The 103,863-nt window shown below is 74.2% G+C and carries 88 protein-coding genes, 5 tRNA genes and 2 pseudogenes; 54 read left to right on the top strand and 41 right to left on the bottom strand.

The window, feature by feature from the left end:
• The first annotated feature begins 183 nt into the window (after positions 1-183).
• The 3 genes from ACFVUY_RS25825 (at position 184) to ACFVUY_RS25815 (ending at position 4,822) form a co-directional block, all read left to right on the top strand.
• Positions 184-2,463: a biotin carboxylase N-terminal domain-containing protein gene (locus tag ACFVUY_RS25825; RefSeq protein WP_387733620.1), complete on the top strand. Its 2,280-nt coding sequence runs from the start codon at positions 184-186 to the stop codon at positions 2,461-2,463.
• The gene (locus ACFVUY_RS25820; RefSeq protein WP_387733618.1) at positions 2,460-3,455 is read left to right on the top strand and encodes a hydroxymethylglutaryl-CoA lyase; all 996 of its coding nucleotides are present in this window, start codon (positions 2,460-2,462) and stop codon (positions 3,453-3,455) included. Before ACFVUY_RS25825 ends, ACFVUY_RS25820 begins: the two co-directional genes overlap by 4 nt.
• 176 nt (positions 3,456-3,631) lie before the next feature.
• The gene (locus ACFVUY_RS25815) at positions 3,632-4,822 is read left to right on the top strand and encodes an acyl-CoA dehydrogenase family protein (protein ID WP_387691855.1); all 1,191 of its coding nucleotides are present in this window, start codon (positions 3,632-3,634) and stop codon (positions 4,820-4,822) included.
• Positions 4,823-4,980: 158 nt separating this feature from the next.
• Here the strand turns inward: ACFVUY_RS25815 and ACFVUY_RS25810 are convergent, their stop codons facing one another.
• Positions 4,981-5,457, bottom strand: a complete 477-nt coding sequence (locus ACFVUY_RS25810) for a universal stress protein (protein WP_380351429.1) — start codon at positions 5,455-5,457, stop codon at positions 4,981-4,983.
• Between the two features lie 357 nt (positions 5,458-5,814).
• Between ACFVUY_RS25810 and ACFVUY_RS25805 the strand changes: the two genes are divergently transcribed.
• Both ACFVUY_RS25805 and ACFVUY_RS25800 read left to right on the top strand, forming a co-directional pair.
• On the top strand, positions 5,815-6,195 hold the full coding sequence (locus tag ACFVUY_RS25805; protein WP_387733615.1) for a hypothetical protein: 381 nt from the start codon (positions 5,815-5,817) through the stop codon (positions 6,193-6,195).
• A gap of 434 nt (positions 6,196-6,629) precedes the next feature.
• Positions 6,630-7,787: an HAD-IA family hydrolase gene (locus ACFVUY_RS25800; protein ID WP_387733613.1), complete on the top strand. Its 1,158-nt coding sequence runs from the start codon at positions 6,630-6,632 to the stop codon at positions 7,785-7,787.
• Between the two features lie 158 nt (positions 7,788-7,945).
• On the opposite strand, the gene ACFVUY_RS25795 is transcribed toward ACFVUY_RS25800, so the two are convergent.
• Positions 7,946-8,752, bottom strand: a complete 807-nt coding sequence (locus tag ACFVUY_RS25795) for a GNAT family N-acetyltransferase (protein ID WP_387733610.1) — start codon at positions 8,750-8,752, stop codon at positions 7,946-7,948.
• Between the two features lie 1,010 nt (positions 8,753-9,762).
• On the opposite strand from ACFVUY_RS25795, the pseudogene ACFVUY_RS25790 reads away from it, so the two are divergent.
• From ACFVUY_RS25790 to ACFVUY_RS25770, 5 genes and pseudogenes are all read left to right on the top strand, one after another.
• A pseudogene (locus ACFVUY_RS25790) lies at positions 9,763-11,052 on the top strand (helix-turn-helix domain-containing protein); the annotation flags it as partial.
• Positions 11,053-11,642: 590 nt separating this feature from the next.
• Positions 11,643-12,245 (top strand): oligoribonuclease, encoded by a 603-nt coding sequence (gene orn, locus ACFVUY_RS25785; protein ID WP_387691847.1) that lies wholly within the window; start codon positions 11,643-11,645, stop codon positions 12,243-12,245.
• Positions 12,246-12,419: 174 nt separating this feature from the next.
• Positions 12,420-12,495: transfer RNA gene (locus ACFVUY_RS25780), tRNA-His, on the top strand.
• Positions 12,496-12,678: 183 nt separating this feature from the next.
• A complete protein-coding gene (locus ACFVUY_RS25775) occupies positions 12,679-13,125 on the top strand; it encodes a DUF4442 domain-containing protein (RefSeq protein ID WP_359908975.1) in 447 nt (148 codons plus the stop codon).
• Between the two features lie 110 nt (positions 13,126-13,235).
• Positions 13,236-14,153: a hypothetical protein gene (locus ACFVUY_RS25770; RefSeq protein WP_387733607.1), complete on the top strand. Its 918-nt coding sequence runs from the start codon at positions 13,236-13,238 to the stop codon at positions 14,151-14,153.
• A gap of 265 nt (positions 14,154-14,418) precedes the next feature.
• On the opposite strand, the gene ACFVUY_RS25765 is transcribed toward ACFVUY_RS25770, so the two are convergent.
• The 3 genes from ACFVUY_RS25765 to ACFVUY_RS25755 form a co-directional block, all read right to left on the bottom strand.
• On the bottom strand, positions 14,419-14,877 hold the full coding sequence (locus ACFVUY_RS25765; protein WP_387733604.1) for a GNAT family N-acetyltransferase: 459 nt from the start codon (positions 14,875-14,877) through the stop codon (positions 14,419-14,421).
• Positions 14,878-15,007: 130 nt separating this feature from the next.
• Positions 15,008-15,913, bottom strand: a complete 906-nt coding sequence (locus ACFVUY_RS25760; RefSeq protein ID WP_387733601.1) for a spermidine synthase — start codon at positions 15,911-15,913, stop codon at positions 15,008-15,010.
• Between the two features lie 105 nt (positions 15,914-16,018).
• On the bottom strand, positions 16,019-16,534 hold the full coding sequence (locus tag ACFVUY_RS25755) for a hypothetical protein (RefSeq protein WP_387733599.1): 516 nt from the start codon (positions 16,532-16,534) through the stop codon (positions 16,019-16,021).
• Positions 16,535-16,796: 262 nt separating this feature from the next.
• On the opposite strand from ACFVUY_RS25755, the gene ACFVUY_RS25750 reads away from it, so the two are divergent.
• A complete protein-coding gene (locus tag ACFVUY_RS25750; RefSeq protein ID WP_387733596.1) occupies positions 16,797-18,419 on the top strand; it encodes a tetratricopeptide repeat protein in 1,623 nt (540 codons plus the stop codon).
• 46 nt (positions 18,420-18,465) lie between these two features.
• Here the strand turns inward: ACFVUY_RS25750 and ACFVUY_RS25745 are convergent, their stop codons facing one another.
• The gene (locus ACFVUY_RS25745) at positions 18,466-19,122 is read right to left on the bottom strand and encodes a histidine phosphatase family protein (RefSeq protein ID WP_387691835.1); all 657 of its coding nucleotides are present in this window, start codon (positions 19,120-19,122) and stop codon (positions 18,466-18,468) included.
• 276 nt (positions 19,123-19,398) lie between these two features.
• Between ACFVUY_RS25745 and ACFVUY_RS25740 the strand changes: the two genes are divergently transcribed.
• The 3 genes from ACFVUY_RS25740 to ACFVUY_RS25730 all read left to right on the top strand — a co-directional run bounded on the left by ACFVUY_RS25740 (position 19,399) and on the right by ACFVUY_RS25730 (position 23,682).
• On the top strand, positions 19,399-20,643 hold the full coding sequence (locus ACFVUY_RS25740; protein WP_387733593.1) for a hypothetical protein: 1,245 nt from the start codon (positions 19,399-19,401) through the stop codon (positions 20,641-20,643).
• Between the two features lie 70 nt (positions 20,644-20,713).
• Positions 20,714-22,321 (top strand): hypothetical protein, encoded by a 1,608-nt coding sequence (locus tag ACFVUY_RS25735; RefSeq protein ID WP_387733591.1) that lies wholly within the window; start codon positions 20,714-20,716, stop codon positions 22,319-22,321.
• Between the two features lie 8 nt (positions 22,322-22,329).
• A complete protein-coding gene (locus tag ACFVUY_RS25730) occupies positions 22,330-23,682 on the top strand; it encodes an AAA family ATPase (RefSeq protein ID WP_387691890.1) in 1,353 nt (450 codons plus the stop codon).
• A 9-nt stretch (positions 23,683-23,691) separates the two neighbouring features.
• Here the strand turns inward: ACFVUY_RS25730 and ACFVUY_RS25725 are convergent, their stop codons facing one another.
• A complete protein-coding gene (locus ACFVUY_RS25725) occupies positions 23,692-24,036 on the bottom strand; it encodes a hypothetical protein (RefSeq protein ID WP_387733588.1) in 345 nt (114 codons plus the stop codon).
• 236 nt (positions 24,037-24,272) lie between these two features.
• On the opposite strand from ACFVUY_RS25725, the gene ACFVUY_RS25720 reads away from it, so the two are divergent.
• From ACFVUY_RS25720 to ACFVUY_RS25710, 3 genes are all read left to right on the top strand, one after another.
• Entirely contained in the window at positions 24,273-24,626 is a 354-nt protein-coding gene (locus ACFVUY_RS25720) for a hypothetical protein (protein WP_380664254.1), read from the top strand.
• A gap of 206 nt (positions 24,627-24,832) precedes the next feature.
• A complete protein-coding gene (locus ACFVUY_RS25715) occupies positions 24,833-25,369 on the top strand; it encodes a bifunctional DNA primase/polymerase (protein WP_359909009.1) in 537 nt (178 codons plus the stop codon).
• A gap of 68 nt (positions 25,370-25,437) precedes the next feature.
• Positions 25,438-25,511: transfer RNA gene (locus tag ACFVUY_RS25710), tRNA-Lys, on the top strand.
• 123 nt (positions 25,512-25,634) lie between these two features.
• On the opposite strand, the gene pgi is transcribed toward ACFVUY_RS25710, so the two are convergent.
• Positions 25,635-27,296: a glucose-6-phosphate isomerase gene (gene pgi, locus ACFVUY_RS25705; RefSeq protein WP_387733586.1), complete on the bottom strand. Its 1,662-nt coding sequence runs from the start codon at positions 27,294-27,296 to the stop codon at positions 25,635-25,637.
• Positions 27,297-27,492: 196 nt separating this feature from the next.
• Positions 27,493-29,076 (bottom strand): Na+/H+ antiporter, encoded by a 1,584-nt coding sequence (locus tag ACFVUY_RS25700; RefSeq protein WP_387691825.1) that lies wholly within the window; start codon positions 29,074-29,076, stop codon positions 27,493-27,495.
• 159 nt (positions 29,077-29,235) lie between these two features.
• Here ACFVUY_RS25700 and ACFVUY_RS25695 point away from each other — a divergent pair, with 159 nt between their 5' ends.
• From ACFVUY_RS25695 to ACFVUY_RS25680, 4 genes are all read left to right on the top strand, one after another.
• Positions 29,236-30,144, top strand: a complete 909-nt coding sequence (locus tag ACFVUY_RS25695; RefSeq protein WP_387733584.1) for an NADP-dependent oxidoreductase — start codon at positions 29,236-29,238, stop codon at positions 30,142-30,144.
• 73 nt (positions 30,145-30,217) lie between these two features.
• Positions 30,218-30,291, top strand: a tRNA-Lys gene (locus ACFVUY_RS25690).
• A 190-nt stretch (positions 30,292-30,481) separates the two neighbouring features.
• Positions 30,482-31,453: a GlxA family transcriptional regulator gene (locus ACFVUY_RS25685; RefSeq protein ID WP_387733581.1), complete on the top strand. Its 972-nt coding sequence runs from the start codon at positions 30,482-30,484 to the stop codon at positions 31,451-31,453.
• Positions 31,453-32,082, top strand: a complete 630-nt coding sequence (locus ACFVUY_RS25680) for a DJ-1/PfpI family protein (protein ID WP_387691819.1) — start codon at positions 31,453-31,455, stop codon at positions 32,080-32,082. The genes ACFVUY_RS25685 and ACFVUY_RS25680 overlap by 1 nt, the downstream gene beginning before the upstream one ends.
• Here the strand turns inward: ACFVUY_RS25680 and ACFVUY_RS25675 are convergent.
• Positions 32,060-33,283 (bottom strand): MFS transporter, encoded by a 1,224-nt coding sequence (locus ACFVUY_RS25675; protein WP_387733578.1) that lies wholly within the window; start codon positions 33,281-33,283, stop codon positions 32,060-32,062. The two genes, ACFVUY_RS25680 and ACFVUY_RS25675, sit on opposite strands and share 23 nt — an antisense overlap.
• 109 nt (positions 33,284-33,392) lie before the next feature.
• Complete coding sequence (locus tag ACFVUY_RS25670) at positions 33,393-35,099, bottom strand: chitinase (RefSeq protein ID WP_387733576.1); 1,707 nt, start codon at positions 35,097-35,099, stop codon at positions 33,393-33,395.
• 200 nt (positions 35,100-35,299) lie between these two features.
• Between ACFVUY_RS25670 and ACFVUY_RS25665 the strand changes: the two genes are divergently transcribed.
• Positions 35,300-38,521 carry a S41 family peptidase gene (locus ACFVUY_RS25665; protein ID WP_387733574.1) on the top strand — a complete coding sequence of 1,074 codons (3,222 nt, stop codon included), beginning with the start codon at positions 35,300-35,302 and terminating at the stop codon, positions 38,519-38,521.
• Between the two features lie 9 nt (positions 38,522-38,530).
• Here ACFVUY_RS25665 and ACFVUY_RS25660 read toward each other — a convergent pair whose 3' ends face one another.
• Entirely contained in the window at positions 38,531-38,743 is a 213-nt protein-coding gene (locus ACFVUY_RS25660; RefSeq protein WP_359901784.1) for a hypothetical protein, read from the bottom strand.
• A gap of 188 nt (positions 38,744-38,931) precedes the next feature.
• On the opposite strand from ACFVUY_RS25660, the gene ACFVUY_RS25655 reads away from it, so the two are divergent.
• The gene (locus ACFVUY_RS25655) at positions 38,932-39,738 is read left to right on the top strand and encodes a phosphoribosyl-dephospho-CoA transferase MdcG domain-containing protein (RefSeq protein WP_387691811.1); all 807 of its coding nucleotides are present in this window, start codon (positions 38,932-38,934) and stop codon (positions 39,736-39,738) included.
• A 119-nt stretch (positions 39,739-39,857) separates the two neighbouring features.
• A complete protein-coding gene (locus ACFVUY_RS25650) occupies positions 39,858-40,397 on the top strand; it encodes a carboxymuconolactone decarboxylase family protein (protein ID WP_359901790.1) in 540 nt (179 codons plus the stop codon).
• An 87-nt stretch (positions 40,398-40,484) separates the two neighbouring features.
• Here ACFVUY_RS25650 and ACFVUY_RS25645 read toward each other — a convergent pair whose 3' ends face one another.
• The 4 genes from ACFVUY_RS25645 to snpA (ACFVUY_RS25630) all read right to left on the bottom strand — a co-directional run bounded on the left by ACFVUY_RS25645 (position 40,485) and on the right by snpA (ACFVUY_RS25630) (position 45,231).
• A complete protein-coding gene (locus ACFVUY_RS25645; RefSeq protein ID WP_387733571.1) occupies positions 40,485-42,563 on the bottom strand; it encodes a phosphocholine-specific phospholipase C in 2,079 nt (692 codons plus the stop codon).
• 179 nt (positions 42,564-42,742) lie between these two features.
• A complete protein-coding gene (locus ACFVUY_RS25640; protein WP_387691807.1) occupies positions 42,743-43,402 on the bottom strand; it encodes a pentapeptide repeat-containing protein in 660 nt (219 codons plus the stop codon).
• Positions 43,403-43,650: 248 nt separating this feature from the next.
• Positions 43,651-44,274 carry a snapalysin gene (gene snpA, locus ACFVUY_RS25635; protein WP_359901799.1) on the bottom strand — a complete coding sequence of 208 codons (624 nt, stop codon included), beginning with the start codon at positions 44,272-44,274 and terminating at the stop codon, positions 43,651-43,653.
• A 312-nt stretch (positions 44,275-44,586) separates the two neighbouring features.
• Complete coding sequence (gene snpA / locus ACFVUY_RS25630) at positions 44,587-45,231, bottom strand: snapalysin (protein WP_387691805.1); 645 nt, start codon at positions 45,229-45,231, stop codon at positions 44,587-44,589.
• A 247-nt stretch (positions 45,232-45,478) separates the two neighbouring features.
• Between snpA (ACFVUY_RS25630) and ACFVUY_RS25625 the strand changes: the two genes are divergently transcribed.
• Entirely contained in the window at positions 45,479-46,498 is a 1,020-nt protein-coding gene (locus ACFVUY_RS25625; protein WP_387733569.1) for a LysR family transcriptional regulator, read from the top strand.
• Here ACFVUY_RS25625 and ACFVUY_RS25620 read toward each other — a convergent pair.
• The gene (locus ACFVUY_RS25620; protein WP_387733566.1) at positions 46,495-47,754 is read right to left on the bottom strand and encodes a low temperature requirement protein A; all 1,260 of its coding nucleotides are present in this window, start codon (positions 47,752-47,754) and stop codon (positions 46,495-46,497) included. The two genes, ACFVUY_RS25625 and ACFVUY_RS25620, sit on opposite strands and share 4 nt — an antisense overlap.
• A gap of 547 nt (positions 47,755-48,301) precedes the next feature.
• The gene (locus tag ACFVUY_RS25615; protein ID WP_387733564.1) at positions 48,302-50,002 is read right to left on the bottom strand and encodes an ABC transporter family substrate-binding protein; all 1,701 of its coding nucleotides are present in this window, start codon (positions 50,000-50,002) and stop codon (positions 48,302-48,304) included.
• Positions 50,003-50,329: 327 nt separating this feature from the next.
• Between ACFVUY_RS25615 and ACFVUY_RS25610 the strand changes: the two genes are divergently transcribed.
• The 4 genes from ACFVUY_RS25610 (at position 50,330) to ACFVUY_RS25595 (ending at position 54,486) form a co-directional block, all read left to right on the top strand.
• Positions 50,330-51,310 carry an ABC transporter permease gene (locus ACFVUY_RS25610; protein WP_387691797.1) on the top strand — a complete coding sequence of 327 codons (981 nt, stop codon included), beginning with the start codon at positions 50,330-50,332 and terminating at the stop codon, positions 51,308-51,310.
• A 16-nt stretch (positions 51,311-51,326) separates the two neighbouring features.
• Positions 51,327-52,274 carry an ABC transporter permease gene (locus ACFVUY_RS25605; protein ID WP_387733562.1) on the top strand — a complete coding sequence of 316 codons (948 nt, stop codon included), beginning with the start codon at positions 51,327-51,329 and terminating at the stop codon, positions 52,272-52,274.
• Positions 52,271-54,352, top strand: coding sequence for a dipeptide ABC transporter ATP-binding protein (locus ACFVUY_RS25600; RefSeq protein WP_387733559.1), 2,082 nt, complete (start codon positions 52,271-52,273; stop codon positions 54,350-54,352). Before ACFVUY_RS25605 ends, ACFVUY_RS25600 begins: the two co-directional genes overlap by 4 nt.
• Before the next feature lie 60 nt (positions 54,353-54,412).
• A tRNA-Lys gene (locus ACFVUY_RS25595) sits at positions 54,413-54,486 on the top strand.
• A gap of 67 nt (positions 54,487-54,553) precedes the next feature.
• Here the strand turns inward: ACFVUY_RS25595 and ACFVUY_RS25590 are convergent.
• Complete coding sequence (locus tag ACFVUY_RS25590) at positions 54,554-55,438, bottom strand: alpha/beta fold hydrolase (RefSeq protein WP_387733557.1); 885 nt, start codon at positions 55,436-55,438, stop codon at positions 54,554-54,556.
• Entirely contained in the window at positions 55,435-56,223 is a 789-nt protein-coding gene (locus ACFVUY_RS25585; protein ID WP_387733554.1) for a DUF998 domain-containing protein, read from the bottom strand. The genes ACFVUY_RS25590 and ACFVUY_RS25585 overlap by 4 nt, the downstream gene beginning before the upstream one ends.
• Before the next feature lie 144 nt (positions 56,224-56,367).
• On the opposite strand from ACFVUY_RS25585, the gene ACFVUY_RS25580 reads away from it, so the two are divergent.
• From ACFVUY_RS25580 to ACFVUY_RS25570, 3 genes are all read left to right on the top strand, one after another.
• Positions 56,368-56,441, top strand: a tRNA-Lys gene (locus tag ACFVUY_RS25580).
• A gap of 224 nt (positions 56,442-56,665) precedes the next feature.
• The gene (locus ACFVUY_RS25575; protein ID WP_387733552.1) at positions 56,666-59,080 is read left to right on the top strand and encodes a transglycosylase domain-containing protein; all 2,415 of its coding nucleotides are present in this window, start codon (positions 56,666-56,668) and stop codon (positions 59,078-59,080) included.
• A 212-nt stretch (positions 59,081-59,292) separates the two neighbouring features.
• A complete protein-coding gene (locus tag ACFVUY_RS25570; RefSeq protein WP_387733550.1) occupies positions 59,293-60,444 on the top strand; it encodes a DMT family transporter in 1,152 nt (383 codons plus the stop codon).
• Here ACFVUY_RS25570 and lepB read toward each other — a convergent pair.
• Both lepB and ACFVUY_RS25560 read right to left on the bottom strand, forming a co-directional pair.
• Positions 60,407-61,195, bottom strand: a complete 789-nt coding sequence (gene lepB / locus ACFVUY_RS25565) for a signal peptidase I (protein ID WP_387733548.1) — start codon at positions 61,193-61,195, stop codon at positions 60,407-60,409. The two genes, ACFVUY_RS25570 and lepB, sit on opposite strands and share 38 nt — an antisense overlap.
• A 142-nt stretch (positions 61,196-61,337) precedes the next feature.
• A complete protein-coding gene (locus tag ACFVUY_RS25560) occupies positions 61,338-61,673 on the bottom strand; it encodes a chorismate mutase (RefSeq protein WP_359901835.1) in 336 nt (111 codons plus the stop codon).
• 339 nt (positions 61,674-62,012) lie between these two features.
• Between ACFVUY_RS25560 and ACFVUY_RS25555 the strand changes: the two genes are divergently transcribed.
• Together ACFVUY_RS25555 and ACFVUY_RS25550 are read left to right on the top strand one after the other, a co-directional pair.
• Complete coding sequence (locus ACFVUY_RS25555) at positions 62,013-62,438, top strand: OsmC family protein (RefSeq protein WP_387691777.1); 426 nt, start codon at positions 62,013-62,015, stop codon at positions 62,436-62,438.
• 448 nt (positions 62,439-62,886) lie between these two features.
• Positions 62,887-64,968, top strand: coding sequence for a putative bifunctional diguanylate cyclase/phosphodiesterase (locus ACFVUY_RS25550; RefSeq protein WP_387733546.1), 2,082 nt, complete (start codon positions 62,887-62,889; stop codon positions 64,966-64,968).
• Between the two features lie 111 nt (positions 64,969-65,079).
• On the opposite strand, the gene ACFVUY_RS25545 is transcribed toward ACFVUY_RS25550, so the two are convergent.
• Positions 65,080-66,192: an LLM class flavin-dependent oxidoreductase gene (locus ACFVUY_RS25545; RefSeq protein WP_387691773.1), complete on the bottom strand. Its 1,113-nt coding sequence runs from the start codon at positions 66,190-66,192 to the stop codon at positions 65,080-65,082.
• Between the two features lie 629 nt (positions 66,193-66,821).
• Between ACFVUY_RS25545 and ACFVUY_RS25540 the strand changes: the two genes are divergently transcribed.
• Together ACFVUY_RS25540 and ACFVUY_RS25535 are read left to right on the top strand one after the other, a co-directional pair.
• Positions 66,822-67,409, top strand: coding sequence for a DedA family protein (locus ACFVUY_RS25540; RefSeq protein WP_387691888.1), 588 nt, complete (start codon positions 66,822-66,824; stop codon positions 67,407-67,409).
• Between the two features lie 503 nt (positions 67,410-67,912).
• Positions 67,913-69,187, top strand: a complete 1,275-nt coding sequence (locus ACFVUY_RS25535) for a hypothetical protein (protein ID WP_387733543.1) — start codon at positions 67,913-67,915, stop codon at positions 69,185-69,187.
• Between the two features lie 82 nt (positions 69,188-69,269).
• Here the strand turns inward: ACFVUY_RS25535 and ACFVUY_RS25530 are convergent, their stop codons facing one another.
• The 6 genes from ACFVUY_RS25530 to ACFVUY_RS25505 all read right to left on the bottom strand — a co-directional run bounded on the left by ACFVUY_RS25530 (position 69,270) and on the right by ACFVUY_RS25505 (position 75,336).
• Complete coding sequence (locus ACFVUY_RS25530; protein WP_387733540.1) at positions 69,270-70,175, bottom strand: alpha/beta fold hydrolase; 906 nt, start codon at positions 70,173-70,175, stop codon at positions 69,270-69,272.
• Positions 70,172-71,299, bottom strand: a complete 1,128-nt coding sequence (locus ACFVUY_RS25525; RefSeq protein WP_387691887.1) for a branched-chain amino acid ABC transporter permease — start codon at positions 71,297-71,299, stop codon at positions 70,172-70,174. Before ACFVUY_RS25525 ends, ACFVUY_RS25530 begins: the two co-directional genes overlap by 4 nt.
• A gap of 209 nt (positions 71,300-71,508) precedes the next feature.
• Complete coding sequence (locus ACFVUY_RS25520; RefSeq protein ID WP_387733537.1) at positions 71,509-72,375, bottom strand: branched-chain amino acid ABC transporter permease; 867 nt, start codon at positions 72,373-72,375, stop codon at positions 71,509-71,511.
• Positions 72,375-73,139 carry an ABC transporter ATP-binding protein gene (locus ACFVUY_RS25515; protein WP_387733652.1) on the bottom strand — a complete coding sequence of 255 codons (765 nt, stop codon included), beginning with the start codon at positions 73,137-73,139 and terminating at the stop codon, positions 72,375-72,377. The genes ACFVUY_RS25520 and ACFVUY_RS25515 overlap by 1 nt, the downstream gene beginning before the upstream one ends.
• A gap of 95 nt (positions 73,140-73,234) precedes the next feature.
• On the bottom strand, positions 73,235-74,059 hold the full coding sequence (locus ACFVUY_RS25510; RefSeq protein ID WP_387691766.1) for an ABC transporter ATP-binding protein: 825 nt from the start codon (positions 74,057-74,059) through the stop codon (positions 73,235-73,237).
• 5 nt (positions 74,060-74,064) lie between these two features.
• Positions 74,065-75,336, bottom strand: a complete 1,272-nt coding sequence (locus ACFVUY_RS25505; protein WP_387733536.1) for a substrate-binding domain-containing protein — start codon at positions 75,334-75,336, stop codon at positions 74,065-74,067.
• A 483-nt stretch (positions 75,337-75,819) separates the two neighbouring features.
• Between ACFVUY_RS25505 and ACFVUY_RS25500 the strand changes: the two genes are divergently transcribed.
• The 4 genes from ACFVUY_RS25500 to ACFVUY_RS25485 all read left to right on the top strand — a co-directional run bounded on the left by ACFVUY_RS25500 (position 75,820) and on the right by ACFVUY_RS25485 (position 82,113).
• Positions 75,820-76,581: a CoA transferase subunit A gene (locus tag ACFVUY_RS25500; RefSeq protein ID WP_387691762.1), complete on the top strand. Its 762-nt coding sequence runs from the start codon at positions 75,820-75,822 to the stop codon at positions 76,579-76,581.
• A gap of 4 nt (positions 76,582-76,585) precedes the next feature.
• Positions 76,586-77,305, top strand: a complete 720-nt coding sequence (locus tag ACFVUY_RS25495) for a 3-oxoacid CoA-transferase subunit B (protein WP_387733534.1) — start codon at positions 76,586-76,588, stop codon at positions 77,303-77,305.
• A 614-nt stretch (positions 77,306-77,919) separates the two neighbouring features.
• The gene (locus tag ACFVUY_RS25490) at positions 77,920-80,022 is read left to right on the top strand and encodes a glycosyltransferase family 2 protein (RefSeq protein WP_387733532.1); all 2,103 of its coding nucleotides are present in this window, start codon (positions 77,920-77,922) and stop codon (positions 80,020-80,022) included.
• Between the two features lie 159 nt (positions 80,023-80,181).
• On the top strand, positions 80,182-82,113 hold the full coding sequence (locus tag ACFVUY_RS25485) for a galactose oxidase-like domain-containing protein (RefSeq protein ID WP_387733529.1): 1,932 nt from the start codon (positions 80,182-80,184) through the stop codon (positions 82,111-82,113).
• 128 nt (positions 82,114-82,241) lie between these two features.
• Here ACFVUY_RS25485 and ACFVUY_RS25480 read toward each other — a convergent pair whose 3' ends face one another.
• From ACFVUY_RS25480 to ACFVUY_RS25470, 3 genes are all read right to left on the bottom strand, one after another.
• Positions 82,242-83,300: a glycoside hydrolase family 6 protein gene (locus ACFVUY_RS25480; protein ID WP_387733526.1), complete on the bottom strand. Its 1,059-nt coding sequence runs from the start codon at positions 83,298-83,300 to the stop codon at positions 82,242-82,244.
• A 187-nt stretch (positions 83,301-83,487) separates the two neighbouring features.
• Positions 83,488-84,216, bottom strand: a complete 729-nt coding sequence (locus ACFVUY_RS25475; protein ID WP_359901874.1) for a uracil-DNA glycosylase — start codon at positions 84,214-84,216, stop codon at positions 83,488-83,490.
• Between the two features lie 218 nt (positions 84,217-84,434).
• A complete protein-coding gene (locus ACFVUY_RS25470; RefSeq protein ID WP_387691752.1) occupies positions 84,435-85,214 on the bottom strand; it encodes an HAD-IIA family hydrolase in 780 nt (259 codons plus the stop codon).
• Positions 85,215-85,501: 287 nt separating this feature from the next.
• Here ACFVUY_RS25470 and ACFVUY_RS25465 point away from each other — a divergent pair, with 287 nt between their 5' ends.
• Together ACFVUY_RS25465 and ACFVUY_RS25460 are read left to right on the top strand one after the other, a co-directional pair.
• Positions 85,502-86,578: a Gfo/Idh/MocA family oxidoreductase gene (locus ACFVUY_RS25465; RefSeq protein WP_387733524.1), complete on the top strand. Its 1,077-nt coding sequence runs from the start codon at positions 85,502-85,504 to the stop codon at positions 86,576-86,578.
• A 55-nt stretch (positions 86,579-86,633) separates the two neighbouring features.
• Positions 86,634-87,236, top strand: a complete 603-nt coding sequence (locus tag ACFVUY_RS25460) for a hypothetical protein (protein WP_387733521.1) — start codon at positions 86,634-86,636, stop codon at positions 87,234-87,236.
• Here ACFVUY_RS25460 and ACFVUY_RS25455 read toward each other — a convergent pair.
• On the bottom strand, positions 87,223-87,603 hold the full coding sequence (locus ACFVUY_RS25455; protein ID WP_387733518.1) for a type II toxin-antitoxin system VapC family toxin: 381 nt from the start codon (positions 87,601-87,603) through the stop codon (positions 87,223-87,225). The two genes, ACFVUY_RS25460 and ACFVUY_RS25455, sit on opposite strands and share 14 nt — an antisense overlap.
• A gap of 34 nt (positions 87,604-87,637) precedes the next feature.
• Positions 87,638-87,922 carry a type II toxin-antitoxin system Phd/YefM family antitoxin gene (locus ACFVUY_RS25450; protein ID WP_063349249.1) on the bottom strand — a complete coding sequence of 95 codons (285 nt, stop codon included), beginning with the start codon at positions 87,920-87,922 and terminating at the stop codon, positions 87,638-87,640.
• A 137-nt stretch (positions 87,923-88,059) separates the two neighbouring features.
• On the opposite strand from ACFVUY_RS25450, the gene ACFVUY_RS25445 reads away from it, so the two are divergent.
• From ACFVUY_RS25445 to ACFVUY_RS25425, 5 genes are all read left to right on the top strand, one after another.
• Positions 88,060-88,473 carry a hypothetical protein gene (locus ACFVUY_RS25445; protein WP_387733515.1) on the top strand — a complete coding sequence of 138 codons (414 nt, stop codon included), beginning with the start codon at positions 88,060-88,062 and terminating at the stop codon, positions 88,471-88,473.
• A gap of 3 nt (positions 88,474-88,476) precedes the next feature.
• Complete coding sequence (locus ACFVUY_RS25440) at positions 88,477-89,877, top strand: hypothetical protein (protein WP_387691743.1); 1,401 nt, start codon at positions 88,477-88,479, stop codon at positions 89,875-89,877.
• Positions 89,874-90,404, top strand: coding sequence for a hypothetical protein (locus tag ACFVUY_RS25435; protein ID WP_387733512.1), 531 nt, complete (start codon positions 89,874-89,876; stop codon positions 90,402-90,404). Before ACFVUY_RS25440 ends, ACFVUY_RS25435 begins: the two co-directional genes overlap by 4 nt.
• Before the next feature lie 95 nt (positions 90,405-90,499).
• The gene (locus tag ACFVUY_RS25430) at positions 90,500-90,793 is read left to right on the top strand and encodes a DUF6412 domain-containing protein (RefSeq protein WP_380538978.1); all 294 of its coding nucleotides are present in this window, start codon (positions 90,500-90,502) and stop codon (positions 90,791-90,793) included.
• Positions 90,794-90,876: 83 nt separating this feature from the next.
• Positions 90,877-91,584: a YidC/Oxa1 family membrane protein insertase gene (locus ACFVUY_RS25425; protein ID WP_387691739.1), complete on the top strand. Its 708-nt coding sequence runs from the start codon at positions 90,877-90,879 to the stop codon at positions 91,582-91,584.
• 64 nt (positions 91,585-91,648) lie between these two features.
• Here ACFVUY_RS25425 and ACFVUY_RS25420 read toward each other — a convergent pair whose 3' ends face one another.
• On the bottom strand, positions 91,649-92,338 hold the full coding sequence (locus tag ACFVUY_RS25420) for an HAD family hydrolase (RefSeq protein WP_387691737.1): 690 nt from the start codon (positions 92,336-92,338) through the stop codon (positions 91,649-91,651).
• A gap of 111 nt (positions 92,339-92,449) precedes the next feature.
• Positions 92,450-93,025: an NUDIX hydrolase gene (locus ACFVUY_RS25415; RefSeq protein ID WP_387733509.1), complete on the bottom strand. Its 576-nt coding sequence runs from the start codon at positions 93,023-93,025 to the stop codon at positions 92,450-92,452.
• A gap of 386 nt (positions 93,026-93,411) precedes the next feature.
• Between ACFVUY_RS25415 and ACFVUY_RS25410 the strand changes: the two genes are divergently transcribed.
• Together ACFVUY_RS25410 and ACFVUY_RS25405 are read left to right on the top strand one after the other, a co-directional pair.
• A complete protein-coding gene (locus ACFVUY_RS25410) occupies positions 93,412-94,179 on the top strand; it encodes a CDP-alcohol phosphatidyltransferase family protein (RefSeq protein ID WP_387691733.1) in 768 nt (255 codons plus the stop codon).
• A gap of 265 nt (positions 94,180-94,444) precedes the next feature.
• On the top strand, positions 94,445-96,250 hold the full coding sequence (locus ACFVUY_RS25405) for a hypothetical protein (protein ID WP_387733506.1): 1,806 nt from the start codon (positions 94,445-94,447) through the stop codon (positions 96,248-96,250).
• 76 nt (positions 96,251-96,326) lie between these two features.
• Here ACFVUY_RS25405 and ACFVUY_RS25400 read toward each other — a convergent pair whose 3' ends face one another.
• Positions 96,327-96,662 carry an ArsR/SmtB family transcription factor gene (locus tag ACFVUY_RS25400; protein ID WP_387691728.1) on the bottom strand — a complete coding sequence of 112 codons (336 nt, stop codon included), beginning with the start codon at positions 96,660-96,662 and terminating at the stop codon, positions 96,327-96,329.
• Between the two features lie 109 nt (positions 96,663-96,771).
• Between ACFVUY_RS25400 and ACFVUY_RS25395 the strand changes: the two genes are divergently transcribed.
• The 3 genes and pseudogenes from ACFVUY_RS25395 to ACFVUY_RS25385 form a co-directional block, all read left to right on the top strand.
• A complete protein-coding gene (locus ACFVUY_RS25395; protein WP_387733504.1) occupies positions 96,772-97,758 on the top strand; it encodes a zinc-binding alcohol dehydrogenase family protein in 987 nt (328 codons plus the stop codon).
• A 59-nt stretch (positions 97,759-97,817) separates the two neighbouring features.
• Complete coding sequence (locus ACFVUY_RS25390) at positions 97,818-98,399, top strand: hypothetical protein (protein ID WP_387733501.1); 582 nt, start codon at positions 97,818-97,820, stop codon at positions 98,397-98,399.
• Positions 98,342-98,554 (top strand): annotated as a pseudogene (locus ACFVUY_RS25385) (NmrA family NAD(P)-binding protein); the annotation flags it as partial. The gene ACFVUY_RS25390 and the pseudogene ACFVUY_RS25385, both read left to right, overlap by 58 nt.
• Here the strand turns inward: ACFVUY_RS25385 and ACFVUY_RS25380 are convergent.
• The 3 genes from ACFVUY_RS25380 to ACFVUY_RS25370 form a co-directional block, all read right to left on the bottom strand.
• On the bottom strand, positions 98,498-98,689 hold the full coding sequence (locus ACFVUY_RS25380; RefSeq protein WP_387733499.1) for a hypothetical protein: 192 nt from the start codon (positions 98,687-98,689) through the stop codon (positions 98,498-98,500). The pseudogene ACFVUY_RS25385 and the gene ACFVUY_RS25380 overlap by 57 nt on opposite strands.
• Before the next feature lie 147 nt (positions 98,690-98,836).
• Complete coding sequence (locus tag ACFVUY_RS25375) at positions 98,837-99,559, bottom strand: hypothetical protein (protein ID WP_359901929.1); 723 nt, start codon at positions 99,557-99,559, stop codon at positions 98,837-98,839.
• A 235-nt stretch (positions 99,560-99,794) separates the two neighbouring features.
• Positions 99,795-100,385: a TetR/AcrR family transcriptional regulator gene (locus ACFVUY_RS25370; RefSeq protein ID WP_387733497.1), complete on the bottom strand. Its 591-nt coding sequence runs from the start codon at positions 100,383-100,385 to the stop codon at positions 99,795-99,797.
• A gap of 117 nt (positions 100,386-100,502) precedes the next feature.
• On the opposite strand from ACFVUY_RS25370, the gene ACFVUY_RS25365 reads away from it, so the two are divergent.
• Entirely contained in the window at positions 100,503-101,348 is an 846-nt protein-coding gene (locus tag ACFVUY_RS25365) for an SDR family oxidoreductase (protein WP_387733495.1), read from the top strand.
• 121 nt (positions 101,349-101,469) lie between these two features.
• Here the strand turns inward: ACFVUY_RS25365 and ACFVUY_RS25360 are convergent, their stop codons facing one another.
• Positions 101,470-102,936, bottom strand: a complete 1,467-nt coding sequence (locus ACFVUY_RS25360; protein ID WP_387691881.1) for an MFS transporter — start codon at positions 102,934-102,936, stop codon at positions 101,470-101,472.
• A 188-nt stretch (positions 102,937-103,124) separates the two neighbouring features.
• Here ACFVUY_RS25360 and ACFVUY_RS25355 point away from each other — a divergent pair, with 188 nt between their 5' ends.
• Complete coding sequence (locus ACFVUY_RS25355) at positions 103,125-103,580, top strand: MarR family winged helix-turn-helix transcriptional regulator (protein WP_387691717.1); 456 nt, start codon at positions 103,125-103,127, stop codon at positions 103,578-103,580.
• Positions 103,581-103,863: the final 283 nt, after the last annotated feature.

Genomic DNA, 103,863 nt, shown 5'->3' with positions numbered 1-103,863 from the left:
GGGCCCCCCCCCCCGTGGTCTGGCTTCAGCCGCGTGTGCCCCCCCCCCCCCCCCCCCGGGGGGGGCCCCCCCCCCCGGGGGGGGGGGGCCCCCCCCGCCCCCCCCCCCCCCCCGGCCCCCCCCCCCGACCGCCCACCGCCACCTCCTTCGTACGGCTCCCCTCGACCCGGAGGAACGCCTCCCATGTTCGACACAGTTCTGGTCGCCAACCGCGGCGAGATCGCCCTCCGGGTGATCCGCACCCTGCGGCGGCTCGGCATCCGCTCGGTCGCCGTGTTCAGCGACGCGGACGCCGACGCGCCGCACGTCCGCGAGGCCGATGTCGCGGTCCGGCTCGGCCCGGCCGACCGCAGCGACAGCTCGGCGGCCGAGACCTACCTGCGGACCGACCGGATCCTCGACGCCGCCCGCCGCACCGGCGCCCAGGCCGTCCACCCCGGCTACGGCTTCCTCGCCGAGAACCCCGGCTTCGCCCGCGCCTGCGCCGACGCGGGCCTCGCCTTCATCGGACCTCCTCCCGGTGCGGTCGAGCTGATGGGCGACAAGATCAATGCCAAGGAGGCCGTCCGGGCCGCAGGTGTCCCGGTGGTTCCCGGCAGCCAGGCCACCGCGCCCACCGACGATCAACTCGTCGCCGCCGCCGACGAGATCGGCTACCCGGTGCTGCTCAAGCCGTCCGCCGGCGGTGGCGGCAAGGGCATGCGGCTCGTGCGGGACCGCGCCGACCTGCCCACCGAGATCGCCGCCGCCCGCCGCGTCGCCCGCACCGCCTTCGGCGACGACACCCTGCTGCTGGAGCGCTGGGTCGACCGGCCGCGCCACATCGAGGTGCAGGTGCTGGCCGACGCCCACGGCACCACCGTCCACCTCGGCGAGCGCGAGTGCAGCCTGCAGCGCCGCCACCAGAAAGTGATCGAAGAGGCTCCCTCCGTTCTCCTCAATGCCGAGACCCGCGCCGCGATGGGCGCCGCGGCCGTCCGCGCCGCGGAGTCATGCGGCTACACCGGTGCCGGCACCGTGGAGTTCATCGTCCCCGGCATCGACCCGGACGCCCCTGACGCCGCCTCCGACGCCGACGGGGTGCGGGACTTCTTCTTCATGGAGATGAACACCCGTCTCCAGGTGGAACACCCCGTGACCGAGCTCGCCGTCGCGGTCGGCGCGGACTCGGCCCGGCTCGACCTGGTCGAGTGGCAGGTGCGCGTCGCCGCCGGCGAACCGCTCTCCTTCACCCAGTCCGACGTCTCCTTCCTGGGCCACGCCATCGAGGCCCGCATCTGTGCCGAGGACCCGGAACGGGACTTCCTGCCCACCGGCGGCCGCATCCTCACCCTGGACGAGCCCCGGGGCGAGGGCATCCGCGTCGACTCCGGGGTGGCCGCCGGAACCGTCGTCACCAGCGCCTACGACCCCATGCTCGCCAAGGTCATCGCGTACGGGCCCGACCGCCCGACCGCGCTGCGCCGGCTCCGCGCGGCGCTGGCCGACACCCGCATCCTGGGCATCACCACCAACACCGGCTTCCTGCGCCGACTGCTCGCACACCCCGAGGTCGCCGCCGGCCGATTGGACACCGGCCTGGTGGAACGGACGGCCCAGGAGCAGCCGGCCCTGCTCACCTCGCCGCACTCCCCCGTGAACGCGATCACCCCGGACGCGACCACGGCGGACCCGACCTCGACGGTCGAAGCACCGTCACCCGCTCACCTCCTCTACTACGCGGCCGCACTGGCACGGCTCCTGGAACTCACCCCGGCCGCCGACCCCGACGGCTGGACCGACCCGTTCTCCCTTCCCTCCGGCTGGCGCCTGGGCGGCACCCCCGCCTGGACCACCCACCGACTCCGTACCCCCGGCCAGGACCCGGTGGCGGTGCGCATCCGTTCGATCACTGCGGGCAACGTAGCCGATGCCACTGACAATTCCGCCGGGACCACCCGCGAGGTGGAGCTCCGGCTCGACGAGGGCCCCGCGCACCGCGCCCGCGCGACCCTGGCCGGCGACCGGCTGCACCTGACCGTCGACGGCCTCCGCACCGCGTTCTCACTGGCCACCGATGCCACCCCCGGCCTCGCCGCCGGACCGGTGACCTGGCTCGGCATCGAGGGCGACGCCTGGCCGCTGCACGCCTACGACCCGGTCGTCGAGAGCGCCGCCGGGGCCGGGGCGCACCACGGCGCCCTCACCGCCCCGATGCCCGGCACCGTGACCGTCGTCAAGACCACGGCGGGCGAGACGGTCCGCAAGGGGCAGCCCCTGCTCGTGCTGGAGGCCATGAAGATGGAGCACGTGATCGCCGCACCGCACGACGGCGTGGTGAGCGAACTGCGGGCCGCCGCCGGCGCCACCGTCGCGATGGAGGACCTGCTGGTCGTGGTCACCCCGGTCGAGGACGCGGCGGCCGGGGACGCGGCGGCCGATCCGGTCTCCGCCCCCGCCGAGCCCGCGGAGGTCCGGTCGTGACCACCCCCACCGCCCCCGCCCGCGAGCCCGACGCCCTCGACCTGGGCCTGCCCGACCCGGTCCGCGCCCCCGGTCTGCCCGAGGAGGTCCGGATCCACGAGGTCGGACCGCGCGACGGCCTGCAGAACGAGAAGTCCTCGGTGCCGGTCGAGGTGAAGGCCGAGTTCATCGCCCGGCTCGCGGCCGCCGGGCTGCGCACCGTCGAGGCCACCAGCTTCGTTCACCCGAAATGGGTACCGCAGCTGGCCGACGCGGAGGAGCTGTTCCCCCGGCTCGCCGGCCTGCCGGAGCGCCACCCCGGCCTGCGGCTGCCGGTGCTGGTGCCCAACGAGCGCGGCCTGGACCGCGCGCTCGCCCACCACGCGTCCGACATCGCGGTGTTCGCCAGCGCCACCGAGACCTTCGCCCGCCGCAACCTCAACCGCTCGGCGGACGAGGCCATGGCGATGTTCCGCCCGGTCGTGGCCCGGGCCACCGAGGCCGGGGTCGCGGTCCGCGGCTACCTCTCGATGTGCTTCGGCGACCCGTGGGAGGGCCCCGTCCCGGTCGACCAGGTGGTCCGGTACGGCGTGCAGCTGCTGGAGCAGGGCTGCGCGGAGCTGAGCCTCGGCGACACCATCGGGGTGGCCACTCCGGGCCAGGTCACCGCCCTGCTGGCGGGTTTCGCGCGGGCCGGCGTCCCGGTCGACCGGCTCGCCGTGCACTTCCACGACACCTACGGCCAGGCGCTCAGCAACACCCTGGCGGCACTGCGCGAGGGCGTCACCACGGTGGACGCCTCGGCGGGCGGCCTGGGCGGCTGCCCGTACGCGAAGAGCGCCACCGGCAACCTGGCCACCGAGGACCTGGTCTGGATGCTGCACGGGCTCGGCATCCGGACCGGCGTCGACCTGCGCGCGCTCGTCGCGACCAGCGGCTGGATGGCCGAGCGCCTCGGCCGCCCGAGTCCCTCCCGTGCCGTCCAGGCGCTGCTCGGCTCCACCGGGAGCTGACCCGCCCGCACCCGTCCCGGCGCCGACCGCCCGCAACCCGGCCGGCGCCGCGCACCACCCGCACCGCCCGACACCCGTCCCTCACATCACACCGCGCGTCCGTCACACCGTCCGACGGACGCCGGTCACCCCGCTCACGTCCGCAGCCGACCCGGCCGGGCGCCAGGAGGATCACCATGCTCGACCACAGGCTCAGCAGCGAGTACGAGGAACTGCGGCGCACCGTCGCCGAGTTCGCCCAGGACGTGGTGGCGCCGAAGATCGGCGGGTTCTACGAGCGGGAGGAGTTCCCCTACGAGATCGTCCGGGAGATGGGGCGGATGGGGCTCTTCGGCCTGCCCTTCCCGGAGGAGTACGGCGGCATGGGCGGGGACTACTTCGCCCTCGGCCTCGCCCTGGAGGAACTCGCCCGCGTCGACTCCTCGGTGGCGATCACCCTGGAGGCCGCCGTCTCGCTCGGCGCGATGCCGATCTACCGGTTCGGCACCGAGGAGCAGAAGCGCACGTGGCTGCCCCGGCTGACCTCGGGCGAACTCCTCGGCGCCTTCGGCCTCACCGAGCCGGAGGGCGGGTCGGACGCGGGGGCCACCCGCACCACGGCGCGCTACGACGAGGCCACCGACGAGTGGGTCATCAACGGGACCAAGTGCTTCATCACCAACTCCGGTACCGACATCACCGGTCTGGTCACCGTCACCGCACTCACCGAACCGATCGCTCGTTCGAGTGAAGAGGGCGAATTCCGCTCGCCTGCACGGGAGATCTCCTCCATCATCGTGCCCACCGGGACCCCCGGATTCCAGGTCTCGAAGAAGTACTCGAAGGTCGGGTGGAACGCATCCGACACCCGCGAACTGTCCTTTACCGACTGCCGCGTTCCCGCGGCCAACCTGCTGGGCGAGCGTGGCCGAGGCTACGCCCAGTTCCTGCGGATCCTCGACGAGGGCCGCATCGCGATCGCGGCCCTGGCCACCGGCCTGGCCCAGGGCTGCGTCGACGAGTCCGTGAAGTACGCCGGCGAGCGCCGGGCCTTCGGCCGGCCGATCGGCGCCAACCAGGCCATCCAGTTCAAGCTCGCCGACATGGAGCTGCGCGCCCACACCTCTCGCCTGGCCTGGCGGGACGCCGCTTCCCGGCTGCTGCACGGTGAACCGTTCAAGAAGGAGGCCGCGATCGCGAAGCTGTACTCGTCCGAGGCCGCCGTCGACAACGCCCGCGAGGCGACCCAGATCCACGGCGGGTACGGCTTCATGAACGAATTCCCGGTCGCCCGCTTCTGGCGCGACTGCAAGATCCTGGAAATCGGGGAGGGCACGTCCGAGGTCCAGCGCATGCTCATCGCCCGGGAACTCGGCGTCGGTTCGTGACGACCACACCCTGATGGTCACCTCCTGAGCCGCGCCCACCGGGTCACGTACCACTCAACGCGCTTCCCCGCGAACAGAGTTGGGGAGCCCGACGATGGAGGAGGCAGCAGGAGGAGACCTCGGGGAGGCTTCGTGAGAAGCCTCAGGAACGAGAGACCTCAGGGGATCACGATCACCGGACGGTTGGCCCGCCGCGCCAGCCGTCCGGAGACCGAGCCGAAGATCTTGCCGAGCAGGCCGTGCGTCGTGCCGACGACGATCGCGTCGGCGGCGTACTCACGACCGACCTCCTCGATCTCGTGGCAGATGTCCCCGCCGCGCTCGACCAGGATCCACGGCACCCCGGTGAGGAAATCCGCGCAGGCGAGCTCCAGGCCGAGGACCTCGGTCCGGTGGTCGGGGAGGTCGACGAAGACGGGTGGCTCGCAGCCTGCCCAGACGGTGGCGGGCAGACGGTTGGCGACGTGCACGATCACCAGACCGCACTGCGAACGGCGCGCCATGCCGACGGCGTAGGCGAGAGCGCGCTCGCTCGACAGCGAGCCGTCGAAGCCGACCACCACACCGTGCTGGAACACCGGGTCGAGGGACGGCGCCGGGGCTTCCTGCCCGGACGGCTCGGCGTGGCCACCCAGCGGGCCGGCCGCGCCGGCAGCCGCCTCCGGACGCTCGGCGCCCGGGCCCAGGCGGCCCGTCACCGGAGACCCGGCAGGGTCGGCCGGGGGCTCGCCACGCCGCTGGCGGGGCCCCTGGCGCTCACGGCGGGCGAGGCTGCCCCGACGGGCGAGGCCGCGCAGAGCGCGCGCGAAGCCCGGCGGGCCGTCACGCCCCGGGCCGGACTCCCCTGGCTCTGCCGGCCGGGCCACGCCGGTCGGCTGTGCCACGTCGGTCGGCCGGGCCGCACGGGCCACTCCGGCCGCCTCGGGTTCCTCGGCGGCGTCGGCTCGCTCGCGTCCCGTCCGTACGCCCGGGACGCGGCCCGGGGCCTCGGCGTGCGCGTCGGCTCGTCCATCGACCCGTTCGTCGACTCGTCCATCGGCTCGCGGGCCGGCAGACCCGCCCGCGCCGCCGTCGCCGTGGCCACCCTTGCGGTCGTCGTCACGGGCGTCGTCGAGACCGCCTTCGCGGCCCTCACCGAGGTGGCCGCTGCGGCGATCACGGTCGTCGTCGCCCTGCCGGTCGGCACGGACTTCGGCCGGTTCGTCGGGACGGTCGCAGGCAGACCCGCCCGCCGGGCCCACGCTGCGGAGGGTGTCCGGTTCGACCGGTCGGGGAGGCTCAAAACCAGCCATGGCTCACGGCTCTTCGATGGAGAGGGGCCGACAGGAGAGGAGAACAACGCTGCCCGGGCAGCAGGCCCGCCCACGGGATGACGTCGGTCTGCGCCGCGCAGCACCGTATGTGACCTGTTCCTTTCAGAGTACGACGGGCCTGGGGCCCCGCCCAGCGAGGAAGCCCCTGAGCGACGTTGTTCCCGCGAAAGGGGGATGCGCCCGCTGAGGCAGTGCGCCCCGCCCACAGGCGATCGCGCCCCCTCCGGAAAGGAGGTTCCCTGGAGCTTGACTGAGCGGACCGGGCGGCGCAACAGCCCCACGGGACACCGTGACCGGACTGTCATGGATCGGCGACGATCCGTTGCCGTGCGTCGCGAACCGTGACGTCCGACCTGCCCCAACAGCCCCGGACGGCCCGCGCGTCACCGCCCGCCGCAGGCGCACGGAGGCCGTTTCGGCCACTCCGTACGGCTTCGCGACGCCGTCTGGCATTTGCCAGGTGCATAGGCTCGGCCGCTGGCACCATGCTTGGCATGCCCCTGCTCCTGTTCGACCTCGACAACACCCTGTTGCCCCGGGACGCCGCCTACCGGGCCTGGGCGCAGGACTTCCTGTCCGAACACGATCTCCCGCCGGGCGACCTCGAGTGGTTCGTCACCCTCGACGGCGGCGGATACGTTCCGCGCAGCACCGTACTGTCGGCGGTCCGGCGCCGCTACGGGCTGGACGTCTCTGCCGACTTCCTGATTGCCCACTACCGACGCGGCATCAACTCCCATATCCACTGCCCGCCCCGGCACATCGAGGCGCTGCGAGCCGCCCGGACGGCCGGGTGGACGCTCGGGATCGTCAGCAACGGCGGCACCCGGCCGCAGTTGGAGAAGATCCGGCGGACCGGACTGGGCCCGCTGGTCGACGGCTGGGTCATCTCCGAGGAGGCCGACTGCGTCAAACCGGACCCGCTGATCTTCGAGATGGCCGCCCAACGGTGCGGCATCGCACCCACCGGGGACTGGGCCGACCACACCTGGATGATCGGGGACCACGCACCCGCCGACATCGCCGGTGCCGAACTGACCGGGCTGCGCAGCGTCTGGCTGCACCACGGGCGGCCGTGGGCGGAGAGCGGCTACCGGCCGACGCTCAAGGCGGCCGGTCTGCCGGAGGCGGTCGGCCAGGTCCTCGCCGCACGGAACGCGCCCTCGCCCCGACCGGGCGTCCGCTCCGACGGGCCGCTCCGGAAGACGGCAGCGGGGATGCCGGGCTACGCGACGGCGCTGGTCGGCGCACGGTCCGGCGCACATCCCGCGATGGCCGCCCTGGACGGCCCGAGCGCATCCGTTTCCGCAACGACCGGGCCGGCCGGCGAGCCCGCGCCCGCGGGCGGGCCCGGTGTCCGAAACCGATCAGGCGGGTTTGCCGTGATCGCCGAGGCCCGCACGGACACCGGAGCGGACTCCGGGACCCGGGCGGCCGGCAGACCGGGCCCGGCCTCGGACGGCCTCCGCCCCGCACCGATCACAGCGACGGCCAAAGCCACGACCGCAGCCGCGACCGTCCGCCCGAGGCCCGACGGCGCCGCACCCGCCCCGGTCGCCCTCACCGTTGCGCCCGGCACGGCATCGTCCGCATCTTCCGCATCGCGCTCGGCGACCACTACGTCCGCAGCCGCCGTGGCGGCCGCCCAGTAGCGCCCGGCCGCCCCTTCACATCCCGCCGTCCCCACCGTCCCCGCCGCACCCCAGCACCGCCGCGCGCCGGCGTCACCGCGCCCCTGCCCGCCACCCACCGCCCCCCTGCCCGCCGCCCGGCACCCGCACCCGGCAGCCACCGCCCCGCCCCGCTCCGGTTACTCCACCGGCGCCGCCGACGTGCGGGTCCACCAGCAGGTGCGGGCCTGCTCGACGAAGCCGAGCTTGCGGTAGAGCGGTTCGCCGAGCGAGGTGGCGACCAGGGTGGCCGGGCGGTCCGGGTGTGCGTGGGCCAGCGCGGTCCGGAGGACGGCGCCGGCCACGCCCCGGCCGCGCCGGTCGGGCAGGGTGGCGACCCAGTACACGCCGGTGGCCCGGCCGTCGTCATAGGTGAGGCAGGTGCCCGCCACCGCGCCGTCGACGCGGCCGAGCCAGCCCCGCCAGCCGGGTACGTCCAGCAGTTGCTCCGGGAGGGCTCCGCCCCGGACCCAGGGCTGTCGGGCGGGCAGCGGGAAGCCTTCCACGATGGCCCGCTCGACCATGGCGAAGCTGTCGCCGTCCCGCGCCTCATCCACCGTCAGGACCCCGCCTCCGCGCGCCTCCGAGACCGCGGGCAGGACGGCGGTCGTACCTTCTACCGGTCCCGGGTCCCGGACCATCACCGGCATGATCGGCATCCGGGTGGCCCCGAGGCCCGTGAGGTCGAGCCCGTCGTACGGGTCCTCCACGGTGCAGCGTATGGTCGACCACTCGGCCATCAGGTCCGCCAACTCCTGCGCCAAGGGCGCTGGTTCGTCGTAGGGGCGGGTCACCACGACGCGGTGCGCGTCGTCCGGGGTCCGGGCGCACCGGACCGCGGTCAGCCCCGGGCGGGTGCGGGACTGCCAGCCGTGGACCCGGGCTTGGGCGAGCCAGAAGGCGGCGGCATTGTCGTTGGCCCGTTCGAGCCGGCTGCTGGTGTTCACGGCAGGACCGTAACCCGGCGGTCCGGTTCCCGGTTCCCCCGTTCTGGGCTTGGCCGGATGAAGCCTGGGAGGCGCACGACTTCTCCCCGTGCGCCCCCTCGTGCACCGCCGATTTTCGGTCAATTTCGCGCCGATCCCTCCCGCTTGGGCAAATCCGCAGCCCAGACCAGCCGGCCGGGCGCACCGGAGCCGGACGCCCCAGGAACCGTCCCGCGACAACCAGCCACCGTTGCCCCGGCCCTCTTCCCAGAAAGGTCGACGGGTGCCACGCTTCGTGATCGAATGCATCACGCCAAATTGCCATGTCGACATAGCGTCGGATGGTGAACTTGTCACAACGGCAATGGTCCACCCGATAGATTTCGATCTTGGCCAGCAGTGCCGCACCACCCACACCACACCACCGAGGGGGCTTGAGCGCCTTGAGCAGGGTGAGCAGGAGCGACGCGGGTCCTGACAGCGGCCAGGCGGCGGCCGGCGGCGCGGGTCGGTCCGCGAGAGGCACTGGCACCACCGCGATCGCCACCACCCGAACCTCCGGCCCCCAGGGCGCCGCTTCGCACTCCTCGTACTCCACGGTGCCCTCCCCCGGGGCGGGCGCCGGCGGCGGTCCCGGTGCGACGCCGACCGCCGCGGACCACGGCGTGGCGACGCCCTACGGGAGCCAGTCCCCCTACGGCGGCCAGCCCGCCTTCGGCGGACAGTCGTCGTTCGGCGGACAGCCCGTCAGCCGAGGACCCGTCAGTCCCGGCCAGTCCTACGGCGGCGAACACCCGGGCTATTCCGGCCACCCCGGACACCTCGCCCATCCCGGCCACTACGGAGGCCATCCCGGCCACGCCGGCCACGCCGGTCATTCCGGCCACCCCGGCTACGGCGGCGGCACCCCGGGCCTGAACGGCGCCCCCGCCGCCGGCCCGGGCGGCGGTCCGCTCGGCGGCCTCGCCCTCGGCTCCGGCCACGGCCCGCTGGGCCACGGCGGGCCCGGCGCGAACGGCTCCCCGACCCCGATGGCGTCCTCCGCCCCGCGCAAGCTGTCCGGCCGGCGCCGCCGGGAGACCGTCGCCGTGCTGATCTTCGGCGGCGCCCCGATCTTCGAGAGCTCCATCCCGCTCTCCGTCTTCGGCGTGGACCGTCAGGACGCCGGGGTGCCCCGCTACCGCCTGCTGGTCTGCGCCGGCGAGGAGGGTCCGCTCGCCACCACCGGCGGCCTGACCCTCTCCGCCCCGTACGGCCTGGAGGCGCTCGCCCGGGCCGGCACGATCGTCGTTCCGGCCTGGCGCTCGATCTCCCAGCCGCCGCCGGTCGAGGCGATCACCGCCCTGCGCAAGGCCCACCACGAGGGCGCCCGGATCATCGGGCTCTGCACCGGCGCCTTCGTGCTGGCCGCCGCCGGTCTGCTCGACGGCCGCCCGGCGACCACCCACTGGATGTACGCGCCGACGCTGGCCAAGCGCTACCCGCGGGTCCACGTCGACCCGCGCGAGCTGTTCGTCGACGACGGCGACGTGCTGACCTCCGCCGGCACCGCCGCCGGAATCGACCTGTGCCTGCACGTGGTGCGCAGCGACCACGGCGCCGAGGCGGCCAACGCGCTGGCCCGCCGCCTGGTGGTGCCGAGCCGCCGCGGCGGCGGAGGACAGGCCCAGTACATCGATCAGTCTTTACCGGAAGAGATCGGCAACGACCCGCTGGCCGAGGTGGTCACGTGGGCGCTGGAGAACCTCAACCAGCAGTTCGACGTCGAGGTGCTGGCGGCTCGCGCGTACATGAGCCGGCGCACCTTCGACCGGCGGTTCCGCACGCTCACCGGCAGCGCGCCGTTGCAGTGGCTGATCACCCAGCGGGTGCTCCAGGCACAGCGGCTGCTGGAGACCTCGGAGCTGTCGGTGGACGACGTCGCGCGCCGGTGCGGGTTCCGTTCGCCGGTGGCGCTGCGCGGGCACTTCCGGCGCCAGCTCGGGGTCTCCCCGGCCGCGTACCGGACCAGCTACCGGGCCCGCCGTCCCGGTCAGCAGCCGAGCGCGCCGGCCGGTGCGCTCGGCGACCTGCGGCTGCCGGGAGCGCTGCCGCACCCGGCGGGCGCGGTCGCGCCGGCGGGCGGGCCGCTGTTCGGCGGGGCGCACGGTGTGCCGTCGGCGCAGCCGTTCCCGGCCGGTCCGGGGGCGCCGCTCGCGGTCGGGCAGCACGGGCAACCGGTGCCGCACGGCCAGCAGGGGCAGCAGGTCGGTCACGGGCAGCCGGGTGCGCACGGCCAGCCCGGCGGGTTCGGTCCGGGCCAGGTCGGGACGCCGACCGGCCAGCCCTTCCACGTCCGGGCCGGTCAGCCGTACCCGCACCAGCAGGCCGCCCAGCAGTCGCACCCCGGGCAGCAGGGTGCGGCGGGGCGCGGTCCGCTGCGGCCGCCGGTGGTTCCGCCGCAGGCCGGACCGGGGACGGGGACCGGACGTCCGCCGCGCACCGCGGAGCACGCGGCGGCGGAGGACGGTCTCCCGCAGCCGGGGGTCCGAGGTCAGGGCCAGGGGCACCGGAGCGCGGCCGAGCGGCCCGCGGACGAGCCGGGTGCGGCCGGGCGCGGTCACGGCGCGTCCGCGGGACGGATGCCGGCCCCGGCCGGGCAGCCGGGCTCCGGGCCGGGTGAGCTCCGCGGTCGCCAGGCCCGGGCTCCGCAGGTCCGCGGCCAGGCGACCGGCCGGCCCTCGGCCGAGGGCGCCCGGGCGGCGCGCGAGGTCCGGGCCGGACGGGACGGCCATGCGGTCCGGGCCGGCCGGGAGGGCGAGCACCCGGACGGCCCCGGCACGCACGACGGGCCGGAGGAGCACCAGGCCGAGGCACCCCGCTCGGCTCCACCGGTCCCCGCGGCGCGTGATCGCGCCGTAGGGTGAGTTGTGTGAATGACCGTTTGGTATGGATCGACTGTGAAATGACCGGCCTCGACCTCGACCGGGACGCCCTGGTCGAGGTCGCGGTGCTGGTGACGGACTCCGAGCTGAACATCCTCGGCGAGGGCGTGGACGTCATCATCCGGCCGCCGGCGGAGGCGCTGGCGAACATGCCCGAGGTGGTGCGCGAGATGCACACCGCCTCCGGGCTGCTGGAGGAGCTGGAGGAGGGCGTGACCCTGGCCGAGGCCGAGGAGCGGGTGCTCGCCTACGTGCGCGAGCACGTGCCGGAGGCGGGGAAGACCCCGCTCTGCGGCAACTCGGTGGCCACCGACCGCGGCTTCCTGGCCCGGGACATGCCGGCCCTGGAGAAGCACCTGCACTACCGGATCGTGGACGTCTCCTCGATCAAGGAGCTGGCCCGCCGCTGGTACCCGAAGGCGTACTACAACAGCCCGCAGAAGGGCGGCAACCACCGGGCGCTCGCCGACATCCGGGAGAGCATCGACGAACTGCGGTACTACCGCGAGGCGGTGTTCGTCCCGCAGCCCGGCCCGGACGCCGACACGGCGCGGGCGATCGCCGGGAAGTACCGGTCCCCGGCGAGCTGAACCCGGGGCCGCCGGCCGGTCCACTTCCTGGAACGGCCCGGCGGAACCCCGCCGGAGGGTCGGAGAAGGTGCCTGTCAGCCGGATCGAAACCCTGGCGCGAGCACCCTCTCGGATCCTGTAGAGTTCTTCCTGTCGGAACGGGAACGCGAGAGCGGGAACGGACCGGACAGATGGTGGGTGTAGCTCAGTTGGTAGAGCACCTGGTTGTGGTCCAGGTGGCCGCGGGTTCGAGTCCCGTCACTCACCCCAGAGCCCGAGGGGCCGATCTCTTCAAGAGATCGGCCCCTCGGGCGTTTTCGCGTTCCCTCAGCTGTGCACGGCCTCAGTTGCACGCCCCCCGCCCGGATGTGCGCTCCCTCACACGCACCCGCCGGGTCGACTTTCCGGCCGACCCCCTGCCGCCGGAAGCTACCGGCTAGTAACATCGTCGCCATGACCACACCCACGATCGGCAAGCTGCTCGACGACACCGTGCCGATGGCGCACACCCTCAACCTGGACTACCTGGAGACCACCCCGGAGCGGGCCGTGCTCCGACTGCCGGACCAGCCCGCGTACCACAACCACGTCGGCGGCCCGCACGCCGGCGCGATGTTCACGCTGGCCGAGTCCGCCAGTGGCTGCATCGTGCTCGCCGCCTTCGGCGACCAGCTGTCCCGGGCCGTGCCGCTCGCCGTGAACGCCGAGATCGCGTACAAGAAGCTCGCCATGGGCGACGTCACCGCCACCGCCGTGCTCGGCCGCCCGGCCGCCGAGATCGTCGCCGAGCTGGACGCCGGCGGCCGCCCCGAGTTCCCGGTCACCGTCGAGATCACCCGCGCCGACGGTGCCGTCACCGGCGTGATGACGGTCACCTGGACCCTGCGCCCCAACTCCTGACCACCACGCGGTCGTTGGCCCCGGGAGCGCCGGCCCCGGGGCCACCCGCGCGATGACCGTCCGTGACGGCGGGCGTGACCTCACCACCCGGCCGCTCGTTCTCGATTCACGTGCGAGCCAATCACGCGACCAAGCCCCAGGAACCCGCCCCTCGCGGCGGCGCCGGTGCCCGCCGCGGGATCGCCCGGTGGCTGCCCCGCCCCCGGGTCGTCGCCGCCGCGGGAGCCCTGCTCACGCAGCTCTGGGGGGTCGGCGCCCCCGGGGCGTACGCGGCCGCCGCCGACCCACCGCCGGACCCGGCCCGGCCCGCCGTCCGGCGCGCGCTGACCGGCGCCCCGGCACTCGACCGGCCGGTGCTCGACGGACCCGCCCTCGACGGGCAGTCAGCCGAACGTCCCGTCGGGTCCGGGCCCCCGACGGGCAGACCCTCGGCGGGCGGCCCGCCGGACCGCTCCCCCGGGGCCGCCGGGGAACCGGCCGGCAACGGCCCGGCCGACGGGACCACCGGGGCGGTCGGCGCGGTCGGCGGCACCCTCCAGGAACGCATCCGGGCCGGCGGCCTTCCCCTGCCCGGCCAACGGGCGGCCGTCCCCGACGCCTTCGCACTCGCCTCCGGCCTCCTCGACACCCTCCCCGCCCAGGCCCGGCCCGACGACCCCCGCGCCTCCCGCGAGGGCGGACCCGTCGGCCTGTCCTCCGCCGCCCGCCGCCGACCCGACGGCACCCTTCCCGCCGTTCCCCGGCAGCGCCAGGCCTCGGAGGGAGCACTGGTCCAGGAGGCGACGGCCACGACCGTCGACCAGGCAGGACCCGCCGCCGAGCCCGACCGGCCGGCGGACTCCACGGCCCCCGCCGGAGCCGGCCCCGGCCGGACGCCCGCGACGGTGGCCATCGCCGACACCGCCACGGCGACCACCTCCCATGACGGCTCCGCCACCGCGACCGCCGTCCTCGCCCCCATCGCCGCAGGGCTGCTGCTCACCGGGGCGGCCATGTGGAAGCACCGCGGGCTGCCACGCGGGCACTGAACTCGAACTCCCGCCGTCCACCCGGAGAACGGGCGGGCCGACGCCGGGGTACGCGCGTCGCGAGGCACGGGCGGGGCACCACCCAGCCGAGGACCGAAGGCCCGGGACTCGGTGCCTCTCCGGCAGCGAACGATCCCGGGTCGGTCGAGACGCGGCGTCGGGCCGCGCGCGTCCCGGGGCCGCCGAGGCGTCTCCCGCCGCCGGGCGCGGGCCGGGACAGCGGCAGGCGGCAGCGGCAGTAGCGGCAGCGGCGGCGGCAGCCCGGCTATTGCGCGGCCAGGTCCAGGACCAGCAGCGGAAGTTCGCGCCCCGGGATCGAGCCGGACGGGACGCTGCCGATCCGGGTGGCCCCCATCGCGAGGTAGAACGGCTCGGCGTTCGGGTCGGAGTCGATGGTGAGCCGGCGCAGGCCGAGCTCCACGGCCAGGCCCCGGGCCTGCTCGAACAGCGCGCGGCCGACGCCTCGGCCGATCGACTCCGGCTCGACGAACAGCTGGTCCAGCGACCCGGTCGGCGGGGCGCCGGAGAGCGAGACGAACCCCAGCACCCGCCCGCCGTGCTCGGCGACCACCGTGGCCGACCGCTCGATCACGCCGGCGTCCACGGTCAGCTCCGCCCGGCAGGCGGCCATGAACACCTCGTCGTAGCCCCAGTACGCCTTGGACCGCAGGGCGATGCCGGTGAGCAGCGCGGCCTCGTCCGGCCGGGCCGGTCTGATCTCCATGGCTCCCCCTCGGGTCGGTGGCCGGACGGCAGCGCCATTGTCGGCCGCGATCCGGTCGTCCGCCAACGGATTTGCGGCGGGCGGCACGGCGCTGCCGGGGTTCACCGCTGGCGGCGCCGGAGCGCGGCCGTCAGCGGAACACCCCCGGCGGCGGTTCCGGGGACGGGGCCGCCGTGGCGTCCGTCGCCGGAACGGCTCCGGCCGCGAAGTCGGTGAGGGCGCGGCCGTGTTCGACCCGGGCGTGGGCGGAGTCCGAGGCGGCGCGGCGGGTGAGGTCGGCGACCGGGAGGGGGGTGTGGGCGGCGGCCAGGACGAGGTTGCCGAAGCGCTTGCCGCGCAGCACGGCGGGGTCGGCGATCAGGCACAGCTCGGGGAAGACCGCGCCGAGGGTGGCGACCTGGGAGCGGGCGAAGGGCAGGGCGCCGCCGTCGGCGATGTTGGCGGCGTACCAGCCGCCGGGGGCGAGGGCCCGGGCGGCGAGGGTGGTGAACTCGACGGTGGTGCAGTGGGCGGGGGTGCGGGCCCCGGAGAAGACGTCGGTGATCACCAGGTCGACGCTGTCCTCGGGAGTGCGCTCCAGCACGCTGCGGGCGTCCGCGCCGCGCACCTTGATCTGCCAGCCGCGGTCCAGGGGGAGTTCGGCGCGGACGAGTTCGGTGAGCGCGGTGTCGATCTCGGCGACCTGCTGGCGGGAGCGCGGCCTGGTCGCGGCGGTGTAGCGGGCCAGGGTGAGGGCGCCGCCGCCGAGGTGCAGGACGGTGAGCGGGCGGCCGGGCGGGGCGACCAGGTCGATCAGGTGGCCGAGCCGGCGCTGGTACTCGAAGCCGAGGTGGGTGGGGTCGGCGAGGTCGACCAGGGACTGCGGGGCGCCGTCGATCAGCAGCGACCAGGCGGCGGGGCGGTCGCGGTCGGGGCGCAGTTCGGCGAGGCCGGAGCCGACGGGGCGGCTGAGCGGGCCCTGGGCGTGGGTGCGTCCGTCCGGTCCGGTGGTGGCCGCCGGTTCCGGGCCGCGCCCGGCTCTACTGCTTCGTCCCATACCGGCCATTATCGCCGTCGGGGTGGAACACCCACAGGTCAGGGGCGTGCCCCGGGGACCCGGCCGGAGGTTCGGGGGCCCGGCGGGATCCGCGCGGCACGCCCGCTAGAACGGGCCGAGGCCGCCTGCGGTGAGCGTGCAGGCGGCCTCGCAGAGGGCGGAGCGGAGCACCCAGGCGTCGGTGGGGCGTGCGGTGCGGCCGGCGCCGGAGGGCGGGATAACCCAGCGCGGGTCGGTGGTGGCGGGCACGAGCGCGCCCGCGGTACAGGAGCTGCCGGGCAGGTGCCAGGTCTCCCAGGTGCCGGCCGGGACGAGGAAGGAGACGGTGCTGCCGTTGCGGCTCTGCAGGACGGCTCCGCAGGCGCGGCGCAGTCTCAGGATGTCGACGGCTTCCAGGCCGTGCCGCAGGGCGACGGTCACGGTGTCGCAGGCGGTGACGGAGGTCCCCTCGTCGGGAGTCGTACGCTCGCGCCGGCGGCCGCCGCAGGGGGTGCGGCCGCCCTCGACCGGTCCCCGGCCGGGGTGCCGGTCGTCGGCGGGTTCGGGGAGCAGGGCGGGAGCCGCGGCGGCGAGCACTCCCCCGCGGACGGGTCGGTACTGCGGCAGTCCGGTGGCCATCATGGGCTCTCCTGTACCTCGTCGGTCCGGAAGCACAGCCGTTGGGCGGGGCCGCCGGGCTGGGACGGGCCGGGGCGACGGCATGGGCTTTTTCCGCGTACCAGCACAACGCGGGGCCCGCGCCGCAGGCCACGGGGCGCATTACAGCAAGGCATGGCATTTCATGGCGGATACCCAGCAACATCGCCCCTTTCGCCCCGTATTGACACGGAATGTCCCGCCAACCGAATGTGGCCGCTCGGTGACTCCGAGTACTCTCGGCGCCATGGCAGCCACCCCACCGGCCGAGCCGAACCGACCGTCCCCCAACCCCGTGATGCGCGCGCTGCGCGGCGACCGTTCACCCGGCGAGTTCGCCACGGCCGTCCGCAGGGCCGCCCGCGAGATCGGCGAGCACGTATCCTGCGACGCCCGCTACGTCGGACGGGTCGAATCCGGTGAGATCCGCTGCCCCAACTACGCCTACGAGCGGGTGTTCCGGCACATGTGGCCGGACCGCACGCTCACCGACCTCGGCTTCGCCCCCCGGACCTCCGTCCGCCGCCGCCCGGTGGCCGGATCCGGCGGGTGGAGCGAACCGCCTCCGCTCCACCCGACGTTCCCGCCCCCGCCCGCCCCGCGCTCACCAATCTCCACTCAACTCCCGTACGCTGCCTCGCCGTACGCGGATCCAGCCGCTCCGGACGGGCCCCCGTGGCCGAGTCCCGGGACGGCGCCCCGGGGGCTCGATGGATCGCCCAATCTCGACGAGGAGAACGACGACGTGCGTCGCCGTACGTTCCTGGCCGGCGGCACCACCGCGCTGGCCGCCGTGATCGGCATCGACCGACCCGCACCGGCCGTCGGCCGGCAGGCCGGTGCCGACGGCGCCTCCGGTGCGCTCACCGGCCGAGGCGCCTTCCCCGGTGCGGAGTTCACCGCACCGTCGCTGCTCGGCGGCGAACCGCTGGTGCCCGGCCGCCCCGGGCCGGTGGCGCCGTCGCGCCGGATCGGCGCCGCCGAGGTGTTCGGCGTCGAACAGGCCGTCCGGGAGATCCGGCTGGCCGACGACGCGCACGGCGCCGACGCCCTGTACGAACTCGCCGGGCGGTCGCTGCGCAACGCCTACGTGTTGCTCAACGAGTGCGAGTACAGCGCCGAGACGGAGCGCCGGCTCCAGGCCGGGGCGGGTGAACTCGCCATCTCCGTCGGCTGGTTGGCCCATGACTCGAACCGTCTCGCGGACGCCCGCTCGTTCTACTCCGAGGCGCTCGCCACCGCCCGGATGGCCGGGGACTCCGGCCTGGAGGCGCACGTCTTCTGCAACAGCGCCTTCCTCGCCCGGGACGCCGGCCGCCCGCGCGAGGCGCTGCGCGCCGCCCAGGCCGGGCAGGTCGCCGCCCGGGAGCTGGACTCCGAGCGGCTGCTCGCCCTGCTGACCATGCGCGAGGCCGGTGCGTGGGCCCTGCTCCAGGACCGCGCCTCCTGCGAGCGCGCCCTCGGCCGGGCGTACGCCCTGTTCGACCGGGGCCCCGGTGAGCGGGACCCGGAGTGGATGTCCTTCTTCGGCGAGGCCGAGATCGCCGGGCTCCAGTCGCAGTGCTGGTCGGCGCTCGGCGACTGGGACCGCGCCAGCGAGCAGGCCGTGCTGGCGATAACGCTCCAGGAGCCGCACTTCCTCCGCAACCGGGTGCTGTACACCGCCGAGCTGGCCCACGACCGGCTCGGCCGCGGGGACCTGGCGGGCGCGGCGCACCACGGATCGGCCGCCGTCGCGCTGTTCGACGCCGTCGGTTCGGCCCGGATCCGGAGCATGCTCGCGGACACCGCGGGACGGCTGCGCCGGCACGTCGCGGTGCCCGAGGTGCGCCGGTTCCTGACCGATTACGACCGGGCGGCGGCCGCGTAGAACCCGTACAGGACCTGGGCAGGACCCGGGCAGGCCTCGCCCGGGCTCAGTGCCCGGCGGTCAGGCCGTCCAGGTGGGACAGGTCGTTCCAGATCTCCACCGCCGGCGCGCCGTACTCCCAGGACAGCACGCAGAGCGCGGCCGTACCGAGCTTGAACCGCTGGGCGTACTCGGGCGGCAGCCCCAGCCAGCGGGCGGCCAGGATGCGCAGCAGGTGGCCGTGCGCGAACAGGACCACGTCCCGGTCGGCGCAGTGCATCACGGTGGTGTCCGGCTCCGGGACGCCGTGCTCCTCGTTGAGGCCGGCCAGGAACGCGTCCACCCGGGCGGCCACGTCGGAGAGCTTCTCGCCGCCGGGCACCCCGTCGCGCCAGATCAGCCAGCCGGGGTGGTCGGTGGCCCGGATGTCCGCGCCGGTGCGGCCCTCGTACGCGCCGTAGTCCCACTCCATCAGCTCCGGGCGCTCCACGGCCCGGTCGCCGAAACCGGCCAGCTCGCAGGTCTCCTTCGCCCGGCCGAGCGGGCTGGTGCGGACGAGCGCGTCCGGCAGCCCGTTCCAGGGGGCCTTGGCGAGACGGGCGCCGAGGGCCCGGGCCATCGCGCGGCCCTCCTCGGTCAGCGGGATGTCGGTGCGGCCGGTGTGGCGGCCGGTGGCGGACCACTCGGTCTCGCCGTGGCGGACCAGCACGATGCGGGCGGGCATGGGGGCTCCTAGCGACAGCAGGGCGGTGGCAACGGTCGGTCTCACCATTGAGCACCGGGCTCCATGATCCCCCACCCGGACGGCGGCCACGATCGCGGGGCCCGTGGCGGCGGGCGCGGCCGCACGCCGGCCGGCGCGGTCCGCCGGGGGTCCGACCACGGCCGCCCCGGGTGCCGACCGGTGTACCGCCCGGCGTGTCGACCGCTGTGCCGCCCGGTCGTCCAACGGCCGGTCCGTACCGCGTTGTCGGACCCGGATGCGACACTGGGCCGCACCATGAACGTCTCGACGAACGTCCCGCCGGGCGGGCCCGCTGAGCCGCTCGCCCAGCGGCTCGCGGAGCTGCGCGGACCGGCCCCGCAACGCAGTCTGAACGCCCGCTCCCTCGCCGCGCTCGCCGCCAATCCGGGCTGCCACCGCCGCGCCGTGCTCGACGCGGCCGGGGTGGACAAGTCCGCGCTGGCGGCCCGGCTCGGCCGCCCCGCCCCCTTCGGCCAGTCCCCCTTCGCCATCGCCCGCGGCGTGATCTTCGAGTCCCGGCTGAAGGCGGACGGCTACGCCCCGCTGCTGGAGCCGCTGCGCCACCACCTGGGCCTCCCGGCGGACGACCGGGCCCCGCTCCGGGTGCCGGACCTGCTGCACCGCTCCGGCCCGGCCGTACGCGCCGACCGGACGGCCGAGGCACTGGCCGCGGCCGCCGCCGACCCGGAGGCCTGGACGCTGCTCGACCACCCGATGCTGCGCCTGGCGGTGGCCGGCAGCACCGCCTACCTGGAGCCGGACGCCCTGGTGGTGCACGGCGGGCGGTGCACCGTGGTCGAGATCAAGTCCTTCCCGGTGCTGGACGGCAGCGCGGACCCGGCCAAGGTCGGCGCCGCCGCCCGGCAGGCCGCCGTGTACGTGCTGGCGCTCCAGCAGGCCGCCGCCGCGGCGGCCGGGCAGCCGCTCGCCGAGGACCCGTACACCGAGCAGCGGCTCGCGGGCAGCCCGCGCACCAGCGTGCTGCTGGTCTGCCCGAAGGACTTCGGCAACCGGCCGACCGCGGTGGCCGTGGACGTCCGCCGCGAACTGGCCACCACCCGGCGCCAGCTGAGCCGGCTGACCGGCATCGGCCGGCTGCTGGAGGCGCTGCCGCCGGACGCCGGCTTCGACCTGGCCGCCGACGAGGACGGCGCGCCGGCCCGGACCGCCGAGCAGCTGGCCGCCTCGGTCGAGGCGGTGCCCGCCGCGTACAGCCCGGACTGCCTCTCCACCTGCGAACTCGGCTTCCACTGCCGTGCCCGGGCCCGCTGCGGCGACCGGGTCGAGCAGCTCGGCCGGGGCGTGCGCGGCGAGCTGGGCAGCATCCGGACAGTGTCCGGGGCGCTGGCCGCCGCCGGCACCAAGAGCGAGGACCTGGACGGCGCGGACGACGCCGCCGAGCGCCTGGCCTACGCGGCCGCACTGCGCGCCGAGGCCCTGGGAGCGGCGGCCGCGGCAGCCACGGCCGCCGGAGCCGGCGCCCCGGGGGCCGTCGCATGAGCGGGCGCGACGCGGGAGCGGCCCCGGCCGAGGGCCGCGGGAGCACCGCCGGGCGAAGCGGGGCGGGCGCATGAGTCTGCTCACCACCCTCGCCCGGCTGGAGGCCGTCCGCAGCGGCCGGGCCGAGCCGCTGGCCACCGTCCGGCACCGGCACCTGTCCGACCGCCCGATGGTGCTGGTCCCGCTGACCGCCGCCGGCGAGTCCGGCGCGCCGCTCGCGGTGCTGCTCGGCACCGACCGGGACGCGCCGCGGCTGCACCTGGTGCCGCAGCCGCTCAACCGCACCCTGCGGTTCGACTTCCTGGCCGAGCTGGCCGCCGACCTGCTGCCCTACCTGGAGTCCTTCGCCGAGGACGTCGAGCAGATCGAGGGCTCCGAGAAGGACCCGGAGAGCGGCGAGAAGACCCAGGTGTTCCGCGAGCTGTGCGCGGACGCCCCGCAGCTGATCGTGCCGAACGGCGCGGGCGTGCACCACCTCGCCCTGATCGGCCGCTCGACCCGTTTCCGCCGTACCGCCGAGGACGCGGAGCCGGGCCCGTACCCGGCGCCGGTCCGGGTGCCGCTGCTCGGCCGCTGGCTGACCCACCTCACCGACCGCGCCCAGGTGCCCGGGTCCTCGCTGCTGCTGCCGATGACCGGCCTGCTGGCCCGGCACTGGGCGACCGGCCAGAGCCACCTGGAGGACCAGCACCTGGCGGCCCGGCTCGCCTGGCACCACCCGCCGGCCGGTCTGACCGGCGCGCAGGCGGCCGAGCTGGCCGAGTCCGCCCGGGACGACCGGGGGCAGCTGCTGCACCCGCCGGCCGGGCCGACGACCGACCCCCGCTTCGACGAGTTCGTGCTCGCCCCGGCGATCACCCGCTACGACGCCGCGGTCGGCGCCCTGCAGCACAGCACCGAGCAGCGCGACGAGGCCGCCGCCGTACGCGCCCGGGCGGCCGTGCGGGCCGCGGTGACGGCGCTGGAGGAGGCGCTGTCGACCGTCCTGCTGCCCACCTGGCGGGACGTCTGGCAGGGCCTGGACCTGCTGCGGACCCTGCCGCCGGCCGGTCACCTGGAGGAGCGCTGGACCGGCGACCGCTGGTCCTACACCGGCCACCGGGACCGGCTGGCGGCCGGCGAGCCGCCGCAGCCCCGGCAGGACGACGCCGTCACCGCGGCCCGCAAGCTCGCCCAGCGCGAGCGCGAACAGGCCCGGCTCGACGTCCAGGAGGCGCTGGACGACCCGCTGGCGATGGCCGAGCACCGGCTGGCCGGCGAGGCGTTCAGCGGCGTGGTCACGGAGGTGGTGCCGGACTGGGACACCGCCGGCCGCTCCCCCAAGCCGCGCCCGCTGGTCACCCTGCGCACCGCCGACCGTCCGCACGCGGACCTCGGCCGGGAGGTGCACCGCGTGCACGGCCCGTCCGCGCAGAAGGCGGAGATCGTCGCGGTGGACACCGCCGGGGGCACCCTCACCCTGCGGGTGCTCTCCGGCATGGGCCGCCGGAAGGAGCCGGAGCCGGGCAGCCTGCCCGAGCCCGGCGAGTCGGTCACCTTCACCCTGTTCGAGCTGACGGTGCGCCAGTCCGCGCCACTGCCCGAGCCGGACGACACCCCCTGGACCCACGGCGGCCCGCCCGGCGCCGCGCCCGTACCCGCCCCGTCCGCCCCGTCCGTCTCCGAGGAGTGGGAGTGAGCCGTCCGATGACCCCCGAGCAGGCCCCGGGCGAGGCCGCCGACGCCGCGGTGGCCCGGATCCTGGCGGCCACCGTCCGGCCGCCGGCCGGCGCCCCGCGCGGCGTGGTGGTGGACTCCCCGCCCGGCGCCGGGAAGTCGACGCTCGTGGTGCGGGCCGCGCGCGAGCTGGTCGAGGCCGGCGAGCGGCTGATGATCGTCGCCCAGACCAACGGCCAGGTGGACGACCTGGTCGGCCGGCTGGCCGGGAAGGCGCCGGAGCTGACGATCGGGCGGCTGCACGCCGCGGACTCCCGGCCCGGCCCGGAGGTGCTGAAGCACGCCAACGTGACGCCCTCCGACAAGGTCGCCGACCTGGTCGAGCACGACGTGGTGATCTCCACCTCGGCCAAGTGGCAGTGGGTGCGGGCCGAGGCCCCGTGGCGGCACGCGATCGTCGACGAGGCGTACCAGATGCGCTCGGACGCCCTGCTCGCGGTGGCCCGGCTGTTCGAGCGGGCGCTGTTCGTCGGCGACCCGGGCCAGCTGGACCCGTTCACCGTGGTCGGCACCGAGCAGTGGGCCGGGCTGTCGTACGACCCGTCCGGCAGCGCGGTGGTCACCATGCTGGCGCACAACCCGGAGATCGAGCCGCACCGGCTGCCGGTCTCCTGGCGGCTGCCCGCCAGCGCCGCGCCGCTGATCTCGCGGGCCTTCTACCCGTACACGCCGTTCCGTTCCGGCACCGGCCCGGACGACCGCCGGCTGACGGCCTCCGTGCGCCCGGACGGCTCGGCCCTGGACGCGGTGATCGACCGGGCCGCCGAGCACGGCTGGGCCCTGCTGGAGCTGCCCGCCCGGCACACCGTACGGACCGACCCGCAGGCCGTGGCGGCCGTCGCGGCCACCGTCCGCCGGCTGCTGGAGCGGGGGCTGACCGCCCACTCCGAGCAGGGCGAGACCCCGCTCACCGCGGACCGGGTAGCCGTCGGCACCGCCCACCGGGACCAGGCGGCGGCCGTGCGCGCGGCGCTGCTCAAGGCGGGCGTGCCGGTGGACGGCGCGGCCGGTCCGGCCGTCACGGTGGACACCGCCAACCGCCTCCAGGGCCGCGAGTACGACGTCACCGTGGTGCTGCACCCGCTCTCCGGGCGCCCCGACGCGACCGCCTTCCACTTGGAGACCGGCCGGCTCTGCGTGCTCGCCTCCCGGCACCGGCACGCCTGCATCGTGGTGGCCCGGGCCGGGATCGCCGAGCTGCTGGACGAGCACCCCGCGACCGAGCCGGTGCAGTTGGGCGTGCCGGTGACCTTTCCGGACGGCTGGGAGGCCAACCACCAGGTGCTGCACCACCTGAACGGCCACCGGGTCCACCTGAGGTAGCCGCCGGTGTCAGTCCTCGGTCTCGCAGACCGCGAACGCCACCACCGGGCCCCGCTCCGTCTGTGCGCTCCACCCGCGCCCGTCGGCGGTGGGGCCGGTGGCGCGCACCGGGCCGTCCGCCTCCGGCTGGAGCCGGTAGCCGCCGCCGGTCAGGTGGGTGCCGGACGGGCAGGTCGCCGTCGAGACGCCGTCCGCGCCGCTCGGCTCCCCGGTGACCACCAGCGCCGTCTCGGCGGCCGCGGCGGGCGGGGCGGCGACGGCTGCGACGGCTGCAACGGTGACGACGGCGAGCGGCGCGCCCGGCAGGGGCAGGACGGACAGGGCGACGGCCGTGAGGCCTCTTCTCACACGCATGGGGGTTCCCTCCAGCTCGGTCGGACGACCGGGTACACCGGGACAACCGGTTCGCATGCGATCCGGAAGCGCGGCGCGGGAGGCGCACGCCCGGCGCGGGCCGGGGAATAGCGCTCGCGTGCGCACCGTTCCGCTACCGGCCACCGCCGCGAGACAATGGACGGCGGCCACGACCGGGCGGCGCGGCCCGGAGCAGATTCCTTACCACCCCACCCGAGACCCGGAGGTGTCCGTCCATGCCCGACTCCCCAGAGTCGTCCGAGCCCACCAGGCGCCTGCGTCCGGTGCAGCTGCTGTTCGAGCCGCAGTCCGCCGAACCCGAGCCGGAACGATTCTTCGACCTGGAGTCGATCGAGGACCCGGCGGAGCTGCTGCGCCGCTCCACGGAACTGGCCCTGGCCTTCCGGGCCGCCGCCGAGCGGGCCACGGACTTCCAGGCGGTCGCCGCCGCGCAGCTCGCCGACCCGCGCCGGTTCGACGCACTGTCCGACGCCGAGGTCGCCCAGCGGGCGGACTGGACCCCGGACTACGCCGCCAAGATGATCGAGTACGGCCGCACCCTGCTCCAGCCGCGCCGGCACGAGGACTGAGCCCCGCGCCCGTCCGCCGGACACGGGCCGCTGGCATATGCGCGGCGGGGAAGGGTACGCCGTCCCCCGCCGCGCTGTCCGGCGAACCGTGCTTTCCGTCCCGGCGCGGGCGGGCGCCGCGCAGGCTGCTCCCCGTGGAGATCTGGACACAGCAGTCGGTGACGCAGCAGTCGGTGACGTACCCGTCAGCGACATACCCGTCGGTGATGCACCCGTCGGTGGAGTACGTCGGCGCGGCCGGGGAGGCCTGGCTCGCCTCCGCCAGCGAGTACCCGCGCAGCATGCGCGCCCTGTGGGAGAGCCGCCCCTGGGCGCCGTCGGTGCTGCCCTGCGGGCGCGCCTTCGACGTGATCAGCATGCCGGCGCTGTTCGGCCGCCGGGTGCTGGACGAGCTGTGGGCCTCCGGACCGGGCTGCGGGCCGGTGGCCGTCCACCGGGGGCGGATGCTGCTGTTCGTCCAGCCGGGCGCGGCGCCCCGGCTGCGCCGGCTGCTGGCCTGGGAGGAGTGGGCCCGGGACGTGCCGCCGCTGCTGTGCCACGGCAGGGGCGACGCCGTGACCGTGCCGCCCCTGCAGCGGATGGTGAACAGCCCGGACTCCCCCGGGCAGGGCGCCGGCCGGTGGATCGTCGCACCCGAACAGCGCAGTCCCCGGCTGCCCGGCGCCGCGGTGGTGCTCTGGGCCTGCGTGCGGGCGGCGCGGGAGCCGGTTCCCGCCGGGGCGCCCGTCGTGACCGGAGGGTGAACGCGGGGCGGCCGGTATTCGATTTTGGCTCGGCCGCACGGCGCTGCTAGAGTCTTCTCTGTCAGCAGGCGCCGCTAGCTCAGTTGGTTAGAGCAGCTGACTCTTAATCAGCGGGTCCGGGGTTCGAGTCCCTGGCGGCGCACAGACAGCCGGAAGGCCCTTCGCGAGAGCGAAGGGCCTTCCGGCGTTTCCGGCCCGAAAATCCGAAGGCCCGAAGGCCCCGGGCGACCGGGCCGCCCGCCGGAGCGGACGGCCCGACCCGGGCTCAGCGGCCGCGCAGCGCGCGGTAGCGGGCGACCAGCTCGGCGGTGGAACTGTCCAGCTGCTCGGCGCCCTCGCCGGTGAGCAGCACCGGCTCGATCCGCTTGGCGAGCACCTTGCCCAGCTCGACGCCCCACTGGTCGAAGGAGTCGATGTTCCAGATCGCGCCCTGGACGAACACCTTGTGCTCGTAGAGCGCGACCAGCTGGCCGAGCACCGAGGGGGTCAGCTCGCCGGCCAGGATGGTGGTGGTCGGGTGGTTGCCCTTGAAGGTCTTGTGCGGGACGAGCTCGGCGGGCACGCCCTCGGCCGCGACCTCCTCCGGGGTCTTGCCGAAGGCCAGCGCCTGGGTCTGGGCGAAGAAATTGGCCAGCAGCAGGTCGTGCTGGGCGACCAGGCCGGGGGGCAGGTCGGCGACCGGCTCGGCGAAGCCGATGAAGTCGGCCGGGATGACCTTGGTGCCCTGGTGCAGCAGCTGGTAGTAGGCGTGCTGGCCGTTGGTGCCGGGGGTGCCCCAGACCACCGGGCCGGTCTGCCAGTCCACCGGGGTGCCGTCGCGGGTCACCGACTTGCCGTTGGACTCCATGTCCAGCTGCTGGAGGTAGGCGGTGAACTTGGACAGGTAGTGCGAGTAGGGCAGCACCGCGTGCGCCTGGGCGTCGAAGAACGCGCCGTACCAGACGCCGAGCAGGCCGAGCAGCAGCGGGACGTTCTGCTCGGGCGGGGCGGTGCGGAAGTGCTCGTCGACCAGGTGGAAGCCGTCCAGCATCTCGCGGAAGGCGTCCGGGCCGATGGCGATCATCAGCGACAGGCCGATCGCCGAGTCGAAGGAGTAGCGGCCGCCCACCCAGTCCCAGAACTCGAACATGTTGGCGGTGTCGATGCCGAAGTCCTGCACGCCCCGGGCGTTGGTGGACAGCGCGACGAAGTGCTTGGCCACCGCGTCGGTGTCGGCGCGCAGCCCGGTGAGCAGCCAGTTGCGGGCGGAGACCGCGTTGGTGATGGTCTCGATGGTGGTGAAGGTCTTCGAGGCGACGATGAACAGCGTCTCGGCCGGGTCGAGGTCGCGGACCGCCTCGTGCAGGTCGGCGCCGTCGACGTTGGAGACGAAGCGGACGTCGAGGTCGCGCTTGGCGTAGGAGCGGAGCACCTCGTAGGCCATCGCCGGGCCGAGGTCGGAGCCGCCGATGCCGATGTTGACGACGGCGCGGATCGGCTTGCCGGTGTGGCCCTTCCACTCGCCGCTGCGGACCCGGTCGGCGAAGGCGGCCATCTTGTCGAGGACGGCGTGCACCTCGGGCACCACGTTCTCGCCGTCGACCTCGATCACGGCGCCGCGCGGGGCGCGCAGCGCGGTGTGCAGGACGGCGCGGTGCTCGGTGTTGTTGATCTTCTCGCCGCGGAACATGGCGTCCCGCAGCTCGGCGACGCCGGTGGCGGCGGCCAGCTCGCGCAGCAGCTCCAGCGTCTCGTCGGTGACCAGGTGCTTGGCGTAGTCCACGTGCAGGTCGCCGACCCGGAGGGTGTGGCGGCGGCCGCGCTCGGGGTCGGCGGCGAACAGCTCACGCAGGTGGGTGTCGCCCAGCTCGGCCCGGTGCTTGGCCAGGGCGGCCCACTGCGGGGTCCGGTCCAGCGGGGTGCGGGCGTCGGCGCGGGTCTCCGACATCGGTGGGTCCTCGATTCATCTGGGTGCAGAAACCGGCAGGGCCAGGCGTGAGGGTTCGCCGAGGTCGTGCGGGTACTGGTGGTGCGCCGACTCCGTTGACGGCCTGCCCGGGTTCAGCCTATGCAACCCCGGAGCCGGTCGTGCGCATTCCGCCCCGCGGGCGCGGACGGTGCGCCCGCGGGGAGCGGACGCCCCGTCATTTCCGTTCGGAGCGCAGGTCGAGTCCGCGCAGCACCTGGTCGACCAGCTCCGGATCGGCGCCGAGCTCACTGCGGGCGGCGAGCATCTCGCGGCGGGAGGCGGCGATCATCTCCTGCTCGACGTCCCGGGCGGCGCGCCACTGGGCCATCCGCAGCTTGGCCTCGGCGGCCTCCTCCTCGGCGTAGTTCTCCGGGCAGAGCCGGGCCAGCCGGTCGTGCTGACGGTCCCGCAGGCGGTCGGCGACCTCGGCGGGCAGCCGGTCCTGCTCCTCCAGCTCGCCGAGCCGGCTGAGCCCGGCCTTGGCGGCCCGCCACCAGAGCTGGCGCACGGCCTGCTCGTGCTTGTCCTGGTCGATGTCCAGCTCGAACCGCTTGGCCAGCCAGGGCAGGGTGAGGCCCTGCACCAGCAGGGTGAAGAGCACCACGCTGAAGGCGATGAAGACCAGCCGGCCGCGCTCGGGGAAGTTCTCGCCGGAGTGCAGGGTGAGCGGGATGGCGAGCGCCAGGGCGACGGTGGCCACCCCGCGCATGCCGGACCACCAGAGGATCACGCTCTCCTTCCAGCTGAACGGCGTGTCCTCGTCGTCGCCGGAGCGCAGCTTCTTCGACAGCCAGCCGGCCGGCAGCAGCCAGAGCAGCCGGACCAGGACGACCACCGCGATGACCACGGCGGCGTCGCCGAGGAATCCGGTCCAGCCGCGGCCGGCCTCCTTGAGCACGGTGGCCAGCTCCAGGCCGATCAGGCCGAAGGCGACGCCGGTGATCAGGATCTCGACCACCTCCCAGAAGGCGTTGCCGACCAGCCGGTAGGAGACGGCGTCCGCGTCGGAGGCCCGCTCGGCGAGGTAGAGCGCGCAGACCACGACGGCGAGCACGCCGGAGCCGTGGATCTCCTCGGCCAGGGTGTAGGCGGCGAAGGGCACCAGCAGGTTGAGCGCGACCTGCTGGGTCGGGTCGTCCAGGCGCTCGGCGAGCCTGGTGTTGACCCAGCCGAGCGCGACGCCGACCACCACGGCCAGCACCGCGGACAGCACGAAGCGCAGCACCGCGCCGCCGGCCGAGAAGTCGCCGCTGACCATGGCCTCGATGGACAGCGAGTAGATGACGATCGCGGTGACGTCGTTGAACAGCCCCTCGCTCTCCAGGATCGCCACCAGGCGGCGGGGCAGCCCGACGCTCCCGGCCACCGCGACGGCGGCGACCGGGTCGGGCGGGGAGACCAGCGCGCCGACCGCGATGGCGGCGGCCAGCGGCAGGGTGGGCAGCAGCCAGTGCACGGTGCCGGCCACGGCGACCGTGGTGACCGCCACCAGGGCGACCGCCAGCAGCAGGATCGAGCGGGCGTTGGCCTTGAAGTAGCGCACCGAGGAGCGCCGGGCCACCGCGAAGATCAGCGGCGGCAGGACCAGCGGAAGGATCAGCTCGGGCTCGATGGTGACGTCCGGGATCTGCGGGACCAGCGCCATGACGATGCCGAGCAGGGTCATCAGCACCGGTTGCGGCACGCCGATCCTCCGACCGAGCGGCATGGTCACCACGGAGGCGAGCAGCACCAGGAAGAACAGGGGCAGCTGGCCCACGGGGAGGTTCCTCTCGACGACGGACGGCTGAGCGCCGTCCAGGATAAATCTGACAATGCGCCCATCGGTGTCGACACGCTGAACAATGACTTGACCTCAAGCGCACTTCAGGTCGGATGATCGTCGACACCGGAGGGATCGAGAAGGGGCGGGAACAGCATGAAAGCGGTCACCGTGACGGGGAACGGCGGTCCGGAGGTCCTGCGGGTCGCCGAGGTGCCCGACCCGCGACCCGGGCCGGGCGAGGTGCGGGTACGGGTGTACGCCGCCGGCGTGCAGCCGGTGGACCTCGCGATCCGCGAGGGGTTCCGCCCGCCGGGACTGGCGGTCGAGCCGCCGTTCGTCCTCGGCAACGAGTTCGCCGGGGTGGTGGACGCCCTCGGCCCGGACGCCGGGCACTGGCGGGTCGGGGACGAGGTGCTGGGCTTCCGGGTGCTGGGCGGCCAGGCCGACCTGGTCACGGTGGGCGCCGACCGGCTGGTGGCCAAGCCCGCCGGGATGCCGTGGGAGCAGGCCGGCTCGCTCTCCGCCTCCGGCCAGACCGCGCACGTGGCGCTCACCGGGCTCGGCGTCGGCCCCGGCGACACCCTGCTGGTGCACGGCGCCGCGGGCGGGGTCGGCACGGTCGCCGTCCAGCTGGCCCGGGCCTGGGGCGCCACGGTGATCGGCACCGCGAGCGAGCGCAACCACGGCTACCTGCGGGAGCTGGGCGCGGTGCCGGTCAGCTACGGCGAGGGGCTGGTCAAGCGGGTCCGGGCGGTCGCGCCGCAGGGGGTGACCGCGGCCTTCGACGCCGCCGGGCGGGGCGCCCTGGAGGCCTCCGTCGAACTGATCGCCGACCGGACCCGGATCGGCACCGTGGTCGACTACCCCGGCGCCGAGCGGCTGGGGGTCCGGGGGCTGCGGGGCGAGCGGACGGCCGGGAGGCTGACCGAGCTGGTCGAGCTCTGGGAGGCCGGCGGGCTGCGGCTGGAGATCGCGGAGTCGTTCCCGATCGAGCGGGTCGCCCAGGCCCACAAGCTGGTCGGCGCCGGGCACGTCCGGGGCAAGGTGGTGCTGACCATGTGAGCGCGCCCGGCTCCCCGCTCCGGCCGATTGTGAGTTTCGGCTGCTGACCAGGTAATGTTCTCCACGTCAGCAGGCGCCGCTAGCTCAGTTGGTTAGAGCAGCTGACTCTTAATCAGCGGGTCCGGGGTTCGAGTCCCTGGCGGCGCACAGACAGCCGGAAGGCCCTTCGCGAGAGCGAGGGGCCTTCCGGCGTTTCCGCGTCCGCCCTTCCGTACGCCCGCCTCCCGCGTGCCCCTCCGTTCCCACGCCGCCACATGCGCCCCCGCAGGCTCCGGATGGCAGGAAAGGTGGGAAGCAGGTCATTGCTGCCACCGCCGCCCGTTGGGAGGCTGGTCGCATGAGAGCGCGCAGCGTGGTCATCGTCCTCTTCGAGGGCGTGCAGAGCCTCGATGTGACCGGCCCCCTGGAGGTGTTCGCGGGGGCGGGCCGGGCGTCCGGGCAGCCCCCGGCCTACCGGGTGACCACCGCCTCCCCCGGCGGCGGTCCGGTGCGCAGCCACAGCGGACTGCGGCTGCTGCCGGACGCGGACCTGGCCGAGATCGGGGCGGTGCACACCCTGCTGGTTCCCGGCGGGATGGACACCGAACTCCCGGACCCGGCCCTGGTGGCACGGATCCGGGAGCTGGCCGGACGGGCCGAGCGGGTGGTGTCGGTGTGCACCGGCGCCTTCCTGCTCGCCGAGGCCGGGCTGCTGGCCGGACGCCGGGCGACCACCCACTGGGCCTACGGCGGGGAACTGGCCCGGCGGTTCCCGGACGTCGAGGTGGACCCGGACCCGATCCACGTCCGGGACGGAAGGATCGCCACCTCGGCCGGGGTCACCGCCGGGATCGACCTGGCGCTGGCCCTGGTGGAGGAGGACCTCGGGCGCGAAACGGCCCTGCTGGTCGCCCGCCACCTGGTGGTCTTCCTGCGCCGGCCGGGCAACCAGGCCCAGTTCAGCACCCAGCTGGCCGCCCAGGTGGCGGCCCGGCGGCCGCTGCGCGAGGTGCAGCGGTGGATCGCCGAGCACCCGGAGGCCGACCTCTCGGTCGAGGCGCTGGCCGGCCGGTCGGCGCTGTCGCCGCGGCACTTCGCCCGGGCCTTCGCCGCCGAGGTGGGGGTGACCCCCGGCCGGTACGTGGACGGGGTCCGGCTGGAGGCCGCCCGGCGGCTGCTGGAGGACACCGACGACGGCATCGAGGAGATCGCGCGCTCCTGCGGCTACGGCACCCCGGAGGCGATGCGGCGCGCCTTCGTCCGGGCCCTGGCCGCCCCACCCGCCGAGTACCGACGCCGCTTCCGACCCGAACCCACCGGAGGTCACTGATGCGCATCGCCATCCTGCTCTACCCCGAGTTCACCACCCTGGACGCGGTCGGCCCGTACGAGGTGCTGTCCCGGATCCCCGGCGCCGAGGTGGTGTTCACCGCCGCCGAACGGGGGCCGGTGCGCAACGACGTCGGCAGCCTGGCGCTCGTCGCGGACGCCGCCCTGGACGAGGTGGACTCGGCCGACCTGCTGCTGGTGCCCGGCGGGCCCGGGACGGAGGCCCAGCTGACGGACCGGGCCGTGCTCGACTGGGTGCGCCGGGTGGACGCGACCACCACCTGGACCACCTCGGTCTGCTCCGGTTCGCTGATCCTGGGCGCCGCCGGGCTGCTCAAGGGCCGCCGGGCCACCAGCCACTGGGGCGTCCTGGACCGGCTGCCCCACTACGGGGCGGAGCCGACCGGGACGGAGCGGGTCGTCATCGACGGCAAGTACGCCATCGCCGCCGGGGTCTCGGCCGGGATCGACCTCGCCCTGACGCTGGCCGGCGTGATCAGCGGGGACACGACCGCGCAGGCGATCCAGCTGCTGATCGAGTACGACCCGCAGCCGCCGTACGCGTCGGGCTCCATGGCGAAGGCGTCCCCCGAGGTGGTCGAGGCGGTCAACCGGCTGATGGTGCGCTAGAGCCGGAGGCCGCGCCCCGGCGGGGCGGGAAGGCGTGGCGGCGGGCGGCGGTGGCCACGGCGAGGACGGGGAGCATCAGCGCGAGCACCGTCCAGGGCAGGGCGCCGGTGCCCAGGCCGCTCAGGACCAGGCCGCCGACCACGCCGCCGCCCGCCATCGCGCCGTTCCACAGGGTCACCAGGACGGCCTGGGCGGCGTCCGCCCGCTCTCCGCCCGCGTCGCCGAGCGCGGTCTGGAGCAGGGTCGGGACGCCGCCCCAGCCCAGGCCCCAGAACAGCGCCGCGACGTACACCGGCGGCGCGCTGCCGGACCGCACCGCGAGGACGGCCGCCGTCAGCGCGACCAGCAGCGCGGCGCCGATCGTCAGCTGCCGCAGCCGGCGGTGGATGTGCGCGCCGATCAGCCAGACGCTCGCCAGCGAGGCCAGCCCGAAGACCAGCAGCACGGTGCCGGTGGAGCCGCCGAGGCCGGACCGGTCCAGGAAGGGCGCGATGTAGGTGAACAGGATGGTGTGCGCGAGCACGAAGAGCACCGTCACGGTGAGCACCGGCCGCACGCCGGGCACGGCGAGCGCCTCGCGGACCGGTGCCCGCTCGCCGGCCGGCTGCCCGGGCTGGTCCGGCAGCAGCGCCGCGATCCAGCCGATCACGCCGACCGCCAGTGCCGTCATGGCGAGGAAGGGCACCCACCAGGCGAGCACCTGCCCCAGGAAGGTGCCGACCGGCACTCCCAGCGACAGCGCGACCGGCACGCCCGCCATCGCCACCGCCATGGCCCGGCCCTGCTGCTCGACCGGCACCAGCCGGCGCGCGTACCCCGCGAGCAGGGCCCAGGCCAGGCCGGCCGCGACGCCCGCGAGGAAGCGGGCGGCCAGCGTGAGCGGGTAGCTGGTGGAGACCGCGGTGACGGTGTTGGCGACCGCGAACCCCGCCATCGCGGAGAGCAGCAGCCGCTTGCGGCCCCAGCCGGCGGTGGCCGCGCTGAGCGGGATCGCGGTGGCGGCGGAGCCGATCGCGTAGACGGTGACGGTCTGCCCGGCCGCGGACTCGCCGACCCCGAGCGCCTCACTCATCCCGGGCAGCACGCCGGCGGGCAGGTTCTCGGTGAGACCGGTGACGAAGACGGCGGTGGCCAGGGCGAGCAGGGCGGACAGGGGAAAGGGCTTGCGGGGTACCGGGGTTGTGAGCTGTTTGGTCGCCATGGGGCCATGCTCGGACCTCACACCGGTGTCAGGTTCAAGCATGGCCCCGGAGGCGTCGGCCCGCGGGGCGTCCGGCCCGCGGAACGTCTGAATTACCGGGGCGTCCGGGTCAGCGCCCGAAGTAGCCTTTGAAGTTCTTGGAGAACTCCTGGCCGCCGAACCGGTCCCAGTTGATCGACCAGGTCATCAGCCCGCGCAGGTTCGGCTGCGCGCCCGAACGCGGCACGTACGTCCCGCAGTTGGCCAGCTTGGTCAGGCAGTCGAGCGCCTTGTTCACCTCGGCCGGGGCGACGTAGCCGTTGCCCGCGTTGGTGGTGGCCGGCATGCCGATGGCGACCTTCGAGGCGGGCAGCGCCGGGAACACGTTGTTGGTGTTGCCCGCCACCGGGAAGCCCTTGAGCAGCATGTCGGTCATCGCGACGTGGAAGTCGGCGCCGCCCATCGAGTGGTACTGGTTGTCCAGGCCCATGATGGAGCCGGAGTTGTAGTCCTGGACGTGCAGCAGGGTGAGGTCGTCGCGCAGCGCGTGGATGACCGGCAGGTACGCCCCGGCCCGCGGGTCCTGGCCGCCCCAGGGGCCCGATCCGTAGTACTGGTAGCCGAGTTGGACGAAGAAGGTCTCCGGCGCCATGGTCAGCACGAAGCCCGGGCCGTACTTGGCCTTGAGGGTCTTCACCGCGGAGATCAGGTTGACGATGACCGGGCTGGTCGGGTTCTTGAAGTCGGTGTCACCGGTGTTGAGGGAGAGCGAGTGCCCCTCGAAGTCGATGTCCAGGCCGTCCAGGCCCCACTTGTCGATGATCGCCGAGACGGAGCTGACGAAGGTGTCCCGGGCGGCGGTGCTGGTCAGCTGGACCTGGCCGTTCTGGCCGCCGATCGAGATCAGCACCTTCTTGCCCTGGGCCCGTTTGGCGGCGATGGCGGCCTTGAACTCGTCGTCCGACTCGACGCCCGGGCACTCGGTGGCCGGGCAGCGGTTGAAGCGGATGTCGCCGGAGGTGACGGAGGTGGGCTCGCCGAAGGAGAGGTTGATGAAGTCCCAGGAGTTCGGGACGTCGGCCATCCGGGTGTAGCCGGCGCCGTTGGCGAAGCTCGCGTGCAGGTAGCCGACCAGGGTGTGGCTGCCGGCGGGCGGGCTGGTGGGCGTGCCCGTGGGGGTCCCGGTCGGGGTTCCGGTGGGCGTCCCGGTCGGGGTGCCCGTCGGCGTCCCGGTCGGCGTCCCGGTCGGGGTCGCGGTCGGCGAGGCGGTCGCGGTGGGTGTCGGCGTGGGCGTCGGGCTGGGCGCGCCCGGGCCGTCCAGCGAGATGTCGTCCGCGTAGTAGGTGCCCTGGCCGTACCAGCCGTGGGTGTAGACGGTGGCGCTGGTCTGGCTCGCGCCGGTGGTGAAGCTGAGGCTGAGCTTCTGGTACGCGCCGCCGGTGCCGGGCGTCCAGGTGCTCGGGCCGCCGCCGTCCACGCCCAGGTAGACGTACGAGCCGTTGACGAAGGCGCTGAGCGTGTAGGTGGTGTTCGGGGCGACGGTGACGGTCTGGCCGCACTGGGCGGTGTCGCCGGCCGTGGCGGCCGCGGCGAGCGCGCGGCTGCCGCTGTGCACCGGGCCGGTGACGACGCTGCCGGAGTTGCCGGAGCAGCTCCAGGGGCCGAGCGAGCCGGACTCGAAGCCGCCGTTGGCCAGGAACTCGCCGGCCGAGGCGGCGGGGGCCAGGCCCAGTGTGGCGCCGACCAGGGCGGCTGCGGCGACGGCGGAGGCGGTACCGGCGGCGACGGCCGCGCGGCGGCTCGTGACCGGGGTTCCGGGGACGGGTGTTCTGCGCATGCGGGCGCTCCTGCGATGGCGCGGTCGTGGGGGACGTCCGAGGGCACGCCGGAGCACGCGCCAGTGGGGGGAACGGCCCGGCCTGGCACCCAAGTTGGACTAGACCACTGAAGTGGATTCGACTGGGCGGTGTCAATGGTCCAGACCGGTTCCCGGCTTCTCCGGTTGCCGGGGGTGACACCCCGTCGAAGGATGGAGGGGTGACCCCGCCCGGCTACCTCCGCCACCCCCACCTGCACGGCAGCCTGCTCACCTTCACCGCCGAGGACGACGTCTGGATCGCCCCGCTGGACGCCGACGGCGCCGGCACCGGCCGGGCCTGGCGGGTCGGCTGCGACCGCACCCGGGTCGGCGACCCCCGCATCTCCCCCGACGGCACCACCCTCGCCTGGACCAGCTGGCTCGGCCTCACCCCCGAGGTGTGGACCGCCCCGGTCGACGGCGGCCAGGCGAGCCGGCTCAGCTTCTGGGGCAGCCAGGACACCCGGGTGCGCGGCTGGCTGCCGGACGGCGAGGTCCTGGCCGTCACCTCCTACCACGAGCCCTTCGGCCACTACACCTGGGCGCACGCCCTGCCACCGGACGGCTCCCCCGGCCGCCGGATGCCCTGGGGGCCGGTCGGCGACGCCCAGATGAGCCACGAACGGACCGTGCTGCTCACCGGCGCCGCCCCGCACGCGCCCGCCGCCTGGAAGCGCTACCGGGGCGGCGCCACCGGCCGGCTCTGGGTGGACGGCGAGCGGATCCTGCCCGAGCACACCGGGCACCTCGCCGCCCCCATGCCGGTCGCCGGCCGGATCGCCTTCCTCTCCGACCACGAGGGCATCGGCAACCTCTACTCCTGCCGCCCCGACGGCACCGACCTGCGCCGCCACACCGACCACGCCTCCTACTACGCCCGCGAGGCCGCCACCGACGGCACCCGGATCGTCTACCAGCACGCCGGCGACCTCTGGCTGCTGGACGGCCTGGACGCCCCCGCCCCGCGCCGGCTGCACGTCCCGCTCGGCGGTGCCCGGGCCGGTCGCCGCCCCTACCAGGTCGGCGCCGCGAGCCAGGTCAAGGACCTCGCCTGCGACCAGACCGGCCGGGCCGGGGTGATCACCGTGCGCGGCAGCCAGTACTGGCTCACCCACAAGGACGGCCCGGCCCGCGCGCTCGCCGACACCCCCGGGGTGCGCACCCGGCTGCCGGTGGTGCTCGGACACACCGGCGAGGCGGCCTGGATCACCGACGCCGAGGGCGCCGACGCGATCGAGGTGGTGCCGCTGCCCGGCCACGCCGACCCGCCGGGCCCCGCCGGACCGCGGAAGCACCACCACCGGGTGCTCGCCGCCGGACGGATCGGCCGCGTCCTGGAGCTCACCGCCTCCCCCGACGGCAGCCGGCTCGCCGCCACCACCTCGGACGGACGACTGCTGCTGGTCGGCGCCGCCGACGGCGAGGTGCGCGAACTGGCCGCCTCCGGCTACGGGCCGGTCTCCAGCGCCCGCTTCTCCCCCGACTCGCACTGGATCGCCTGGTCGGAGCCGGTCGCCGGGCGTTCACTGCGCCGCATCCGGCTCACCCGCGCCGACGCGCCCTCCTCGACCACCGACGTCACCGACGGCCGGTTCGAGGACGAGCAGCCGGTGTTCACCCGGGACGGCCGCTACCTGGCCTTCCTGTCCTGGCGCGGCTTCGACCCGGTCCACGACGTGCACACCGGCGACCTCTCCTTCCCGCTCGGCTGCCGCCCGTACCTCGTCCCGCTCGCCGCCGACACCCCCTCGCCGTTCTCCGCCCCGGCCGAGGACGGCGCCCCGCACCACGACGGCGACGGCACCGTCCGGGTCGACCCGGACGGGATCGGCGAGCGACTGCTCCAGTTCCCGGTGATCGCCTCCAAGTACTCGGCCACCGACGCGGTGCGCGGCGGCCTGGTCTGGCTGCGCTGGCCGATCTCCGGCACCCTCGGCCAGACCTTCGCCAGCCCGGAGGACACCTCGGGCCGCCCCTCGCTGGAGCACTTCGACCTGGCCCGGGGCACCCGCAGCACCGTGGTCGACAAGCTGGACGGCTACGCGGTCTCCGGGGACGGCGGCTCGATCGCGGTCTACTCGGCCGGGACGCTGCGGGTGATCCCGGTCGGCGCCCCCTCCGCCGGGACCACCGTCGACCTGCGCCGGATCACCCACACCGTGCACCCGGCCGCCGAGTGGCGCCAGGCCTACCACGAGGCGGCCCGGATCGTCCGGGACCAGTTCTGGGACGAGCGGATGTCCGGCCTGGACTGGCCCGCGCTGGTCGCCCAGTACGAGCCGCTGCTGGACCGGGTCTGCTCCCCCGACGACTTCGCCGACCTGCTGCGCGAACTCCTCGGCGAACTCGGCACCTCGCACGCCTACGTCACCCCGTCCCGGCGCGCCGAGGGCCCCACGCTCGCCCAGCAGCCGCTCGGCCTGCTCGGCGCCAACGCCCGCCACGCCCCCGACGGCCGCTGGCTGGTCGACCGGGTGCTGCCCGGCGAGACCTCCGACCCGCGCGCCCGCGCCCCACTCGCCGCCCAGGGCGTCCGGGACGGCGACGAGTTCCTGGAGATCGGCGGCCGCCCGGTGGACCCGCTGCGCGGACCGCTGCCGCTGCTGGCCGGCACCGGCGGCAGCACGCTCGAACTGGCCCTGCGCAAAGGCCCGGACGGCCCGGTGCGGCGGATCGTGATCACCCCGCTGACCGACGAGCGGCCCCTCCGCTACCAGGACTGGGTGACCAGACGACGCGCCCTGGTGCGGGAGTTCAGCGACGGGCGGTGCGGCTACCTGCACATCCCGGACCTCGGCGGCTCCGGCTGGGCACAGTTCAACCGGGACCTGCGGCGCGAGCTGGACAAGCCCGCGCTGGTTCTGGACGTCCGCGGCAACGCCGGCGGCAACGTCTCCGAACTGGTGCTGGAGAAACTCTCCCGGCACGTCCTGGCCTGGGACTTCAGCCGGGACCGCCGACCGGTGCGCTGGCCCCGGCACGCACCGCGCGGACCACTGGTGGCACTGGCCGACGAGGCCACCAGCTCGGACGGCGACGTGATCATCGCGGCGATCAAGCTGCTCGGTCTCGGCCCGGTGATCGGCACCCGCACCTGGGGCGGGGTGGTCGGGATGAGCGGGCGCCACACCCTCGGCGACGGCACCCAGATCTCGGTGCCGAAGAACGCCTCCTGGTTCGGCGGCGGGCTGGGCTGGTCGGTGGAGAACCGGGGCGTCGAACCGGACGTGCACGTGCTGCGCACCCCGCGCGACTGGGCCCGGGGGCGCCATCCGGAGCTGGTCGCGGCCGTCCAGCTGGCCCTGGAGCTGCTGGAGGACGCGCCCGCCGCGGCGCCCCCGCCGGAGTCCACGCCCCGGCCGGACCTGCGGCGACCGCCGCTGCCGCCGCGTGCGGGGTGATCCCCGGGCTCAGCCCCAGGGGTCGCCCTCGGCGGTCATGTTCTCGGCGGCGCGCCGGTCGTCCTCCTCCTGGGCGAGCCGTTCCTGCTGCTCCCGGGTCCGCTCGACGTCGTTGCCGTACGCGTCGGCGGCCTCGTCGTGGGCGAGGGCGGCGCGCTGGGCGGCCTCCTGCCCGGTGGACTCGTGCTGCGGCCGGTGGAACAACCTGTCGAAGATGCCCATGACTCCTCCAAACGGGGTGGACGGGAGGTCGGAAGACCGGGCTGCCCCCACTCTCACACCGGGTGCCCACGGGCGCACCTTGAGCCTTTGGTCCCTGGTGGACGCGCCCAAGGACCGTAGCCGCGGGCCCCCGGCCGGGCGCAGATTGGGGCCGTCGGCGAAATCGACGCCACCCTCTGGAGCCCGCTGTGACCGTCGCACATCCCGGAAGCCACGCCCGGCGCACCGCCGAGGACCCGCACGACGGACCGCGCCGGCGGGTCGGCCCGCTGGCCGCGCTGGACGGCCGGCTGCCCGGCGCGCACGACCTGCTGCTGATGCAGTGCCCCAGCTCGCTGCGGCCCCTCGCCGGCGGCGAGCTGCCGACGTGGGCGCGGGCGGTGCTGCGGGCGCACCCCTGGGTGACGGTCGGCCGGGCACCCGCCGTGGTCGGCAACCCGGTGGACCTCCCGCACCCGCAGCGCTGCACCCGGGACCCGGAGGCGGCGCCCGAACTGTGGTTCCCGGTCACCGTGCGCGGCCCGCGCCCCGGACAGCGGATGGACGCACTGGCCCCCTGGGCGGCGGTGGCCCGGACGCTGCGGCCCGAGCAGCTGGTCGAACGGCGCGAACGGCTGGCCCCCGAACGGCTGGCCGGCATCCCGGCGCTGGCCCTGCTGCCGGAGGTCGGCCGGCTGGTGGCGGACCACCGGCTGCCCTGGGGCCCGATCGGCGCGGTCGGCTACGAGCTGGGCAGCGGGGTGCCGGTGAGCGGACCGCTCAGCCCGCTGCGGCTGGTGCTGCGCTGCCCGCAGCCGATCAGCCGGCGCGACGCCCTGCAGTTGCGGCGGGCGCTGACCAAGCTGCCGGTCCCCGTGCAGGCCGAGCTGGAGACCCGGCACGGCTCGGTCCAGCTGGCCGAGTACGCCTCCGGCACCCACAGCCTCACCCTGCTCACCCCGGACGGCCCCCGCGAGGTCCGTGACCCGTGGTTCCCCCGGGGCCCGTTCGTCTGAGCGGCCGGACCGGTCGGGCGGCTCCCGCCGCGGCCGGGGCAATCTCGGAGTTGGCGCGAGGGCCCGGCACCCGCGACGATGGAGCGTCCTCCGACCGTCCCGGACAAGGGAGTTGCCCCGTGCCGCACATCACCATCGACAACGGACAGCCGGGAATCAGCGGGCTGCTGGCGCTGCGCCCGGACACCGCGGCCCCGCTGGGGATGCTCGCCAACGCGCTGCTGCGGGACCCGGCGCCGATGAGCCGGGGCGAGCGCGAGCTGGTCGCCGCCTACGTCTCCCGGCTCAACGGCACCCGCTTCTGCGAGGGCTCCCACAGCGCCTTCGCCGCGGCGCAGTTGGACGGCGGCGAGGACCTGGTGAAGGCGGCCCTGACCGATCCCTCGGCCGCGCCGCTCACGGAGCGGATGCGGGCCCTGCTGCGGATCGCGGCGGAGGTGCAGAAGCAGGCCGCGCCGGTTTCGAAGGAGGCGGTGGCGGCCGCCCGCGCGGCCGGCGCCGGTGACACCGAGATCCACGACACCGTGCTGATCGCCGCCGCCTTCTGCATGTACAACCGGTACGTCGACGGTCTGGCCACCGACCTTCCCGAGGACCCGGGCTACTACGCCGAGGGCGCGAAGCGAATCGTCGACTCCGGCTACGCCCGCGGGAACTGAGCAGCGGGGGCCGGAGCACCGGGCGGCGCCGTCCTCGGACGGCGCCGCCCGGCGGCGTTCGCGCGCCGCGCCCGGTGCGTTCGGCGGTCAGCCGGTGACGCTCGCCGCACCCGTCTCCAGGTGGCCGGTGAAGCGCTGGGACCAGCTGCTGTCGGCGTCCACCGTGACGGTGAAGTCGTACCAGCCGTTGTTGTACGCGACCGCGTTGAAGAAGTCGCCGACGCTGCCGCCGGCCGGGACCTGGTACGTCCAGGGGCCGTCCGTCCGGTAGTTGTTCGAGGCGATGGTGAAGGTCACCGGCGTGCTACCGGAGTTGGCCAGCTCGAACCGGAGCGCGAGCTTCCCCGCCCCCGGCTCGACCGCGTACGAGGCGGTGACGGCCGCGTTCCTGCCCGCCTTGGTGAGGTCGCCGGTGAAGCGGCGCAGGAAGCGGTTCGGACCGACGACGGTCAGGTCGTACTTGCCGTTGCCGAAGCCGTTGGTGCCGCAGTTGAAGAAGTCGGTGACGGGGCTGCCGGAGTCGACGGTGTACTGCCAGGGGCCGCCGCTGCGGTAGGCGTTGGCGTAGGCGGCGAAGTGGGAGGCCCGGGCGGCGCCGTCGTTGGACATCTTCACCCAGACGTGCATGACGCCGCCGGCGTCGGTGTCCCAGTGGTCCAGGTTGGCGTTCGGCTGGTACGGCAGGGCGCGCGCGGGCCGGGTGCCGGACTCCTGCACCGGCAGCTGGTTGTTCACCGGGGCCGGGTTGGGCAGCGGGCCGCAGGCGGACAGGCCGATGGTCTGCGAGGTGTCGGGCAGCGCGGGCAGGCCGTACACCGGGTGGGCGAAGTCGAACACGCTGGTCAGGTCGCCGCAGACGCGGCGGCGCCAGTCGCTGATGCCGGGACAGGCGGCGGGCTTGCCGAGGGCGGCCGTCCAGACCTCCAGGAAGCGCAGCACCGAGGTGTGGTCGAAGGTCTCGGAGTTGACCCAGCCACCGCGGGTCCAGGGCGAGACGGCGATCAGCGGGACGCGGAAGCCGAGGCCGATGTTGGTGCCGTTGTAGAACTCGCCCGGGGTGCCGGCCGGGGCGGCCGGCGGCGGGACGTGGTCGAAGAAGCCGTCGTTCTCGTCGTAGTTGAGGAACAGCACGGTGGAGTTGAAGACGTTCGGGTCGGCGTTGAGCGCGTCGATCACCATGTGGACGAAGTGCGCGCCGTCGGCCGGGGTGGCGTACGGGTGCTCGGAGGAGGCCTGGTCGGCGACGATCCAGGAGACCTGCGGGAGGGTGCCGGCCAGCACGTCGGCCTTGATCGCGGCGGCGATGTCGTCCGGGGTCCTCCCGGTGACCTTGGGCACCGAGCCCATGCCCTTGGCCGCCAGCGGGCTGCCGGCCGGGGCGCCGGTGAAGTTGGTGAAGTACGCCAGGGCGTTGTCGCCGTAGTTGTCGGCGGCGTTCTGGTAGACCTTCCAGCTGACGCCCGCCGTCTCCAGCGCCTCGGCGTAGGTCTGCCAGCGCAGGCCCTTCTCGTCGCCGCCGTCGTAGGCGGGGCCGCCCGCGGCGCCGGACGGGTCGATCTGGCCGGACCAGTGGTAGGTGCGGTTGGGGCCGGTCGCGCTCAGCACGGAGCAGTGGTAGGCGTCGCAGATGGTCCAGTTCTCGGCCAGCGCGTAGTGGAACGGGATGTCCTGGCGGGTCAGGAAGCCGAGTGTGCGGACGTTGCCCTTGGCGGCGACCCAGGAGTCCAGCTTCCCGCCGTTCCAGGCCTTGTGCTGGTCGGACCAGCCGTGGCTGAGGTCCCCGTTGCACTGGGCGAGGCGCTCGGGGTCGGCGCCGCCGGCCGGCTTGGTCTGGCTGAACTGCCACGGGTACTGGCGGCCGAACAGGCCGTTGGGCTGGTTGAAGACGCTGTAGCCGCCGGATATCTGGATGGCGCTGCGGTCGGCGAAGCCGCGCACGCCGCGCAGCGTGCCGAAGTAGTGGTCGAAGCTGCGGTTCTCCTGCATCAGGATCACCACGTGCTGGGCGTCGGTGATGGTGCCGGTCGTGCCGAGCGCGGTGGTGGCGGCGGGCGCGGCCGTGCCGCCCGGGGCGGCCCCCGCGGCGGCACCGGTGCCGGCCACCGCGAGGCCCGCCGCGGCGGCACCGGACAGCGTGACGAACTTCCTACGACTCAACTCGGCCATCAGCCCGGCCCGTCCCTTCGCTGGCGATGTTGTGCACACAAGTCGGAGCTCACTCGATCGCGCAGCAGTCTCCACCGCCCGCGAAGCGGCCCACCAGATGCGTGCGGCAGGATTGGCGGACTGTTCGTCGGGGCGTCACCGAGCGACGCCCGGCTGAACGGGCGAAGGGGGCCGGGTGCTCAGCGGTCCTTGACCTCGATCCCCAGTGCATGAGCGAACTGCGGTGCCAGCTCCATCAGTTGGGGGGAGCTGATGACCGCGCCGCGCAGCCCCTGGTGGCCGTCGGCCAGACCGAGCCGGACGGCGCCGCGCAGGTCCGTCCGGCTCAGCGTCGCGCCGCGCAGCCGGACCTCCTCCAGCGTCGAGCCGGGGAAGGACACCCCGGTCAGCTTCGCCCCGCCGAAGTCCACGTCGCGCAGCAGGCAGTCCTCGAAGACGACGTCCCGCAGGACCGCCGAGCGCAGGTTGACCGCCTCCAGCTTGCAGCCCCGGAACACCACCCGGCGCAGCGCCGAGCCGTACCCGGCGACCCCGGCGAGCACCCCGCCCGCGAAGGAGCTGTCCTGCCACTCGGAGTCGCTCAGGTCGCAGGCGACCCAGCGGCCGGCCTGCACCCACACCTCGTTGAACCGGGCCTGGCGCAGCTTGACCCCGCTGAGCGCGACACCGGTGAAGGCGCACTCCAGGAAGGCCGCCCCGGCACCCGACTCGTCGGTGTGCTCGCCCCCGTCGAAGTGCGCGGTGTCGTACCGCTCGTCGCTGCGCAGCGGCCCGGTGTGCGGGCGCAGCAGCTCGGCGTACGGGAGGTCGGCGAGCCGGTCGGGGACGGCACGGGACATGGCGGTGGCTCCTGGCGGTCGGGGGGGCGGAGGGGTCTCGCCCGCATGCTCGCACGCGGCACCGACAACGCCCGGCAGCGACGACACCCGGTTCCGACGACGCCCGGCACCGGGCACCGGGCACCGGACCCCCGGCAGCCGGCCTCCGGCGACGCCCGGCAGCAGCGCGGGCCCGACGCCTCCCCGACACGGCGGTGCCCCGGACCGGCCGCCTCGGCGCGGCCGGTCCGGGGCGTTCACCACTCGGGTCAGCCGCGCACCCAGAGCGAGTTGACGCGGGTGCGCTCGGCGCTGTTCGGGTACGGGTTGGTGCAGGAGGTGCCGGGGCCGCCGCCCGACATCAGCTCGCTGCACGGGCCGGAGTAGTGGTCCGGCAGGCCGAGCACGTGCCCGGTCTCATGCGCCACCACGCGCACCGAGCTGTACTGCTGGTTCTGCTGGTAGTCGAGGAAGACGTAGCCGCGCCCGTGGCCGTCGGTGCTGGCGTAGGAGCCGCGGCTGTCGTTGCCCTCGTAGTAGCGGAAGTCGGCGGCCGAGCCGGAGCGCAGCTGGACGTTGGCGACCGAACCGTTCCAGATCTGCGCGGCCTGGGATATCTGGTTGCGGAAGGACGGGGCGGAGCTGGCGTCGTAGGTGACGGTGACGGTCGCCAGGCCCGGGTTGGCGGCCTGCTTGGCCTTGGCGGAGGCCATCACGGCCTGGAAGAAGGCCTGGTTGTTCGCGGCCTCCGCGGCCGAGCCGGCGTACGTCGAGGCGGTGTAGCCCTGCACGGCCGGGGCGGCCGGGGCCGCGGCGGCGGCCGTGGTGGGCAGGACGGCGAGGCCGGCCGCGAGGGCGAGGCCGAGGGTGGCGGACAGCACGGATCGCTTCATGTGGGGGCTCCGATTCCTGAGGTGACGTGGCCGGTTGGGGGCCGGCCCGGGGGAACACCTGGTCAACGGGTGGTGTCCCCAGAGCTTCGGGCAACCCGGTGCGTGCGCGGATGATGCCAACCCGCGATAGCACCGTCCAATACCCCTGTGATGGGGCCGAATTGAGTTGTCTTTTCCTGGCCTTGACTCAATCGTGCCCCTGGCATTCCGTTCCGGCGGCGGCTAGGCTCCCGTCCGGGGAAGTACCCGGTGCGGCGGGCCGCCCGATTCCGGCCGGGCGGCCCGCCGCTCCGAACCCGCCTGCGGGCCGCGTCAGTTCCGCGCCGCGAGGCCGTTCTCCCAGAGGGAGTCGACCTGGCCGCGCTCGTTGCCGTCGGGGTACGGGTTGGTGCAGGACGGGCCGGGGCCGCCGCCCGACATCAGCTCGCTGCACGGGCCGGAGTAGTCGTCGGGCAGGCCGAGCACGTGCCCGGTCTCGTGCGCCGTGACGCGGAGCGAGCTGTACTCCTGGTTCTGCTGGTAGTCGAGGAAGACGTAGCCGTGGCCGTGGCCGTCGGTGCTGGCGTAGGACCCGCGGCTGTCGCTGCCCTCGTAGTACGAGAAGTCGCCGTTGCCGCTGCTCTCCTGGAGCCGCACGTTGCGCACCGAGCTGTTCCAGATCTGCGCGGCCTGGGATATCTGGCCGGTGAAGGAGGGCGCGTTCGCGGTGTCGTAGGTGACGGTGACGGTCAGCAGCCACGGGTTCGCGGCCTGCCGGGCCTTGGCCGAGGCCATCACGGCGTGGAAGAAGGCCTGGTTGTCCGCGGTCTCCGCGGCCGAGCCGGCGTACGTCGAGGGGGTGTAGCCCTGGACGGCGGCCGGGGCGGCCGGGGCCGCGGAGGCCACGGTGGCGGGCAGGGTCGCGAGGCCGGCCGCGAGGGCCAGGCCCAGGGCGGCGGACAGCACGGATCGCTTCATGCGGGGCTCCGGTTTCGCGGTGCGCCGCCGCACCGGGGCCGGTGGGGGCCGGGCCCGGGGGCGGTGCACGGTGGGGGCCGTCCCGGTGGTGACCGGGGCGGGTTGCTGTCCCCGAGCTTCGACCCGCCCGGGGCCCTCGCGGATGATGCCAACCGGCGATAGCTCGGCCGCATAGCGGCCGGGTCCGCCGCGCGCCGCGCCGGTCGGTCCGCCGACCGGCCCTTCGGCATGCCCTTGAATGCCTGTCATGTCCTTGGCGAGGTGGTGCGGCGGCGTCTATGCTCCGGACGTGGAGCTCGACGTGAGACACCTCCGGGTGCTGTGCGCGATCGCCGACAGCGGCAGCCTCCGCAAGGCCGCGCTCCAGCTCGGCATGACCCAACCCTCCCTCACCACCCAGCTGCACCGGATCGAACGGGCCATCGGCGGCACCCTGTTCACCCGCGAGCAGACCGGCAGCCGGCCGACCGCGCTCGGTCACTCGGTGCTCTCCCGGGCCCGGCCGGTGATCACCGAGATGGCGGCCCTGGTGACCGCCGCGCGCCAGGAGGCCCGGGACGCGGCCGGGCCCGGCCGGCAGCGTCGGCTGCGGATCGGCAGCGTCGGCAGCCGGGCGGTCGCGGCCTGGCTGCGCCGGGTGCACGAGCGGCTGCCGGACACCGACACCACCATCCACGTGGACGTCTCGGCCAGCGCGCTGCTGCGGATGGTCGCCGCCGACCAGCTGGACGTGGCCTTCGTGTACGAGAGCGAGGGCTTCCCGCTGCGGGTGCCGCCGGACGCCGAGCAGCGGGTGCTGATGGCCCGGGAGCCGCAGTTCGTCGCGCTCGCGGCCGGGCACCCGGCCGCCGCCCGGCCGGTCGTCCACCTGGCCGACCTCGCCGAGGACACCTGGATGGTCGACCCGACCGCCGACCACGAGTACGCGGCGATGCGCCGGGTGTTCAGCGAGGCCGGGCTCAACCCCCGGGTGGTACAGGTGCGGGACAACGCCACCGCCGCCGAGCTGGTCGCCTCCGGCGAGGCCGTCCGTCCCTGCCAGCCGACCTCGCTGCCCGGGCCCGGCACGGTGGTCCGCCCGGTGCACGGGGACCCGCTGGCCGTCCGGCTGCTGTTCACCTGGCGTCCGTGCGTGCTCAGCCCGCCCGCGCTGGACGCGCTGTACGGCGAACTGCGGGCCGCCTACCTGGATCTGGCCAAGGTCAACCCCGCCTACCTGGACTGGCTGGCCCGGCACGAGCCGGTGCTGCTGGAGCGGGTCGGCTAGCGGGCGCCCAGCCCGCCGGCACCCATCCCACCGGCACCCGCGCCGGCGACGCCCGCCCGCTTGCTCTCCCGGCCGTGGATCAGCACGCCCGCCACGACCATCAGCGCGCAGACCAGGCCCGCCGCGAGCACCCCGGAGCCGCCGAGCGCGGTGCAGGCCAGCACCAGCACGGCCCCCGTCGGCGCCACCGCCTGGGCCACCGCGCCCCGCTTGGTGTGCCGGGAGTGCAGGAACCAGACCGTGAACAGGTAGAGCGCGGTGGGCACGGTGACCGTCGCGGTGGCGGCGGTCTCCGAGATGTGCGCCTTGTGCACCGCCGAATCCACCGCGACCTCCAGCCCGGTGCCGATCGCCGCCGCCGAGCCGAACACCAGGTAGTGCCCGTACCCCCAGACCAGTGCCTGCCGGTTGGACCGCAGGTGCTCGTGGACGGACCGGGCGAAGTAGATCCACCAGGCCGAGAAGCAGATCAGCAGCCCGCCGATCGCGACCGGCACCAGCCGGCCCAGGCCCTCGTGCTCGTCCACCGCCGACTGCACCGCGACGGTCGCGGCCGCCACCGTCTCGCCGAGCACGATCAGGGTGAACAGCCCGTACCGCTCGGCGATGTGGTGCGGGTGCCAGGAGGTCCGCATCCGCAGCTCGGCGATCACCGGCACGGCCAGCTCGCACAGCACCCCGACGGGGATGACGTACGACCGGACGCCGGGCGGCAGGAACAGCACCACCACCCAGCCGACCTGGCAGAGCGTGATCCCCGCCGCGTAGCCCAGCGCGACCCGGCGCGCCAGGCCCTGTTCGCCGGCGGCCGCGCGCAGCCACTGGGTGACCATCGCCAGGCGCATCACCACGTAGCCGACGATCGCCAGCGTCAGGTCCTGGGTGGCGAACAGCCGCGGCACCCCGGCGGCGAGGATCAGCACCCCGGCGATCTGCACCAGCGTGGTGACCCGGTACGGCACGTCGTCGACGTCGTACGCGGAGGCGAACCAGGTGAAGTTCATCCAGGCCCACCAGATCGCGAAGAAGGTCAGCGTGTAGCCGCGCAGGCCCTCGCCGTAGTGCCCGGCCGCCAGGGAGTGGGCCAGTTCGCGCCCGGCCTGGCCCACCGCGACCACGAAACAGAGGTCGAAGAAGAGCTCCAGCGGGGTGGCGACCCGGTGCGGCTCGTGCCGGTCGCGCGGGACCATCCGGCGCACCGGCGGCGGGTCGACGGGGTGGCCGGGGGGTGCCGCGGCCGCGGGGTCACTGACCATCGGAGCTGCTCCGGGAGTCGGGAGGGGAGTCGTCCCGCGCATCCTGGCAGCGCCTCCGGCCCGGTGCACGCACCGGCGCGGCAGGTGTGCACGCACCGGCACGGCAAGTGCACGCTCGGGCAGAGCGGGCTCGGGCAGGACAGGGCAAGGCAGGCTCGGGCAGGGCAGGTGTGCACGCTCGGGCGCGTGGCGGGAACCCCGCGCGCCGCCGGTCACGATGGCCCTGAATATCCCTTTTTTCCTTGCCGTCAGCCCCAGTTGACGCTCCGGTGCGCGAACCGGGTGACAGCGCGGCGGGTTTCCGGGCGCGCCCCGCGCGCTGCCCGGCGGGCGACCGGCGCGCCGCTAGATTCTTCCCCGGCTGGAAGAGCGCGGGCCCTGCCGGGCCCCATGACACGGGCGGCCTGCGGGCAACGCGGAAGGTCAAGGCGGGTGGCGGGACAGCGGGGGCGGCAGAGCCGATCCTCCCGCGTCCGCGCCACCGGCCTCGTGATCACCGCGCTGCTCGCCAGCGCCTGCCGTGCGGCCCGTCCCGTCCCGGCGGCGGCTACTTCTCCCAGCCGGTCCTGCCGTAGTCCTCGCTCGCCAGGCCGAAGGCCCCGTAGTTGGCCAGGCCCTTGCGGGTCGCCACCACCTCCGGCCGCTGGTAGAGCTCGACGGTGTGGCCGAGTTCCCAGATCTTCGCGTCCGCCTGGTTGTAGAGCTTGGCCGCCTCCTGCGGGTCGACCGTCCCGGCCGCCTTCTTCAGCAGGTCGTCGATCTCCTGGCTGCCCAGGCGCGAGGGGTTGCTGAAGCTGTTGTCGCCCACCGGGAGCCGGAAGTTGGTCAGGCTCTTGGACAGCGGGAAGGAGTCGGTGTTGCGCCAGCTCGCGATCTCGAACTTGCCCGGGTTCACGTACTTGGTGAAGAAGTCGTTGGCCGCCACCTTGTCCAGGCTGACCTTGACCCCGACCGCCTGCCACATCGCCACCGCCGCGGTGGCCAGGTCGATCTGGGCCTGCGGCGTGGAGTCGTTGAGCACCCAGTGCAGTTCCAGCGGCCGGCCGTCCTTGGTCCGCGGCTGGCCGCCGGACTCCTTCCAGCCCGCCTCGTCCAGCAGCTTCCTGGCCGCGGCCGGGTCGAACTTCGCCCAGTCGCCGGAGGTGTCCTGGTACCCGGTCTGGTTGGGCATGAAGATGTGGTTGCCGAGGGGCTTGAACTCCACCGGCACCCCGTTGTTGGCGATCTTGATCAGTGCCGAGCGGTCCAGCGCCCTGCCGAGCGCCTGGCGGACCTTCCGGTCCTCCAGCGCGCCGGTGCCGCCGAAGGAGATGTGCACCTCGTCCCACGGGCTGGCGGCCCGGATCACGGTGTCCTTGGCGCTCTTGAGCTGCCCGTACGCGGTGGCGGTGCCGGCCGCGGCGTAGTCGATCTCGTTGTTGAGGTACGCCTGGGTCGTCGCCGCCTGGGACATCACCCGGAAGGTGACCTTGTCGACCTTGGCCCTGGTGCCCCACCAGGCCGGGTCCGGGACGAGGGTCAGGGTCTGCGCGGTCTTGTCCGACGTGCCGACCTTCAGCGCGCCCGCGGTGATCGGGATCTTCTCCACCCAGCCCTTGTTGAAGTCGTCCGGGGTGGAGATGCCGGCCGCCGGCATCAGCGGGCGGAACAGGTTCTGCCAGTCGGCGTACGGCTCGGCGAAGGTGACCTTGACCTCGCTCGGGTCGGCGCCCTGCTCGACCGCGGAGATCTGCTCGTAGCCGGACGGGTCGGAGAGGTTGTACGCCGGGTCCTTGCCGCTCGCGGCCTGCCAGTCGGCCTTGAAGTCCAGGTAGCTCAGCGCCTTGCCGTCCGACCACTTGGCCTTGGGGTTGAGCTTGTAGGTGACCACCTGCGGCGAGGTCGAGGTGACCTTGGCGTCCACCAGGTAGTCCGGGTCGGGCAGGAAGGTGCCAGCGGCGTCCGTGGTGAAGAGCGAAGGCTCCAGGTTGCGCATGATCGAGACCGCGGAACCGTAGTAGCCGTCCACCTGCAGCGGATTCCACTGGGTGATCCACTGGTACAGCGGGAAGCGCACCTCGCCGCCGTCCTTGATCTGGTCCAGCGGCTTGGGGTTGAGGTCGTTGGAGCCCTGCCCCGGCGGCTCGCTCCTGGCCGCGCCGTCGACGGAGCCACCCCCGCCCGAGGTGCACGCGGTGACCGCGAGCGCGACGGCGACGGCGAGGGCGGCAGCCCGGCCGAGACGGCCGGCCGTGGTGGAAGCGTCCATGAGGGTCCCCTGGGATCGATGACGGGATGTGGGGCGCGCGAGGTGTGACGAGGCTTGAGCGTGGGCAGCCAATTCGGCATCGAGCGAGCAGAACGTAACAGCGGATCAGACCGACCACCAGGGGGAGGAGCGCACGTCTGATCCAAAAGTCACACACGGCAACACGGACGCAACACCAGCTCAGTGCCCCGGTGCTTCACTCTGACCTGCGCTTTCCCAACTCCCGTGCCAGACCACCCGACTGACGCCCCAACGGGCCCGGACCGAAGGCCAACCGATGCCCACCAGACGCGTCGGCCCCACCCGCACCGCAGCGGGCGGCCGTTGATGCTCCGCTACCTGGCGAAACGCCTGGGCTACTACGCGGTGCTGCTGATCGCCGCCGTCTTCCTGGCGTACGCGATCTCCGCGACCGCCCTGCAGCCGCGCACCTACTTCGACGCCAAGGTCCCCCGACCGGCCGCCGAATCGGTCGAACGCCAGCTCACCGCGCTCAACCTGAACGACCGCACCCCGGTCGTCGAGCGCTTCGGCCACTGGGCCGGCGGGCTGCTCCACGGCGACCTCGGCCGGACCATCCACGACACCCCGGTCACCGACGACTTCGGCCGCCGGGTCCGGGTCTCGCTGCGCCTGCTGCTGATCGGCAGCCTGCTCGGCATGGTCCTGGGCGTCGCGGCCGGGGCCTGGAGCGCGGTGCGCCAGTACCGGGTCTCCGACCGGCTGCTCACCGTGATGTCCTTCGTGCTGCTCTCCACCCCGGTCTTCCTGGTCGCGCTGTTCCTCAAGAACGGCGCGATCACCGCCAAGGACGCGGTCGGCCACGAGGTGATCCCGTTCACCGGCTACGAGACCCCCGGGCTCACCGGCGGCCTCGGCGCCCACCTCGCCGACTGGGCGCTGCACCTGCTGCTGCCCACGATCTCGCTGGCCCTCGGCGGCCTCGCCACGTACAGCCGCTACCAGCGCGGCACCATGCTCGACGTGCTCGGCTCGGACTACCTGCGCACCGCCGAGGCCAAGGGTCTGACCCGCGGCCGGGCGCTGCTCAAGCACGGACTGCGCACCGCGGTGATCCCGATGTCGACCATGTTCGCCTACAGCTTCCTGGGCATCTTCACCGGCGCGATCTTCACCGAGACGATCTTCGGCTGGCACGGCATGGGCGAGTGGCTGATCCAGTCGATCAACGAACAGGACGTCAACTCCGTGGTGGCCGTCAACCTGTTCACCGCCGTCGTCGTCCTCGCCTCCGGCTTCCTCGCCGACACCCTGCACGCCGCCCTCGACCCGCGCGTGCGGTCCTGACCGGAGGTGACCTGAGATGACCACCACCGTCGCCGATCCCTCCGCCCCGGCCACCGCCCCCCGGACCACCGGTCGCGGACGGCTCGTGCTCAAGCGGCTGCTCGCCGCCCGCGGCGCCGTCGCCGGGACCGTCGTCGTCCTGCTGCTGTTCCTGCTCGCCTTCGGCGGCCCGTACCTCACACCCTGGGACTACGCCACTCCCGACTTCTCCGCACTGCACCAACCCCCTTCCGCCGAACACTGGTTCGGCACCAACGGGGTCGGTCAGGACGTCTTCGCGCAGACCGTCCGCGGCCTGCAGAAGTCGCTGGTCATCGGCCTGCTGGTGGCGCTGTTCTCCACCGTGCTGGCCTCCGTGGTCGGCGCCTGCGCCGGCTACTTCGGCGGCTGGGCCGACCGGGCGCTGATGTTCCTGGTGGACCTGCTGCTGGTCTTCCCCGCCTTCCTGATCATCACCATCGTCTCGGCCCGGCTGAAGGGCGCCGGCTGGATCGCCTTCGTCCTGCTGCTCGCCCTGTTCAACTGGATGATCACCGCCAGGGTGGTCCGCTCGATGACCATCTCGCTGCGCGAGCGCGAATTCGTCCGCGCCGCACAGTTCATGGGAGTCCGGCCGCTGCGGATCATCAGCCGGCACATCCTGCCGAACGTCGCCTCCTTCCTCATCATCGACGCCACCATCGCGGTCGGCGGCGCCGTGATGAGCGAGACCGCGCTCTCCTACTTCGGCTTCGGGGTCAAGCCGCCGGACGTCTCGCTCGGCACCCTGCTCGCCGCCGGAACCGGTGAGGCCCCGGTGTTCCCCTGGCTGTTCTACTTCGCCGCCGCCCTGCTGGTGCTGTTCGTCCTCGCCGTCAACCTGATCGGGGACGGGCTGCGCGACGCGCTCGACCCCACCTCCGGGGCCGCGCCCCGCCGTACGCCCCGTACCCGTCGCTCCGCCGGCCGTAGGAAGCACCCGTGACCACCACCGTCGAAACCCCGCTGCTCGCCGTCCGGGACCTGCGGGTGGACTTCGCCGGGCCCGACGGCCCGGTCCCCGCCGTCCGCGGGGTGGACCTCACCCTGCGGCGCGGCGAAACCCTCGGCATCGTCGGCGAGTCCGGCTCCGGCAAGTCCGTCACCGCGCTGTCCGTGCTCGGGCTGCTGCCCGGCACGGCGAGCGTCAGCGGCTCGGTGCGGCTGGACGGACGGGAACTGGTCGGGCTGCCGGGCCGGGAGCTCGCCGCGATCCGCGGCCGCCGGATCGCCATGGTCTTCCAGGACCCGCTCTCCGCCTTCACCCCGGTCTACCGGATCGGCGACCAGATCGCCGAGGCGGTCCGCATCCACCAGCGGGTGGACAAGGCCGCCGCGCGCCGCCGGGCCGCCGAACTCCTCGACCTGGTCGGCATCCCGGCGCCCGACCGGGCCCTGGACAGCTTCCCGCACGAGTTCTCCGGCGGCATGCGCCAGCGCGCGATGATCGCCATGGCGATCGCCAACGAACCCGACATCCTGCTCGCCGACGAGCCCACCACCGCGCTCGATGTCACCATCCAGGCCCAGGTGCTGGACGTGCTGCGCACCGCCCGGCGGGAGACCGGCGCGGCCCTCGTCCTGGTCAGCCACGACCTCGGGGTGATCGCCGGAACGGCCGACCGGGTCGCGGTGATGTACGCCGGACGGGTGGTCGAGACGGCCGGGGTCGACGAACTGTTCGCGGCCCCCCGCCACCCCTACTCGCTCGGCCTGATCGGCGCGCTGCCCCGGCTGGACGGGCGCGGCGGTCCGCTCGTGCCGATCCCCGGCACCCCGGCGCCGATGGCCGAACTGCCCCCGGGCTGCCCGTTCGCGGCGCGCTGCCCGCTGGTGCAGGAGCGCTGCGCCACGGCCGAGCCCGCCCTGGAGGGGGCGGACGGCCACCTGTCGGCGTGCGTGCGCTCGGCGGAGCTCGCCGAGCGGCGGCCCGCGCCGGCCGAGGTCTATCCCGTCCCGGAGTTGCCCTCCACCGCCGTCGGCCCGGGCGACCGCTCCGCCCGGACGCCGGTGCTGTCGGTGAGCGGCCTCGGAAAAACGTTTCCCCTGCTCAAGGGCACCGTGTTCAAGCGCAAGGTCGGCGAGGTGTACGCGGTGGACGGCGTCGACCTGGACCTGCGGGAGGGCGAGACCCTCGGCCTGGTCGGCGAGTCCGGCTCCGGCAAGTCCACCACCCTGTTCGAACTGCTGCGGCTCGGCGCCCCGGAGACCGGCCGGATCGAACTGTTCGGCCGGGACACCGCCGCCCTCACCCGGACCGAGGCCCACCGGCTCCGCGCCCGGGTGCAGATCGTCTTCCAGGACCCGATGGCCAGCCTGGACCCCCGGATGCCGATCGGCGACATCGTCGCCGAACCGCTGCTCGCCCAGCGCACCCCGCGCGAGGAGATCGCCCGCCGGATGCCCGAACTGCTGCGCCAGGTCGGCCTCGACCCGGAGCACGCCGTCCGCTACCCGCACCAGTTCTCCGGCGGCCAGCGCCAGCGCGTCTCCATCGCCCGGGCGCTCGCCGTCCGGCCCGGCCTGCTGGTGCTGGACGAACCGGTCTCCGCGCTGGACGTCTCCATCCAGGCCGGCGTGCTCAACCTGCTCCAGGCGCTCAAGGCCGAGCTGGGCCTGTCCTACCTGTTCGTCTCGCACGACCTCTCGGTGATCCGGCACCTCGCCGACCGGGTCAGCGTGATGTACCTCGGCCGGACGGTCGAGCAGGGCGAGGTGGCCGCCGTCTTCGACCGCCCCCGCCACCCGTACACCCGCGCCCTGCTCTCGGCCGTCCCGCTCCCCGACCCCGCCGCCGAACGCGCCCGCGACCGCGTCCTGCTGGCCGGCGACCCTCCCCCGCCCACCGAGCGCCGCACCGGCTGCGTCTTCCGCACCCGCTGCCCGCGCTACGCCGGGCTGACATCCCCGGCGGACCGGGCCCGCTGCGAGCGGGAACGGCCGGCCCTGGTCGGCGGCGCGCCGGGGGCGGACCACAGTGCGGCCTGCCACCACCCGGACCCCGGAGGAAACTACACAGAGTGATCACTCGAACACGATTCGGTGGATCCGGTCGGCGCCGTGTAAAGTCTTCGACGTCAGCAGGCGCCGCTAGCTCAGTTGGTTAGAGCAGCTGACTCTTAATCAGCGGGTCCGGGGTTCGAGTCCCTGGCGGCGCACATGGCAAGGTCTCAGGCCGTCCACTCCGGTGGGCGGCCTGAGGCGTTTCCGGCCCCGGTGGACCGCTCAGCGGGTGTCGAGCACGGCCGAGGCCACCGCGTCCGGGCGGTCGAACATCACCAGGTGCCCGGCCGGGGCGGTGGTGCGGAAGTCCGCCCCGAGCAGCGCCGCCAGCTCCCGCTGCCGGGCCAGCCACTCCTCGGTGCGGCGGGTCCGGCAGCCGTCGTCGGCGGCCAGCACGGTGACCGGCAGGTCCTCCGCCAGCGGCCGGGCGCTCCGCAGCCCGTCCAGCTCGGCGGCCGTGTCGAGATAGCGGCCGTTCTCCCGCAGCAGCGCGCGCAGGGCCCGCCCGGTGCGGTAGCAGTGCCGCACCAGCGGCGCCGGGGCGAGGTCCTCACGGCGGACGGTGGACAGCCGGGCCGTGGCCCGGCGGACGGACGGGCCCAGCAGGTACGGCACAGCGAGGGCGGTGGCGGCGCCGGCCACCGCCCGGGCCGCCAGGTCGCGCGCGCCGGGCGCCGGGTACGGCCGGGCCGCCGCCTCCACGCTGCCGTCCACCAGCACCAGCCCGGCGGTCCGCTCGGGGTGCAGCCGGGCGAAGGCCTCCACGTGGAAGCCCGCGATCGAGTGCCCGACCACGGTGCACGGCTCCCGCAGCCCCAGGCCGTCCAGCACCGCCCGGATGCGACCGGCCTCGCCGGCCGCCGTCGGCGCGGGCCGCCCGGTGGCGGGCTCGGGGGCGCTCAGCCCGTAGCCGGGCCGGTCGAAGCGGACCACGGTGCGGTACGGGGCGAGGAAGGGGACGACCAGGTCCCAGTCGAACCAGCTGCTGCCGAGGCCGCCGGAGAGCAGGCAGACCGGGCCACCGCCCTCGACGCGGACGTGCAGCGGGACGCCGTCGACGCGCAGGAAGCGCGCCCGGCCGGCGGTCCGCGTTCCGGGAGCGCTCATGCCGGCCTCCGCTCCTGGAACGGCCCCGTCGGAGGGCACCGCTCCCCGTCCCCGGCGCCCCCGCCCGACGGGTCGGGCGCGCCCGCGCGGGCGGAGCGGGCGACGTCCAGGGCCAGCAGGCCGAGCCAGAGCGCGACCAGCAGCACCTGCAGCCGCTGCCCGGCCCCGAGCGCCCAGGTGCCGCGCCCGGCCTGGAAGGCGGCGATCGAGGCGAGGCTCCAGCCGGTGGCGAGCAGTTCGGCGCCCAGCAGCCAGGGCCCGAACCGGCGCACCCCCGGCCACCAGCGGTAGCGGCGGGCCGCCACGGTGAGCGAGACCAGCGCGGTGAGCGCCCCGGCCATGGCGAGGCTGCTGGTGACGGCGTGCGCGGTGTGGGTGGCGGGGACCAGCCCGGCGGTCTCCCGGGCGGCGCACATCTCGTCGCTGGTGGGAGCGCAACTGAGCGGCAGCCTGGAGTCGGCGGCGGTCGCGGCGCCGAACAGGGCCAGCGCCGACCAGCCGGCCAGCGCCCAGCGGTGCCGGCGGGAGGCCCCGACCCGCCCGGTGGCGAGGGCGGTGCCGGCGGCGGCGAGCAGGCAGAGTCCGGCGGCCAGGTCGGTGGCCCGGAACAGGCCGCCCAGCGGCTGGTCCTCGGCGGCGAGTTCGCTGATGTACGCCTGCACCGGGTCGAGCCCGGTGCTCAGCACGACCTCCAGCACCCAGGCGGTGTACGCCACGGCGCTGAGCAGCAGCAGGGTGGCGACCGCCGTCCGTGCGGTGCGGTGGCCGGGCTGGAGGCGGGGCACCGTTCCACCCTAACCAGCGGCGAACTCCGGACCAACCGGAAGGAAAGGGGCAGGTCGGGCAGCCACCGTCCGGCCGGTCCGGGGGTGACCCGCGGCCGGTTCGAGGCACCCCCCGGGAGCGTGTATTGTTTTCCAGGTCAGCAAGCGCCGCTAGCTCAGTTGGTTAGAGCAGCTGACTCTTAATCAGCGGGTCCGGGGTTCGAGTCCCTGGCGGCGCACAGACAGTTGGGGAGCCTCTCGCAGCAGCGAGGGGCTCCCCGATTTTTTGGCCTCCGACGTCCGATTTGCGTGTGATGTCGGTCTCGATCGGCGATTCACCGGAGCCATCCGGCCCATTCTGCTCGTCCAGGGCAGTAGAACCTGAATCGGGACAAAGGTCCCCAACCGCCGATGTCCCCGTCCGTGCCGGCTGCCTCGATGCGCCCGCAGGAAAGGCCGCGCATTGTCCAGAAACGCCCAGAGCGGCCGTAGCACGCCGTCGATCAGCCTCCGCCCGGTCAAGCGGTTCAAGCGCTCCACCGGCCCGGCCGGCGGGTCGGGCCGCACCGGCGGCTCCGACGGATCCGGCGGCAGGAAGTCGCGTCGCCCGAAGCGCACCGGCATCCGCCGGCTGATACCCACCTGGCGGATGACCCTGCTCGGCTTCTGCACGGCCCTGCTGCTCGGCATCGGCCTGTTCGCGCTGGGGATCACCCTGGTGAAGGTGCCGGACGCGCACGCCGCCGCGACCGCCCAGAGCAACACCTGGCTCTACTCGGACGGTTCGGTGCTCACCCGCACCGGTCAGACCAACCGGCAGAACGTCTCCCTGGACAAGGTCTCCCCCGCCGCCCAGCACGCCGCGCTGGCCGCCGAGGACCGGAACTTCTACAACGAGGGCGCGGTCAACGTCCAGGGCCTGGCCCGGGCCGCGATCAAGACCGCCAAGGGCCAGGGGACCCAGGGCGGCTCCACCATCACCCAGCAGTACGTGAAGAACACGTACCTGAACCAGAAGCAGTCGATCACCCGCAAGGTGAAGGAACTGTTCATCGCCATCAAGGTGGACGCCACCGAGAGCAAGAACGACATCCTCTCCGGCTACCTGAACACCTCCTACTACGGCCGCGGCGCCTACGGCATCCAGGCCGCCGCCCAGGCGTACTTCGGCATCGACGCGTCGGCCCTCGACGCCGCCCAGGGCGCCTACCTGGCCACCCTGCTGAACGCCCCGAGCGCGTACGACGTCGCCACCGCGACCGCGGCGGGCAAGCAGAACGCCGTCAACCGCTGGAACTACGTGCTCGACGGCATGGTCAAGGAGGGCTGGCTCTCCGCGGACGAGCGGGCCGCGACCACCTTCCCGGAGGTCCGGGACCCGCAGCCCAACCCGGGCCTGTCCGGCCAGGCCGGCTACCTGGTCGACGCCGCCACCCAGTACCTCACCTCCAGCGGGGTGATCAGCGAGACCGAGCTGGCCAAGGGCGGCTACACGATCAAGCTGAGCATCGACCCGTCCCGCCAGCAGGCCCTCCAGGACTCCGTCCAGGCCCAGCTGCACGACAGCCTGAACCCGGACAAGCGGAAGAAGGACGCGTCCGCCCAGGCCGGCGCCGCCTCGGTGGACCCGAAGACCGGTGCGGTCGTCGCCCTCTACGGCGGCGTCGACTACGTGAAGCACTACGTCGACAACGCCACCCGGCGCGACTACCAGGCCGGCTCGACCTTCAAGGCGATCGCACTGGCCGCCGCGTTCGAGAACGAGGCCAAGACCCAGGACGGCCGCACCATCACCCCGCGCACGGTCTACGACGGCACCAGCGGCCGGAAGGTCCGCGGCGGCAAGGGCACCCCGTACGCGCCGCCGAACGAGGGCGACAAGAGCTACGGCCAGATCAGCCTCCAGCAGGCCACCGACTGGTCGGTCAACTCGGCGTTCGCACAGCTCGCGCAGGACACCGGGCTCCAGAAGGTCAAGGACACCGCCGTCGCGATGGGCCTGCCCGGCAACATCCCGGGGCTCGACCCGGTGCCGTCCATCCCGCTGGGCGCGGCCACCCCGAGCGTGCTCGACATGGCGGGCGTGTACGCCACGCTGGACAACGGCGGCAAGCAGATCACCCCGTGGCTGGTGCAGTCGGTGGACCGCGAGGGCGAGAGCGTGGCACTGCCCGCGCACAAGACCACCCAGGCGATCAGCGAGGACACCGCCAACCAGGTCACCTCGATGCTCCAGGGCGTGGTGAGCGACCCAGGCGGCACCGGCTGGCGGGCGAAGGCGCTCGGCCGCCCGGTGGCAGGCAAGACCGGCACCACCGACGACCAGAAGTCGGTCTGGTTCGTGGGCTACACCCCCGAACTGGTCACCTCGGTCGGCCTGTTCGGCCAGGACCCGGGCACCGGCGCCCAGGTCAGCCTGAGCGGCGTCGGCGGCATCGACGGCGCGGCCGGCGGCCAGTTCCCGGCCCAGATCTGGACCAGCTACATGAAGGCCGCGCTCAAGGGTCAGCCGGTCGGCGACTTCCCGACCCCGGCCGGCGGCGACTCCTCGGGCGCCACCGACCTGCCGACCGCCCCGAGCACGCCGAGCGGCACCCCGTCGACGAGCGCCCCCACCGGCGCCCCGACCACCGGCCCCACCACGGCGCCGGGCGACGGCTCGACCTCGCCGGGCGGCACCGACGGCGGTGCGACCACCGCACCGACGGCTCCGCCGACCAGCCAGCCGACCACCCAGCCCACCCGGCCGCCCCGGCCCACCTCGAAGCCGACGACGCCGACCACCCAGCCGACCGCGCCCCCGACCAGCCGGCCGACCACCCAGCCCACGGGAGGGGCGGACGCGCTCACGGGGGCGGGCGCCTCGGCCGGTGGCTGACGGCTGACGGCCGACTGCCGGCGGCCGACGGGCGGCGGCCGACGGGCGGCGGCTGAGGGCCGGGTGACCGACGGCTGACGGCCGACGGGGACCGGCACGGTCACGGGGCCGTGCCGGAGCCGGTGACTGCGCCATTGCGCACAGTCGGGGGCAGGACCGAATGACGGAATGGCGCCTTACCCGATCACCGGTATGACTGTCACAATGCGGCGGTGCACAGATCAACGGCCTCGCCCACCCTCCCTTCGGGCAGAACCCTCGGCCTCGGCCTCGCGCTGGTCTCCGCCGTCGCCTTCGGCGGCTCCGGCACCGCGGCCAAACCGCTGATCGAGGCCGGGCTCTCCCCACTGCACGTGGTGTGGCTCCGGGTCACCGGGGCGGCGGTGGCGCTCCTCCCGGTCGCCTACCGGCACCGGGACGCCGTCCTGCGCCGCCCCGGCCTGCTGCTCGGCTTCGGCCTGCTCGCCGTGGCCGGCGTCCAGGCCTGCTACTTCGCGGCGATCTCCCGCATCCCGGTCGGCGTCGCCCTGCTCATCGAGTACCTCGGGCCGCCATTGCTGATCGGCTACGTCAAGTTCGTCCAGCGCAAGCCGATCACCCGCGGCGCGGCCGTCGGCGCCGGCGTCGCGGTGGCCGGGCTGGCCTGCGTGGTCGAGGTCTGGAACGGCCTGGGCTTCGACGCGCTGGGCGTGCTCTTCGCCCTCGGCGCGGCCCTGTGCCAGGTCGGCTACTTCGTGCTCGCCGACGCCGGCCGGCACGGCGAGCGCCCGGTCGACCCGCTCGCCGTCAGCGCGTTCGGGCTGCTCATCGGCTCCGTGCTGCTCACCGCCCTCACCCGGCCGTGGCAGGCCGACTGGAGCCGGCTCGGCGGGTCGGTGGTGATGAACGGGCACACCCTGCCCGCGTTCCTCCCGGCCGCGTGGATGATCCTGATCGCGACCGTGCTCGCCTACGTCACCGGCGTGATCTCGGTCGGCTACCTCTCGCCGCCGATCGCCGGGGTGGTCGCCAACCTGGAGGCCGTGGTCGCCACCGTGACGGCCTGGGTGCTGCTCGGCGAACACCTCGGGCTGCCGCAGATCACGGGCGGCCTGCTGGTGCTGACCGGCGCCTTCGCGGCCCAGGCGAGCAAACCCGCGGAGGCGGGCACGGGGGCGGGCGCGGGCACGGGTTCGAAAGCCGGGACGGCCGGGACGGTCGAGGTGTTCGCGGGTCCACCGGCCGACGGGCCCGGGGCTGCCGGATCCGAGGCCGCCGGGCCCGAGGCTTCCGGGGCCGGGGCCGCCGGGGCCGGGGCTGCCGACCGGGTGACCGCCGAGCGTGGGGTCAGCGGCCGGTCCAGCCGAACCAGTCGAGGTGATTGAGCGGCCACACGACGGCCGACACCGGGCCGACCACGTTGTCCACCGGCACGGCGCCACCACCCGGGCCGTGCTGGTGGTAGCGGGAGTCCGCGGAGTCGCTGCGGTGGTCGCCCTCGACCCAGATGTAGCCCGAGGGCACCTTCACCGGCCCGAAGTCCAGCCCCGCGCAGGAGTCGTCCCCGGGGTGCAGGTACGGCTCGTCGACCTTCCGTCCGTCGACGCTCAGCGTGCTGCCCTCGCACTGCACGGTCTGCCCACCGGTCGCGATGACCCGCTTGACCAGGTAGTTGTCGTCCTTCGGCGGGACCAGGCCGACGAAGCTGAGCACCGAGCTCACGGTGTTGGTGACCGGGTTCGGATCGGTCGGCTGCGGCGGCAGCCAGCCCCCCGGGTCCTTGAACACCACCGGCTGCCCCGGCTCCGGCTCCCAGCCGGTCAGCGGCGCCAGCTTGTTCACGCCGACCCGGTCGCCGATCCGCAGGGTGTTCTCCATCGAGCCGGAAGGGATGGTGAACACCTGGAACAGGCAGGTCTTGATCAGCAGTGCGACCACCAGGCCGACCGCCGCCATCACCGGCAGCTCGATCCACCACGGCCGCGGCCGCCGACCCGAACCGCCGGCCTTGCGGCCCCGCGAACCGCGCGCCCGGCGGCGGGCCTCGGCGCGACCGCCGGGCACCGCGTGGGCGTTCGACGCGGAATCGCCGGGAACTCCGGTTCCGCTCGGCGTTTCGGGCAGGTTCACCGCCATCGTCGCTGCTCCACCTCTCCGGCTGGGGAAACCTGCACGCTACGCCAACCGTGGAGCCTGACGAAATCGGTCATTTAGCCGCCGCCGACATCGCCGGAGGCCCCGGGGCCACTCGGGCCCGGGGCCGCTCGGCCCCGGGGATTCAGGAGCGGGCGATGGCCTCGTGGTGGCGGATGACCTCGGCGATGATGAAGTTCAGGAACTTCTCGGCGAAGACCGGGTCCAGCTTCGCGCCCGCCGCCAGCTCCCGCAAGCGCTTGATCTGGTCCCGCTCGCGCGCCGGGTCGGCCGGCGGCAGCTTGTGCTCGGCCTTGAGCCGGCCGACCCGCTGGGTCGCCTTGAAGCGCTCGGCCAGCATGTGGACCACCGCGGCGTCGATGTTGTCGATGCTCTCGCGCAGGCCGGTCAGCTCGGCCCGTACGGCGTCGTCGATCCCCTCGGTCAGGCCGGCGTCGGGGGTCGTGGAGTGGTCCGTCATCGGGGCGGCTCCCGGTGTCTGCAGTGGGCGCCCGACCGTACGGCGGCCGGGCTCGGGCCCGGGCAAATCTAACAGGGCCCCCGCTCCGGCCCCGCACCGTCGGACGGAACCGTCCACGATCCGGACGGCGGGCCGGACCGGACGGTGAGCAGGACAGGACCGAACCGAACCGGACTGGACCGGACCGGACCGGACTGGACTGGACCGGGCGGCGACCCGGTGCTCCGCCCGGCCCCGGCGGCGTGACGCACCGGGCCGGGAGGGCTCTGCCCGTAGGCTGGGGCGTGCATGACCGGACGTGACCGTTCGAACACTCCCTCAGTACTGGAGGAACCGATCGTGGCAACCACCCGCACCGCCACCACCGCGTGGGAGGGCAACCTCCTCGACGGAAAGGGGTTGGTGACCTTCGCCTCCTCCGGGATCGGCGAGTACCCCGTCTCCTGGCCGTCCCGCGCCGAGGCCCCCAACGGCAGGACCAGCCCGGAGGAGCTCATCGCAGCCGCCCACTCGGCGTGCTTCTCGATGGCCCTCTCGCACGGCCTGGCCGGTGCCGGCACCCCGCCGACCAAGCTGGACACCCGGGCCGACGTGACGTTCCAGCCCGGCACGGGCATCACCGGCATCCACCTGACCGTCGTCGGCGAGGTCCCCGGGCTGGACGAGGCCGGCTTCGTGAAGGCCGCCGAGGACGCCAAGGCCAACTGCCCGGTCAGCCAGGCCCTGACCGGCACCACCATCACCCTCACGGCCTCGCTGGCCTGAGCCCGCCCGTCTTCCCCCTTCTCTTCTCCGCCCTCTTCATCTCTTCCGCCCTCTTCTCCATCACCCCCGACGGCCCCTTCCGCCCCCGGGCTCCCGGCCCGCTCCGCTCCGAATCCGGCGCGCGACCGGCGCCCAGGGGCGCGGCTTCGGCGCACGCGCCCCTGGCGCACATCATGTGATGTGCACCGGGGGCGTCCGCACGTACCGCCATTCATGATCACAAAGCGGGCGAATCACCCTGGCGGCGGTCACCGCGTGTTGTCGTCGCGGCCTATGATCGGCCGCAGCGCCCTGTCCTTCAGGCGGGTCCCCGCGCGCCGGCGCCCCACGACGGGCAGCCCCCGCAGTGGCCGACTCCGAGGACCACGACAGAGTGCGGAGCCGACCGCCGGGTCCCGACCGGCCGGCCGGACCATCGTCAAGCGTCAGCAGCGGACGGGAGCATGCCGTGCCGGGCCGGAACGAGGGGGCCGACGCACACCACCCGGGCGTGCGGCACGAGGAATCACCGCGCCACCGCCACCTCGCCCCGCCGGTCCTGGAACCGGCCGCCGGCCCCGCCCCCGCCCCCGCTGCGGGAGCCGCCACCGCCCTCGGCGCCTGCGGGACGCTCGCGGAGCCGGAACTGCTGCTCTGCCCCACCTGCTCGGCCCCGCTCACCGACGACGCCCACCGGGACCGGGGGCTCGCCGGCCGCAGCGCCCGGGCGGCCGAGGGCACCGACCAGGAGGGCGTCGGCACCGACCGACTGCTGGCGGCGCTGCGGGCCAGCGAGTCCCGGTTCCGGGCCGCCTTCTGCGACGCCGTCATCGGCATGGCCCTGATCGACGCCGAGGACCGGATCATCGAGGTCAACCCGGCCTTCGCCACGCTGATCGGACGGGGCGTCGGCGAACTGGCCCGCACCCACCTGCACGAGATCATCGACCCGGAGGGCATGCCGGACCGGCTCTTCCCCGAGCTCGTCCACGGGGAGCGGGAACGGTTCCGCGTGGAGAAGCAGCTCAAGCACCGCGAGGGCCACACCGTCTGGAGCAAGGTCACCGTCTCGCTGATCCGGGACGGCGCCGGCGATCCGCTCTACACCCTCGCCCTGGTGGAGGACATCACCGAGCAGCGGCGGCTCGGCGACCGGCTGGAGTACCAGGCCCTGCACGACCCGCTGACCCGACTGCCCAACCGGGCCTACTTCTTCGAGCGGCTCGACGCCGCCTGCCTCGCGCCGGACGACCGACCGGCCCTGGCCGAGGCTGCGGACGAACGCCGGGTGGGGGTCTGCTACCTGGACCTCGACGGCTTCGCGGCGATCAACGAGGCGCTCGGCCACCACATCGGCGACCAGCTGCTGATCGCCGTCGCCACCCGGTTGCGGCGCGGGTTCGACGGCCGGGACACCCACCTGGTGGCCCGGATGGGCGGCGACGAGTTCGCCGTCCTGGTCACCGACAGCCTGGGCAGCGAGCAGCTGACCGAGCTGGCCGCCCGGATCCTGGAGGTGCTGGAACGTCCCTTCGACGTCTCCGGGCACCGGCTGGTGATCACCGCCAGCGTGGGCGTGGTCGAGCGGTCCGTGCACGAGACCACCCCGACCGACCTGGTCAAGGACGCCGACGCCACGCTCTACTGGTCCAAGGCCGACGGCCGCGCCCGCTGGACCCTCTACGACCCGGACCGCGGCGCCCACCAGCTCACCCGGCAGCTGCTCGCCACCGCACTGCGCCCGGCCCTGGAGCGCCGTGAGTTCACCATCGAGTACCAGCCGCTGGTCGGCCTGGCCGACGGTGCGGTGCACGGCGCGGAGGCGCTGGTCCGCTGGCGCCACCCCCGCTACGGGACGCTCTCCCCGGACCGCTTCATCCCGCTCGCCGAGGAGACCGGCGCGATCGTGCCGCTCGGGACCTGGGTGCTGGAGGAGTCCTGCCGGCAGGCCCGGCAGTGGCTCACCGAGTTCCCCGACACCGAGACCTTCGTGAGCGTCAATCTGGCCGCCCGCCAGATCTGGGACTCCGACATCGTCGCCGACGTCGCCCGGGCGCTCGAACGCACCGGGCTGCCGGCCCGGCTCCTCCAGCTGGAGATCACCGAGAGCGCCCTGCTCGGCCCCGGCGGCCGCCCGCTCCAGGCCCTCCAGGCACTCGCGGACATGGGTGTGCGGATCGCGATCGACGACTTCGGCACCGGCTACTCCAACCTGGCCTACCTCTCCAGGCTGCCGGTGCACGTGCTCAAGCTCGACGGCACCTTCATCGAGGGCTTCCGCGAGCCCGCCCCGACGGACCGTCCGGGCCGCCCGGAGCTCCGCTCCCGGCGCAGCGACGCGGACGAGCAGATCGTCGGCGCGATGGTGCAGCTCGCCCACACCCTCGGCCTGACCGTCACCGCCGAGGGCATCGAGAGCGCCGCCCAGGCCGAGCGCCTGCGGCTGACCGGCTGCGACACCGCCCAGGGCTGGTACTTCGCCCGCCCCGGGGAGGCCGAGCTGGTCGCGGCCATACTCCGTGAGGGCCGCCCCGCCCTGAACGGCCGGTAGCCGCAGGACGGGCGGGCGACCGGCGGGCCGGCGGTCCGAGTGCCCGGTCACGCCGGGCGCCGTCGGTCCCGGTGCCGTCAGGCCGTCGAGCTCACGCCGCCGCCGTCGAGGTCACGCCGCCGTCAGGCCGTAGGCCTCGGCGATCAGGCCGTACGAGCGGAGCCGGGCCTCGTGGCCGTGGATGTGCGAGGTGACCATCAGCTCGTCCACGCCCGTCCGCTTGCGCAGCGCCTCCAGCCCGTCGGCGACCCGGCCCGGGTCGCCGAGCACGACGTTGTCGAGCCAGCTGTCGATGAAGTCGGCCTCGACCGGGCTGTACGGGTACTCCTCGGCCTCCTCCGGGGTGGGGATCGGGCCGGGGTTGCCGCGCCGCAGGCGGAGCATGCCGAGGGCCGCGGAGCGGGCGAGGCGCCGGGCCGAGGGCTCGTCGTCGGCGGCGACCGCGCTCACGCCGATCAGCGCGTACGGCTCGGCGAGCACGGCGGAGGGGCGGAAGGACGAGCGGTAGAGGTCCAGCGCCGGGATGGTGTTGGTGCTGCTGAAGTGGTGGGCGAAGGCGAACGGGAGGCCGAGGCGGCCCGCCAGCTGGGCGCTGAAACCGGAGGAGCCGAGCAGCCAGACCGGCGGGCGGCCCTCGCCCCGGGGGACGGCGGTCAGCCGGGCGTACGGGTGACCGTCCGGGAAGTCGCCGTCGAGGAAGTGGGTCAGCTCGGCGAGCTGCTGCGGGAAGTCGTCCGCGCCTTCGGCGAGGCCGCGGCGCAGCGCCCGGGCGGTGGCCGGGTCGGTGCCGGGGGCGCGGCCGAGTCCGAGGTCGATCCGCCCCGGGTGCAGGGCCTCCAGCAGGCCGAACTGCTCGGCGACGGCCAGCGGGGCGTGGTTGGGGAGCATGACGCCGCCGGAGCCCAGCCGCAGCGTCGTGGTGTTGGCCCCGAGGTGGGCGAGCAGGACGGCCGGGGTGGAACTGGCCACGCCGGGCATGCCGTGGTGCTCGGCCACCCAGAAGCGGTGGTAGCCCCACTGCTCGGCCCGGCGGGCCAGTTCGGTGGTGGCGGCGAGGGCCTCGGCGGGCGTGTGGCCGACGCCGACGGTGGCGAGGTCGAGGATCGAGAGCGGCGCGGGCGCGGTCCCGCGGGCGGTGCCGCGGATCGCCGCGCCGGCCGCCGGTCCGGTCTGCGGTCCGGCCTCCGGTCCGGTCCCGTGCTCCTGGTGGTCCTCGGTGGTCATCCCGTCCGCCCTTCTGGCCGCCGTCCTCGGGCCGGCCGTCGTGGGTGACCGCGCGGTCCCGGATGGCCCGCCGGTCGCTGTCGCCGAGGGGGGTCAACCACGGCCGGGGCCTCGCTGTTCCCGCCTCCGGAGTGTCGTCCGGCCACGGTCCGAGCGGGTTTCGGCCATTTCGCGCGGAAGTCGACCGACCGTTCGGCTGACGCAGAGCCAGCGGGCGAACACGGCTGGCGACTTCCCGCCAGCGCCGGAAGTCGCCAACGCCAGGGCTCGCGACCGGGGGCCGGCGTCCGGCAGGCTGGGGCCGGGAGCGGGTCGCCGGAGCGGGATCCGCACTCCACCAGCAAGATCGTCGGGCTGGACCAGCACCGGACGATCACTGCGAGCCCTCGGCGCGGCACCCCGCCCCGGGGGCTCGTTCGGTTTCGGCGGCGGTCCGCCACCCGGGCGCCCCGGCCCCCGGACCGGCCCGGACGCGCGGTTCCCCGCCCCGCGGCGCGGCCGGAATCAGCGACCGTGACCCATGCCATACCGGGGTGCTTCATGGCATGAAAAGTCGAGGCGCTAGCGTTGACCCCTGCAGCCACCTGCTCCCTCGGGAGGCGTGGAGGGAGTAAAGGGCCTTGAACTTCGTGGCGGCGATCGGATCCTCGTGGATCTGCGCGCTGGCGCTCGTCGCCGTGCTCGGGGACGCCCTCCTTCCGTTCATCCCCAGCGGAACGCTGGTCATCCTGGCCGTGCTCAAGACCTCGCAGATCGACGGTGCGCCCCTGATGCTCGGACTGGGCGTGGCGGTGGCCTCCTTCCTGGGCGACCTGCTGCTGCTCAACCTGGCCCGGCGCGGCGCCCCGGTGCTGCACCGCCGGCTCGCCCGGCGCCCCAAACTGGCGGCCAGCGTGGCCCGGGTCCAAGAGGCCCTGATCGAACGCCCCCACGGGGCGGCCGCCGCGATGGTGGTGGTCGCGCGGTTCGTCCCGGCCGGGCGGACCGTCCTCGACCTGGCCATCGGCCACTCCCCCGCCCATCCGCACCGGTTCCTGCACTGGTCGGCACTGGCGGCGCTGGTCTGGGCCGCCTACATCGTGACGCTGGGCTGGCTGAACAGCCACTGGTTCAACACCGCCTGGCTGAGCCTCGTGGTCTCCTGCGCGGCGGCCACCGCCATCAGCACCGCGATCGCCCGCATGGTGCGCCGCACCCGGCGGCTCGCCGCACTCTGACGATCCGCCCGGCGGCCGCTCCCGGCCGGCCCTCCGCCCCTTGTGACGGTCCCGCCGCAGCGGCCCCTGGCCCATGGTCCCCCTTGCCCGTGGTCCCGCCCGGGCCGGCACACCTCTTCCCGCACGTCTTTCCGCACGCCCGCCCGGGCCGGCCCTCCCCTGGCGGGCTTCGGGCCGCCCGCCCCTGCAAGGGGCAAAAGTTTTCCCAAAAGGGCGACCGATCGGGCCGAACGACGACGAACTCCGGCGGCGGGCCGATCGACCGGCGGTAGCGTACTGACCGGGCCGCACGGGGTGGGAAGCGTCACAGGACGGCAACAGTCGACGCATCCCCGCAGCCCAGCCGGATGCGCCAGGCGTGTTGGAAGTCGTCAGCGCTCGGCGACCTTGGAAGCCGCCACGGCGACATGACATGCTAACGGCGGAATACTCATCAATTGCCCGATTTGACCGGTGCGGCTGCGGGCCGCCCTCACCACCGGCATCGGCACCCAGGGGAGACCATGACCAGCATCTCGCGCAGGACGGTGCTCAGTGCAACCGCCGCGACCGCGGCCCTCGGCGCGGTCGCGGCCTGCTCCAGCGGCGGATCCGGCTCGGGACAAGGTGCCTCCTCCCCCGGCCCCGGCGGTACCGGCACCACCCAGGGCGGCAGCCCCGGCCCCCAGCCGGCGGTGCCCAAGGGCACCCCGATCGGCGACGGTTCCAACGCGGACACCGGACCGCAGCCGAACCAGCCCAAGCCCGAGAAGCTCAAGCCGGGCGAGCGGCCGCCGCAGTTCGTGGTCTTCTCCTGGGACGGTGCCGGCGGCACCGAGGACGGCCAGTTCCCCCGCTTCCTGAAGCTGGCGGAGCAGCACAAGGCCACGATGACCTTCTTCCTCTCGGGCATATACGCCCTCCCCAAGGGCAAGGCAGACCTGTACCACCCGCCGAAGCACTCGGTCGGCGCCTCCGACATCCCGTACCTGTCGGACGGCGCGGTGAAGAGCACGCTCAAGCTCATCAGCCAGGCCTGGCTGGCCGGGCACGAGATCGGCACCCACTTCAACGGGCACTTCTGCTCCAGCCGTCCGGACAAGAACGGGGTCAACATGTGGACCCCCGAGGACTGGCAGAGCGAGATCGACCAGGCGATCGGCTTCGTCACCCAGTGGCGGACCAACACCGGCTTCACCGACGTCGACCCGCTCCCCTTCGACTACAAGAAGGAGCTCATCGGCGGCCGCACCCCGTGCCTGGAGGGCCAGAAGGCGCTGCTGCCGACCATCGCCAAGCTGGGCTGGAAGTACGACGCCAGTTCCTCGGGCGGCTTGCAGATATGGCCGCAGAAGGTGCAGGACGGCAAGGTCTGGGACTTCCCGCTGCAGTCCATCCCGTTCCCCGGGCACACCTTCCAGGTCCTGTCGATGGACTACAACATCCTGGCCAACCAGTCCAGCGGCAGCACCAAGGGCGACCCGGCCAAGTACGGCGACTGGCGCACCCAGGCCACCAACTCCTACCTGGCGGGCTTCGAGCGCGCCTACAACAGCAACCGCGCGCCGTTCTTCATCGGCAACCACTTCGAGCAGTGGAACGGCGGCATCTACATGGACGCCGTCGAGGAGACCCTCAAGACCGTCGCGGGCAAGCCCGACGTCCGACTGGTCTCCTTCAAGCAGTTGGTCGAGTGGCTGGAGGTGCAGGACCAGTCCACCCTGCGCAAGCTGCGCTCGCTCAACGTCGGCCAGGCGCCGGCGGGCGGCTGGGAGAGCTTCCTCGGCACGGCGGGCTGACGCGCCGAGGGGCGCGGGAACGTGCCACCGGCACCGGCCGGCGGGGGTCGGAGCCCTCGCCGGCCGCTGTCGTCCCGGCCGGTTACCCGGCGGCGGGGGCGTCCGCGAGCAGGTTGCGGACGATGCGGTCCGCCCCGGCCGCGCCCCAGAGGATCGAGTAGTGGTTGGTGCCGGGCACCGGTGCGGCAGGCACCCGTTCCGTGTCCAGCCGGGCCAGTTCGAGCCGCGCGTGGTCGTAGAGGCCCTGCGGCTCGTCGAGCAGGCCGCGCTCGGCCCAGAGCAGGTCGGCCGGGCAGGGCAGCCGGTGCACGGCGCCGGCCGCGTCCTCGTCCAGCAGGACCTGGGCACCGTCGATCTGTACGGCCTCCAGCACGCAGGAGGAACGTAGTTCGGGCTCCGTGCCGACGAGGTCGCGCTGGGTGTAGGCGTCGATCCCCTCGGTCCACTCGCCGGCGAAGGCGGGGTGCCCGCGCCAGAACTCCCGGTAGGCGTCCCGGTCCGGGAAGGTCGTGGACAGCCGGGCCAGCGCGGGGCCGAGCACCGCGGCCAGGGCGTCCTCCTCGCGGACGCCCTGCGGCAGCGGGAAGGTCACCGCTCCGTCGACCAGCAGGACGCGGCGGACCAGGCCGGGGTGCCGGACGGCGGCCAGGGCGGTGACCCAGGCCCCCATCGAGTGGCCGACCACCGTGACGGGCCCCGGGCCGAGGGCGCCGATCAGCGCGGCCACGTCGTCGGCGTGCCGGGCCAGCCCGTACGGTCCGGCGACCGAGCGGCTGGCGCCGCGGCCCCGCAGGTCGGGCGCGAGCAGGGTGACCCGGCCGGCGAGCCGGCGGGCGACCTCGTACCAGGCGAGGCCGTTGGCGGTGATGCCGTGCACCGCCACGATCGTGGGGGCCTGCGGGTCGTCTGCGGGCCAGCGCAGGACGGCCAGGTCCCCACCGGGCACGGGGACGGTCAACTCCTCGGGCTTCAGCGGCGACTGGCTCACGCGGGGGTACCTCCGGTGGGGTGGGCGGTTCCGAGGCCGGCCGGCACCGAGGCGGAGCGGGCGGACCGGGCGGCGCGGATGCGGGCAGGCAGTCTAGCCAGGCCGCCGGGCAGCAGGTAGACCACGGCGACGAACAGGGCGCCCAGCAGGAACAGGGGCTGGGAGAGCGGCACCCGCAGCACCGCCGGCAGGTCGGCGACGGTCGAGGAGTTGGCGAGGTCGCCGAGCCGGTGGCTCGCCCAGGTGTACAGGACACCGCCGAGCAGCGGTCCCCAGCGGCTGCCGGAGCCGCCGAGGACGACCATCACCAGGAGCGCGAGCGTGGCGTCCGAGGTGGCGGCCTGCGGGGTGGCGCCACCGGTCAGCAGCAGGTAGACCACCCCGCCCAGCCCGGCGAGCCCGCCGGCCAGCACGAAGGCGACCAGCTTGTAGCCGTAGGGCCGCAGTCCGAGCACCTCGACCCGGCGCTCGTTCTCCTTGATGCCCTCCCAGACCCGGCCCATCGGCGACTTGACGGCCCAGTGGACCGCGGCGACGGTCAGCACCAGGTAGCCGACGGCGATCCAGTACAGGTTGGCGGTGTTCTCGATCCCGAGGAGTCCGGCGGGCAGCAGGTCGGCCGGGGCGGAGCGGCCCTCCTCGCCGCCGGTGACGCCGCCGGGGTTGCGCTGGACGAGGATCGAGCCGGCCTGGGCGAAGGCGAGGGTGACCATGGAGAACCCGATGCCCGTGACGCGCAGGCTGACCGAGCCGAGCAGCAGGGCCAGCAGCACGGAGCAGGCGACGCCGAACACCGCGGCGGCGGCGAACGGCAGTCGCAGCTCCAGCATGCCGAGATCGGTGGCGTACAGGCCGGTCGCGAAGTAGAGCGCGTGGCCGAAGGAGAGCAGTCCGGTCCGACCGAGCAGGAGGTCGTAACCGGTGGCGAGGGCCCCGTAGAGCAGGCACAGGGCGAGCAGCTGGAGGCTGCCGGGGCTGCCGAGCGGGCCGTCGAGCAGTCCCGGGACGGGAAGCGCACTGTATGGGGCGACAAGGAACGTGATCAGCAGGGCGATCGGCCACCAGCGTAGCGCTCTGTGCACGCCTGTCCAGCGGTTAGTGACTGAATCACCTGTTCGAGGGATGGCGCCGGGCCCGCTCCTGTGTTCACAATTGATCTCGGCAAGGCCGGTGTCAGTCCCCCTTGCCACAGTGGCGGTGTCGGCGGAGCTGGTGTCAGTCCCCTCCTCCGGCACGGCGGTCACGGCAGGGCCGGTGTCAGTCCCCCCTGCCGGAGCGGCGGCGCTGCGGCTCGCCGCGGGGCCACCGGTGCTCGTGATCGGTGTTTCGGCGCTCACGCGAGCCTCCCGGTGAGTCCACGGGGTCGGACGAGAAGCAGGACGGCGAGCAGGACGACGACCGAGAGGTCGCCGAGACCGGCGCCGGTGTAGTAGTTGGCGAACTGCTGGACGAGGCCGACGCCCACCGAGGCGACGGCGGCTCCGGTCACGGAGCCCATGCCGCCCATGACCACGACGACGAAGGCGAAGATGAGCAGGCCGGTTCCCTGGCCGGGATTGACCGAACCGAAGTAGAGGCCGCCGAGGGCGCCGCCGAGCGCGGCGGCCGCCCCACCGAGGGCGAAGACGAGGGTGAACGCCCTCCGGACGTCGATGCCGAGCGCCATGACCATCGCCCGGTCCTCGACGCCGGCCCGGACGATCAGCCCGTAGCGGGTGCGGGCGAGGAACAACCGAAGAGCGAGCAGCAGCAGTGCGGCGGCGGCCACCAGCACGAAGCGGTTGACCGGGACGGTCGCCCCGAGCACGTGCCAGGTGCCGGACAGCAGTTCCGGCTGGGGGAAGGGACGGGAATCCGCGCCCCAGACCCCCATCAGCAGGGCGGGTACGGCGAGCCCGACCCCGACGGTGGCGAGGATCTGGTCGCGCGGGCGGCTGTAGAGCGGCCGGATCAGGAAGAGCTCCAACAGGACGGCGGCGGCCGTCCCGACCAGGGTGCCGAACGGCACCGCGAGCCAGAAGGAGAAGCCGGCCTCGGCGCCGGCCCACCAGGTGGCGTAGGCGCCGATGGAGAGCAGGGCGCCGTGCGCGAAGTTGAGCACGTCCATCAGACCGAAGATCAGCGACAGACCGGAGGCGACCAGGAAGTACAGCGCACCGAGACCGAGTCCGGTACAGGAAAGGAGGACGACGGTGTCCATCAGGGCTTCACCTCGGCGGTGACGACGGGGGCGGCCGGGGAGGCGGCGGGCCGGGGCCCGCCGGCGAACGGGTGGCGGGAGCCGACGCCGAGCAGGCGGCGGGCGGCTTCCTCATCGGCCAACAGCTCGGCGGTGTCGCCGCGGTGGGCGGTCCGGCCGTCGGCCAGGACGGCGCAGGTGCCCGCCAGTCGGCGGACGAGGGCGAGGTTCTGCTCGACCAGCAGGACGGGCACGGCCTCGGCCGCGCGCGCCAGCACCTCGGCCACCTCGGCGACGATCTTCGGGGCCAGGCCCTTGGTGGGCTCGTCGGCAATGATCAGCCGGTTGCGGTTGAGCAGCGTCCGGCCGATCGCCACCATCTGCTGCTGGCCGCCGGAGAGCGTTCCGGCCAACTGCCCGGCCCGCTGCTTGAGTTCGGGGAAGAGCTCGTGGACGAGTGCGTAGTCCGGTTCACCGGCCGCGCTCCCGCTCCCGGCGGCGCGCTCGGCGAGGCGGAGGTTCTCGGCGACCGTCAGACCGGCGAAGATCCCCCGGTCCTCGGGCGCGTAGCCGATGCCGTGACGAACGACCAGATGCGTGGGAAGGGAGGAGAGCTCGGATTCGGAGAGCCGGATGCTTCCGGTGCGCGGCACCAGGCCCATGACGGCCTTGACGGTGGTGGTCTTGCCGGCGCCGTTGCGGCCCAGGAGCGCGGTCACCCCGGCGGGGGCCACGTCGAAGTCGACCCCGTGCAGGATGTGCAGCCCGTCGATGACCACCCGCAGATCGCGGACGGAGAGGAGGGGGACGGCGTCGGAGGACGGCGAGGAGGCGGAGCGCCCCGAAGGAGTGGGGCGCTGGGCGGAGAACGGAGAGGAGGTCACAACGCCTCACCCAGGTAGGCCTGTTGCACGGTCGGGTCGGCCATCACGGCCTCGGGGGTGTCCAGGGCGAGCAGCGTGCCGTGGTGCATCACCGCGAGCCGGTCGGCCAGGCCGAGCAGGACGTCCATGTGGTGCTCGACCATCAGGACGGTCCGGCCCAGGTCCCGGTGCACGGAACGGATCAGCTCGGTGAGGGCGGGCACCTCCTCCGCGCTGACACCGGCCATCGGCTCGTCCAGCAGGATCAGCCGGGGCTCGGAGACCAGCAGAACGGCCAGCTCCAGCTTGCGCTTCTCCCCGTGCGAGAGCGCACTGGCCAGGGTGTCGGCGCGGTGGGTGAGGTCGGTGCGTTCCAGGGTGTCGGCCAACTGCTGCTCGTAACGGTCGGCGCGGCGCCAGAGCCGGTACGAGGCGCGCGGCCCGGCCGCCGCCTGGGCGGCCAGGCGGACGTGGTCGGCGACCGTCATCCCCGGCCAGAGGGAGGAGGTCTGGAAGGTGCGGCCGAGACCGCGGCGGGCCCTGGCGTGCACCGCCTCGGTGGTGACGTCCGCGCCATCGAGGTGGAGGCTGCCGTGGGTCGCCGGGTAGATGCCCGAGATCAGGTTGAAGAGGGAGGTCTTGCCGGCGCCGTTGGGCCCGATGAAGGCGATGAACTCGCCTTCGCCGACCGAGAAGGAGACGTCCTCGACGATCGGCACGCCGCGGACGGCCCAGCCGAGCCCGTCCAGGCGCAGCACCGGGGAGGAGGACGCGGAGGAACGCACGGACGAGGAGCCCTGAGCGGAGGAGGAGGAAGGAGTGGAGGCGGTACGGGCGGGCATCGGGATCAGCCCGCCATCGGGGTGACCGGGGGCGCTGCCTCGTCCGCGGTCAGGGTCTTCTCCACCGAGGGCTTGGCGGCGGCGCCACTGCCGGTCAGCCGTACCTGGAACATCGGCTGGAGCAGGGCGTGGTCCTCGGCGCGGACCGTGGTCTTCCCCTTGACCCCGTCGAAGCTCCAGCCCTCCAGGGCCTTGACCAGGGCCGAAGTGTCTTCGGCGGAGCCGTGGTTGGACTCGACGGCGTGCACGATCATCTGGGCGGCGGTGAAGCCGTCCGGGGTGAAGATGTCCGTCTTCCCTCCGGCGGCGGAGACGGCTTCGGTCATGGCCTTCTCCACCGGGGTGCCGGCAGCGCCGTCGAAGTAGTGGTTCAGGAAGGAGATCTTCTCGCCTGCCGGGCCGAACAGCGGATAGGAGGCGGCCAGGTCGAGGCCGGTGACGACCTTGGTGTCGGCGAACACGTCCTGCTGGTTGAGCGCCGTCCACAGGGCCGAGGCGGTGTCGCCGGCCCAGGCGACGAACAGCAGGTCGGGCTTGGCGGTCTTGGCCTGGGTGGCGAAGGGGGTGAGGTCGGTGGCGCTCGGCGGGGCGAGCACCTGGTCGACGGTCGCGCCCTCACCGCCGAGCACCGCCTTCACCGCGGCCACGTTGGCCTGGCCGAAGGCGTTGTCCTGAGCGAGCACGGTGACCTTCTTGCCCTTGGCGTCACCGACGAACGAGGCCGCGGTCTTGATGTCCTGGTAGGACTGGCGGCCGGATCGGAAGGTGTACTTGTTCAGACCGGTGGCCTTGTCCGCGGCGGCCGGGCCGCTGATGAAGAGCACCTTGTTCTGCGCGGCGATGGGGCCGACCTGGAGGGCCACGCCGGAGGCGGTGGAGCCGGCCAGCACCTTGTAGCCCTTGCCGATCAGATCCTTGGCGGCGGACACCGCCTTGGCCGGGTCGCCGGCGTCGTCCTGCTCCTCGAACTCGATCTTGTGCCCGTCGACCGCGCCGGTGCCCTTGGTCGCGTAACTCAGGCCGGCCTTGAAGCCCTCCAGGTACTGCTTGCCGTAGGCGGCCAGCGGCCCGGTCCTGGAGTACACCAGGCCGACCTTGATCGGGCCCTTCGCGCCACCGTCCGCCGCGCTCGTCCCGGCCGTTCCGGCCTTGGCGCAGCCCGAGGCCAGCAGGACGCAGGCCGCGAGGGCGGCGAGCTTCCGGGCCGGTCCGCCGGTCAGGGAGTCGCCCGGACGAGCGCCGGCGGCGGTCCGGGAGGGGGCTGTCGAGCTGCGCATGGTGACCGACTCCTGAGGTGCGGCGGGGTGATTGCGGGAACCGTAGGTGTGCGGTGGGAGTGGCGACATGTGCCCAGTTGACGCATCAGCCCGCCCGGATGTGGCTCCGGCCGACATACCGCCGGGCCTCCGCCGCCCTCCGCGCGCCCGGGTGTGGTCTTTCGACACGACTCCGCACCCACCCATGGGGGTGGCCGCCATGGTTGCGGCGGCCCCCGCCCGGTGACGGTGGAGGGGCGCGGAGCCCGTCCGGCGGCAGCCACCCCAGCGGCGTGCCCGCCCGGTCCGGCCCAGGCAGGACCCCAGCCCGGCCTGGTACGGCCACGGGCTCCGCGCGGTTCCCGGGCCCGCCGGCCGTCCCGCCCCCGCTCCCCGCCCCTCCCCGCTCCCCGTCACCCCCTGGCCCGTTGCCCCCTGCCCCGCCGTTCCGCCCCTCCCCTCTCCTCCCACTCCTCTCCTCCCACTCCCTCATGAGGTGATCCCTTGGACAAGGTCCTGGACTCCCCCGCCGACGCGGTCGGGGACATCCCCGACGGCGCGGTGCTGGCCGTCGGCGGCTTCGGCCTCTGCGGCATCCCGAGCACACTGATCGGCGCCCTGGCCGACTCCGGCACCACCGGACTGCGGGTGGTGTCGAACAACTGCGGGGTGGACGACTGGGGGCTGGGCCTGCTGCTGCGGGCCGGCCGGATCACCCGGATGACCTCCTCGTACGTCGGGGAGAACAAGGAGTTCGCCCGGCAGTACCTCTCCGGCGAGCTGGAGGTGGAGCTGACCCCTCAGGGCACGCTGGCCGAGCGGCTGCGGGCGGGTGGCGCCGGCATCCCCGCGTTCTTCACCCCGGCCGGGGTCGGCACCCAGGTCGAGGAGGGCGGGCTGCCCTGGCGCTACGCGGCCGACGGCTCGGTGGCCCTGGCCTCCCCGCCGAAGGAGGTCCGGGAGTTCGGCGGCCGCCGGTACCTGCTGGAGGAGGCGATCACGGCGGACTTCGCACTGGTCCGGGCCGAGGTGGCGGACCGGCACGGCAACTGCGTGTTCCACGCCGCCGCCCGGAACTTCAACCCGCTCTGCGCGGCGGCGGGCCGGATCACCCTGGTCGAGGCGGACCGGATCGTCGAGCCGGGCGAGCTCCCTCCGGACGCGGTGCACCTGCCCGGGGTGTACGTCGACCGGGTGGTGGCCGCCGACCCCGGGGACCGCCGCATCGAGCGCCGCACCGTCCGCCCCGCACTCCAGGAGGCCTGACCCGATGCCCACCGAGACCGCCGCCCCGGCACCCACCTCCGCCCGCACCTCCGCACCCGCGCCCGCCTCCGCACCCGCGCCCGCCTCCGCCCTCGACCCGCGCAACGCCCTGGCCGCCCGCGCCGCCCGCGAGTTGCGCGACGGCCAGTACGTGAACCTGGGCATCGGCCTGCCCACCCTGATCCCCAACCACCTCCCGCCGGGCGTCGAGGTGGTGCTGCACTCGGAGAACGGCATCCTCGGCGTCGGCCCGTACCCGGAGGAGGGCGCCGAGCACGCCGACCTGATCAACGCCGGGAAGGAGACGGTGACGGTCGCTCCCGGCGCCTCGTACTTCGACTCCGCCTTCTCCTTCGGCATGATCCGGGCCGGGCGGATCGACGTCTCGGTGCTCGGCGCGATGCAGGTGTCGGCCACCGGGGACCTCGCCAACTGGATGATCCCCGGCAAGATGGTCAAGGGCATGGGCGGCGCGATGGACCTGGTGCACGGGGCCCGCCGGCTGATCGTGGTGATGGAGCACACCGCCCGGGACGGCTCGCCGAAGATCGTCGACGAACTGTCACTTCCGGCGACCGGTCGTGGAGTCGTGGACCGGATCGTCACCGACCTCGCGGTGATCGACGTGACCCCGGAGGGGCTGCGGGTGGTGGAGACGGCGCCGGGCGTGGACTTCGCGGAGGTCCGGGCCGCGACCGGCGCCGCCCTGCTGCCTCCGCGCTGACCGGCCCGGCCCCGGGCGCACCGGCCGGATCGCCCGTGGGGCGGTCCGGCCGTTGCGCTGCCCCGCAGCCGCCCCGCCCCCGCCCCCGCGACCGCGACCGCGACCGCGACCGCGACCGCGACCGCGACCGCGACCGCGACCGCGACCGCGACCGCGACCGCCCTCTCAACAGTCCTCCGCCGCACCCGAGTTCCACGGATCGCCGCCCGGGACCGGGCGAATTCACCGCAATAGCACCAACGCCCGCCGGATCGGCCGGGAACCGTGGCATCTTCATGCTTGGGCGGCGGCGATCTCCCGGATTGGTTGCGATCACCGGTGCACTCGGGGAGAGTTGATGAGGCCAAGGATCCCGGAGCGCCCGGAGGGGAAGCTGGAAAGTGCATCGGGATCCCGGATTCGAAGCCCCCGTACCGACGCGCGACAGAACCGGCGGAACCCGGCGAATGCGCTGGACGGCCCGGGAACTGCCTGAGAAGCGCAGTTCACCCGGTCCCGTTCCAGTCGATTCCGGCCGGTTCCACCGAGTTCCACCCGGACGGCTCCGAGTCGAGGCAGGCCCACGCGAAGGCCGAGCGAGCCGAGCACGGAGCGAACTCCCGGGGGGAGCAGCCATGACCACGCCGTTCTCGCGGCGAAAGGGCGCCGGAACGGCCGGCGGGCGAGGTGCCGGGCAGCTGGACGAGGCCGCCCTCAGTACCGTTCCCGCACCCGAAGCCCCGTACGACTACGGCCACTTCAGCCGTCTCGCGGGCCCGGCGTACGACCCGGACGAGGACGACGACCTCGGTGGCGGCGTCTACTGGCCCGAACCGGCCGCCCCGTACGACCCCGCTTCGGCGAGCGCCCCGCACGCCTCTCCCCCGTACGCCTCCACCCCGTACGAGCCACCGCCCGCGGCCCCCTACCGCGTCCGGTACCGCAGCCTGCTGCGCCGCGAGCCGCACCGGATCCGTGCCGCGCTGCTGATGGTCGCCGCCCCGGTGGTGGAGACGGTGCTGCTGGTCTGGCTGCTGCTGCCGGAGCACTGGCCCGAGCGGCTGGACGAGACGAACGCCCTGGTGCTGCTCGGCGACAAGGTGATGATCGGCATCATCGCCGTCGTCGAGGTGTTCCGGCTGGTCAACGTCGTCTCCAACACCCACGCCACGCTGGTCGCCCGTGACCCGGTCCCGGTGACGCCGGTGTCCGGCACCCGGGTCGCCTTCCTCACCACCTGCGTGCCGGGCAAGGAGCCGCCGGAGATGGTCCGGGCCACGCTGACCGCGGCCCGCGCCGTACGGCACGACGGACCCTATGACGTCTGGCTGTTGGACGAGGGAAACGATCCTGCAATGCGGGAGCTCTGCGCCGAGCTGGGCGTGCGGCACTTCAGCCGCGCCGGCCGGCCGCAGTGGAACCGGCCGAAGGGCAGGTTCCGCGCCGGCACCAAGCACGGCAACTACAACGCCTGGCTCCAGGCCCACGGCGACGACTACGAGTTCTGGGTGTCCGTGGACACCGACCACGTTCCGCTGCCGGACTTCTGCGAACGGATGCTCGGCTACTTCCGCGACCCCGACGTGGCATTCGTGGTCGGCCCCCAGGTGTACGGGAACTACCGCAGCTCGGGCTCGGCCGTCACCAAATTCTCCGAGAGCCAGCAGTACCTCTTCCACGCCCTCGTCCAACGCGCCGGAAACCGTTACGGCGCGCCCATGTTCGTGGGCACCAACAACGCCGTCAGAATCAGCGCGCTCCAGTCGATCGGCGGGTTGTACGACTCCATCACCGAGGACATGGCGACCGGTCTGGAGTTCCACCGCAGCCGAAACCCGGATACCGGAGAGCGCTGGAAGTCCGTGTACACCCCGGACGTGCTCGCGGTCGGCGAAGGACCGTCCTCCTGGACCGACTTCTTCTCCCAGCAGCTGCGCTGGAGCCGCGGCACCTACGAGACCCTCTTCACCCAGTACTGGCGGGTGCTGTGGCAGCTGTCCCCCGGGCGGTTGCTCAACTACACGCTGATGGTGGGCTTCTACCCGATGGCGGCGCTCACCTGGCTGCTCGGCGGCCTGTCCAGCGTCCTCTACCTGGGCTTCGGCGCATCGGGCGTGCACGTCTCCTCGGAGATCTGGATGATGCTCTACAGCGACGCCGCCGCGCTCCAGCTCCTGCTCTACACCTGGAACCGCAAGCACAACGTGAGCCCGCACGAGCCGGCCGGCTCCTCCGGGGTCGCCGGGATGGTGATGTCGGCGCTCTGCGGCCCGGTCTACGCGGCCTCGCTGCTCCAGTCGCTGCTGCGGGTGCGCAGCCGCTTCGTGGTGACGCCCAAGGGCCGCTCGGCCAGCACCGACCGGCTCGGCACCTTCCGCTTCCACCTGTTCTGGACGCTGGTGTTCGGCGCCGCGATCACCGCCTCCTACGTCACCGGCTACGACCACGCCGCGATGCGCGCCTGGGCCTGGATCGCCCTGGTGCTCACCCTCCTGCCGGTCCTGATCACCGCCGGCGACGCCGTCCGCCGCCGCCGGACCCGCCCCACCGCCAACCTCACCGTCACCGGCGGACCGACGGCCACCCCGACGGTCCTGCTGGAGAAGCGCCGCCCGCGCCACGCCCGCGACCCCCGCACCTCGCCGCCCGCACACACGGCACCGGACCCGTCGCCCACCCGGCCCGCACCCGACCGCCCCGCACCCGACCGCGCCGGCAGCGGCACATCCCCCCACTGACAGCACCCGCGGACAGCACCCGCGGACAGCACCCATGGACAGCACCCACGGACGCCCGCCCACCGAACAGAGCCCACCCCGAGCAGCCCCGGCCCCCAGTCCAACCCCCAGCCCAGCCCCAGCCCGGCACCCGACCGCCTCCCGAGGGGAGCACCCACCGTGAAGATCCACAAGGCCGGCCGCACCAAGCGCCTCGCCCTCGGCAGCACCGTCGCGCTGACCGTGGCCGGGATGAACGCGCCGGCCGTCCTCGGCTTCGCCTCCGAGCAGTACCACCACTACGTGATCAACCGCCCCGAGTACAAGGCGCAGTACGGCCACTGGCAGACCCTGTCGCTGCCCGCCGAGTTCCGGGTCAACGCCGTGCACGCGACCCTGCTGCGCACCGGCAAGGTCCTGATCGTGGCCGGCTCGGGCAACGACGAGAAGCAGTTCAACGCGGGCACCTTCAAGAGCCTGCTCTGGGACCCGGCCGCGAACACCTACAAGCTGGTCCCCACCCCGGCCGACATGTTCTGCGGCGGCCACACCTCGCTGCCGGACGGCCGCGTCCTGGTGGCCGGCGGCACCCAGCGCTACGAGAAGCTGGCCGCCGCCGTGAAGAAGGCGGCCGGCATCATGCGGGTGCGCAACGAGAGCCCGGAGCGCGACCGGACCTTCCCCAAGGGCACCGTCTTCGTCGCCCCGAACGGCCACGAGTACGCCAGCACCGCCCCGGTGACCGTCCCGGCCGCGACCAAGACCGGCTCCGGCCGCGAGACCGTGGTCACCGCCGGCGAGCAGCGGGTGTACGTGGAGGCGGTCGGCCCGGGCCCGGACTACGTCTCCGACTCCCCCGCCCAGTACCAGGTCAAGGGCCTGAGCGGCACCGACGCCCACAACCTGTACGGGCAGAACGAGAAGCTCACCCTGGACAAGCAGGAGTACCAGGGCATCCGCTCCGCCTTCGAGTTCAACCCGGACACCGAGCTCTACGAGCCGGTCACCGACATGGCCCACGCCCGCTGGTACCCGACGCTGACCGGGCTGGGCGACGGCCGGGTGGTCACCGTCTCCGGCCTGGACGACACCGGGGAGATCCTCGACGGCAACGACAACGAGGTCTACGACCCGAGGACCAAGTCCTGGTCCAAGGGCCCCGACCACTACTTCCCGACCTACCCGGCGATCTTCCTGACCGCCTCCGGCAAGCTCTTCTACTCCGGCTCCAACGGCGGCTACGGCCCCGGCGACAAGGGCCGCGAGCCCGGCTTGTGGGACGTGTCGACCGGGGCCTTCCAGCCCGTCCCCGGCCTGCGCGACCCCAACCTCACCGAGACCTCCTCATCGGTGCTGCTGCCGCCCGCGCAGGCGCAGAAGGTGATGGTGCTCGGCGGCGGTGGCGTCGGCGAGTCCCCGCTGTCCACGGCCCGCACCGACATCGCGGACCTGTCCTCCGGCGCGCCCGCCTTCACCCCGGGCCCGGACCTGCCGGCCGGCGGCACCCGCTACCTCAACAGCGTGATCCTCCCGGACGACACCGTCTTCACCACCGGCGGCTCCGGCGGCTACCGCGGCCGGGGCGACAGCGACCTGCTCAAGGCGCAGGTGTACCACCCGGACACCAACAGCTTCAGCACCGCCGCCGAACCGGCCGTCGGCCGCGACTACCACTCCGAGGCGCTCCTGCTGCCGGACGGCCGGGTCGCCGTGCTGGGCTCCAACCCGCTCTTCGCCGACAAGGCCGAGACCCGGCCGGGCGGCTTCGAGCAGCGCATCGAGATCTACACCCCGCCGTACCTGTACCACGGCGAACGCCCGCAGCTCGGTGCCGTTCCGCAGGCGGCCGGGCTCGGCGGCACGCTGGCCGTCGGCACCGCACGGCCGGAGGCGGTCGCCGGCGCCAAGCTGATCCGGCCGAGTTCGGTCACCCACGTGACGGACGTCGAACAGCGCTCGGTGGCTCTGGACATCGCCGGACGGACGGCGGACGGCGTCTCACTGACCCTGCCCCGCAACCCCGACCTGCTGCCGCCGGGCTGGTACATGCTGTTCCTGACGGACGCCGCCGGCACCCCGTCGGTCGCCCGCTGGATCCAGGTCACCGCGTAGCCGCAACGGCCCCGCGCCGTCGCCGGAGGCCCGCGCCGTGCGGGCCCGGGCCCGCACGGCCGACCGGGACAGGCACACGCGGCCCCGCTCCGCCGCACGGTCACGCCCGCGCCACCGCGCGGGCGGCCTCAGCGCGCCGCCTGCGCCAGCCCGAGGGCGTACGGCAGCCAGAACTGACCCGCCCGGGGCTCGCCCCGGCCGCAGTCGCCGTCCGACTCCCCCGGGTTCTTGATCCACAGGTAGGCGTCCACCCCGGGCCGGCCGGTCTCGGTGGTCGGCCGCTCGCCGAGCGCGCGCCCGGGCGGGTTGCACCAGGAGTCGCCGCCCAGGGCCCCGTTGCCGCTGCGGCTGGTGTCGATGACGAAGTTCTTCCCGCCCAGGGCCGCGGAGAGCCTGGCGCCGTACGCCGCGTTCCGCGCGGTGTCGTAGAAGTTGGCGACGTTCACGGCGAAGCCGTCCGCCGCCGCGATGCCCGACTTGCGCAGGGCGGTGGCCAGTTCCTCCGGGTCCTGCGCCCAGCCGGGGTTGCCCGCGTCCAGGTAGACCCGCGCGTTCGGGTTCTTCTTCAGCTCCTGGACGGCGAAGGCCAGCAGGCCGTACCGCTCGGCGGCCAGGTCGCCCTTGATCCCGCAGGTGTCCAGGGTGTGCGCGACGGCGTCCGGCTCCAGCACCACCCAGGCCTTGCGGTCGCCGAGGGCCTGGGCGACGCCGGTGATCCAGGCCCGGTAGGCGGCCGCGTCGGGGGCGCCGCCGGCCGAGTACTGGCCGCAGTCGCGGTGCGGGATGTCGTAGGCGACGAAGACCGCCGTCCGGCCCGCCTCGGCGGCCCGTCGGCTCACCTGTTCGGCGATCTCCCCGGCGCCCTGCTCGCCGAGCCACTGCGAGGAGGGCTGGGCGGCGATCCGCAGCAGTTCGTCGGCCTCCGCCGTCCGGCCCTGCCCGCGCAGCGCGGACACCTGGTGGGCGGCGTTGGTCCGGTCGGAGACGTAGAAGGCCTGGCCGGGAAGCTGGGCGAAGCCCGAGCCCGCCGCCGCGCCGTCGGCCGCACCCGCGGCGGACGGCGCGGACCCGGTTCGCGGCTCGCCGCCGTCCGACCCGCTGCAGCCGGACACGGCCGCCAGTACCACCCCGGCCAGCAGCGCCCCCACGGCCCCGCGCAACGCCCCTGCCCGCCCCAGCCCGTGCACGTACCGCTCCTCCCCGGGACCGGTCCGGCGACCGGTCGGCACCAGCTAAGCACACCCGGCACCGGTCGACGCCCACCGTCGGTGAACGCCAAGTGGCCGTGGGCGGACGGGACATCGAACCCGTCCGGTCCACGGCCACCGGCACCCGGAAGTGCTCAGGAACGCGCGGCGGCGCTCCGGCGGGGGCTCACGCCTCCTTCAGGTTCGGCACCTGCCAGTCGATGGCCTCGGCACCGAAGGAGTCCAGCGCGGCGTTGATCTGCGAGAACGGACGGCTGCCGAAGAACAGCTTCGCCGACAGCGGCGACGGGTGCGCCCCCTGCACCACCACGTGCTTGGCGGTGTCGATCAGCGGCAGCTTCTTCTTCGCGTAGTTGCCCCACAGCACGAAGACCACGGGCTCCTCGCGGTCGCTCACCGCCTTGATCACCGCGTCGGTGAACTTCTCCCAGCCCTTCGCCTTGTGCGAGTTGGCCTCGTGCGCGCGGACCGTGAGCACCGCGTTGAGCAGCAGCACACCCTGCTCGGCCCAGTGCATCAGGTAGCCGTTGTCCGGGGCGGGGATGCCCAGGTCGGCGTCCAGCTCCTTGAAGATGTTGCGCAGCGACGGCGGCGTCCTGGTGCCCGGCAGCACCGAGAAGCTCATGCCGTGGGCCTGCCCGTTGTCGTGGTACGGGTCCTGGCCGAGCACGAGCACCCGGACCTTGTCGTACGCGGTGGCGTCCAGCGCGGCGAACTCCTGGCCGCTCGGCGGGAACACCTCGTGCTCCGCGCGCTGGGCCGCCACGAAGGCCGCCAGCTCCGCGAAGTACGGCTTCTCCGTCTCGGCGCCCAGCACCCCGCGCCAGGACTCGGGCAGTTCCAGCCCGCCGCCCTCGCCGGCCTCGACCACGCCCGCCTCGACCGTGTCCGTCACGACATCTACCTCCAACACCGCGGCTGCTGCGCCGCACGCCCTCTTTCACCCCGAACGCTACACAGCACCACCGACAACTCACGCCCCCGGAGCGGGTTCCGGGCTGCGGCCGGCGTCCGCCCGACCCCTCCCCGGGTACGCAGCGGCCCTGCCCCGGGTACGCAGCGGCCCCGCCCCGGCGACCGGCCGGAACGGGGCCCACGACAGCACCGCGGAGGTCAGACCAGCTCGACCAGGTCCGCGATCGACTGGACCACGCGGGTCGGCCGGTACGGGAACCGCTCCACGTCGGACGCGGCGGTCAGGCCGGTGAGCACCAGGATCGTCTCCATGCCGGCCTCCATGCCCGCGACGATGTCGGTGTCCATCCGGTCGCCGATCATCACCGCCGTCTCGGAGTGGGCGCCGGCGGTGTTCAGCGCCTCGCGCATCATCAGCGGGTTCGGCTTGCCGACGAAGTACGGCTCGACGCCGGTCGCCTTGGTGATCAGCGCCGCGACCGAGCCGGTGGCCGGCAGCACGCCCTCCGGGGAGGGGCCGGTCTCGTCCGGGTTGGTGCAGATGAACCGGGCGCCCTGGTTGATCAGGCGGATCGCCTTGGTGAGCGCCTCGAAGGAGTAGGTGCGGGTCTCGCCGAGCACCACGTAGTCGGGGTTGTTGTCGGTCAGCACGTAACCGGCCTGGTACAGGGCGGTGGTGAGCCCCGCCTCGCCGATCACGTACGCCGTGCCGTTCGGCCGCTGGCTCTTGAGGAACTTGGCCGTGGCCAGGGCGGAGGTCCAGATGCACTCCTCCGGCACCTCCAGCCCCATCCCGGCCAGCCGGGCGCTGAGGTCGCGCGGAGTGTAGATGGAGTTGTTGGTGAGGACCAGGAACGGCTTGCCGGACTCCCGCAGCTTGCGCAGGAACTCCTCCGCCCCGGGAATCGGCGTGCCCTCGTGGATGAGGACCCCGTCCATGTCGGTCAGCCAGGACTCGATGGGCTTGCGGTCTGCCACGTGCGTTTCTCCCGAAGTGTTGCAGCGTCTTGCGTCGTAACGAGGGCCCTGACCCGCCACAGCCTAATCCGCCCGGGTGTGCGGGAACAGGACGTCCCGCCCACCGGACCGGCGCCGACCCGGCCTCCCGCACCCGCCTCACCTGCCGCTTCCACCGGCCCGACGCCCACCCCGGCGCCCCTCCCCAACACCCACCGCGAGGACCCTCCCGACCGGGCGCCCTCCGTACTCCCCGGCGCCGTTCACCGAACCGGGAGTAATCGGGCACCTCGTGATTGAGTAGGCGCATGAACCCGAAGACGACCCCCGGCCCGTTCCGCGTCGGCCTGATCGGCTACGGCCTGGCCGGCTCCGCGTTCCACGCGCCGCTGATCGCCACCACCCCGGGGCTGCAGCTGGACGCCGTGGTCACCGCCAACCCGGACCGGCGCGCCCAGCTCGCGCGCGAGCACCCCGGCGCCCGCGCCGTGGACACGCCCGAGCAGCTGCTCGCCGACCCGGACGCGCTCGACCTGGTCGTCATCGCCTCGCCCAACCGCACCCACGCGCCGCTCGCCCGCGCCGCGCTGCGGGCCGGCCTGGCCACCGTGGTGGACAAGCCGCTGGCCGGCACCGCCGCCGAGGCACGGGAGCTGTGCCGGCTCGCCGAGGAGCGGGGCGTCCTGCTCTCCGTCTTCCACAACCGGCGCTGGGACGGCGACTTCCTCACCGCGACCCGGCTGGTGCGCGGCGGCGCGCTCGGCCGGGTGCACCGCTTCGAGTCCCGTTTCGAGCGCTTCCGCCCCAAGCCCAAGCCGGGCTGGCGGGAGCTGGCCGACCCGGCCGAGGTCGGCGGCACGCTGTACGACCTGGGCAGCCACCTGGTCGACCAGGCACTCACCCTGTTCGGACCGGTCGAGACGGTGTACGCGGAGATCGACGTGCGGCGCGACGGCGCGGTGGTGGACGACGACGCCTTCCTCGCCCTCACCCACACCTGCGGCACCCGTTCGCACCTGTGGACCAGCGCCGTCACCCCGCTGATCGGGCCCCGGCTGAGGGTCCTCGGCGACACCGCCGGCTACGTCAAGCCGGGCATGGACCCGCAGGAGGCCGACCTGCGGGCCGGCCTGCGCCCCGGCGGCACCCACCCCTGGGGCGCCGACCGGCCCGCGCAGTACGGCACCCTCGGCACCGACGAGTCCGCGATCTCGCTGCCCACCGACCCGGGCGACTACCCCGCCTTCTACACGGGCATCGCCGCCGCCCTGACCGACCCGGGCACCCCGCCCCCGGTCGACCCGCGCGACGCGGTGGCCGCCCTGGCCGTTCTGGAGGCCGCCCGCGCCTCCGCCGCGACCGGGACGGCGGTCCGCCCGGGCTGAGAAACGCCTCGCCGGAACCTGCCGCCCCCACGGACCCGCCTCCTACGATGAGCGGATGAGCAGTCAACGGGGGCGGCAGATCGGCGCCGACGAGCGTCGTGACCGCGAACGGGCGTGGTCCGCCGAACAGAAGAAGCGCGAGAGCGCGTGGACCGCGGAGTTCGAGGCGCGGCAGAAGGCGCAGCAGGCCGAGGCGCGCGAACACGAACTGGTCACCTCCATCGCCGCGAACCGGGCGGCCTGGGCGGAGGGCCGCCGGACCGGAGCCGACGCCCTCGGGTACATCGACGTCACCGGGCCCGACGCCGTGACCGTACGGATCGCGGTGGTGTGGCTCGGGCGGTTCAGGGCGACCCGGAAGCGGCTGAACGACTACAACCCGTTCCGGAACGTCGATCCGGGCAGCGGCGAAGGACTGATCGTCCTCGTTCCGTACGCCGTGCTCGTGGGCCTGGACTCCGGGCTCCGCTGGCTCGTCCTGCAACTGCTCGGCCGCCCGCTCTGGGCCGTCGCCGCCAAGGCGGGGAGCGACCGGGGCGAGCGCGGGGGCAACACCGTCCTGCTGCGCACCCGGGACCGGGCGGCGGCACTGCGGCACGCGGCCGCCCTGGCCGACCGGGTCGAGCAGGAGGGGGCCGCCGCCCTCACACCCCGATGACCTCCACCGCCGCGCCCAGCCCCCGGAAGTCCGCGACGTTGCGGGTGTACAGCGGCAGCCCGTGGGCCGAGGCGACCGCGGCGATCATCAGGTCTATCCGGCGCGGGCGCGGCTGCCGCCCGGCGGCGATGGTGAGGGTGACCAGCGTCCCGTAGCGGGCGGCGGCCGCCGCGTCGAAGGGCAGCGGGTCGAAGTCCGCCATCGCCGCGCCCAGCACCTCCAGCCGGGCCGCCCGGCTGGCCGGGTCCCGGGCCATCGACACGCCCTGCTGCAGCTCGGCGAAGGTGATCGCGGTCAGCTCCGGCACCGCCGGCAGGTCGGACGCGTTGAGCAGCGCCAGGTCGATGTAGACGCAGGTGTCCAGCACCCCGGCCGGCCGCCTCCGGGACGCCCTGCGGCGCTCAGCCACGCCGCCGCTCGAACGGGTCGTCTCCCTCGTCCCCGACCAGTTCCTCGGGCCCGAAGTACTCCTCGGCCTCCTTGCGCATCTGCTGGTAGTCCACCCGCGGCAGCTTCACGTGCCGCGCCACCAGCTCCTCCGCCGTGAGCCGCCGACGCCCGGACACCGGCCGCAGCTCGGCGACCTCGACCCCGTTCCTGGTGATGTGGAAGGTCTCGCCCGCCTCCACCGCGTCCATCACCGCGGCGGAGTTGTTCCGGAACTCCCGCTGGGTAATCGTCTTCACCCTTCCAAGGTAGCCCCGCGTAGCCCCTCCGGCTACACCCCGAACAACCCCCGCCCCTTCCCCCGAAACCCGCCCCCGCCCGCGCCCGATCGGCTAGGTTCGACCACCGATCATTCGCACAGAGGGGGGCTTCTGTCGTGTCCGGAACCAGCGAGAAGGACCTGAATCCCTGGCTCTACGGCCAGGACGCGCCACCACCACAGGATCCGGTCAGCCCGCCCCGCACGGCCGGGCCCTGGACGGGCGCCGCGGGCCCGTCCGTCCTGGTGCAGCCGGCCGTGCTCCAGCAGGCCGCCGGTGAATCGCGGCGGATGCGGGGTGAGCTGCAGTTCTCGGTCGGCCGCGTCGAACCCGACACCGCCGCGGCGGTCCAGGCCCTGGCCGGCGGATTCGCCACCGGACCCGCGCTGTCGCAGGCGCTCACCTGGTGGAAGGCCCGCTGGACCAGCCTCGACAACCGGCTCGGCCTGACCGCGGACCGCCTCGACGCCACCGCACGCGGCTACCGGGCGGCCGACGGCGCCGCCGCGGCCGGCTTCAAGGGGCCGTGAACCATGGTGACCTTCGCCCTGCTCCGCCACGCTTCCTTCGCCTCCCTCGACCATGCGGGCGGCACCTGGAACGGCGTCTCCGGCCACCTGGAGCACCTCGCCGGCCAGCTGCGGTCCGGTGTGCTCCATCCCCTCTCGGGAGGCGGCGGCCCGTACGCGCCCCCGGCCGCCGGGAGCCGGCCCTGGACCGGCGCGGCCGCCGATGAGGCCGTACGGGAGATCGGCTTCCTGGCCGACGAACTGCACGCCTTCCACTACGAGGCGCTGGCCGTCGCCGCCGCGCTGCACCGTGCCCGGAAGGCCTTCACCGAGGCCCAGCAGAAGCTGCTGCGAGCGATCGGCGATGCCGAGGGCCTGGGCGCCACCGTGGCCGACGACGGCACGGTCACCCTGCCCGACCTGCCGCCCGAGGAGCGAAACGACCCCGAGGCGATCGCCTACCGGAAGCGGAAGTGGGACGAACTGCAGCACCACGTCCAGGACATGACCGCGGCACTGACGGCGGCCACCGAGGCCGACAACGCCGTGGCCGCGGCCCTGCGCGCGCTCGACCCGGAGGAGGTCGACCCGGCGACGCATCCGGACGGGGCCGCCAACGCCCTGAGCGATCTGGAGACGGCCATGGGCATGCCCACCGATCCCGCGGCCCGGAAGGCCTGGTGGGCCGCGCTCGACCCCGCGCTACGGGCCGGGCTGCTCTCGGCCGATGCGGACAACCTGATCAAGGCAGGGGCCCTGGAGCCGACCGAGTACGAGTGGTCGTCGCCCGACAAGGGGGCCGGACCATGGGGAACCCGGGAACCGGGCGTGGCCGAACAGATGGTGCGGGTCGAAGTCGCGAGCATGGTCGGCGGCGGTGCGCTCGCCGGCTACCCCGATGCCGCCCGCAACATGGCGCACTATCTGGACGGCAACGGAAAGCCCCTGATTCTGGCCGTCGAGCCCATGCTTCGCGACGACGCCGGCTTCCGGGCGAGCGCGGATGCCCAGCTGGCCGCCAACAGGGACACATGGCGTCAGGCCGCAGTGGAGGCGTTCGAGAAGTCGGGGGGAGTGCCGGTCGCGATCCCCGTCGAGAGTCCGGTCGGCACCCGGAGGTTCGACGATCTCAACTGGTACCGCGCGATCGGAGGCCACCAGTACCTCACGTCCGGAGTGGTGACGGCCGTCCCAGGGCCGGACGGCAAGCCCCAGGTGTCACTGCAGTACCAGGTCAATGTCTGGGACCGCTACAACTGGGACGAGGGCAAGAGCACGCCGATCGCCGGAACCACCATCACGGACCACGACATGGCGACCTTGCACCAAACGGGACTGGCCCAGGAGTTCGACATCGTCGGCAGGACCAAGCCGATCACCGTCCGACTCGACGAACCCACCGCACCCGGGGGAAGGACGCCATGACACGGAAGCAATGGTGGGTGCTGCTGCTGGCGATCGTGGTGCCGCTGGTGCTGGCGGGAGCAGTCGTGGGAGGGCTCCACCGGCTGCGGGAGTGGGACCGGCATCCGGCGCCGGACAGCGGGCGGCCCGGGTCGTGGACGACGGTCACGTCGGAGTTCGTCGGGGAGTTCTCGCGCGTGCGGCCGCCCGCGTCGGCGGGCGAGGTCCGTTGGGCCTACCAGAAGGGGTTCCAGGACGACACCGCGTACCTCTCGTTCCGGCTGCCGCCGGGTGAGGAGGAGCGGTTCCTGGCCGGTCTCGGGGCGGCGGTGAAGCCGAGCGTCGGGAACCCGGTCGACAGCGGTGCGCTGGAAGGGTTCCGGCACGCGGGTGCACCGGATCCGGGGGCGGCGGGCCCCTTGAGGGAGGGTTCCTTCCTCGCCGAGCCGCTGCCGGGGCACAACAAGCGGCTCGCGGCGAGGCTGTGGCTGGCGTCGGAGGCGGACGGAGGCGCTCGGGTGTGGGTGTACTCGATGGACGCGCCATAGGGGATTTCCCCGATGGAGCGGGAACCCGGTGCGCCGTAGGATCGTCCTGCTGGTACGTCAGGGACCTGATGGGGCACCGGGAGGGGGAGCGCGCCGTGACCGTCGTCGCGATGCTGCTGGGCCTGCTCCGGGTGCTGACCGGGGAGTTGGTGGCCGACAGCGGGACGCTGGCGTCGGTGGCCGCCGTCGCGGCCGTGGCGCTGGTGGCCGGGGCGGTCGCCGGGGCGCTGGCCGGGGCGCGGCTGCTGGGGGCGCGGGCGCCGGCAGCGGTGCGCAGCGGGGTGCTGCGGCGTCGGGCGTTCGGTACGGCGTTCCTTCCGCAGCGTGATCCGGACGCCCGGGGCAGGCGACGCCCGAGGGCGCCGGGGGCGGCCCTGGCGGCCGCGTGAACCCCTTTCTTCCGTAGGCAGTTCTTCGCAGCCGTCCTCCGCCGTTCACTCATGTCCTGAGACCCCGGAGGGCTCGCTTCGTCATGTCCGTACTCGCCGTTCTCGACCCGGCCGTCGCCCTGGCGCACGCCGTCGTCGCCGCTGTCGCCCACCTGGTGCCGACCGCGCTCGCCATCGTCCTGTTCACCGTCGCCGTCCGGCTGGCGCTGCACCCGCTGGCGCGGGCGGCGGCGCGCGGGGAGAAGGCCCGGGCGCGGCTGGCGCCGAAGGTCGCCGCGCTGCAGAGGAAGCACAAGGACCGGCCGGAGCGGCTGCGGGAGGCGCTGGCCGAGATGTACCGCAAGGAGCAGGTGTCGCCGTTCGCGGGGTGTCTGCCGCTGCTGGTGCAGGTGCCGTTCTTCTCGGTGATGTACCGCCTGTTCACCACGCCGAACGATCTGCTGGACCACACCCTGTTCGGTGTGCCGCTGGGCCTGCACGTCACGGGTGCGCACGGCGCCGGGCAGTGGGCGGTGTTCGGGGTGCTGTTCGCCGGGCTGGCGGCGGTCGGCTTCGTCAACTTCCGCCGGGCCCGACGCGCGGCCGCGGCCGCGAAGGCGACGGCGCAGCCCGCCCCGCAGCCGGGGGCGGGACTGCTGCCGTACCTGTCGTTCGGGTCGGTGCTGTTCGCGGCGCTGGTGCCGGTGGCCGCCGTGCTGTACCTGCTGACGGCCGGTGTCTGGTCGGCCGCCGAGCGGGCCTGGCTGTACCGGGACGGCGCGCCGGTGCCGGCGGCCGCGCTGCTGGCCTGACGGGCGATCGCCCGACGACCCGACGAGCGACGACCCGACGGGCGATGACCCGACGGCCCGGTCGTCAGAAGTGGCGCAGCAGTTCGGGGAAGGTCCCGAGCTGCAGCGTCGCCTCGTCCGGGCCGAGTTCCGCGTGCTCCAGCACCCAGGTGTGCTCGTGCGGGATGAAGACGGTGCGCAGGCCCGCCCGGCGGGCGGGGGCGATGTCGGACTTGGGCGAGTTGCCGATCATCCAGGTCCGGCCGGGGTCGAGGCCGAGGTCGGCGGTGAGCTGCCGGTAGGTGTCGACCGACTTCTCGGCGACGATGTGGATGCCGCGGAAGTGGTGGTCGATGGTGGACTCGGTCACCTTGCGCTGCTGTTCGCCCTGGTCGCCCTTGGTGAGCAGCAGCAGGTGGTGGCGGTCGGCGAGGGCGGCCAGGGTGTCGGCGACACCGGGGATCAGTTCGACGTCGCGGCTGGTCAGCGGGGTGAGCAGGTCGTCGATCCGGGTCTGCTCGGCGGCCGTGGGGGTGCGGCTGTTGAGCTGCTCCAGGCAGTCGGCGAGGCTCTGCCGGAAGACGGTGGCGCCGTAGCCGAGGGTGGCGGAGTTGGCGGCCTCGATCCGGTTCAGCAGGGCCCTGGTGCGCTCCTGCTCGGCCGGGGTGGTGGTGACCCAGCCCAGGAAGCCGTCGATGACCCGCTCGAAGAGGACGTTGTTCTCCCAGAGCGTGTCGTCGGCGTCGAAGATCAGGGTCTGGTCGGTGTGCATCATCCGATGGTCTCCAGGGGAAGTCGGTCGGGCGGCAGGGAACGGCGGCGGGGAACGGCGGTGGGAAAGGACGGCAGGGAAGGGCCGCGGGAAAGGAGCGGCGGTGGAGCCCGGTCAGGCGGGCGGCAGCAGGCGGGCGGCGCGGTGGAGGGTCTCGCGGAGGTTCTCCTCGGTGGTCCGCCGCCCGGCCTCCTCGACGGTGAGCCACTCCAGCGGGGACGCCGGGTTCTCCGGCCGGGCCTGCTCCGGGGTGTCGGTGGCCAGCAGGAAGCGCAGGTCGGCGTGCTCGTGCGCGGGTTCGGCGGGCGAGGCGGGGACGGGCACCACGGCGAGGTGGACGAGGGCGGGGCCGGGCCAGGGGGTGAGGTCGGTCAGGCCGGTCTCCTCCAGGCCTTCGCGCAGGGCGATGTCCAGCGGCCGGGTCTCCCCCGGGTCGCCGTGGCCGCCGACGTGCAGCCAGGCCTGCTGGCGGACGTGCCAGCGCAGCAGGACGCGGCGGGTCGGCGGGTGGACGATCAGGGCGGAGGCGGTGAAGTGCAGCGGGAAGGTGCTTCTGTTCCAGGCGTCGGCGACGCCGAGGAGGCGGCGGGCCCGCTCGTGGTCGGCGGTCTCCACCGGGCCCTGCGGGCGGTGGTCGTCCAGCAGTCGGGCCTGGTCGGGGCTCTGTGACGGGCTGCCCGTGGTCACCATGGGTCTGCGCTCCTCGTTCCGTTCCGGGAGACCGTGCGGGCCGCGCGGACCGCGTCAACCGGCGTGCGGGAGCGGGAGGTCGGGGCGGGCGTTCGGCCCCGGGGCTTCGGGTTCCGGCGAACCCGCGCAGCCTAGCCCGGGGGCGCTCGGGCGGCCCACCGGTTTTCCCCGCCACCCGCACGGGGCCACCGACGCCCGCGCGGACCCGTACCCGGCCGGTCCGCACCCGGTCCGCACCCGGTCCGCGGACGTCCGCGGACGTCCGCGGCAGACGTTCCCCCGGAGGACACCTCCCGTACCGCCGGCGGCATACCGGCTGGTCCGGGCGTTTCCTCGGAGGCCGTAGCCTGTGGTGATCGTTTCGGGACAGGTGGAGGGATGTCGTCATGGTGGCTGCTCCGGCGCTCGCCGAGCTGCGCGAGGTGTGCCAGCCGCAGGCCAAGCTTCAGAGCCGCAACGGCGAGCACTGGGCGGGCCGGCTGTACATGCGGGCCGTCTCACTGCGGACCACCCGGCAGCTGGTGCGCACCTCGGTGTCGCCGAACACCCTCACCTGGGTGATGGTGGTGTGCGGGGTCGGCGGCGGCGCGGCCCTGCTGATCCCGGGCGTGACCGGCGCGGCGCTGGCCGTCGTGCTGTTCCAGCTGTTCCTGCTGTTCGACTGCGTGGACGGCGAAGTGGCGCGCTGGAAGCGCCAGTTCAGCATGGCCGGGGTGTACGTGGACCGGCTCGGCGCCTACCTGGCGGACGCCGCACTGATGATCGGCGCGGGCGTACGGGCGGCGCGCGGCGGCTCGGAGCTGTGGGTGTCGGCGGGGCTGGCGGCCGCGCTGGGCGTGGTGCTGCTCAAGGCGTCGACGGACCTGGTGGACGTGGCCCGGGCCCGCAGCGGGCAGCTTCCGGCCACCGAGGAGTCGACGCAGCCGCGCTCCCAGGGCATCGCGACGGCCCGCAAGGTCGCCTCGCTGTTCAAGATCCACCGGGTGACGAACGGCATCGAGGCCTCGCTGGTACTGCTGGCGGCGGCCGTGGTGGACGCCGGGCTCGGCAATCTGGACGCCACCCGGTGGACGCTCGCCGGCATCGCGGTGATCACCTGGGGCATGGTGGTCGCGCACCTGGCGTCGATCCTGTCCTCCTCGCGGCTGCGCTGAGCGGCCGGGGCGCACTCACGGCGGGTTGACGCGTCCCTCCCCCGCCCGGGGAGGGGCCGGCGCCGAGCCCGTCGCCGGGCGGACGCGGCGGGCCCGCCACTACCGCCGCCGCGTCGCCGCCGTGCCAGGTCGTGCCAGACTTCGCGGCGACCGGTCGGCCCGGACGGATCCCAGGAACCTCCCCCTCTTCGGAACCAGTCGGACTACATATGCAGTCCATCGACATATGCAGTCGTCCGACAGTCCGACAGAAGGGGGCACTCCCATGCCACCCCGCACGACGACCCGGCCGCACCCTCCCCGGCCCACCCAGGACCGGCCCGCCCAGGACCGGCCCGCCCCGGCCCTGCTCACCACCGCCCGCGCCGCCGCCGTCCGGACGGCCGCCACCCGGCCCGCCGCCGTGCTGCTCGCCGGCTACCTCGCCGAGCTGCTGTTCCGGCTCGTCCTCGTCCGGTCCATGAGCTTCCCGTCGGTCCACCCCGACGAGGACTCCTATCTCGCCCTGGCCCGGGTGCTGGCCGGCGGCTCGGCCACCGAGATCCCGGTCGGCGTGGTCGTCCCCGGCGGCTACCCCCTGCTGATATCCCCCGCCCTGCGCCTGGCCGACGACCCGGCGACCGCCTACCACCTGGTCATGGGCGTCAACGCCGCCGTCAACGCGCTGGTCTTCCCGCTCGCCTACGTCGCACTGCGCCGCCTCGGCCTGAACCGCCACCGCTCCTACGCCTTCGGCGCCGCGACCGCGCTGCTGCCGCCGGTGGTCTTCTACTCGCAGTTCGTGATGACCGACGCCGTACTGCCCGTCCTGGTGCTCGCCTGGCTGCTCTGCCTGCACGGCTGGCTGGCCGACGGCCCGCTGCGGCGGCGCGCCTGGCACGCCGTCGGGGCGGGGGCGTCGGCCGGTTGTGCGATGGCGGTGCACGACCGCGGCGGCGTGGTGGTCGCGCTCACCGCCGCCGTCCTCCTCGGCGTCCTGCTGCTGCGCCGGGCGCCCTGGCGCGCCACGGCGGCCGGGCTCGCGGCACTCGGCCTCGGCGTGCTCGGCGCCGAGTTGCTGTCGGCCTGGCTGCACGCGCAGTTCACCGTCCCGGACAGCGATGTCGGCGGCTCCCTCTGGAAGGGCCTGACCGATCCGGCGATCGCCGTACAGACCCTCGCGCGGGCCGCCGGCCAGGTCTGGTACTTCATCGCCTCCACCTGGGGGATCGGCGGACTCGCCGTCGTCGCCTGCCTGGGCGCGGTGTTCGACCGCCGCCCACCGCGGGCGCTGCGGATCACCGGCGGCGTGCTGGTGGCGCTGCTGTTCGGCACGGCCCTGGCCGCCTCCGCCGCCCTGCCGCTGGACGGCCGGGTCGACGACTGGGTGTACGCCCGTTACACCTCCTATCTCGTCCCGGCGGCCTTCGTGGCGGGCGTCGCGGTGCTCGCCGGGTACGGGCGCCGGGCACTGGTCCGGACGGCGGCGGTGGCGGCCGGGCTCGTCCTGCTGCTCGCCGGGGTCGTGGCGCTGGCGGCCGGCGAGCGGCTGCACACGTCGATGTTCATCCCCTGGACCCTGCCCGACGTCTCGTTCCTGGCCGCGGACTGGGGCCGGATCGACCTGCCCCGCACCTGCGCCGCCGTGGTGTTCGCGCTCGGCACGGTGGTGCTGGTCCGCAACAGCGGGGGGCGCCGGGTGCTCGGGGCGCTCGGCGTCTCGCTGGCGCTGTTCGCCGCCTTCGCGACCTCGACGATCACCGCGCAGGTCGCCCGGCCGCACGCGGTGGGGCGGGAAGGTCTGGCGACCGGCTTCACCCGTGCCTCCGGGATCACCGCGGACGACAACGTGGTGTTCGCCTGGGATGTCGACTGGTCGCTGCGCGCCACCCAGACCTTCGAGATCTACCGCGGTCGGGTCTGGTTCCGCGACCCCCGCTGGCAGCCCGTCCCGGCGGAGGCGAACGTCATGGTCCTCCCGCTGCCCGAGGCGGGGAGGCCGCCGGAGGCCTACTGGCCCGGGCACCCCGCCGACTGGTACGTCGAGCGGTTCGACGCCGGGCAGAACTGGGCTGTCTGGCACCGGCGTTGAGCGGGCGCCGGACACCCGGGACCGGGCAGGCGCCGAACACCCGACGCCGGACGCCCGGCGCCGGACGCCCCGGCCGCTAGCCCGCCGTACGGGCATGCGCGGCGAGCACGGTGTCGAGCAGGCCGGGGAAGCGCCGCTCCAGGTCGACGGCGCGCAGGGCGGAGAAGCGCCTGTTGGCCTCCTCGCGCTGGGCGATCAGGCCGGACTCGCGCAGCACCTTGAAGTGGTGGCTCAGGGTGGAGGGCGCGACGTCCACCGGGAAGGTGCCGCAGGCCCGCTCGGGCTCGGTGCGCAGAATGCGGACGATGGTCATCCGGGTGGGGTCGGAGAGCGCGTGCAGGACGTCGAAGAGGTCGATCTCCTCGGTCGCGGGGTGCGCGAGCGCCGGTCGGCGGCGGGTGCTGCGGGGCATGGGTCGACCTCTCCGATCTGCGATGTTCGACATCCATGGAAATGGCGTGGTACCACTGACCCGCACCAACTTCGTCGTTCGTCGAACATCGTAGTCGAGGGGGACCGACATGCGCGCACTGGTGATGACCGCACCCGGTGGAGCCGAGAACTCGCGGGTCCAGGAGATCGCGGCGCCGCACCCCGGACCGGGGCAGGTGGCGATCGACGTCGCCTACGCCGGACTGAACTTCGTGGACGTGATGACCCGCCGCGGGGACGCCGCGTACGCCGCCGACTGGCCGTACCGGCCCGGCAAGGAGGTCTCCGGCACGGTCCGCGCGCTCGGCGCCGGCGTCACCGGACTCGCGGTGGGCGACCGCGTGGTCGCCGCGCCGGTCGGCGCCGGCCTGGCCGAGGTGGTGGTCGCGGAGGCCGCGCTCACCGTGCCGCTCCCGGACGGGGTGGCGCTGCGCGAGGCCGCCGCCGTCCCGCTGGGCCTGGCCACCTCGGTGCTGCTGCTGACCGACGCGGGCCGCTTCACCGCCGGGGACACCGTCCTCGTCCACTCGGCGGGCGGCGGGATCGGCAACGCCGTCGCCCGGCTCGTCCCGCTGCTCGGCGGCGGCCGGCTGATCGGCACGGTCGGCCGGCCGGAGAAGGCCGCGGCGGCGATCGCCTCCGGCTACGACCACGCCCTCGCCCGTACCGACGAGGCGGCCGAGGCGATTCGCGCCACCACCGGCGGCCGGGGCGTCGACCTGGTGCTCGACCCGCTGGGCACCGCGGCGCTCGACCTCGACCTCGCCGTGGCGGCGCCCGGCGCGCGGATCGTGCTGTTCGGCAACGCGGGCGGCGGAACCGTCGCCGACCTGCCCCCGCTCGGCCGCCTGATGGCGGGCAACCTGACCGTCACCGGCTTCAGCCACCGCGGCCTGGCCGCCACCGCCCCCGAGCGGCTGGCCCGCGCCATCCGTCGGGCCCTCGACCTGCTCGCCGACGGGGGCCTCGAACTGCCGGTCACCGAACTGCCCGGCCTCGACGCCGTCCCGGCCGCCCACGACGCCATGCAGGACGGGCTGGCGACCGGCAAGTACGTGGTGCGCGTCGGCGGCTGAGCCCGGCCGCCCGGAGAATCCGCATGACGCTCCGTGCCCGGTCTGTTTGACTCACCGCCATGAGCACCTCGCACGTCCTTCCGGTCCTGCGCACCACCAACCGGTGGGTCGCCTACGACGCCGCCCAACGGCTGCTGGGCATCACCGTGCACCGGCACTCGACGGAGGCGAACGCGTACGCGGACGAGCTCACGGCGGCGGAGGCCCGGCGGCTGTTCGAGGCCTTTCCCGACCACGTGCACCCGGGCGGCCAGGAGCGGACCGTCGGGACCGACGAGCTCCGACGGCTGTTGGCGGCGGGCGATCCCCGGGTGGACGCACTGGCCCCGTTCGGGTTCCAACTGGACGAGCGGCCCGCCGGATCGATCGAGGACAGGTTCCTCGCCCTCCTCGGCTCCTCGCCCGCTTCGCTGTCCTGGGACGGCTTCGCCTGGCCGGCCGCCCCCGAACTCGGCCTGGACGTCCGCGCCAAGGACGCCGGTGTCCAGATCGCCCTCAGCAGCGACAACGTCGACTTCGACCGGCCCGCGGACGGCCACACCCTGTTCATCCACTTCCGCCAGGGCGACGTCGAGCGCGCCGAGTGGCTGGCCCGGCAGGTCGGGCTGGCACCCGTCGGGCCGGTGGAGCACGGCTGGTAGTCCCCGGGCACAGCCCCCGCCCGGGCGACGCTGGGCCGGGCCTGACCGGGATTCCGGTGATCGGCGCAACCGGCAGTGCGGGCAGGCACGTTGTGGCCTCACCGGTCGAAGGCGGCCACGCGGTACGGGCGTTGGTGCGCGGTGCCGCGGAGACCGTACTGCCCGCGGGGGTCGAGGCCGTCCAGGGCGACCTGGCGGAGCCCGAGAGCCTGGGGGAACGCGGCGTTCGTGGACGCCCGGCTGCGCGCCTGGGAGTCGTTCGCGCGGGAACCGGAGCGGGTGACCGGCACCGTGCGGGAGGTGCTCGGGCGTCCGCCGCGCGACGTCCGCGACCGGGCGCGGGATCACACGGCGGACTTCCGGTAGCCCGGCGGCCGCGTGCCGGGCCGCCGGGCGGGCCGTCGGGCCGTCGGGCCGTCGGGCCGCACCGTGGGACGTCAGTAGCGGACGGCCTTGACCACCACGGGCGTCAGCGGCTGGTCGGCCGGCTGCCTGCTGAAGGCGACGGGCTGGGCCTTGCCGTTCGCCGGGACGTTCTCGGCGCCGACGATCGAGCTGTCCACGGCCTTGCCGCTGGAGTCGGTGAAGTCGACCTGAACCGCGTAGGAGGCCGCGTTGGGCCCCGGGTTCTGGATCGTGACGACCACGGCGTGCAGGCCGCCGGTGCTCTGCCGGGGAAGGCCGGTGATGGTGACGTCGTTCAGCGCGTTGCCCCCGTCCGTCACCCCGCTGAGCACCGAGGCGGCCTTCTCCCGGGTCGCCGCCTGCTGCGCCGACACGGACGCCTGGAAGGAGGACGCCGCCGCGGAGAGGGAGGCGGCGGCCTCGGAGGCGGCCGCCGACGCCGAGACCGCCGCGGCCGACGCCGAGGCCAGCAGCGACTGCGCGGCGGAGGCGATGGCGGAGGGCGGCTCGCCGGAGAAGGCGCTGGCATTGGGCAGGGTGGCGGACGGCGAGCCGGCCGACGTGCCCGACGAGCTGCTGCTGCAGGCCACGAGCACGACGGCGCCGGACGCCGCCGCGATCAGCGCGATCGTGCGCTGCGGGGTCCAGCTGCGGCCAGGTCGCCGGTCGCCGCCCTGGGAGCGGCCGAGCGGCGGGCGCCCCGGCAGCGGACGGTGGCCGGGGCCGTGGCTGGGGGGACTGTGGAGTTCACGCACCGAGGATCCCTCTCCTGGTCGGTGTTCGGCGGCCGAGGGGCCCGTACGTCCCCATGCTTGGCAACATCGCGCTCCACAGCGACAGCTCCTGACCCGTCCGAGTGGGCGGGCCGCGCACGGGCGGTGCGTCGCGGCCCCGGACGGGTCGGGCGCGGCGGCCCGGACAGGTCGGGTGCGGCGGCCCCGGCACGAGGCACGGACCGGCCGGGCCGGTGCCGAGCAGCCCTGTCCGGACCTACGCGGCTCGCAGGGAGTCGAGCCAGCGCAGCAGGCGGTCCCCTTCGCGCGTCATGACCTCCGGGTCGCGCAGCGCGTTGGCGAGCAGGGACATGCCCTGGTAGCCGGCGACCAGGGTGAGGGCCAGGCCGTCCGGGTCGGGCAGCCCCAGCTCGCGGAACTGGCCCGCGACCCAGTCGAGCAGCCGCCGGATCATCGCGCCGGCCTCCGCGTCGAGGTCCCCGTCGGCGCGCTTGTCGAGCTCGACGGCCAGGGTGCCGGTCGGGCAGCCGTGCCGGGCGGCGTCGTCGCGCCGGCCGACCCAGGCCTCGACCAGCGCCTTGAGGCGGTCCAGCGGGTCGGGCGACCGCTCCAGCCGCTCGGTGAGTTCGTCCAGGTGTGCGCCGTGCTCGGAGAGCGCGGCGCGGACCAGCTCGTCCTTGGTCTTGAAGTAGTAGTAGACGTTCCCGACCGGGACGTCGGCCTCGCGCGCGATGTCGGCGAGGGTGGTCCGCTCGACGCCCTGCTCGTGCAGGACCTTGGCCGCGGCCGCGGTGAGCCGTCGGCGCTTCTGCGACGCCGCCGTGCGCCGGTTCACTGAGTCAGTCACCCGACTGACTATAGACAGCCGCCTGGGAAGGCGACTACGGTCTTTCTCAGTCAGCCAACTAACTCACTGGCTCGACCGCACATCTCAACTCCTGACATCTCACTCCTGGGGGCGGAAATGATCACAGTGACGGGCGCGACCGGCAACATCGGCCGGACGCTGGTGGAGCTGCTGGCCGAGGCGGGCGAGCAGGTGGTCGCCGTGTCCCGGCAGCCCCAGCCCGCCCACCCGGCGGCCGGGGTCCGCTGGGCCCGGGGCGGCCTCGGCGACGCCGCCGGCCTGCGCCCGGCCCTCGAAGGGTCCCGCGCGCTGTTCGTCCTGCTGGGCGGCGAGCTCAACAGCCACGGCGAGCGCCCGGAAACCCTGCTGAGGACGGTCGCGGCCGCCGGGGTGGAGCGGATCGTCCTGGTCTCCTCGCAGGTGGGCGCCACCCGGCCGGACGCACCCTCGCACGCGCGGCTGCGGGAGTTCGAGGCCGCCGTGCGCGCCTCCGGACGGGACTTCACCGTCCTGCGCCCCGGCGGCTTCGCCTCCAACGCCTTCGCCTGGGCCGGGACGGTCCGGGCGGAGCGGACGGTCTTCGCGCCGTTCGGCGAGGTGGCGCTGCCCGTGGTCGACCCGGCGGACATCGCGGCGGTCGCCGCCGCCGTACTGCGCGAGGACGGGCACGGCGGCCGCACCTACGAACTGACCGGACCGGAGGCGATCGGACCGCGTCGGCAGGCCGAGGTCATCGCCGAGGCCCTGGGCGAGGAGGTGGCCTTCGTGGAGCTGTCCCGGGAGCAGGCCCACGCCCACCTGGCGCGGTTCATGCCGGAGCAGGTGATCGCCGGGACGCTGGACGTCCTCGGCCTCCCGCTCCCCGCCGAGCAGGCGGTCAGCCCCGACGTGGCGGCCGTGCTGCACCGCCCGGCCGCGCCCTTCCGGGCCTGGGTCGAGCGCAACCTGCCGGCCTTCCGGTAGCGCCCGCGCGGCCCGCCCCGGGCGCGCGAGCACAGCGCGCCCGGGGCGGCCCGCAGGCAGGCGGGCCCAGGCAGGCGGGCCCGCCCGTGCGGGCAACGGGCATGCCCCACCCGGCCGGGCCTCAGGCCGTGGCCGGCTTGGCCGCCTCGGCGTCCCCCGCCTCCGGGGCGGGAACGGCGCGCAGCTGGGGAGCGGGCGGCGCGGGGATGACGGCGGCGACGGCGGCCGCGATCAGCGCGACGCCGCAGCCGATCACCAGGCCGACCCGGAAGCCGCCCTCCGAGGGCAGGGCGTGCCCGCCCAGGTCGACGGTCATCTGCGACAGCACCACACCCATCACGGCGGCGGACACCGAGGTGCCCAGCGAGCGCATCAGGGTGTTGAAGCTGTTCGCCGAGGCCGTCGCGGACAGCGGCACCGCGCTCATGATCAGTGCGGGCATCGCACCGTAGGCCAGGCCGACACCGCTGTTGCAGACGATCGTCACGATCAGCACGCCCCAGGTGGAGCCCATCAGCGGCAGCGCCAGCCCGTAGCCGACGGCGATCGTCAGCGCCCCGGCGGCCAGGGTGAACTTCGGTCCGCGCGCGGCGGACAGCTTGCCGCCGAACGGGGAGACGACCATCATCATCAGCCCGCCGGGCGCCATCCACAGGCCCATCGCCAGCATCGACTGCCCCAGCCCGTAGCCGGTGAGCTTCGGCAGCATGAGCAGCTGCGGCACGATCAGCGCCTGGGCGTACATGCCGAAGCCGACCAGGACGGAGGCGGCGTTGGTCAGCAGCACCCGCGGCCGCGCGGTGACCCGCAGGTCCACCAGCGGCTCGGGGACGCGCAGCTCCCAGCGGGCCCAGAGCATCAGGATCGCGGCGGAGGCGGTGAACAGGCCGAGGGTGCGGGTGCTGCCCCAGCCCCAGTCCCCGCCCTTGGAGACGGGCAGCAGCAGGCAGACCAGGCCGACGCTGAGGCCGATCGCGCCGACGAAGTCGAAGCGGCCGCCGGCGGGGCGGCCGTCCGCGGCGGGGGCCGGGATGACGGTCCAGAGCATGCCGATGATGCCGACGGTCAGCACGGCGGTGCCCCAGAACAGCACGCGCCAGCTGGCGTAGTCGGCGACGCCGGCCGCGATCGGCAGGCCGAGGCCGCCGCCGATGCCCATGGAGGCGCTGACCAGGGCGATCGCCGAGCCGAGCCGCTCGGGCGGCAGGACGTCGCGCAGCAGGCTGATGCCGATCGGCACCAGGCCCATGCCCATGCCCTGCAGCGCCCGGCCGGCGATCATCGGCACCACGGAGTCGGCCACCGCGCACAGGACCGAGCCGAGCAGCAGCGGGACGCAGGAGGCGATGAGCATCGTCCGCTTGCCGAGCAGGTCACCGAGGCGGCCGCTGATCGGGACGAAGACGGCGGCGGAGAGCAGGGTCGCGGTGATGACCCAGGAGGCGTTGGACGCGCTGGTGTGCAGGAGTTGCGGGAGCTCGCTGATCAGTGGGGTGACCAGGGTCTGCATGATCGCGGCGACGGTGCCGGTGAAGGCGAGCACCGCCACGATCGGACCGGTGCGGGGGGTGGGGGCGGGGCCGTTGATGACGGGCCTCCTCGGGCAGTCGAAGAGCAGGAGTGTGCAGAAAACACACAATGTGCATGGAACACAGAATGGTCAGCTTACACATGATGTGCATCATGCACATCATGTGGGCCGCGCATACCTCTGGCATACTGAAAGGTGATCCACGGAGAACCCGCAGGTCGAAGCGGTGATGAAGGGACTTCGACATGACCAGCCCCACGCACGAGGTCGCCCTCGAATTCCTGGTGTTCGCCCGGCACCGCGACCTGAGCCAGGTCAACGCCCGCCCCGAGGGCAGCCAGCTCGAACGCAGTTCCTACATCCTGCTCAGCCGGGTCGACGCCGAGGGGCCCATGTCCATCGGGCAGTTGAGCGACGCCTTCGCCCTGGACGTCTCCACCCTCAACCGGCAGACCGCGGCCCTGAAGAGCGCGGGACTGCTCGAACGCATCCCGGACCCGGACGGCGGCATCGCCCGCAAGTTCCGCCTCACCGAGGAGGGCCGGAACCGGCTGGAAGCGGAACGCGAGGCCCACGTACGGGCGCTGAACCTCGTGATGACGGACTGGCCGGAGGAGGACATAGCCTCCTTCGCCGGCTTCCTGCGCCGCTTCAACACCGGCATCGAGCGGCTCGACGGGCGCCCCTGGCCCCGGAGTTGAGACGCCGGGGTCGCCCCTCCCGTGTCAGTGGAAGGTCGTAGCCTGCGACCGGTTCCACGCGTCACGGGGAGAGGATGGCAACACTCGACGAACTGACGGCGCTGCTGGGCAAGCCGTGCTTCAACTGGTCCGACCCCTGGCCCAGAACGCCGAAGGGCCGCGGGGGGGGGGGGGGCCGCCCCCCCCCCCCCCCGGGGGGGGGGGGGCCCCCCCCGGGGGGGGGGGGGGCGGGGGGCGGGGGGGGGGGGGGGGGGGCGCCGGGGGGGGGGCGGGGGGGGGCGCC

The organism is Kitasatospora sp. NPDC058063, assembly GCF_042885395.1.
GTDB classification, from domain to species: Bacteria; Actinomycetota; Actinomycetes; order Streptomycetales; family Streptomycetaceae; genus Kitasatospora; species Kitasatospora lactacystinica.
This window is presented reverse-complemented; position numbering and strand designations above follow the sequence as displayed.

Excerpts from the sequence above, each read along its gene's own strand:
- ACFVUY_RS25825 (WP_387733620.1), top strand. The coding sequence starts at position 184 with ATGTTCGACACAGTTCTGGTCGCCAACCGCGGCGAGATCGCCCTCCGG.
- ACFVUY_RS25815 (WP_387691855.1), top strand. The coding sequence starts at position 3,632 with ATGCTCGACCACAGGCTCAGCAGCGAGTACGAGGAACTGCGGCGCACC.
- ACFVUY_RS25800 (WP_387733613.1), top strand. The coding sequence starts at position 6,630 with ATGCCCCTGCTCCTGTTCGACCTCGACAACACCCTGTTGCCCCGGGAC.
- ACFVUY_RS25775 (WP_359908975.1), top strand. The coding sequence starts at position 12,679 with ATGACCACACCCACGATCGGCAAGCTGCTCGACGACACCGTGCCGATG.
- ACFVUY_RS25765 (WP_387733604.1), bottom strand. The coding sequence starts at position 14,877 with ATGGAGATCAGACCGGCCCGGCCGGACGAGGCCGCGCTGCTCACCGGC.
- ACFVUY_RS25760 (WP_387733601.1), bottom strand. The coding sequence starts at position 15,913 with ATGGGACGAAGCAGTAGAGCCGGGCGCGGCCCGGAACCGGCGGCCACC.
- ACFVUY_RS25755 (WP_387733599.1), bottom strand. The coding sequence starts at position 16,534 with ATGATGGCCACCGGACTGCCGCAGTACCGACCCGTCCGCGGGGGAGTG.
- ACFVUY_RS25750 (WP_387733596.1), top strand. The coding sequence starts at position 16,797 with ATGGCAGCCACCCCACCGGCCGAGCCGAACCGACCGTCCCCCAACCCC.
- ACFVUY_RS25745 (WP_387691835.1), bottom strand. The coding sequence starts at position 19,122 with ATGCCCGCCCGCATCGTGCTGGTCCGCCACGGCGAGACCGAGTGGTCC.
- ACFVUY_RS25740 (WP_387733593.1), top strand. The coding sequence starts at position 19,399 with ATGAACGTCTCGACGAACGTCCCGCCGGGCGGGCCCGCTGAGCCGCTC.
- ACFVUY_RS25735 (WP_387733591.1), top strand. The coding sequence starts at position 20,714 with ATGAGTCTGCTCACCACCCTCGCCCGGCTGGAGGCCGTCCGCAGCGGC.
- ACFVUY_RS25730 (WP_387691890.1), top strand. The coding sequence starts at position 22,330 with ATGACCCCCGAGCAGGCCCCGGGCGAGGCCGCCGACGCCGCGGTGGCC.
- ACFVUY_RS25725 (WP_387733588.1), bottom strand. The coding sequence starts at position 24,036 with ATGCGTGTGAGAAGAGGCCTCACGGCCGTCGCCCTGTCCGTCCTGCCC.
- ACFVUY_RS25720 (WP_380664254.1), top strand. The coding sequence starts at position 24,273 with ATGCCCGACTCCCCAGAGTCGTCCGAGCCCACCAGGCGCCTGCGTCCG.
- ACFVUY_RS25715 (WP_359909009.1), top strand. The coding sequence starts at position 24,833 with ATGCACCCGTCGGTGGAGTACGTCGGCGCGGCCGGGGAGGCCTGGCTC.
- pgi (WP_387733586.1), bottom strand. The coding sequence starts at position 27,296 with ATGTCGGAGACCCGCGCCGACGCCCGCACCCCGCTGGACCGGACCCCG.
- ACFVUY_RS25695 (WP_387733584.1), top strand. The coding sequence starts at position 29,236 with ATGAAAGCGGTCACCGTGACGGGGAACGGCGGTCCGGAGGTCCTGCGG.
- ACFVUY_RS25685 (WP_387733581.1), top strand. The coding sequence starts at position 30,482 with ATGAGAGCGCGCAGCGTGGTCATCGTCCTCTTCGAGGGCGTGCAGAGC.
- ACFVUY_RS25680 (WP_387691819.1), top strand. The coding sequence starts at position 31,453 with ATGCGCATCGCCATCCTGCTCTACCCCGAGTTCACCACCCTGGACGCG.
- ACFVUY_RS25675 (WP_387733578.1), bottom strand. The coding sequence starts at position 33,283 with ATGGCGACCAAACAGCTCACAACCCCGGTACCCCGCAAGCCCTTTCCC.
- ACFVUY_RS25670 (WP_387733576.1), bottom strand. The coding sequence starts at position 35,099 with ATGCGCAGAACACCCGTCCCCGGAACCCCGGTCACGAGCCGCCGCGCG.
- ACFVUY_RS25660 (WP_359901784.1), bottom strand. The coding sequence starts at position 38,743 with ATGGGCATCTTCGACAGGTTGTTCCACCGGCCGCAGCACGAGTCCACC.
- ACFVUY_RS25645 (WP_387733571.1), bottom strand. The coding sequence starts at position 42,563 with ATGGCCGAGTTGAGTCGTAGGAAGTTCGTCACGCTGTCCGGTGCCGCC.
- ACFVUY_RS25640 (WP_387691807.1), bottom strand. The coding sequence starts at position 43,402 with ATGTCCCGTGCCGTCCCCGACCGGCTCGCCGACCTCCCGTACGCCGAG.
- snpA (WP_359901799.1), bottom strand. The coding sequence starts at position 44,274 with ATGAAGCGATCCGTGCTGTCCGCCACCCTCGGCCTCGCCCTCGCGGCC.
- snpA (WP_387691805.1), bottom strand. The coding sequence starts at position 45,231 with ATGAAGCGATCCGTGCTGTCCGCCGCCCTGGGCCTGGCCCTCGCGGCC.
- ACFVUY_RS25625 (WP_387733569.1), top strand. The coding sequence starts at position 45,479 with ATGTCCTTGGCGAGGTGGTGCGGCGGCGTCTATGCTCCGGACGTGGAG.
- ACFVUY_RS25620 (WP_387733566.1), bottom strand. The coding sequence starts at position 47,754 with ATGGTCAGTGACCCCGCGGCCGCGGCACCCCCCGGCCACCCCGTCGAC.
- ACFVUY_RS25615 (WP_387733564.1), bottom strand. The coding sequence starts at position 50,002 with ATGGACGCTTCCACCACGGCCGGCCGTCTCGGCCGGGCTGCCGCCCTC.
- ACFVUY_RS25610 (WP_387691797.1), top strand. The coding sequence starts at position 50,330 with ATGCTCCGCTACCTGGCGAAACGCCTGGGCTACTACGCGGTGCTGCTG.
- ACFVUY_RS25605 (WP_387733562.1), top strand. The coding sequence starts at position 51,327 with ATGACCACCACCGTCGCCGATCCCTCCGCCCCGGCCACCGCCCCCCGG.
- ACFVUY_RS25590 (WP_387733557.1), bottom strand. The coding sequence starts at position 55,438 with ATGAGCGCTCCCGGAACGCGGACCGCCGGCCGGGCGCGCTTCCTGCGC.
- lepB (WP_387733548.1), bottom strand. The coding sequence starts at position 61,195 with ATGGCGGTGAACCTGCCCGAAACGCCGAGCGGAACCGGAGTTCCCGGC.
- ACFVUY_RS25560 (WP_359901835.1), bottom strand. The coding sequence starts at position 61,673 with ATGACGGACCACTCCACGACCCCCGACGCCGGCCTGACCGAGGGGATC.
- ACFVUY_RS25545 (WP_387691773.1), bottom strand. The coding sequence starts at position 66,192 with ATGACCACCGAGGACCACCAGGAGCACGGGACCGGACCGGAGGCCGGA.
- ACFVUY_RS25535 (WP_387733543.1), top strand. The coding sequence starts at position 67,913 with ATGACCAGCATCTCGCGCAGGACGGTGCTCAGTGCAACCGCCGCGACC.
- ACFVUY_RS25520 (WP_387733537.1), bottom strand. The coding sequence starts at position 72,375 with ATGGACACCGTCGTCCTCCTTTCCTGTACCGGACTCGGTCTCGGTGCG.
- ACFVUY_RS25510 (WP_387691766.1), bottom strand. The coding sequence starts at position 74,059 with ATGCCCGCCCGTACCGCCTCCACTCCTTCCTCCTCCTCCGCTCAGGGC.
- ACFVUY_RS25505 (WP_387733536.1), bottom strand. The coding sequence starts at position 75,336 with ATGCGCAGCTCGACAGCCCCCTCCCGGACCGCCGCCGGCGCTCGTCCG.
- ACFVUY_RS25495 (WP_387733534.1), top strand. The coding sequence starts at position 76,586 with ATGCCCACCGAGACCGCCGCCCCGGCACCCACCTCCGCCCGCACCTCC.
- ACFVUY_RS25490 (WP_387733532.1), top strand. The coding sequence starts at position 77,920 with ATGACCACGCCGTTCTCGCGGCGAAAGGGCGCCGGAACGGCCGGCGGG.
- ACFVUY_RS25465 (WP_387733524.1), top strand. The coding sequence starts at position 85,502 with ATGAACCCGAAGACGACCCCCGGCCCGTTCCGCGTCGGCCTGATCGGC.
- ACFVUY_RS25460 (WP_387733521.1), top strand. The coding sequence starts at position 86,634 with ATGAGCAGTCAACGGGGGCGGCAGATCGGCGCCGACGAGCGTCGTGAC.
- ACFVUY_RS25440 (WP_387691743.1), top strand. The coding sequence starts at position 88,477 with ATGGTGACCTTCGCCCTGCTCCGCCACGCTTCCTTCGCCTCCCTCGAC.
- ACFVUY_RS25435 (WP_387733512.1), top strand. The coding sequence starts at position 89,874 with ATGACACGGAAGCAATGGTGGGTGCTGCTGCTGGCGATCGTGGTGCCG.
- ACFVUY_RS25425 (WP_387691739.1), top strand. The coding sequence starts at position 90,877 with ATGTCCGTACTCGCCGTTCTCGACCCGGCCGTCGCCCTGGCGCACGCC.
- ACFVUY_RS25420 (WP_387691737.1), bottom strand. The coding sequence starts at position 92,338 with ATGATGCACACCGACCAGACCCTGATCTTCGACGCCGACGACACGCTC.
- ACFVUY_RS25415 (WP_387733509.1), bottom strand. The coding sequence starts at position 93,025 with ATGGTGACCACGGGCAGCCCGTCACAGAGCCCCGACCAGGCCCGACTG.
- ACFVUY_RS25410 (WP_387691733.1), top strand. The coding sequence starts at position 93,412 with ATGGTGGCTGCTCCGGCGCTCGCCGAGCTGCGCGAGGTGTGCCAGCCG.
- ACFVUY_RS25405 (WP_387733506.1), top strand. The coding sequence starts at position 94,445 with ATGCCACCCCGCACGACGACCCGGCCGCACCCTCCCCGGCCCACCCAG.
- ACFVUY_RS25400 (WP_387691728.1), bottom strand. The coding sequence starts at position 96,662 with ATGCCCCGCAGCACCCGCCGCCGACCGGCGCTCGCGCACCCCGCGACC.
- ACFVUY_RS25395 (WP_387733504.1), top strand. The coding sequence starts at position 96,772 with ATGCGCGCACTGGTGATGACCGCACCCGGTGGAGCCGAGAACTCGCGG.
- ACFVUY_RS25390 (WP_387733501.1), top strand. The coding sequence starts at position 97,818 with ATGAGCACCTCGCACGTCCTTCCGGTCCTGCGCACCACCAACCGGTGG.
- ACFVUY_RS25365 (WP_387733495.1), top strand. The coding sequence starts at position 100,503 with ATGATCACAGTGACGGGCGCGACCGGCAACATCGGCCGGACGCTGGTG.
- ACFVUY_RS25355 (WP_387691717.1), top strand. The coding sequence starts at position 103,125 with ATGACCAGCCCCACGCACGAGGTCGCCCTCGAATTCCTGGTGTTCGCC.